Below are 115,343 nucleotides of genomic sequence, written 5' to 3'. Positions count from 1 at the left end.
AAATGCATATACACCGGCAGGTTGGAAGATGATTTTCAATGATGAATTTGATGGTGCATCTCTTGACACAAGCAAGTGGTCATATGATGAAGGATTCTTACTTAAAGAAGACGATATTAACACAGCCGGTTGGGGAAATCAGGAACTTGAATACTACACAAGAGACAATGTATCAGTAAAAGATGGTGCATTAAATATTCTTATGAAAAAGCAGTCAAAGGTATTTACAGAAAAAGGTGATCCATCTAAGAAAGCAACTGCTCAGTATTCATCAGGAAAGATTACAACAAAAGATAAATTCTCAGTGAAATACGGACGAGTTGATTTCAGAGCAAAAATGCCTACAGGTACAGGCATATGGCCTGCTATGTGGATGCTTCCAAATGACTCACGTTATGGTTCATGGCCATTATCAGGTGAAATAGATGTATTTGAAGGACGTGGAAGAACACCAAATATGGTATTTGGTACATTACATTATGGTGCACAGTGGCCAAATAATATTAATACATCAGATGCATTTAACATAACACGAGATGGTAATAAAAAGACAGGCATTGACGACTGGCATGTATACAGTGTTCAGTGGGATGCTGAAAATATTAAGATTTACTGTGATGGCAAATGCTATTTCAAATGTACATATGGTGAGTGGTATTCAGGCTCAGACAGAGGAAATGCATATGCACCGTTTGACCAGAGATTTTACCTTATTTTAAATCTTGCAGCAGGTGGAACATTTGACAGTGGTTATGTACCTGACAGCAGTTTTACATCAGGAACAATGTTAGTTGATTATGTTCGTGTTTACCAGCGTATGGTTAAGGCAGGAGAAGACGAGAAGGCAGACAATAATGCAGGAGTTTCTACAAATGGAGCAAAGGATGGTCTTTATGGAGATTATAAGATTGGGAAAGGTGTAACGCCGGTTACTCCAGAAACAACAAATCCAAGTGAAACAAAACCTGAGGGAACAAAAAATCCAAGTGAAACAAAACCTGAGGGAACAACAGCTTCAGGTGAAACAAAACCTGAAGGAACAACAGCCTCTCCAACAACAAAGAAAACACAGAAAAAGACTCCAAACAAAGCATTAAAAACAACAGTTGTAAAGAAAGCAACAAAGAAGAAAAATGCAAAGAAAATCAGGCTTTCATTTAGAAAAGTTAAAGGTGCTAAAAGATATCAGGTACAGGTTTCTGAGAATAAAAAGTTTACATCAGTTATTGTAACAAAGACAGTAAAGAAATATAAAAAAGTAACAATTTCTAAAAAAGCATTTGAAAAGAGAAAGGAACTTTTTGTACGAGTTAGAGCCGTTGGCTGCAAGAAGTGGTCAAAACCTAAAAAAGTTAGAATTTTAAAGAAATAATAATTAAAAAATAAAGTAGACCGTTATATTATAAAAATTTCATTATAATGATGAAGTTTTATGTATAACGGTCTATTGCTATTTTGCCCGTAAACAATTAAAATAAAAGCAATATTTTGAGAAAACCAGGAGGGTATTATGAATCAGAAAAAGTTAGGTTTTGGCTTGATGAGATTACCACTTAAAAACTAAAATGAAGCAGACAATATTTTCAATGAGCAGTTACGTAAAACAGGTGTAGAATATTTCGACTATTATCTGTTACATGATGTAGGATATGATCATTATAAAAAATATTCAGAACTTGGTTGCTTTGAATGGCTGGTAGAAAAGAAAAAAGCAGATTGTGAGAAACATTCTTAAAAATGAGCCTTTTGGAAGTCAAAAGATATCAAAATAAAGACATCTGATGCAAAGTTGTTTCTGATAAAGATGCAGCAGGAAGATGGGAGAGGGCATAGCACGATAAAGACAGTGCGAGGAGTTCTTCGTCTGGCATTTCAGATGGCTGTGGATGATGACGTCCTTATGAAAAATCCCTTCCAGTTTGAATTAGCAGGAGTGGTAGTCAATGATGCTGTTACAAGGGAAGCAGTTACAAAAGACCAGATGCGAAAATTTTTGAAATTTATACATGATGATGTGGTTTATTGTAAATACTATGAAGTGATTTATATCCTTTTTCACACTGGTATGAGAATTTCGGAATTTCGTGGACTTACGATGAGGGATATTGATTTAGAGAAAAGAACCATCAATATTGATCATCAGCTACAAAGAACTTGCAAAAGAGAATATGTAATTGAGCCAACAAAAACAAATGCCGGAACAAGGGTTATTCCAATGACAAATGAAGTGACAGAGATGTTTCGAGCAATTATTGAGGATAGACCAGATTATAAGGTTGAAAAAGTGGTAGATGGTTATACGGGATTTCTTTTTCTGGACAAAGATGGAATGCCGCTTGTAGCCATGCATTGGGAACACAGATTCAATCATATGGTGAGCAGGTATAATGAAATCTATAAGGTTCAGATGCCCAATATTACCCCTCATGTTTGCAGACATACATATTGTTCCAATATGGCAAAGTCCGGCATGAATCCTAAAACACTACAGTATTTGATGGGACATTCGGATATAGCTGTGACACTCAATGTGTATACCCATGTAGGACTTGAAGATGCAGAAAAGGAACTTCAGAAGATGCAGGGAATGGAAAATGCTAGAAAAGAGATGGGAATTTCAGATACGGATGATAAACCTTTGAAACAGAATATGTTCAAGGTGGTATGATAATATAATAAGGAAGAGATTTTGAGGACACTTAGGCTATATGGCTTGGGTGTCTTTTTGACTGGTGGAGATATAGTTTATGTGGTAAAATAGGAATTGAAAATTGAACTTTATTGAAATTAATATATTGCTGCAGGAGGACAGATTGTGTCTTTTACATAAGCATGGAAGGTTGGTATCAAAAAAATGAAATTAACATGGTTGAAAAATGGATTTATATGCACCATTCAAGCTAGAAAAGGATGTAGATTATCGAGACGATTTAGAGAAGAAATATAAAATAGTTATGGAACAGGCAAAAAATGCCAATGCTGATAAGGAAAGTTTGGATATTATAGATTTTTTTAGTACAAAAATATTGGAATCCTTAGATTTGTATTATAAGGCTGATATAGCAGAAAGTAACAATATTATTTTGGAATTGGTAAAGAATATAGGAGATAATCCATTTGCAGTAAATTCGGTTAATAACAGTGAGGCTTTTCCGGGAATTAAGACCAATGAGTTGCAATTCTTCAGAAGTAGACTGGGAACTCCAAACAAGACATTTACAGCTAAAGATATGTTACATTTGCCTAATTCAATGAAGTCTAAATCTGGAAATTATAGATTTAGTATTCCTGGTAATCCTAGTATGTATTTGGCTAATTCTTCATATGGATGTTGGATAGAAATGGGGTGTCCGGCAGAAATAGATTTAAATGTTTCACCAATATTATTAGAAGGAAATCAAAGAATTTTTAATTTGGCTGTATCTATAAGAGATTTTAGATGTTTAAATGAATTTGAAGAAGATAGGGTGCATTGTTGGTTGAAACTGTATCTTCTAACCCTTTCAACCTGTTATGTAATTAAAGAAGAAAATAGAGTATTCAAGTCAGAATATATTATCTCACAATCGTTAATGATGGCGTGTAAAAAGATGAAATACGATGGAATAGCATACTATTCACGCAGAGTAGACAATGAAAGTGTTTGCATTGTGTGCAATTAATTTAGCGTTGTTCGTTGATTATGATGGAGAATATTCAGAAATGATTAAGCACATTAAAATAGATGATGCTTTCAATTATTCTTTATACAAGCAACTTAATAGGAGTTTGAAATATAAAGAATATGAGTTAAGATCAACTTATACTTCCTATATTACAAATATAGGAAGTTTTGATCGCCAGTATCCATATAGAGAAACGGATTTTTATAATTTTGATAAATTTCTGTTTACAACATGGAGGGATAAGCCAAATGGTAAAGGCAAGGATATAATTCCGTGGGGAATTGAGATTTAAATGTTCTTGGAAACAAGTTTGAATATTTTAAGTTGGTAATTAAGAAGGTATGTCGATTATTTCAACACCATTCGTTAAATAATGCACACCCCCGTCAGTAGTCTGAACCCCCTTAACTGACTACGATTTGACTACTACACACTGCCTTGAATTGCACCAGTTTGAAGTATTTTGCAAAAAGTGTAGTTATAAACAAGAAAAATACGATGCCTGGAAAAGTCGATAAACCAACGCAAAACCCGGCATTACAGGGCATTTTATGATAGGAGAATTTTATGATACGAGTACTATTTATCTGCCACGGCACTCCAGTTTTACTATAATGCAGGAATTTGTAAAGTGGGGCAATACAGGGCAAAATAAGGCAGATGGAAAGAGCGATACTACCGACCTTACTACTAAGGGAGCAAGATTGGCTGTTTAAGTGAATAGAGATGGTAAAAGCCACAATCGTTGATAGAAAGACTACTGGGATTATGGCTTTGTTATACTCTATGAATATCAGGCGGTATAAATCATTTCTTTGTTATTGAAGTTACTGTAGAAATCAGCATGTGAAATTCGACCTGCTTTTATTCCTTCAGAAAGATACAATAAACTTTCCACGCCAATGGCAGCTCCTTTAATGCCTCCATTAGCATTAGACACATATTCGAGTTGGTCTTCAAACTGACCTTTGAGGTATGAAGTGATAAATAGAAATGTATAAGTGGTAATAGTGGAGTCGAAATTTTTCCACCATTCATTTGGATTCAAGGACTTTTGCCTTAAATTATTTTCGTTTATATAGCGACTCATTTCATCAGCACAAGTACGGCTTATATTAAATCCATCTTTATATGATTTATTATCAACAATAGTGCCATCTAAACCATAGGAAATAATAACGTCTGGTTTTCTTGAATCACCAAGTCTCTGTCCATTAAACGATAATTCCTTTGTAAATAAGTCAGCTGTCTGAATTTCAAATTCTCTTGCGTCGGCATTCTTTTTTGCTCTAGAAGCAGCATCACTATATGCCAAGTCGATAAGCGCAAGATACTTATGGTCAAGATGTATAAGCTTATTTCTAACCCTATCTTTAATGTCAACAACATTATCTTTAACACACTCTGTTCTTGCTGGAATTTCTAAGCATTCAATTTTATCAAGTAATCTATATTTACCAGCATTTTCTGTAATCTCCAAGCCAATTGAAATCAAGCCTTCAATATGGTCTTTTATAGCAGTGTCATCTACATCTAATTCATAACCTTTTAAAGCTTCTTTTAATTGGTCGGTTGATTTATCGGAACTTGTAAGAGCTTTAATTATACAAGCGCGAACAAATCGCAAATAATTAGCACTAGACACTTTATTTGAAGCAAGCATTTCAAACATAAGAACTCTAGCTAAGCGAGGATTGCTTGAATTACCTCTTGCTTTAATCAGAGCTTTTTCACCTTTTCTAGTAATCGAATATGTTTGAAGCTTTGCAGTGTAGCTCTTCCTTCTATATGTTTCTGTAACATCCTTTTGATTGGATTCTACCCACCCCATCTGCATGCACCAACTAGCAATTCCTCGTGCATACTTATCGGAATCACCTTCTTCATTTGAACGCACATTGGTTCTTTCACCTGCTGTTGTAGCTTCGCAATAATCGCAGAGATATGCGTCTTGTGGCATGGATGTAAAACCCATTTCACCTTTAAATCCGAGTTTGGAACCTAGATTGAATTTTGTTTGTTCATCTTGTGCTTCTAATAATGATAATATTCTTATAACAGGAGGATAAGACAAAAGTGCTTTTGTTAATGCCTCTGTTTCGGCCGGAGAATTATCCGGAGCATTAGCAAGTTCTTCACCTAAAGGAGTAATTTTACATTTATCATCATCTTTGACATATTCAAGTAAACCACATGATATGGCCCATCTCAAAAAGCCTTCTGCAGTCCAATCATCAGTATATGGTTTCTTTATAGTTATGGAATTACCAGCAGCATCTGAATATGTTTTGTTTTGTTGAGCCTCAATAATGGCCTGGATTATTCCGGTACAAATAGCGTCTTTTCTTGTTCTGGAACCAGAACCTTTTCCTTTTAACTTTGAATAATCAATTTCTATGTCAGTCTTATTCAATTCTGCAATGAAGTCATTATAATCATCATTACTGATTAGACCGTAGGTCAATAATAAAGGAAGTTTGTTTGATACTAAATCTAAATTTTCCGCAGAGCCTGCTTTGAAAATTCCGACTACCTTTTTTAATTTTTTTAAATCTCCCGGATTCTGAACCCAGCCAAAAGTACGTTTAACTGCCATTTTAGTCACTCCTTTTCCTTAATAATTTGTTATTAATACTTCTCTAGTTTCTTGGTTTGTATTTTGTGAATGGTAATTACTATTATTGTAATTGTAATTGATTCTGTGCGCATGATAATGATTTTGCCTTTTCCATTGAATAAGAGCATTGTTTGTATTCCCTTTGTGGTGCGTTACATTTGAGAGAGCAAATTTAACACCTCTTTGGTTCAAATCATCTAATAATTCGAATAATCTTAAATCATCTTCTAAAGACCAGCCTTTAAATCCTCTGCGTCCATCATTATAACTTGCTGTTGTAATTCGATATGGTGGATCGGCATATAGGAAGTCACCTTGACCCAAAAAAGCCAGATTCAAGTCAAGAAAATTACAACTTGTAAATTGAATATTATTAAGTTTGCTATGAAAAACAATAAGATTTTCTCTCATAGTTGAATTAAAACTACTTCGATTTCTACCAAACGGATTGTTAAAACCATGATGATTGTTAAAACGAAATTGATAATTGAAGGAATAGCATACAAGCACATATAATTCAATCGGATTTCGTTGTGCAACAGGTAAGCTATTGTAATGATTTCTAAAAGCTAAATAACTTGCTTCGTTATCCATGCTTAAATCCCATTCTTCAATGATTCCGTCTATGACATCAAGTAGTTCATTAATATTCATAGCTTGGAACGCTCTATAGATGTCAATTACAAAAAAATTAATATCATTAGCAAATATATTATTGGCCTGAATATTTGTACAAACATCACATCCACCTGCAAATAAATCATACATATTATTTATTCTTCGTGGAAAGAAACGCATGATTTGAGGTAACATTTTATATTTTCCACCGACATAGTTTAGTGGTGACTTATCGTACATATTATTTATCACTTCCTTATTTTTCGAAGAAATATAACTGTTCTGTAACTCCTCTGGGTGTTGTTCCAGCATTGTTATACCTTCGGTAATCAATTTCTTGAAATACAAAAGTATTATTTATAGCGTAATCTTGACATATCGAGGACAATTGCTCAGTAGATAGAAGTCCTTCGTTATTGTAGCTAATTAGTATATAACGTACATTTGCATTTTCAATTAAACGTCTGAATGCTCCTTCGACTCCTCTTTTGGTGCAAAAATCCGACCGTTGCTGTTGATAATCCCTCATTCCAGTAACTCCATGTATTCTAGGATAATCATATCTAGCAATTGTTTCTAAAATATGATAATTAGGCAGATATTGTCGAGAGTTATATGGTGGGTCTGCATACAAAAGGTCTCCAACGATATTGGGAAGCAATATATCACAATTATCATTATGGAATGTAGCGGTAAAATTATTTGCTATAATTTCAGGTGCTTTTATTGTAAGCATGTTGTATGTTCTTGCGTCCCAATGTTTAAGATAGGCACCATAAACGCCGGTGATATTACTAACATAAGGAACTGCTGCAATGAGAGCTGCTAGCAAGTAATAGTATTCATCGTCATTGATTAGATGTTCCATATGCCAATTTTCTATCGTAATTCTTATAATATCTATTTTTATGGCATTATCATTTTGAAAATACATTCGAGCCACGTTGTCATGTGGCGAATAATTCTGATAAATAAAGCAATCATCAAGATTTATATCAGTATTTGCAATATCTAAATTATTTAGGAAGGCTATAGGGTCAGCAATTGCTAAATTAGCAAAAGCAGGAGTATGATTTAACTCGGTAGAGCCTCTACTTAAAACATATGAAAAGTACATAATATCATTTCCGATGACATTGTAGCCATTTCGTTTAAGAAAAGAAGAAACTACACCGCTACCAGAAAATATATCAATTACGGTATTAACGTTAATCATTCGCTGTGTGATTACATTATTAATATCGTTAAGTAAATTGGATTTTCCTCCAATATATCGCATACATCACACCTCATTTCACTTCACCCATAGGGGAGTATTTTCTCTGTATTATTTCATCCTAAAGACCGATGCCCCTCAAACGCATATTTCCACGAAATTGCATAGGGGGTATTCCGTCAGCCAAGATAAAAGGCTATTTTCTTATAATTCTCTATAAACACATACAAATAACTTATAGAGAATGCCGTGCATTAATCCGGACTTGCGTCAGATTGTTTTGATTTTTGTCTCTTTTTCTGTGCTAAATGAGCCTTTTCAGATGCTTTTCGTTTACGATAGGCTTTCTGTTTTCGAGCATTTCTAACTTTCTGGCATTCTTCGGAATCACAAAATTCCTGTCTGTTACTTTTCCTTATTATAAATTTGCCACAGTTATGGCAGCATATCATGATACCTTCTGGTCTTGAATCATTATTGACTTTATTTTCAAGAGCAGAGTCTTCTGAAATCATTCTTGCGAGAGTGTACCATGCTATATCAAACACGGAATCAATATCAGCAGAAAATTCGTATCTTCCAGTAGAAGAATTAAGCTTTAACTTCATATTAAATTCCGGGATAAAGTCTGCAAGCGTTTTCCGAAGCTCATCATAATCATCATAGGGATTATTGTTAAAATCAAACGAATCTTCTGGCGGTTGTTCTACAGGATGATCTTCTATGTACTGATTAGTACGCATCATGCTTTCCAACAGTTCTTGAGGAGTGTTGGGTTCACCAACTATATCATCCGGTACTTCGGGAACTGCATGTTTGTATTTCTCAAAGTAGGAGTAACTTTCAAAGTATCGTCCTTCTTCATAAAGATTATATGCTACATCATCTTCGGCAAATAGAATTCCTTCAAGTGCAACATAGAATCGGACGGCATTATAAAGTTTTCCTAAATCACTCATAAATCTGTCAGTCTCAAAGATTCCATCATGCTCGACCATTTCTGCGTCAATGGTATTGATATCAAAATTTTCTATAAGTTCTGAGTAGATAAAGTCAATGCTGTAAGGATGCATATTCTCCATGCACCATCTGACTATAAGTTGTTCTTTAGGAATCTTGTTCTCAAAGCTGTCTATTACCTTTGCAAGATTACATAGGCTTACAAGGATTCCTCGTCCTGTCAGAGTATCATCATTAGGAAATGTTGGTTCTTGCCCCTTCTTGCATACGGGATAGGCACAGTAATCTTTTCCATCATAGCTGATATCATAACTTGCAAATCTGAATGGGTGGTATATGAGTTGTCCAATACCACCTATTTCTTTTGAACCCAATATGTCTGTTGTTTTATCTGCTTTAGACGGAATATAGTCTCCGTTCCAATTAAATGGCATCTTCTCACCTCACAAACCTATCGTTAATCCGTAACCGTTAGCGTTACCACTAGTCTTTAGACTTCGGTTACATTATATCTTAAAATCCTCATGAAAACAATAAAAAGTTACACAAAATGATGTAACGGATTTATACCTTGAAAACTGAATCCCGTTCTCAATAGATAAGTGTTTGTTACTGCCGAGACTGGTAGCCGCCAAGAGCGGTAGCAGATATACAGTCATTGAAGAGACGGACATGACAAAATTTACGAGAGGAGAAAAGGCTTATGGAAAAGATAACTATGAGTGTGCAGGAATTATCTGCACAGATGGGAATTAGCCTGCCAAAGGCATATGAACTTGTAAAGACACCGGGATTTCCAACAATACGAATCGGAGCAAGAATTTTGATTCCGATTGAAGCCTATAAAGAATGGCTTGTAAGAACATCTATTAACCATTAAACAGGATTGCAGAAAAGGAGGAGGTGAGTAGGATGGGAGATATGACAGTGGATGAATTAAAGGATAAAAAGCTGTGGTTTTTATGGTCAGCAAAACCCGGCAGGAATGGGAAAGTTACCAAAGTTCCATTCGCAGCAAACGGAGGAGCTACAGGAACAGATGATGCACATAAGGGTACATGGGTATCTTTTGATGATGCAGAATCAGCCAGAAATCAGTTTCAGGCATCGGGGCTTGGCTTGAAGATTCCGAAAGGCTTCTTCTTATTAGATATAGACCATAAGGATATTTCAGATCCATTTGCACAGCTTGTGTTATCTCGGTTTTCTTCCTATGCAGAAGTATCTCCAAGTGGCAAAGGGATTCATATTATTGGTCAGTGTGATATTACGAAACTTCCGGTACATTTTGATGACAGAAGGAAGAGACTTGTGCTGGACAGTGAATATTATCAGAAACGTTCTGATATTGGATTGGAACTTTATATCGGTGATATTACAAACCGATATGGCACTTTTACAGGAAATACGATTAACAGTCTGCCGATAGCTGACTGTACACAGGCGGTTCTTACCACATTGGATAAGGAAATGAGGAAAAAGCCGAAAGCAAAGTACAGTGCAAAGCGTGATGGTGATCGGGCCGTATTTGATATTGTCTGTGATCTTCGTAAGCAGAAGAACGGAGATAAGTTCATCCGGCTTTATGATAAAGGTGATTTCAGTGAATATGGTTCCCAGTCTGAGGCGGATGCTGCTCTTTGTGCTTTGATAGCATTTAGGACAGGAGCAGACTCGGATGCGATTGATGAAGTGTTTCGCAGCTCTGCTTTATATCGAAGCAAATGGGAAAGGGACGATTACAGGGAAAACACAATCAATGCAGGAATTTCAGCCTGTAATGGTGTATTTCACAGGTCGAAAATGGAACATCCTGATTTCATAAAGTTTAACGAACAGACAGGAGAACCATATGTGAGTGTACCGCTTCTTGCAAAATATGTAAGAGAGCATTTGCAATATATTTTAGTCAGAGACAACGGTAAACAGGGACTTTTGAAATATGTATACGAAGGTGGATGTTACAGGCTTTATGCAGATAATATGCTGCTTGGAATCATAAAAAAGTATATTGCTGATTATGATGAGAAACTTGTGAAGATGAGTAAGGTCAATGAGGTGCTTTTGCATATTACCACAGACATTACATATGTAAGTCAGGATGCATTGAATGCAGATGAGGATATCATCAATTTCCAGAATGGAATTTTGAAGATTACTGCAACTGATACAGAACTGATAGCACATTCAGCAGATATACTTTCCACCATACAACTTCCTTGTGAATGGTCGGATGAGTATATTGATACACCTGTATTTGATTCTTATATGGACACGCTTACTAACGGAGATGAGATGGTAAAGCAGCTGTTGATGGAATTTATTGGTGTCTGTATTTCCAATGTGAAAGGCTGGCGAATGAAAAAAGCATTATTTCTTGTAGGGCAGGGAGATACAGGAAAGTCACAGCTTAAAAGTCTTGTGGAGCGTCTGCTTGGCAGGGGCAACTTTATAGGCATTGATCTGAAAGAAATTGAATCCCGGTTTGGAACAGGGGCAGTGTATGGAACAAGGCTTGCAGGAAGTTCGGATATGAGTTTTTTGTCTGTGGATGAACTGAAAACATTCAAGAAAATGACAGGCGGGGACAGCCTTTTTGCAAAATTTAAAGGACAGCAGGCATTTGAATTTACATTTAATGGATTGCTGTGGTTCTGCATGAACCGGCTGCCGAAGTTCGGGGGAGATGACGGCAAATGGGTATAGGATCGCATCATGGTGGTGGATTGCCCGAATGTGATACCGAAATAACAGCAGGACAAGCAGCTTTTAGAAAAAATGTTTGCAGAGCGCAGAGGCATTGTGAAAAAAGCTGTGAAAGCGTTGCAGATTGTTATAGCAAATGGATATCGATTTACAGAGCCGGACAGCATTGCAGAGGCAAGAAGAGATTACCAGAGTGCAAACAGTACAGTGATTTCTTTTTATGAAGAATGCATGTGTCCTTGGGAGAAAGGAAAGATTGTTAGGCATTGTACCACAGGAAGAATATACAAGGTATATCAGGCTTGGTGCAGGGAGAACAATCATGGTTATGCCAGAACTGCAAAAGAGTTCAGAGAACAGCTTGCAGGATATCTTGGTGGCATATTTGCAGATGTGACAACAAGACAGAAGGGTAATACCTATTATAAAGATTTCACGATAACAGAGGAAACTAAGGAACTTTATGCCAAGGAATACGGATATGAGGAAACAGAGTTCCTTGCCGGGTAGCAGAGATTTTAGGTACTGCTACCCGTGAAAAGTCAGTAAACACAAGGCATTGAGTATATTGGTAGCAATGGGTAGCAGAGTTTTTAACTTCTTAGCTGAAAAACAAAAAGTTTAATGCAGAAATAAAACGGCATATGAAAAGAGTAATTGTGATTATAAAACCGTGAGAACTGCTACCTTCTGCTGCCAAATAGCCGGAAACCCTTGGTAAACAAGGGATAAGCCGGGTAGCAGTTACAAGAATTGCTGCTACCTGTACTGCTACCTCGGAAGATAGAACTGCTACCCACAGATAAAAGGAAGGAGAGAAGAAGATGACATACAGAATATTTTATGGAACTGATTTCAAGTTGACAGATTCTGATAAGAAGATGTTTTCAAGAGAGGGATATGAATGCAAGGATTTATTGCAGGGAAGGGCAGGATTGCCTGTGGTGGTATCTCAGAAGCAGGACAAGGATTTTCCAATATGGAAAGTGCAGTATGGATTTTCGTGTCTGGTGTTCCCTACTTATGAAGATGCAATGGATTTCTGCAGAGACAGATTTACAAGATTAGATGGAAAGGCGGTGTAGTGGATGCAGAGGATAAGATACCATCCTCTGATTGATGGAGATACAGATGGACTGGAAAAGGTACTGATGTTTTTATCAACAGACAAGGAAACAGTACGGCAGAACAGTAGAATGTACCTGTCGGAGATTATTTCCAATTATTACAGGCTTTATTCAAAAGAGCCGATGAGCCAGAATGCTACTGACAGAATAGAAATTCACTGTCCTCTGTGCGGTGCGGTATTAAGGCAGATGGCTCAGAATCATGATGCAAATAAACTTGGTCTGTACACCTGTGACAGGTGCAGACGATAGAAAGAAGGAGGATTTTACTATGGTATTTCCATTAACAAAACTGAATAAGGAAGGGACATTGCTGAATGCGTCCCATTCTTATTATACTGAAGAATATGCACAGAGAATGTGTAGCTTGTATTTGACGGATGAACTGAGCCGGGATGAGACAGGAAAGATAAAGAGAACGTATAGACTTCATGCGAGCAGTGATCATACAGAGGAAATGGCATTTGCGTATGAAATTCATTGCCCGAAGTGTGGCAATCATTTGAAACAGATTGGGAGACAGCTGACATTAAATACACTTGGACTTTATAAATGCCCTGTGTGCGACAGAAATTAAGGAGGAGAAGAACATGATTAGTAATACACAGATTACGGCGCAGCCGGAATATGATATTCAGTTCTGGAATGCGATGAGAAACAAAGAGGCGAGAGAGAAAGGGCAGGGATATTAGCACAGGAACTTACAGTATGCCGACTGTTGCAGCCGGAAAGGTCATGAATGAAATTGAAAAGGAATCTGATTTCAGAAAGATAGCGACAGTTATTCGTGCATACAAAAATGGCTACAAAATCTTTGCAAAGGACTGCAAGGATAAGGCGGAATTTGTAGCGGAGGGAGCTGCAATCCCGGTATATGAAAGTGCCGGGGATTTCGATGAAAAAACGATTGAAAGCTATAAGCTGGCAGCTATCGTTACTTTGGATGAGGATTTTGTAAATGACGTAGGATTTGATATTGAAAAGTATCTGACACAAAAGCTTGGGAAGTCATTTGGAAAAGCAGAGGATAACGCATTTATTAATGGAACCGGAGCAGATGAGCCTACTGGTATACTTCATCATACAGATGGAGCCAAAACAGCACTGACAGTAGAAACGCTGACTTATGATGATGTGATTTCTTTATATTTTAGTGTTGATAAGGAATACAGAAAAAATGGCATCTGGCTTATGAATGATAAGACAGCACTTGCACTCAGAAAGCTGAAGGATAACGATGGCAATTATTTGTGGAATCAGGCAAATGATACAATTCTTGGCAAACAGGTTATTATTTCGGAATATATGCCGGATATCGAAACAGGTACTAAGCCGATTGCATTTGGTGACTTTTCTTATTACTGGATTGTGGGAAGAAAGCCTGTGACGGTAAGAACATTGTTGGAAAAATTTGTACTGTATGATCAGATTGGATATCTTGCATTTGAGTTCCTTGACGGAAAACTTGTAAGAAATGAAGCAATCAAGGTTATCCAGATGGCAGATGCAGGGAAATAATCATAGAATTGTTTGATTTTATTTCTATCATCTTGAATGGGATATATGCCCCTTGTATGGTATTTAGCTGTATTGGGGGTTAATACCCCGTTTAAATTCGCAGTTTTTGTGCGTGAAGGGGCGGCACCGTTGCCCTGCATAAAAGGTGACAGAGATTCAGACCGCCCCTGGGGGCAAATATCACAGAATCAGAGTAAAAATGACAAAAAAGGAAAAATAGTACAAAGGAGTCAGCTGTGTGACCACCTTGTCGGAAGGAGAGATACTATGAATGCAGAAAGCAATGAAACGCTTCCTGTTAGTGAGAAGTATATGCTCACCATCAAGGAGGCAGCAGCTTATTTTAATATTGGTATAAAGAAACTGAGAAGAATTGCAGAGGATAACCTTGGAACGGTGGCGGTGTACTGTGGAAACCGATTCCTCATTATCCGCCCAAAGTTCGAAGAATTTATTCTTAATTCTTCAGAAATATAGTTCCTTTTATCTGCCGAAAGTAGTTGCTATTACAGGGCATAAGAGCGAACATAGGATGACCCCGAAAACCCTTGAAAACAGCCACTTTTGGCAGAAAGGAAGTACTTTTATGGCAAGACCAAGTTTAGCAGAAAAGGATATTTTGAATCCTTCTGAGGCAATTGAATATTTTGTTCTGAGCCGGAGAAAATTTTATGATTTATTGAATAATACGGATGGGGAAGATTTTCTAGCATACTACGGAGAACGCAAGCTGATTCTTCGTGTAGTCTTTGAAAGGTATCTGCGTAACCATCCAGAACTAAGGAGGCGGGTATAATGGCAAAGGCAGGAAGAGGACAGACAAGGCGAGATTCCAAGCGTAGAGTATTAAGACCGGGAGAGAGTGTAAGAGCAGACGGAAAATATCAATATAAATACCATATTGATGGAAAACCACATTTTGTCTATAGTTGGAAACTGGAGCCTACGGATAAACTCCCAAAGGGCAAGAAACCATGCCTTTCCCTTCGAGAGTTGGAAAAACAGGTAAACACAGATTTGGATTTGCTTGTAAATATCGTGGACGGACAGATGACTGTCTGTGAACTTGTAGACCGATATTTGAAAACAAAGACCGGAGTAAGGCAAAGCACGAAACAGGGATATGTTACAGTGCAGAGATTACTTGCGAAGGAAGCATTTGGCAAAAAGACGATACGGAGTGTGAAAACTTCCGATGCAAAGTTATTCCTTATAAAATTGCAACAGGAAGATGGCAAAAGCTACAGTTCCATTCATACCATCCGGGGAGTGCTGCGACCAGCCTTTCAGATGGCGGTGGATGATGACATTCTGGTAAAGAATCCATTTGGATTTCAGCTTGCTGGAGTATTGGTAAATGATGCAGTCACAAGAGAGGCAATTTCCAAAGACCAGATGCGAAAGTTCCTAAAGTTTGTGCATGACGATGTGGTGTACTGTAAATACTATGAAGTGGTGTACATATTATTTCATACAGGAATGCGAATATCGGAATTTTGTGGATTGACGCTGAAAGACATTGATCTTGAAAATAGAACCATAAATATTGACCATCAGTTGCAGAGAACATCAGATATGCGGTACATCATAGAAACCACAAAGACGGATGCCGGAACAAGAGTATTACCAATCACGGAGGATGTGGCACAGATGTTTCAGGCAATCATTGAGGATAGAAATACACCGAAAGTGGAGAAAGCCATAGATGGATATAGTGGATTCCTGTTTTATGATGATAATGGAATGCCACTTGTTGCAATGCATTGGCAACACCGCTTTAATCGTATGGTCGGCAGATACAATGACATTTACCGAGTACAGATGCCAAATATTACACCTCATGTATGCCGACACACCTATTGTTCGAATATGGCAAAATCGGGAATGAATCCAAAGACATTACAATACCTCATGGGACATTCGGATATATCAGTCACGATGAATGTGTACACGCATATCGGATTTGATGATGCCGAGGAAGAATTGAAACGAATGGAGGAGTTTAGAAAGGCACAGGTGGAGGTTGAACAGAAGAAGGAGAAACCGATGTCGCAGAAGGTGTTTAAGGTAATTTGATATAGAAAATGGATAACGCTTCGGCTTGGCTGGGGCGTTTTTCTATGGAAAAATGATAAGGGTGACGATATAATATAAAGTAAAAATGAAATTTTATTGAGGTGAAGACATGTCCATGGAAGAGTTACAGCAGATAGTTTTGCAAGAAATTATCAATTGTGAGGGAACGGTAGAAAAAATAGCAATAATGAAAAAGAATACAAATCTTTTTAAGAATATACAGATTGCCCTATTTGATGAGGAAGCTTCGAATTTTGAAGACCTTGAAGATAGAAGTTTTGGAAAATACCATTTATGTAGCATTGGCGATTATTGTAAGATGTGGATTCTGGATAACAATAATATTGATAGAGTTCAACTTAATGTGGCGAAGAGAATATATTTTGATATAAATGTCATATCAAGAATTGATGATTATTTAAATGGAAAGATAATTGATGATGAGTTAGATTTAGTTGATTTCCTGAATTATATTAAGAATGAAAATTATGACTTGGAAATAGGAAATAGTGTTATTGAACGACTTAGTAAGTCTTATAATGAGAGATTGTTCCGAAGATCTATGGAGTCGTTTTATAAATATTTACATGCGGATAGTTTTGGTAAGAAATTAGCTTTAGAAACTGTAAATCAAGGAGAATTTGAACGGTTTTATAATCACTACAAACAAATTGGACAGATGTGTAATAATGATATTTTGAATAGACAGTATGACTTTATATTTTGTATGATGATGAAAGCAATAATAATTAAAGCAGATAAGAAATGTTGTAATAAGGTCGATGAGTTAGTGAAATTTTGTTTGAATGAGTTAAAGTGTATAATGATAAATGAACTATATTTATTATGTTTATATTTAAAAAATAGTCAGGATGTTATAAAGTATACTTTTGCTAAGTTTCATTCTAGTATAAAAAATGGCTTAGAAAATGCTGTCAGAAATAGCACATGGGACATATATCATGCAAGATTGATAGAACAAGAGATGTCATTATATGATGAAAAGACGCAGATGGTTATTCTTCCATATTTTGCAACGAATGATAGCGGAGTAAAAGATTATTGGAGCATCAATCCTAGAAAAATGGTGGTTATTAAAGATAATAGGTCTATAAATGTATATAGCCATAATATTGGAGATATTGAAACAATGATTAATGATAAGAATTTGTATTACCAAATAGTTGATCTAAGTAATCAAATAAAACGCCGCATAGAGATTAATAATATTAATATTGTTGAAGTAAAGACAGCTTTATTAGCTGAATTGAAAAATGTAACGATTTAGTTTTTATGTAGAATTGCCATGAAGATTTGTGTCAATCTAGTGCATAAAGAAAACATTATATTATAATAGTATTAAGTAGCGACTTGATTACTTTCTAATATAGATGAGATTAATAATATCGATAAACGGAAATTTCTTAGTAGTAAGTATACCTCATTTTACTACCAATTTTACTACTAACAGGGAGTAACAACTTGCTCAATTCTGCTCTGATTTGCCACAATCTGTAATTTCAGAGCATATCACCATAACCCCAGCAACCCTTGCAAAACAGGGCATTCCGGGGCAAATCAAGGAGAAATAAAACAATGATAAAAATACTCTTCATCTGCCACGGCAACATATGCCGCTCGACAATGGCACAATACGTCCTACAGGACATGGTAAATAAAAAAGGTGTAGCCGATAAGTTTTACATAGACTCAGCGGCTACAAGTTATGAAGAAATTGGTAACGGAGTTCATCCGGGTACAAAAAATAAATTAAGAGGCGTAGGCATTCCATGTGGAAATCACAAGGCAAGACGAATGACGAAGCAGGATTATGACGAATTTGATTACATAATTGGAATGGATACGGCAAATATAAGAAATATAAACAGAATTATTGGCAATGATTTAGAAGGCAAAGTATATAAATTATTATCATTTGCAGGAGAATCCGGAGACATAGCAGACCCATGGTACACAGGAAATTTTGATGCAACATATGATGATGTGATAAAAGGGTGTAAAGGTTTCTTAAAAGAACTTGGAATAGACTAATAAAATTTATTGGTTTATTATTTACGATTCAAATGTTATAATGCCATAGTAAGAAAATCAGAAAGGAGAATAATCCATTAGCCTTAAAAGAAGATAATTGGATTATACGTAATATATGAGTTACGCAGATAAAGTATTTGTAGATATGTGTTCAGACATATTGAAAAATGGAATAGATACAAAAGGTGAAAAAGTAAGACCAAAATGGGACGACGGAAGTTATGCCTACACAATAAAGAAATTTGGTGTAGTAAATCGTTACGATTTGAAAAAAGAATTTCCTGCACTTACATTAAGAAAAACAAATTTAAAAAATTGTGTCGATGAAATTTTATGGATTTGGCAGAAAAAGTCTAATAATATAAATGATTTAAACAGTCATATCTGGGATAGCTGGGCTGATGAAAATGGCTCAATCGGAAAGGCGTATGGCTATCAGCTCGGAGTAAAGCATCAGTACAAAGAAGGTATGATGGATCAGGTAGACAGAGTTTTGTATGATTTGAAAAATAATCCATACAGCAGAAGAATAATGACAAATATTTATGTACATCAGGATTTGCATGAAATGAATTTGTATCCATGTGCTTATAGTATGACATTTAATGTTACAAAAAATAAAGAAACAGGTAAATTGGTGTTAAATGGTATCTTAAACCAGCGCTCCCAGGATATTTTGACAGCTAATAACTGGAATGTATGTCAATATGCGGTTCTTCTTCATATGTTTGCTCAGGTCTCAGATATGGAAGTTGGAGAATTAGTACATGTGATTGCGGATGCACATATTTATGATAAACATGTTCCACTTGTTGAAGAACTTATTGCAAGAGAACAACATCCGGCACCGAAGTTCTGGATTAATCCTGAAGTTAAGAATTTTTATGATTTTACAGTTGATGATTTCAGATTAGATGATTATATAACAGGTCCTCAGATAAAAAATATTCCTGTTGCAGTATAGAAATAAAGAAGTAAAGGAGTATTCATATGAATTTAATAGTTGCAGTTGATAATAAGTGGGCAATCGGATATAAAAATGATTTACTTATAAGCATACCTGATGATATGAAGTTTTTTAGAGAAACGACTACAGGTAATGTAATTATTATGGGAAGAAAGACATTAAATAGTTTTCCAAATGGAAGACCATTGAAGAATAGGGTAAATATTGTAATTACAAAGGATACTAATTTTAAGGCTGATGGTGCAATTGTTGTAAATAGTATTGAAGAAGCAGTAAAAGAGGCTGAAAAATATAATGATAAAGAAGCTTATGTAATAGGCGGCGGAAGTATTTATGAGCAAATGTTGCCGTATTGTGATACAGCGTATGTAACTTATATTGATAATTCATACAGTGCTGACACATTTATTCCGAATCTTGATAAGTTGACAGATGAATGGTATATAGCAGATGAAAGTGATGAATGCACTTATTTTGATATTGAGTATTATTTTAGAACTTATAAGAGAAAAAAATAAATTAGTACTACAGATTTGAACAGGATTATGTGGGCTTAGAATTTTTGACCCCGTCATCAAAATAATAAACTATAAGATATTAAAAATTCCCTTTAATATGGCTAATTTAAAAGCTAATTAAAGGGAATTTATTTATATTCTTTTTTTGCAAATGTCATTCAGACAACATTTATCGCAGTGAGGAGTAGTTCTTGCGGTACAAACTTCGCGACCGTGGTCTACAAGACGGTGGCAGAAATCACTCCCTTCTTCGGGAGGAATAATTTTCCATAAGGCCATTTCGACTTTTTTAGGGTCTTTTATATTATCTACAAGACCAATTCTGTTGCATAGACGGATGCAATGTGTATCTGTAACAATAGCAGGTTTTCCAAAAACATCTCCCATAATAAGATTTGCACTTTTTCGTCCGACGCCCGGTAATTTTAATAATTCATCAAAATCATCAGGAACTTTACAATCATATTTATCTCTAAGCATTTTCATGCATAAACTAATATCTCTGGCTTTGCTGTTTCCCAGACCACATGGTTTAACAATTTCTGTTATTTCAGATATATCGGCATTAGCTAATGACTCAATGTCAGGAAATTTTTCATAAAGCTTCGGAACAATTTTGTTAACTCTTTCGTCAGTGCATTGGGCAGCAAGGCGAACGCTGATTAACAGCTTCCAAGCTTCATTGTAATCAAGAGTACAATCTGATTCGGGATAACATTTTTTTAATCTATCTATAACTTCTAAAGCTAAATCTTTTTTTCTCATTTGCAAAAAATCCTTTCAGTTTTGTATAAATAAATACTATTATGAGGGTTAAAATTTTAAGCCTCACAATACAATATAGTTTATCCCAGAGCTGTTATTATTTCAATTGTTATATTTCGAAAGTTGCTATAAATTCGAAAGTTGTTATAAATATGAAAACTATTACAAATTTGAAAGTTATTACAAGTATGGAATCGTTAACAGAATAAATTTAAAATTTATGGTAAATTAGTAAATTTAGCAGCATATAATAGAATAATTATAAATAAGGAAAAAATATGCTTATTAAAATGGAAGTAGAGTCTTCTTATACAGGAAAACTTCAGGTAAATGTTGTTACAAGAGAAAATGTACCGGTTAGGGATGCAACTGTAACTATAGCAGCTTCTGACAGCCCTAATAATATAATAGAAAGGCTTACTACAAATTCATCGGGACAGACGGAGACAATAGAATTACCTGCGCCACCTATTGAACTTAGTTTGAATGAGGCAAATACAACCAGACCATATACAACTTACAATATTCGTATAGAAGCGTTAGGATATGAAACAGAATTCATTGAAAATGCAGAAATTTTGCCGGATGTGTTGGCTATTCAAAATGTAAGATTAACAAGCAAAAATGCATCGCTGATTGAAGATATAATTATTCCCGACCATACTTTATATGGCGAGTATCCGCCAAAGGTTCCGGAAGAAGAAATTAAGCCTGTTAATGAACCGGGTGAAATTGTTCTGAGTAGAGTAGTTGTGCCTGAAATAATTGTTGTACATGATGGGATTCCATCTGATAGCAGCGCTCAAAACTACTATGTAAATTATCGTGATTATATTAAAAATGTTGCTTCGAGTGAAATATATGCAACCTGGCCTACTGCAACAATCGAGGCAAATGTCCTTGCAATTATGTCGTTTACTTTAAACAGGGTTTACACAGAATGGTATCGAAACAAAGGATACGATTTTACAATTACTTCATCTACAGCATATGATCAGAAATGGATTTATGGCAGAAACATTTTTGAATCAATTAGTCTTGTTGTAGATAATATATTTGATCAATATTTATCAAGGCCAGATGTAAGGCAGCCAATTCTTACACAGTATTGTGATGGAAAAAGAGTAACCTGTCCGAATTGGTTAAGCCAGTGGGGATCATGCAACTTAGGAGAGAGAGGGTATTCTACAATTGAAATAATCAGGTATTATTATGGCGATGATATGTATATAAATACGGCTGAGCAAATTGCCGGAATTCCAATTTCATGGCCGGGATATGATTTAGATATTGGTGCAAGCGGACAGAAGGTAGCACAAATTCAGGAACAGCTAGATACAATTGCACAGGTGTATACTGAAATCCCAAGATTAAATGCAGATGGAATATATGGTGAAAATACAAGAGATGCAGTAAAAGCTTTCCAAAAAATATTTGATTTACCACAGACTGGAATTGTGGACTTTGCAACATGGTATAAAATTTCACAGATTTATGTTGGAATAACAAGAATAGCAGAAGGAATTCCAAGATAAAAATAAGATGCCTGCGGATTGTTTCGTGCTGTGCACTTTCACAATCCTACCCAATATTCGCATATCGCGGGAATTATCCCGCTTTTATGCTCATATTGGGGCGGGTCACAAGGTCTTTCGCCCACTTATGAGCAAGCTCATGTGGGCTTAGACCTTTTGGCCCTGGCATCATAAAAACTTATAATCTAAAATATACTTACTCTTTCTTTTATGTTAAAATAGTAGTTATGCAAGAAGATACAAATAATAATAAAAATAGTTGTATATTATGTTGAATTATATCGAATTATTTGGTATAATCTTTACAATTTGAGCATATGAAAGGAATACACATTTATGAACGCATTTCTAATCTTAGAAGACGGTACCGTCTTTAAAGGTACATCTATTGGATCTACAAGAGAAGTAATTAGTGAAATCGTATTTAATACGTCAATGTGGGGCTATTTAGAAGTATTAACAGACCCATCTTATGCCGGACAGGCAGTAGTTATGACATACCCGTTAATTGGTAATTATGGTATTTGCCATGAAGATATGGAATCATTGAAGCCATGGCCGGATGCTTATATTGTTAACGAATTAAGCAGAATGCCTAGCAATTTCAGAAGTGATGATACAATTCAAAACTTCCTTGAAGAAAATGATATCCCTGGTATAGCAGGTATTGATACAAGAGCACTTACAAAGATTCTTCGTGAAAAGGGAACAATGAATGGAATGATTACAACTAATGAAAATTATAACTTAGATGAAATTCTTCCTAAAATAAAGGAATACACAGTTTCAGGCGTTGTTAAGAAAGTAAGTTGTAAAGAAAAGAGTAATCTTAAAGGAGAAGGATTTAAGGTAGCATTACTTGATATTGGCGCTAAGAACAATATTGGAAAGTCATTAAATGACAGAGGATGCGATGTTACAATTTATCCTTGTGATACACCGGCTGAAGAAATTATTGCATCTAATCCTGATGGAATAATGTTATCAAATGGTCCCGGTGATCCTAAAGAGTGTGTATATCAGATAGAACAGATTAAAAAATTGTACGATACAGATATCCCGATTTTTGCAATTTGTTTAGGACATCAGTTGATGGCACTTGCAACAGGTGCTGATACTAAGAAGATGAAATATGGTCACAGAGGTGGAAATCATCCGGTTAAAGATTTAGAAAGTGGTCATGTTTATATTTCATCACAGAACCATGGATACATGGTAGATGGCGATACAGTTAATAAAGATATTGCCAGAGTAGCGTTTGTAAATGTAAATGATAAAACAGTAGAAGGTTTAAGATATAATAATAAGAGCATTTTTACTGTTCAGTTCCATCCGGAAGCTTGCCCTGGACCACAGGACTCAAATCTTCTGTTTGATGAATTTATTAAAATGATGGAGGTGAAGAAGAATGCCTAAGAACCCGAATATTAAAAAAGTATTAGTTATTGGATCAGGTCCTATTGTTATTGGACAGGCTGCAGAATTTGACTATGCAGGAACACAGGCATGTCGTTCTTTAAAAGAAGAAGGACTTGAAGTAGTTTTGGTTAACTCTAACCCTGCTACAATTATGACAGATAAAGATATCGCTGATGAAGTTTATATTGAACCTTTAACAGTTCCGGTGTTAAAGAAAATTATCGAAAAAGAAAAACCGGATAGCATTTTACCAACACTTGGTGGTCAGGCAGGACTTAACCTTGCAATGGAAATTGCTGAAACAGGATTCTTAGAGGAACATGGATGCCGTTTAATAGGTACAACTTCTGAAACTATTAAAAAGGCAGAAGATCGTCTTGAATTTAAAGAAACAATGGAAAAAATCGGTGAACCATGTGCACCTTCATTAGTAGTTGAAAATGTAGAAGATGGTATTGCGTTTACTAAAAAGATTGGTTATCCTGTAGTACTTCGTCCTGCTTACACATTAGGTGGAAGCGGTGGTGGTATCGCACATAATCAGACTGAATTAGTAGAAATCCTTGAAAATGGATTAAGACTTAGCCGTGTAGGACAGGTTCTTGTTGAAAGATGTATTGCCGGATGGAAAGAAGTAGAATACGAAGTAATGCGTGATAGCGAAGGAAACTGTATTACAGTATGTAATATGGAAAATATTGACCCTGTAGGCGTTCATACAGGTGATAGTATTGTAGTTGCTCCATCACAGACATTAGGTGATAAAGAGCATCAGATGCTTCGTACATCAGCTTTAAATATTATTAACGAATTAAACATTACAGGTGGATGTAACGTTCAGTACGCTCTTCACCCTGAAAGTTTTGAATATTGTGTAATCGAAGTTAACCCTCGTGTAAGCCGTTCATCAGCTTTAGCTTCAAAGGCTACAGGTTATCCTATTGCAAAAGTTGCAGCAAAGATTGCGTTAGGTTATACACTTGATGAAATTAAGAATGCAATTACACAGAAAACATATGCAAGTTTTGAACCAACACTTGACTATTGTGTAGTTAAGATTCCAAGACTTCCATTTGATAAATTTATTACAGCCAGCAGAAAACTTACAACACAGATGAAGGCTACCGGTGAGGTAATGAGTATCTGTAATAACTTTGAAGGTGCTTTAATGAAGGCAATCCGTTCATTAGAGCAGCATGTTGAATGTCTTATGGATTACAACTTCTCAGAACTTACAGATGATCAGTTAGAAGATCAGCTTCATGTAGTAGATGACAGAAGAATTTGGGTTATTGCAGAAGCACTTAGAAGAGGCATAAGTTATGACCACATTCATGATATTACAAAGATTGATAAGTGGTTTATTGATAAAATCGCTATAATTGTTGAAATGGAAAATGCTCTTAAGAGTGAACCTTTAACACCTGAATTGTTAAAGGCAGCAAAGAGAATCGAATTCCCTGATACAGTTATCAGTAGATTGACAGGTAAGTCAGAAGAAGAAATTAAGCAGATGCGTTATGATAACGATATAGTAGCTGCTTACAAGATGGTTGATACTTGTGCTGCAGAATTTGAAGCAGCAACACCTTACTATTATTCAGTATATGGTGGAGAAAATGAATCAGTAGAAACAAACCCTCCAAAGAAGGTTCTTGTACTTGGTTCAGGTCCTATAAGAATTGGTCAGGGTATTGAATTCGACTTCTGTTCTGTACATTGTACATGGGCATTTAAAGAAGAAGGATACGAGACAATTATTGTAAATAATAACCCTGAAACAGTATCAACAGACTTTGATATAGCTGATAAGCTTTATTTTGAACCATTGACACCGGAAGATGTTGAAAACATTGTAAACATCGAAAAACCAGACGGAGCAGTTGTTCAGTTTGGTGGTCAGACAGCTATCAAACTTACAGAGTCTCTTATGAAGATGGGAGTTCCTATCCTTGGAACTAAAGCAGAAGATGTAGATGCTGCAGAAGACAGAGAATTATTTGATGAAATTCTTGAAAAGTGTGGTATTCCAAGACCAACAGGTGGAACAGTATTTACTGCTGAGGAAGCAAAAAAAGTAGCTAATAAATTAGGATATCCAGTACTTGTAAGACCATCATACGTACTTGGTGGTCAGGGAATGCAGATTGCAACATGTGATGAAGAAGTAGAAGAATTTATGGAAATCATCAACAGAATTGCACAGGATCATCCAATTTTAGTAGATAAATATTTACAGGGAACAGAAGTAGAAGTTGATGCCGTATGTGATGGTGAAGATATTTTAATCCCTGGTGTAATGGAACACATTGAAAGAGCCGGAGTTCATTCAGGAGATAGTATTTCAGTATATCCTGCATACTCACTTTCAAAAGATATAATTGATACAATTGAAGATTACACAGAAAAACTTGCACGTTCACTTCACGTAAAGGGTATGATTAATATCCAGTTTATCGTTTGTGATGGTAAAGTTTATGTAATTGAAGTTAACCCACGATCATCAAGAACAGTACCTTATATTAGTAAGGTTACAGGTATTCCAATTGTTAAGCTTGCAACAAAGTGTATTATTGGACATACTCTTAAAGAAATGGGTTATAAGCCGGGATTACAGCCTAATGCAGATTATATTGCAATTAAGATGCCTGTATTCTCATTTGAAAAAATTCGTGGTGCTGAAACAAGCCTTGGACCGGAAATGAAGTCAACAGGTGAATGCCTTGGTATTGCAAAGACATTTAATGAAGCACTTTATAAAGCTTTCCTTGGAGCAGGAGTTGTTCTTCCAAAGCATAAAAAGATTATTATTTCAGTTAAGGATGCTGACAAGCAGGAAGTTGTTCCACTTGCACAGAGATTTGAAAAACTTGGATATGAAGTTTATGCTACAAGAAGTACAGCAGATGTTTTAAGAAAAAATGGTGTTGATGCAATTAAAGTTAACAAGATTCATCAGGAAGCACCAACTGTAATGGATTTATTACTTGAACATAAGATTGATATTGTTATTGATACTCCAACACAGGGTAGAGATAAGAACAGAGATGGTTTCTTAATTAGAAGAACATCAATCGAAACAGGTGTAAACTGCTTTACAAGTTTGGATACAGTTGATGCATTACTTACAAGCTTAGAAAGTGATGCAAAGAATGATTTATCTTTAGTTGATATTGCAACAATAGAATAAGCTATTTAGCTTTTTGGAGAGATGCACACTCAAAAAGGAGCGTGCGTATGGATAAAGAAAATTTAATTATTAATGGAAGATATCTTGTTTTGGAAAATATCGGAAAAGGTGGAGCAGGGGAAGTTTTTCTTGCAAGGGATATAAAAAACGGACGAAAGTATGCCATTAAAAGGTATATTTCGTCTAATCCAAATGATAGAAATCAATTGATTGATAATATAGAGCGGGAATTAAATGTTCTCAAATATACCACCCACCCGGTACTTCCAAAAATCTATAATTTATTTATGGAGGATTCAAGATTCTTCCTTGTTATGGAATATGTGGAAGGCATAAATCTTAAAGAAGTAGTTGACACTAAAGGAGCGTTATCTGAGGAGCAACTATTGTCTGTTATGGAACAGGTGTGTAGCGGATTGTATTATTTACATTCTATTGAACCACCTATTGTATATAGAGATTTGAAGCCTTCCAATATTATTTTATCTGATGATGGTAAAATTAAATTGATTGATTTTGGAATTGCTAAAAGATATAACAGAGAACTGATTGCGGACAAATATGCATATGGAACAAAAGGATTTGCATCACCGGAGCAGTTTGGAAATAGCAAAGGGATGGGAATTTATAATACTGATATTCGTTCAGATATTTATGCTGTTGGAACGACCATGTTTTATTTGCTGACAGGACGAAGTTATAATGGAAAAGTTGATAGTGCATTAATTTCACGTTCATTTGCAAAAATAATAAGTAAGTGTACAAAAGTAAGACCAAAAGAAAGATATCAAAGCACTATTGATGTGATTTGTGACTTGAAAAGATGCAGAAAATCAATGATTCGAAAATTAATTTATCCAATTATAAAAAAAATAACGAAAAAAATATAAAATTAAGTTATAATAAAAAAATGTGGTACTTATTAAAAGAATGAATACATAATCAGATTATATTTCAAAATACGTCGGAGGTAAAAGGTATGAGCTATGATGAAATTTATTCAAAGTTAAAAAATGTAGGGCAGGAACAGTTGCTTGATTTTTATGATGAATTAAATGATGAGGAAAAAGAAAATTTGTTAAAGCAGATAGAAAAAATTGACTTCTCGATACTTGATTTAATAAATCATCAGAATGAAGAAAAAAAGAAAGGTGTTATTACACCGTTAAAGGGTGGTTTGTCCGTTGCAGATATTGAAAGAAATAGAGAAGAATATACTAATGTTGGTATAGATGCTATCAGACAGGGAAAAGTTGCAGCACTTTTACTTGCAGGAGGTCAGGGTACAAGATTAGGTTCAGATAAACCTAAAGGAATGTATAATATCGGCATTACAAAAGATGTTTATATTTTCGAGATGATTGTACGAAATCTTATGGATGTAGTTAATCAGACAGGAACATGGATTCCTTTATATGTAATGACAAGTGAAAAAAATAATGATGATACTGTTAAATTTTTTAAGGACATGAATTATTTTGGATATGATAAAGATTACGTTGATTTCTTTGTTCAGGAAATGGCACCTGCATCTACATTTGACGGAAAGATTTATCTTGAAGAAAAAGGAAAGGTATCAACTTCTCCAAACGGAAATGGTGGATGGTTTATATCTATGGTTAAAGCAGGTCTTTGTGAAAAAGCAAAGAAACAGGGAGTTGAATACATAAATATTTTCGCTGTTGATAATGTATGTCAAAGAATGGCAGACCCATGCTTTGTAGGAGCGATGATAAAGAATCAGTATCCTTCAGCAGCAAAAGTAGTTAAGAAAGCAAACCCTGAAGAACGAGTAGGAGTGTTATGCTATGAGGATGGAAAACCTTCTATTGTTGAATATTATGAATTGTCAGATGAAATGAGATATCAGAAAGACGACCAGGGAGAACTTGCTTATAAAGATGGTGTGATTTTAAATTATTTATTCAGAATTGACAAATTAGAAGAGATTATGAATAATAAGTTAAATGTGCATATAGTTAAGAAAAAGATTCCGTATGTAAACGCTAAGGGCGAAATTGTAAAACCTGAAGTTGAAAATGGATACAAATTTGAAACATTAGTTCTAGACATGATTCATATGATGGATGATTGTTTGGCATATGAGGTTGTTAGAAATAAAGAATTTGCGCCAATTAAAAATAAAACAGGCGTTGATTCAGTAGACACAGCCAGAGAATTATTAAAAGAAAACGGAGTGACATTGTAATGAAAAAAATTCTTGATGTATTAACAAGTGAATTTGAAAATGCATTTGAAAAATGCGGATATGACAAAAAATTAGGAAAAGTTGGAATTTCTAACAGACCTGATTTATGCGAATATCAGTGTAATGGTGCTATGGCAGGTGCAAAACTTTACAAAAAAGCACCGATTATGATTGCAAACGATGTAGTTGAACAATTAAAAGACAACAAGTTATTTGATTTAATTGAGGCAGTAATGCCCGGATTTATCAACATTAAACTTAGTGCTGATTATATTGATGAATATGTATCAAACATGAATGATGATGAAAGATTAGGATATGAAAAGAAAGAACCTATTACAGTTATAGTAGATTACGGTGGAGCGAATGTTGCAAAGCCTCTTCATGTTGGACATTTGCGTCCGGCAATTATCGGTGAAAGTGTAAAGAGAATTTGCAGATATGCGGGAGATACTGTATATGGTGATGTTCATCTTGGAGATTGGGGACTCCCAATTGGTCAGGTTATAGAAGAGTTAAGAGACAGACAGCCTGAGTTGCCTTATTTTGATGAAAACTTTACAGGAGAATATCCAACTGAACCACCCTTTTCTATTAATGAATTAGAAGATATTTATCCAACAGGTAGTGGTAAATGTAAAGTTGATGAAGAATTTAAGAAGAGAGCTCAGGATACAACGGCTAAATTACAGCAGGGAAATAAAGCGTATATGGCACTTTGGAGACATATTATGAATGTGTCAAAGGCTGATTTAAAGAAAAATTATAAAAATTTAAATGTTGAATTTGATTTATGGAAGGGTGAAAGTGATGCTCAGCCATATATTCCTGATATGATTGATGATTTTGTAGCAAGAGGATTTGCACATGAAAGTCAGGGAGCTTTAGTTGTAGATGTTGCAAGACCTGATGACAAGAAGGAACTTCCTCCATGTATCGTAAGAAAGCATGATGGAGCAGCATTGTATGCAACATCTGATTTAGCAACTCTTATCGAAAGAGAAAAAGATTACCATCCGGGACATGTAATTTATGTTGTAGACAAACGTCAGGAATTACATTTCACTCAGGTATTCAGAGTAGCTAAAATGACAGGAATTGTTGGTGAAGATACACCTCTTACATTTATTGGATTTGGTACAATGAATGGAACTGACGGAAAGCCATTTAAGACAAGAGATGGCGGTGTTATGAGATTGGAAATGCTTATTTCTGACGTAAGTGAAAAGGTTTATGAAAAAATCCTTGAAAATAGAGACATATCTGAGGAAGAAGCAAGAGAAATATCAAAGATTATAGGACTTGCAGCAATTAAATACGGTGATTTATCAAATCAGGCAACAAAAGATTATGTATTTGATATTGACAGATTTACTTCATTTGAAGGAAATACAGGACCATATATTTTATATACAATTGTACGTATCAAGTCAATTTTAAAGAAATATGCTGAACAGGGAAATGAACTTTCTGCAAATGGAAAGATTGTTGACTTTGGAAGTGAAAGTGAAAGAAGCTTAAAATTAGTCCTTACACAGTTTAATGATGTAATGGAGGCAAGTTATAATGAATTAGCACCACACAGAGTATGTGCTTATATTTATGAAGTTGCAAATGCGTTCAACAGATTTTATCATGAAAATAATATTATGAATGAAGAAAATGCTGATAAACAGAAGAGTTATATCAATTTATTGACATTGACAAAGAAAGTATTAGAACAGTGTATTGATTTACTTGCAATAGATGCACCTGAACGTATGTAATCATAAAATTTAATTATTATTTATATTAAAAAAATCCGGTAGTTAAATTCTACCGGATTTTTTAGAGAATAATTTAATAAATTATAATTATTCAGCTGTAGTTTCTTCTACAGTAGTAGATTCATCTTCTGAAGCTGTTGTTGTAGCTTCCTGTGTAGATGTTTCTTCATCTGAAATGTCTTTTACATTGCTGTCGCCTGCTTCAATCAACTGCTTACGCAAATCAGAAGCTGAAACTTCACTGGCATATGTAGTAGTTGTTTCAGGTGGAGTGTACATACCTGTAGAAACAGCGATTGAATATCCTAAATATACTAAAATGGCAATTCCGATTAATGCGATTGCCACATACCCCAAGATTGTTTTTATCTGAGCTTTTTTAGGTGCTGCCTTACGGTTGTATTTCTCTTTCTTGCGATTGTCTACCTTCTGCTGACTCATTAATATGTACCTCACAAATTTAATTTTATCTTAATTATTATAAAACAAAAACATATGTAAAACAAGAGCGATTTATGGTATAATCCACAAAGAGGAATGGCAAATATTCTTTTTATTGCTGATAGAATGTGTTTATAGAAGTAATTAATGAATATAAATATAGAAGTGTAGAAAGAATATATTTGAATTAAGAAATATATAGTAAGTTGTATGTGTGCAATAAATAATAGATAAAAAACACAGAAAGGTCATACACATATGAGTAAATATAATATAATGATATTCGACTTAGATGGTACATTAAGTAATTCAAAAGAAGGAATTACTAAATCAGTGCAGTATGCTTTAAAGAGTGTAGGAATAGAAGAGGAAAATTTAGATTCGCTAGAACATTTCATTGGGCCTCCGCTTATTGATGAGTTTGTGAGAAGTTACGGAATGACGGTTGAAGAGGCAGCTCATTTAAAAGAGGTATATAGAGAAAGATATCTTCCGATAGGAATATATGAAACAACTATTTATCCTGGTACAAAAGAAATGTTAAGTTCTTTAAAAAAAGCAGGAAAGAAGTTGGCTATTGCAACTTCTAAACCTCTCGAAATGGCAATAGAAGTACTTAAATATTTAGAAATATATGAGTATTTTGATTACGTGATGGGTGCAGAAACCAAGGGAAACAGACAAAGTAAAGAAGCGGTTCTTAATGTCTTAATTGAAGAATCCGGTTTACACATAAATAATGATAATGCTGTAATGATTGGTGATACATGCTTTGATGTTGATGGAGCAAAGAAAGTCGGCTTGGATACAATAGGTGTATCATATGGTTTTGGCAATAGTAAAGAAATGCTTGAACATGGAGCGATAGCGATTGTTGATTCTGCTAAAGAATTAGAGGAATATTTATTAAGTTGATGAATTGAGGATGGCATGAAAGAAAAAGTAACAGCAAGGAATTTATGGAGAGGAATTTATCCTATACTGTTTTTTCAGGGAACAGCAATAGTAATTCAGAATATTTTAATGATAACGCTAAGTGTAATGAGTGCAAATTCTAAATACACAGGAATATCGCAATATAGTGATAGAGTAAATAAGATTAATTTACATGCGATGGAAATTACACTTTTAACGGATATTATATGTATTATTATAATGGCTTATTTTATGTATAGCGATATAGTAAAAGATAAATTAAAAGGAATTTATGTAAAATATGACAAAGTTAAATGGACTAAGTATTTACTTGTAATTCCGTTTGCATATTTTTTTATGATGTTTGCAAATGCTTTAGTAAGTATCTTAACGCTATATATGCCTGAAAATATGGTTGGAACATATGATAATACTAAAGAAATATTAAATAACAGTAGTTATTTTATGCTTATTATTACAACAGCAATTATTGCTCCAATATCAGAAGAATTTATGCATAGAGGAGTTGTATATAACAGATTTAAAAGAATATGTCCGCCTGTTTTAGCAGCAATTATTTCATCAATAATTTTTGGAATAATTCATATGAATTTTGTGCAAGGTCCGTATGCGTTTTTAGTTGGCCTTGCGGCGGTTTATGTTTATGAAAGATATAAAAGTATTATAGCTCCAATAATTTTACATGTTACAGCTAATTCTGTAAGTACAATTGTATCAATAATTGCAAATGAAACAGGTTTGGATACGAGTGCCGCGTCACAATATAATACAGTACAGCTTACTGCATCATATTTGCAAATGGCAATAGTATTTGGAATTTTAGCTTTAATTATAGGAATAATTATATACAAAACAGTTATACCAAATGAGATAAAGGAGATTAAGTAATGAAATTATTATCAGTAGCTGTTCCATGTTATAATTCAGCAGAATACATGGAAAAAACAATCAGAAGCATTTTAACAGGGGGAGACAGAGTAGAGTTAATAATAGTTGACGATGGCTCAAAGGATAATACCTTAGAAATAGCAAACAAATATCAAAGAAAATTTCCTGATATTGTAAAAGTTGTTCATCAGGAAAATGGTGGACATGGAGAAGCTGTAAATACAGGAATTAAAAATGCAACAGGATTATATTTTAAAGTAGTTGACAGTGATGACTGTCTTGGAAAGAATGCCTTAAAGCAGGTTCTTGATCTACTCGAAAAAATGGTTGAAGAAGATGCAGGGTTAGATATGCTTATCACAGACTTTTTATATGATAAAGTAGGTCAGAAACATAAAAAGGTAATGAGATATAAGAGGTCTATGCCTGTAGGTAAAATGTTTACATGGGATGATGTTAAATTTGGTAAAAGCCAGTATTTGCTTATGCACTCAGTAATATATAGAACAAAAGTACTTAGAGAAAGTGGTATGGTACTTCCAAAGCACACATTTTATGTTGATAATATTTATGTGTTCCAGCCATTGCCATATGTAAAGAATATATATTATCTTGATGTAGTATTGTACAAATATTTTATAGGAAGAGATGATCAGTCAGTTCAGCAGGATATTATGATTAAGAGAATTGACCAGCAGTATAGAGTTACAAAGATAATGCTTGATGTATATAATGACTCATTAGTAAATAATAAGAACTTAGACAATGTAATGGTTCATTATTTTGATATGATGATGTGTATTTCTTCAATATTATCAATTCTTGAAGGAAGCGATGAAAGATTAAAGGATAAACAGAAATTATGGGATGATCTAAAAGAAAGCAATCCCGTATTATATAAAAAGGTAAGATATTCAGCACTTGGAAGAACAATGAATTTAAAAGGTAAAGCCGGAAGAAAAGTTTCAAAGGCAGGATATAAGATTGCTCAGAAACTTTATGGCTTTAATTAAATGTAATAGTGTTAGTGGTATATACTAATAAACGCACAAGCTATTTGAAATTATTAGAATTTTAATGGCATAGAATAAAAAATGATACGAATTCCAATTAGGTTTTCGTATCATTTTTTATTGTATTTATTTAAGAAGTATAATACTTCGTGTTTGTGTGGGTCTTTTACGTAAGGAGCATTAAATTTAACATTTTTGAACCATACTTTAAATACAACAAGGTATAAAGTGAGTGAAAGTAATATACCACATACTAAATCGATAAATGAATGTTGTTTTAAAAATACAGTAGAAAGACATATAAGTACTGCCAAGACGGATGTAAACCATTTAATACGTTTTCTTGATTTTAATTCTTTCATGTGAGGACTTTTTATCAGACAAATCTGGGCTGATAAAGTTGCAAAAACATGAATGCTTGGACATACATTTGTAGGTGTATCGTTATTGTATATAAAGTTAACTAAATTAACAAATATGTTATCTCTGATTCCGGGGTCAATACGTAAATCGTGACCATTAGGAAAAATAGTGTATATAAGCAGACATATTGTCATGCCGGTAAATTCATAAGCACAAAGTCTATAAAATTCGTTTGTTGAGTGATAAAACAAAAAAACGAAAATTGCCGGTAAATATAGAAACCATAACAGATATGGAATAATAAATAATTCGTTAAATGGAATAATATCATCCATAAAACAATGCATTATATGATAATTATCAGTTACGTTATTTTCTAATATGATAAACCATGGCATATATATGAAAAAATATAATAGAGGCCATAAATGTTTGTACTTATGAAAAAAGCTTCTGATTCTCTTTTTCATAAGAACTCCTTATGTTGTGTTTTAGTGAAGTGAATTCACATTAATGAGAAGTATAACATCAAAAAATGTAAAAGTATACATAATTAATACATTTTTAAGAATAAGTTTTAAATTTAGAAATAATTATTAAGAACTGAAGTATGATTTAATGGAAAACGAGAAATAGTTAAAGTAGATATATGAATAAAAAAGTTACAAATACATCTTAAATAGTGCTATTATAATAGGGTCCTTATTAAAATGAGATGAAAGGAAAAGATATGAATATTAATTTGACAATAGCACAGGAATTAAATGTTAAAGAATGGCAGGTAGAGGCTGCTGTAAAACTTATTGATGAAGGAAATACAATCCCTTTTATTGCGAGATACAGAAAACCTGTAACAGGAGAACTTAATGACGAACAGTTAAGAACTTTAGATGAAAGATTAAAATATTTAAGGAACTTAGAAGAAAAGAAAGAAACAGTATTAGCTTCAATTGAAGAACAAGGAAAATTAACAGATGAATTAAAGAAAAAAATCATGGATGCACAAACTATTGTTGCAGTAGATGATTTATATCGTCCATACAGACCAAAAAGAAGAACAAGAGCAACAGATGCTAAAGAAAAAGGCTTAGAACCTTTAGCAAATATAATTATGCTTCAAATTACTAAAAATCAGATAACAAAAGAAGCAGAAGTTTTTGTTAATCCTGAAAAAGGAGTTGAAAACGTTGAACAGGCTATTCAGGGTGCAAAAGATATAATTGCTGAAATGATTTCTGATAATGCTGAATATAGAAATGCAATAAGAAAATTAGTTCTAAAACAGGGAATGATTGCTTCAGAGGCAAAAAATAAAGAAGAAAAGACGGTTTATGATAATTACTATGAATATAGTGAATCAGTAGCAAAGATTCCCGGACATAGAATTTTGGCGATTAATCGTGGTGAAAAAGAAAAAATATTAAATGTTACAGTTGAAATGCCGGAAGAAGCAATAATAAATGCATTAGTAAAAACAACTATAATTAGAGAAAATAAAAATACCTCTGATATAATTAAAGATGCTGTACAGGACAGTTTTAAACGACTTATTCAGCCGGCAATCGAAAGAGAAATCAGAAATTTGCTAACAGAAAAAGCAGAGGATGGAGCTATTAAAGTATTCGGACAGAATTTAAAACAACTATTAATGCAACCTCCGATTATTGGAAAGACAGTTTTAGGATGGGATCCTGCGTTTAGAACAGGCTGTAAAATTGCAATTGTTGATCCTACAGGAAAAGTATTATATACAACTGTAATTTTTCCAACAGCACCGCAAAATAAAATAGAAGAATCGAAGAAAATAATTCTTGGCCTGATAGACAAATATAATGTTGATTTAATTTCGCTTGGTAATGGAACAGCCTCTAGAGAATCAGAAGCTGTAATTGTGGATATTATAAAAGAATCCAAAAGAAAAGTTCAATATATTATTGTTAATGAAGCAGGAGCTTCAGTATATTCAGCAAGCAAACTTGCAACTGAGGAATTCCCTAATTTTGATGTTGGACAAAGAAGTGCTACATCTATGGCGAGAAGATTACAGGATCCATTGGCTGAATTAGTTAAAATTGAACCTAAGGCTATTGGTGTAGGTCAATATCAGCATGATATGAATCAGAAAAAATTAGAAACAACACTTTCAGGTGTAGTCGAAGATTGTGTAAATAGTGTGGGAGTAGACTTAAATACTGCATCTGCTCCATTGCTACAGTATGTTTCAGGAATTAACAAAACACTTGCGAAAAATATTGTCGAGTATAGAGAAGAAAATGGCATTTTTAACAGTAGAAAAGATTTACTTAAGGTTGCTAAACTTGGACCAAAAGCATTTGAGCAATGTGCAGGATTTTTGCGTATAAGAGATGGAAAAGAGCCTTTAGATAATACAAGCGTTCATCCTGAAAGCTACAAAGCAGCAAAGGCTTTGCTTAAATTATTTGATTATTCTGAAAAAGATATAGCTTTAGGAATTAAAGATTTGCAGAAAAAGATTACAGATAATAAGAAAGTTGCAGATGAAATAGGAACAGATGAAATTACATTGATGGATATAGTTAAGGAAATAGAAAAGCCGGGAAGAGATCCTAGAGATGAAATGCCAAAGCCTGTATTAAAGAGTGACGTTTTAGACTTTGATGACTTAAAAGAAGGAATGATTCTTAAGGGAACAGTTAGAAATGTAATTGACTTTGGTGCATTTGTAGATATAGGGGTTCATCAGGATGGACTTGTACATATATCTGAACTTAGTGATAAATATATAAAACACCCACTTGAAGTAGTGAGTGTTGGTGACATAGTTGATGTTAAAGTGTTAAGTGTTGACAAGAGCAAAAAGCGTATTCAACTTACAATGAAGAATATATAATAAAAAATGATTTTGGATGCAAAAGCCTAAGATTTACTTTGATGCTCATATTGGGGCGGACACCAAGAACTTTTGCCCGTTTATGAGCAAATTTATGTGGGCTTAGATCTTTTAAACCTGATATCATTAAACATCTTTAAACCAATCGACTGCGAAGTTTTTGAAATGATTTGCCTGCGGACTTAATTTTTTATTTTTGTCCCAGGCAATTTAAAAGTTGCCCGTACTTATGATACAGTTCTTGCTCCTGCAGGAGAAGCTTTTTATGAAATATATAATACGGGATATGATTTATCTTTTAATGATTAGTAGCTTTTATTTAAATTATTAAAAAAATGTTGACAGACGTGACGTATTGTGATAATATTTTTCTTGCGTCAAGCGAAAGCAAGATGTAAGCGGAAGTGTCGGAACTGGCAGACGAGCAAGACTAAGGATCTTGTGGCTATTGCAGTCGTGTGGGTTCAAGTCCCATCTTCCGCATTTTTTATACCTTAAAATAAGGTATATATTTGGGGTGGTACATATTTATTAGATAAAATATTAAATAAAGTTTGAAAAACTATAAAACTTAATTTGTATATTTATTTTAAATGACAAACACCCTAAGAGGTGTTTTTTTGTTATGCACAATGAGCCAAATACTTTCAGTTTTTTGCTTGCAAAAAAAACTGAAAGTATTTGGCGAATGTATAATCACTGAGAAGTAGCGAAGCGGATTCGAAGTGTTATACATGGTGAAGCCATGTGCATAACAAAAATAAAAAAAGTAAAGCAATTAGTTTTTTGCTTGCAAAAAAAACTGAAAGTATTTGGCGAATGTATAATCACTGAGAAGTAGCGAAGCGGATTCGAAGTGTTATACATGGTGAAGCCATGTGCATAACAAAAATAAAAAAAGTAAAGCAATTAGTTTTTTGCTTGCAAAAAAAAACTGAAAGTATTTGGCGAATGTATAATCACTGAGAAGGAGCGAAGCGGATTCGAAGTGTTATACATGGTGAAGCCATGTGCATAACAAAAATAAAAAAGTAAAGCAATTAGTTTTTTGCTTGCAAAAAAAACTGAAAGTATTTGGCGAATGTATAATCACTGAGAAGGAGCGAAGCGGATTCGAAGTGTTATACATGGTGAAGCCATGTGCATAACAAAAATAAAAAAGTAAAGCAATTAGTTTTTTGCTTGCAAAAAAAACTGAAAGTATTTGGCGAATGTATAATCACTGAGAAGAAGCGAAGCGGATTCGAGAATTGGAGGATTTTATGAAGATGAGTAAAAAGATAATTTATGTAACGTTAATTGTAATGATGAGCTTTTTTACAATATTTGCACAAAATAATGTAATGGCCGCAAAAAAAGAAAATAAAGTATATACAATATCAAAGAAAAGCAAATTGATTGACGTAGGTTCACACTTATATTCTACATATGGTTCTGATTATGTGAATAAATATACAAGAGATTGGTATTTGTTCCGCTCATATCTTGAAAAACTTGAGGTGTCAGGAGGAGGAAAATTAATTGTAAAAAAAGGAACATATAATATTACAAATACACTTTGTATTCCGTCAAATGTCAAAATTATATTTGAAGATGGTGTTGTAATTAATAAAACAACAGATACACATACTAAGAAATTCCATGCAGGAGTAACCTTATTTGAATTTGTGCCTGCCGCAAAATATGATAAGAAAAATTGGAGCAAAGAATATAATGGAGTACATGACTCAAGTATGATTGGAAAAGGTAAAGTTACTATTAATACTAATAGCGTATACCAGTCTGTTGCAGTAACAATGTGTCATAATCAGAATATTACTATAAAAGGAATTACATTTGAAAATCTGAACGAATGTCATTTTATTGAATTAGATGCAAGTAAGAATGTGAAAATACTTAATTGCACATTTAGAAATGCAGAAGGATATAATAAAAACAGAGAGGCAATTAATATAGACACACCTGACGATTCTACGGATGGTTTTTCGAAAATATGGGCTAAAAACGATCAAACCCCTAATGTTAAAGTTTTAATTAAAAAATGTAAATTTAATAATGTAATAGTAGCAATTGGAACTCATAGATATAGCGATAATGGTGGAATTGTTTATCATAAAAACATCACCATAGAAGACTGTAATATTAAAAAAGCAAAAAGTTATGGAATAAATTGTTTAGCATGGGCAAATTGTAATATAAGAAATAATAAAATAAACAGTTATGATGAGAGCATAAGGCAAAGAGAAACAAAGAATATAAAAATAAAGAATAATTAAAAGGTTATTGAGTAGATTCAGAGTATAAATATATGTATTTAGCATTAGGGAAAGTTCAAATGAATTATGATAAATAATCCATCTCTCTTATTTGCAAAAATGCTTGCTATTTCCGGCATAATATGATAGTAATATATAGGATGAAAATTAAGAAAGTTAAGCAAATAAGAGGCTTTTTGCAGTCGTGGCGGAATTGGTATACGCGCATGATTCAGGTTCATGTTTTCGCAAGAAAGTGTGGGTTCAAGTCCCATCGACTGCATTTGTTTTGATTAAAATTATAACGATTAAAAATACCATTTCAATTTTTGAAATGGTATTTTTAATCGTTATAATGAAAAAAGTTGTAAAAAAATATCTGATACATAGCTGATTTTGTTGTATAATATCAGTTAGTAATTATAGAAATTAACAAAATAAACGAAGTTCGTTTCTAATGAATGCTTTTAACTAATGACCGCCAACCAAATGGAGAGGCAATGCTTATTAATATGAGTGGAGGAACAATATGTTTTATCCTGATGAAATAATAGAAGAAGTAAGAAATCAAAATGACATAGTAGATGTAATAAGTGAATATGTTAAATTACAGAAGAAAGGTGCTAATTATTTTGGACTTTGTCCATTTCATAATGAAAAATCACCGTCTTTTTCTGTTTCTCCGGGAAAACAAATGTATTATTGTTTCGGATGTGGTGAAGGAGGAAATGTTATTTCATTTGTAATGAAATATGAAAACTACTCTTTCATAGAAGCAGTTCAGATGTTAGCTTCCAGAGCAGGAATAGAATTGCCACAGGTTACCAGGTCAAAGGAAGAAAAGGAGAATGCAGATAAAAGATCTCAAATATTAACAATAAACACTTTGGCAGCGAAATTTTATTATTATATGCTTAAATCCGAAAAAGGTGCTTTGGCATATCATTATTTGCGTGGAAGAGAATTGTCAGATAACACAATTACAGGTTTTGGACTTGGATATTCTGATAAATACAGTGATTCATTATATAAATATATGAAAAGCAAAGGATATAAGGATGACATTTTAAAGGAAACAGGATTATTTACATTTGAAGAAAAGGGCGTTCATGATAAATTCTGGAACAGGGTAATGTTTCCTATTATGGATGTAAATAATAAAGTTATTGCCTTTGGTGGAAGAGTTATGGGTGATGGTAAGCCTAAATACTTAAATTCTCCTGAAACAAAGGTTTTTGATAAAAGCCGTAATTTATATGGACTTAATATTGCAAGAACAAGCAGAAAGGATTATTTACTTATCTGTGAGGGATATATGGATGTTATATCTCTTCATCAGGCAGGATTTAATAATGCGGTAGCTGCACTTGGAACATCATTTACTTCAGGTCATGCGTCGCTTATTAAGAGATATGCAAAAGAGGTTGTCCTTACATTTGACAGCGATGGAGCGGGAATAAAAGCGGCTTTAAGAGCCATACCTATTTTAAGAGAAGCCGGACTTTCAATCAAAGTATTAAGCATGAAGCCTTATAAAGACCCTGATGAGTTTATTAAGGCATTAGGACCTGAAGCGTATGAAGAAAGAATAGAGAAGGCTACTAATTATTTTATATTCCAGGTTGGAACACTTATGAACGAATATAATTTATATGATCCATCTGAAAAGACAGAATTTCATAATAAAGTAGCAGATATGCTTTTGGAATTTGAAGATGAGATAGAAAGAAATAACTATCTTGAATCAGTATGCAGAACTTTTAATATTCCGTTAGATGGATTAAGACAGCTTGTCAAGAAGAAAGGTCTTAATTACATTGGAAAGAAACAAAGAGAAGAAAAAGAAACAATTAAGTCAGGAAATAAAGAAAAGGAAGAGGCAGTAGTGCTTGCACAGCAGATTTTGTTAACCTGGCTTATTGAAGAAAAAAATATTTTTGAATGTGTTGCAAAGTATGTTTCGCCTTCAGATTTTTCTGATGATTTTTATAAAAGAGTGGCAGGCATTTTTTGGGCACAGATGGAAGAAAATGAAGCAAATCCTGCAAAAATAATTGACAATTTCCAAGATGAGGATGAGCATAAGAAAGTGGCAGCATTGTTTAATTCGCCACTTATAAATCAAAATCTGACTATGCAGGAAAAGGAAAAAGCAGTTAATGATGCAGTGATTCTTATAAAAAAGAAAAGCCTTGATGACAGGGCAAAAAATGCAACAGATATTTCTGAGATGCAGAATATAATTCAGGCTAAAGCACAGCTTGGAAAAATACACATTACATTAAATTAAATCAGGAGTTGTACAAATGACATTATCAAAAAGACTACAGGCAGTTGCAGACATGGTTACACCGGGATATGTGGTGGCAGACATAGGAACAGATCATGGATATATTCCAATTTATTTAACTAAGAACAAAATCGCACCGAAAGCATATGCAATGGATATTAATAAGGGCCCAATTGATAGGGCGACAGAAAATATCCATATGGAAGAATTGCAGGATAAGATTAAAGCAATTCAGTCAAATGGAATGGAAAAACTTGAGCCGGGCATGGTTCAGTCAGTTGTTATCGCAGGAATGGGTGGAGAACTTATGATTGACATTATAAAAAATTCTCCGGTTATCGGAACGCTTAAAGAGATGATTTTATCACCTCATTCTGATAAGGATTTTGTTAGAAAGAACATGATGGAGAATAATTGGAAAATTATTGATGAAACAATGGTTAAAGATAATGGCAAATATTATACAATTATGAAGGTGGTTCCGGGAAGAGAACAGAACAAATATTCACCGGAAGAATTAATTTATGGAAGATGTTTGATTGAAAAACAAAGTGATGTATTTAAGGAGTTCCTTGATAAAGAATATGAAAAATACACACAGATTTTAGATGTTTTGGATTGTAATGACAGCGTAATAGGACGAAACATTGAAATTCGCCGGTTACGCAAGTTAAACAGAAAGGCAAGGGGTTTGAATGGTTAAAGTCAAAGTAGGTTCTATGGAAAAAGAATATACAAGTAAGACAACATTGTATGAAATTGCTAAAGATTTTAAAAATCAGTATTCAAATGATATTGTTTTAGCAGAATGCGATGGAGTTTTGTGTGAATTATCAAAGAAAGTTGATGAGGACTGTGAAGTTAAGTTTATTACAACGGATACTAAGATTGGTAATGACTGTTACAGACGTTCTATGACATTTTTAATGATGAAAGCATTTTACAAAGTGTGTGACGGTGAGAACATAGACAAAATATCAGTACAGTATTCTGTAAGTAAAGGATATTTTTGTCGAATTTATGGAAAAGTTACAGTTACGCAGAAATTGCTTGATAGTGTTGAAGCTGAAATGAGAGGCTTAGTTGAAAAAGATGTTCTTATAACAAAGGAATCCTTGTCGACAGATGAAGCAATTAAGCTTTTCGGAGAACTTGGAATGTATGACAAGGAAAATTTATTTAAGTACAGAAGATCATCCCGTGTAAATGTATATCATATGGGTGGATTCGATGATTACTATTATGGATATATGACATATTCAACAGGAGTACTTAAATATTTTAAATTAATACAATATGACAATGGTTTTGTGCTTCAGATGCCTACAAAAGAAGAGCCTGATAAGGTGCCTGAATTTAAACCACAGGAAAAGGTATTTGAAGTATTAAAGGAAGCTACACAGTGGGGAGAGATGATGGGGGTTCCTACAATTGGAGCCGTAAATGACAAAATAACAAATGGAACAATCGGAAATATTATGCTTGTTCAGGAAGCTTTGCAGGAAAAGAAAATTGCTGACATTGCGACAGAAATAGCGAATAGACAGGGTGTTAAATTTGTTATGATAGCAGGTCCTTCATCCTCAGGCAAGACTTCATTTTCACATAGATTATCAATTCAGCTTATGGCACAGGGATTAAAGCCACATCCAATTCCGGTTGATAACTTCTTTAAAAATAGAGAAGATACTCCGGTAGATGAAGATGGAAAGTTAGATTATGAAGTGATTGAAGCTTTAGATGTAAAGTTGTTTAACGAGATTATGGAGCGACTTTTAAAAGGTGAAAAGGTTGAAATGCCTGAATTTAATTTCGTTACAGGAAAAAGAGAGTATCACAAAGATTATTTGAAACTTAATGATGACGATATTCTTGTTATAGAAGGAATTCATTGCCTTAATGATAAGATGTCATATTCATTGCCAAATGAATCTAAATTTAAAATTTATGTAAGTGCACTTACACCACTTAATGTAGATGAACATAATAGAATTCCTACAACGGATTTACGTCTTATAAGAAGAATTGTAAGGGATGCAAGAACAAGAGGCACATCTGCTGCAGCAACTATAGAAATGTGGCACCGCGTAAGAAGAGGAGAGGAAAATAATATTTTCCCATATCAGGAATGTGCAGATGCGATATTTAATTCAGCGTTAGTTTATGAACTTGCGGTACTTAAGCAGTATGCTGAACCGGCATTGTTTAGTGTGCCAAAAGATGCAGAAGAATATTTAGAAGCAAAAAGACTTCTTAAGTTTTTAGATTATGTTGTTGGAACTTCAAATGAGAATGTTCCAAACAATTCTTTGCTTAGGGAATTTACAGGTGGAAGTTGCTTTAAAGTATGATTTATGATATTGTAGTTATTTGTGAGTAGGATAAATGGTCGCGGATGCTATTGCCGAAAGGACGCAGACGAGGAAAGTCCGGGCTTCATAGGGCAGGATGCCGGCTAACGGCCGGTGGAGGTGACTCCCAGGAAAGTGCAACAGAGAGCAGACCGCCGGATATTCTCCGGTAAGGGTGAAAGGGCAGTGTAAGAGACTACCGCCTTTTTGGTAACAGAAAGGGCATTGTAAACCCCATTCGAAGCAAGACTGAACAGAAAGCATAAAGTGGCCCGCTTGCTTTCGGGTAGGTCGCTTGAACATATTGGTAACAATATGTCTAGATAGATGACCATTCATGACATAACCCGGCTTACAGTCCTACTCATTAATATAAAAAAAATCAGCCAACCCGGCTGATTTTTTAATTTGCATAGATTATAATTTTTCCCAAAGAATTCCCTGTTTTTCTTCACAGTATTTACAACTGTACAATCCTTTTTCTTTATCAGTTAATATAAATATGTGTTTTAATTCCTGCTCGATAGAAGTAATGCAACGAGGGTTTTTACAGTGAAGAACATTTGTGATTGAATCAGGTAAATGTAATTCTTTTTTATCTGTTAAAACACCGTCTTTTATAATATTTACTGTTATATTGTGGTCGATAAATCCTAAAACATCAAAATCAACAATGTCTAAAGGACCTTCGACTTTAATTATATCTTTTTTACCCATAACAGCACTACGTGCATTTTTTATAATGGCAACCTGATAATCTAATTTGTCTAATCCAAGGTATTTGTAGATTGCCATTGCACGACCTGCCTGAATGTGGTCTAATACAAATCCGTTGTTAATCTGGTCTACATTTATCATATTTTCACCTCCAAAAGTGTGAGAATAAGAGCCATACGAACGTAAACTCCGTATTGAACCTGCTTAAAATATACAGCACGTGGGTCGTCATCTACCTCAACAGATATTTCATTTACACGAGGAAGTGGATGAAGTACGAGCATATCATCTTTTGCAAGTTTCATTTTTCTTTTATCTAAAATATAACTGTCTTTCATTCTAATATAGTCTTCTTCGTTAAAGAAACGTTCCTTTTGTACACGTGTCATGTATAAAATATCTAAGTCACTCATAACATCTTCAAGTTTTGTCACTTCTTTAAAAGGTGCACCGGCTTTTGTTAAGTTTTCTCTTATATATTCTGGAACTCGTAATTCCGGTGGTGAGATAAGAACAAATGATATATTTTCATATCTTAAAAGTGCATTTATAAGTGAATGAACTGTTCGTCCGAATTTTAAGTCACCACAAAGACCGATTGTGAGATTGTTTAAACGTCCTTTTAAGGATCTTATTGTCATTAAATCTGTGAGAGTCTGAGTTGGATGCTGATGTCCGCCATCACCTGCGTTGATTACGGGAATAGATGATTTAGATGCTGCAACTAAAGGAGCACCTTCTTTAGGATGACGCATTGCACAAATATCAGCGTAACATGAAATAATTCGAATAGTATCAGAAACACTTTCTCCTTTGGAGGCTGAACTTGAATCAGCTGAAGAAAATCCTAAAACACTGCCACCTAAGTTAATCATGGCAGCCTCAAAACTAAGACGTGTTCTTGTACTTGGTTCATAGAATAAAGTTGCGATTTTTTTACCTTTGCAGGCTTCTTTATATTTGTCTGGGTTCTTTTCAATGTCAGATGCAAGATCAAGTAAATCGTCAAGCTCTTCTACAGAAAAATCCAGAGGACTAATTAAATGTCGCATAAGTTCCTCCTTATCCAATTTTTTTCTACACAATATGATAAGGTAATAAGACAAAATATTCAAGTAAAAAAGTGCAAAAATATACAGAAAAATAGAAAAGATTTTAAAGTTAAAAAAAAAACTAGTGGAAAAGTTCGTGAAAAAACGAAAATGTGATATAATTAAATCTGATTTCCTTTAAATATAAAAATGAATTTGAGTCTTTATAATAGATGTAATTGATAAAAATAGTGATTGAGATAATTTAGTAGTTATTTAATTTAGAAGGATGGTGTATATTATGGAATTATTTTATGAAACAATAGAAAAAATGTGTACACAGGTAAAAGAAAAACTATCATTAAAAGAATTTTGCAAAAATGAAGAAATAACAGCCATAATTTTAGGCTCAGGATTAGGTGGGTTCGCTAATAATATAGAAGATGTAAAGAGCATTAAGTATAGTGAAATAGAAGGTTTCCCTATAACGACAAATACAGGACATAAGGGAAGGATGCTTTTTGGCTATATAAATAATAAGGCGGTAATAGTAATGGAGGGAAGAATTCATTATTATGAAGGATATAGCATGAAAGAAGTAGTGACTCCAATATATTTTATGAAATTAATGGGAACTAAAAAAATAATACTTACAAATGCTGCAGGCGGTATAGGAGACAACTTTGAAGTAGGAAATCTTATGATGATTACAGATCACATTACTTCATTTGTTCCGTCACCTTTAATTGGAAAAAATGATGAAAGATTTGGCCTAAGATTTCCTGATATGTCATGCGTATATAATAAAAAATTGCAACAGGTAATTAGAAGCGTAGCGGATAGAGAGAATATTGAATTAAAAGAAGGTGTTTATTTGCAGGCTACCGGACCTAATTATGAAACTCCTGCAGAAATACAAATGTATAAAAAGCTTGGAGCAGATGCAGTTGGAATGAGTACAGCAGTTGAAGCAATGGTTGCAAATTACCTTCAAATAAAAGTGTGTGGTATAAGTTGCATAACAAATAAAGCAGCAGGCTTGTCAGATAAGGAATTAAATGATGAAGAGGTTAAAGAAGTAGCTTCTAAAGTGGCTAAAGATTTTGAAACACTCTTAAAGGGAATTATATAGAATAGAAAATGCCGGGAGATTAAATCCCGGCACTTTTTTATTGCTCCTGTTCATCAGGGTTATCTTTCTTTATAGGATGTATTGTAATTCGAACAGAGTCGATACGTTTATCATCCATTTTTTCTACTTTTAATGTGCAGTTACCAATAGTAACACTGTCGCCAATATCAGGAAGACGCTCAAGGTTTTCGATTATGAGCCCGCCAATTGACTCGTAATGCTCAGAATCAATATCTAACCCTAACTGATCGTTTAAATCATCAAGGTTGATAGAACCTTCAACGATATATTGATTTTCATTTATTTTCCTAATGACACGTTTTTCGTCTTCATCAAATTCGTCTCGTATTTCACCAACAATCTCTTCGATAATATCTTCAAGTGTAATCAACCCTTCAGCTAAACCATATTCATCAAGGACAATACATAGACTTGTGTCATTATCACGCATTTCAATAAGAAGATTGTTAAGTTCTTTTTGTGCGTAAGTATAATAAGGCTCACGCATTAATTCTTCAAGTTTGAAATTATCTTTTGTGACATGATTAATAATCATATCTTTGATATTTATAACACCTATTATGTTGTCAGTGCTGTCTTTATAAACAGGAATTCGTGTAAATTTATCACGTTTAACTAAATCTAACAATTCATCGTAAGTTGTAGTAGTACTTATCATTGATATGTCAACCTTTGGAACCATGATGTCTTTAGCTCTTGCGTCACCAAAATCAAACACATTGTTAATCATGTCTAATTCTTCGGACTCGATGATTCCTTCTTCCTGACTTACATCCATAATTGTTCTTAATTCATCTTCTGTAAAATGAGAAGATTTTGATGACGTATCAACACGTAATATCATTAAAATTAATTTTGAAAAATTATCAATTATAAAAATGATAGGAGTTAAAACAAACATAAGAATTGAAATAACTCTTGCGTATGAAAGTGCTACATTTTCTGAATGAATACCGGCAACTGTCTTTGGAATTATTTCACCAAAAATCAATACAACAAAAGTAAGAACGAACGTGCCGATACTTACATATATATTTCCAAATACATTTTGTACAAATAAAGTGGAAATAGCAGAGGCACCTATATTTACTATGTTGTTTCCTATTAAAACGGTGCTAAGCATTTTTGACTGATGCTTTATTACTTTATCAAGGATAAGGGCACGTTTATTGCCATCATCAACTAACATACGAATACGCATCTTATTAACTGTTGTTAAAGCCGTTTCTGCAGATGAAAAAAATGCAGATAGTAAAATTAAAACTAATAATACACATAGCATAGCTATGTCACTGGGTCCCACAATATCACTCCTTAATTAAATAAATATTTATGTACATAATTCTATGCGTACATTTAGGATATTGTACAAAATACTAAACTTGATGTCAAGAATGGCGCATATTTTCCTTTTTAAATAAAAAAGTATTCCAAATAGTCATATTTTATAAATAATGAAATAGAATTGTAAAAAGCAAAATTGGAAAAAGGAATGAAAGAAACAGTTTTATCAATAATTAAGGTGATTTTTGCACAATTAGTACTTACGGCAGTTGTTATATTGCTGGCTTCGTTTATTACATATAAATTAAAAGTAAGTGATTTTGGGTACAAAGTAATAGTAATGGTAGTATATGGGATAGTTACATTTATTGGTGGGATGATTATAGGAAAAGTAAAAAACAAAAGGAAGTTTTTATGGGGAGCGCTGACAGGTGGAATTTATATAGGAATGATAATGATTGTGGCATTTGCAATAGCACATAATGGAGAGTCTAGTGTGGTGAAAATGGTACCAGCTTTAATAACTTCATTAGCAGGTGGAATGCTTGGAGGAATGGCAGGGTGATGTAGGAAAAACAATATGAAAAAACGTTTTAACTGTATAGTAAAAAATAGTTTGAAAAAATATATTCATGTGTTATAATATTTTTTGAATTGTACAAAAATAAATAAACTGGAGGAATATCATGAAACATATTAAGACATTAACATCAAAAACATTAAAGGAAACAATGAAAAAAGGTGGATGTGGCGAATGTCAGACATCATGTCAGTCAGCATGCAAGACTAGCTGTACAGTAGGAAATCAGACTTGCGAAAATAAATAATTTTATAATGAAGTATGTCTATAACAGAGCCGACGTTTGTCGACTCTGTTATAGTGCGTTATTGCATAAACTTTAAAAAATTATGACATACCATTAAATGGAGAGGAGAAAATACAGTGATTCACCAGTATAAAAGTAATGGTTATAATATCGTATTAGACGTAGAAAGTGGAGCAGTTCATGTTGTAGACGACATTACATACGATGTTATTTCATTATATGAGGAGAATTCTGCTGATGAAATAATTTCTAAATTAAAATCATCATATAATGAGGATGAAATAAGAGAATGTATTTCAGAAGTAAAGGAACTCGTTGAAGATGGACAGCTGTTTACTGAAGATATTTACGAACCATTTGTGGAGAAATTTAAAGAAAAGAGACAGACAGTTGTAAAGGCATTATGCCTTCACATAGCCCATGATTGCAACCTTGCATGTAAGTATTGTTTTGCAGAAGAAGGTGAATATCATGGAAGAAGAGCATTAATGAGTTTTGAAGTCGGAAAGAAAGCTTTGGATTTCTTAGTTGCTAATTCAGGTAACAGAGTTAATCTTGAAGTTGACTTTTTTGGCGGAGAGCCATTGATGAACTGGGATGTAGTTAAGCAGTTAGTTGCGTATGGTCGCTCGTTAGAAGAACCAAATAACAAGAAATTTAGATTTACTCTTACAACAAACGGAGTTCTGTTAAACGATGAGGTAATGGAATTCGTAAATAAAGAAATGTCTAATGTTGTATTAAGTCTTGACGGAAGAAAAGAAGTAAACGACAGAATGCGTCCGTTTAGAACAGGAAAAGGCAGTTATGATTTGATAGTGCCTAAATTCCAGAAACTAGCAGAAAGCAGAAATCAGACAAATTACTATATTAGAGGAACATTTACAAGAAATAATTTAGATTTTTCAGAAGATGTTAAGCATTTTGCTGATTTAGGATTTAAGCAGATGTCAATAGAACCTGTAGTCGGACCGGAAGAAGACCCATACTCGATTAGAGAACAGGATCTTCCACAGATTATGGAGGAATATGACAAGTTAGCCCTTGAATATATTGATCGATACAAGAAAGGAAATGGATTTAATTTCTTCCACTTTATGATTGATTTGACACAGGGACCTTGTGTTTATAAGAGATTGTCAGGATGTGGTTCGGGAACGGAATATCTGGCAGTAACGCCATGGGGTGATTTCTATCCATGTCACCAATTTGTTGGAAATGAAGATTTCCTTATGGGAAATGTAGATGAAGGAATTATAAAACCTGAGATTGTAAAAGAATTTGGCAATTGCAATGTATATTCTAAAGAAAAATGCAAGAATTGTTTTGCTAAGTTTTATTGCAGTGGTGGTTGTGCAGCTAATTCTTACAATTTCCATGGCACAATTAATGATGCATATGACATTGGATGTGAAATGCAAAGAAAAAGAGTGGAATGCTCTATAATGATAAAAGCAGCGTTAGCTGATGAATAAGAAAGAGGTTTTATAAAATGAAGAAAATGAACAAGACAAGAGGAATAGTTTATGCCATCTTATCTCTTGTAATTATCGCGTGTCTTGGAGGCATTGTCTTATTTGGTCTTCCAAATTGGAAATGGCTCGGAGCTTACAAGGATAGTGGTAAAGCGGCAAACATCACACAGGGACTTGACCTCAAAGGTGGTGTAAGTGTTACATATCAGGTATCTGATGACAATCCAAAGTGGGATGCAACAGATTTATCTGATACAGTTTATAAGATGCAGCAGAGAGTTAACCAGTTTAGTACTGAAGCTACAGCATACAAAGAAGGGGATGACAGAATTACTGTTGATATCCCTGGTGCAAATGATGCTGATGAAGTAGTTGAACGTTTAGGTAAACCGGGTTCATTATATTTCTGTACAAAGAGTTCTACAGATTTAACAGAAGAACAGTTAGCAGAAACAGATGAAAACGGAAATAAGAAGTATGTTCAGCTTACTGATGGAAATTATGCAGGATACTATCAGATTTGGTTAACAGGTGATGACATTGCAGATGCTCAGGGACAGCAGTCATCTGACAGCAAAACTAAAAAATCTGAAGCAGTAGTTTCATTAACATTTACAGACGAAGGATCAACAAAGTTCTATAACATGACATCACAGTATGTTGGTAAGTCTACATACATTATTTACGATAATGAAGTAATTAGTGCGCCAACTGTTCAGGCAGCAATCAGTGGTGGACAGGCACAGATTGATGGTATGGCAGATATGGATGAAGCTAATAATCTTGCTTCAAATATCAGAATTGGTACTTTGAATTTATCATTGGATGAAATCAGTCACAAAGTTGTTAGTGCCCAGCTTGGCTCTGATGCATTAAGTAAGTCAATTAAGGCTGGTATCATTGGATTTATAATAATTATTTTATTCTTATTATTAGTTTACAGAATTGCCGGTGTTGCAGCTAGTTTAGCATTGGTAGTTTTCGTTGAGTTAGAAATGCTTACATTAAATGCATTTGACTTGACATTATCATTACCTGGTATTGCAGGTATTATTCTTGGTATTGGTATGGCAGTAGATGCTAACGTTATTATTAATGCCAGAATCAGAGAAGAAATTGCTGCAGGAAAGACTGTTAAGAGTGCAATCACAATTGGTTTCGATAAAGCTAAATCAGCTATCGTAGATGGAAATATTACAACACTTATCGCAGCTTTAGTTCTTTTATGGAGAGGTTCAGGTACAGTACAGGGATTTGCTCAGACTTTAGCTATCAGTATTGTATTCCAGTTATTTACATCATTATTTGTATCTAAGTGGTTTGTATGGATTCTTTACTATTTAGGATTCCAGGGCGAAAAGTTCTACGGAAAAGAAAAGACAAGAAAGGCAATTCATTTCTTAAAGAAGAGAGTTGTATTCTTTGCACTTTCAATAATTGTAATCATTGGTGGATTCGCAACAATGATTGGATACTCAGCAGCCGGAAAAGACCCATTCTTCTTAAGCGTTGAATTTAAGGGTGGTAGCTCAGTAACAGTTGACTTTGATAAAGAATATACAATGGATCAGTTTAATGATGAAATTAAACCTGCACTTGTAGATACATTAGGAACATCTGATATTCAGGGACAGAAAGAAACTGGTTCAAATAAATTCGTTATTAAGACAAAGAAACTTGAAGGCGATGAATTTGATGCATTTGAAAAATTATTAATTGAAAAATTTGGTGCCGTAGACAGCAAGGATAATTTCCAGAACACTATGATTTCTGCAACAGTAAGTAAAGAAATGAGAAGTGATGCTGTATGGGCAACAATCATTGCAACAATATGTATGTTAATCTATATTTGGATTAGATTTAAGGACATTAAGTTTGCTTCAGCAGCTGTAATTGCATTAATTCATGACGTACTTGTTGTTATTGGATTCTATGCAGTATCAAGAGTAGCAGTAGGAACAACATTTATTGCATGTCTTCTTACAATTGTAGGTTATTCTATCAATGCTACAATCGTTATTTTCGATAGAATTAGAGAAAATAAGGCATCAATGAAGCGTGGAGATGACTTAGAAGAATTAGTTGACTTAAGTATCACACAGACACTTACAAGAACAATTTACTCAAACGTAACAACATTTATCATGGTATTTATGATATTTATCATGGGTGTTACATCAATCAAAGAGTTTACATTACCATTAATGGTAGGTTTAGTATGTGGTGCTTACTCATCAGTATGTATAACAGGTGCTGTTTGGTTTGTTCTTACTAAGAAATTCGGAAAGAAAAAAGCTAACTAAAAAACACATAAAATATACTTTATAATAAAATGAACGGGGCTGTAAAAGGTGCCGTTCATTTTGTGTTATGCACAATGAGCCAAATACTTTCAGTTTTTGCTTGCAAAGAAAAATGAAAGTATTTGGCGAATGTATAATCACTGAGAAGAAGCGAAGCGAATTCGAAGTGTTATACACGGCGAAGCCATGTGCATAACACAAATAGAGAGGGTATAGAACTGGCGAATGTATAATCACTGAGAAGAAGCGAAGCGAATTCGAAGTGTTATACACGGCGAAGCCATGTGCATAACACAAATAGAGAGGGTATAGAACTGGCGAATGTATAATCACTGAGAAGAAGCGAAGCGGATTCGAAGTGTTATACACGGCGAAGCCATGTGCATAACACAAATAGAGAGGGTATAGAACTGGCGAATGTATAATCACTGAGAAGAAGCAAAATTTTAAACCTGAGGTTCAAATATGGAAAAATGGATTGTATTTGCAAAAAAAGCAGATTTTAATCAAATTGCAAAAAAATATAATATTAGTCCAATGTTGGCAAGAATTATAAGAAATAAGGATATAATAGAAGACAAAGATATTAAAGAGTATTTATATGGCGATATAAATGAACTCAATTCTCCATGGCTACTAAAAGATATGGAAAAGGCTGTTGAAATAATAAAAATTAAGATAAGCCAGCAAAATAAAATAAGAATAATATGCGATTATGACATTGATGGTATTTGCTCAGGATATATTTTGCTTGATTCATTAGAAAAACTGGGGGCAAATGTCGATATTGTTGTACCACATAGAATTGAAGACGGATATGGAATTAACAAAGATTTAATAAAAAAAGCGTATGATGATGGAGTAGATACAATTTTAACTTGTGATAATGGAATTGCAGCATATGAGCAGGTTGAATATGCAAAATCACTTGGAATGACCATAGTGATAACAGACCATCATGAAGTACCGTTTGAAGAGAAAGACGGCACTAAGGAATATATTGTTCCAAATGCAGACGCAGTTGTTAATCCAAAACAGGCAGATTGTGAATATCCATTTAAAGAAATTTGTGGAGCGACAGTGGCTTATAAGCTGATTACAGCAATTGTAAATTCAATGGGCAGGGAAATGAGTTCAACAAATTATTTGCTTGAATATGTTGCAATAGCAACTATTGGAGATGTGGTTGAATTACAGAATGAAAATAGAATAATTGTAAAATATGGTCTGGATTTACTTAGAAAATCAAAAAATATAGGATTAAATGCGCTTATAGATGCTTGTAAATTAAATAAAAATATAATTGATTCGTACCATATAGGATTTGTAATCGGACCGTGTTTAAATGCAAGTGGACGACTTGATACAGCACGAAAGGCAGTTGCTTTGTTAAGAGAAAAAAATCAGGATAAAGCAAAAGACATAGCCACAGAATTGGTTGAATTAAATGACGAAAGAAAAAAATTAACTGAAGAGGGAACAAAGAAAGCTATAGAACAGGCTGAAAATTATAAAGAAGATAAAGTACTTGTTATTTATTTGAAAGACTGTCATGAAAGTATAGCAGGAATAATAGCAGGAAGAATTAGGGAAAAATATAATAAGCCATGTTTCGTGCTTACTAAAACGGCGACTGAGGTTAAAGGCTCAGGTCGTTCGATAGAAGAATATGATATGTATAAGGAACTAAGTAGGATAAAGGAATTGTTTACGAAATTTGGTGGTCATAAATTGGCTGCCGGACTTTCTTTACCACTGGAAAATGTTGATATATTAAGAGAAAAGTTAAATCAACTTACAACTCTTACGGATGACGATTTGTGTTCAAAAGTATGGATTGATATGCAACTACCAATTCCTTATATAACTAAAGAATTTGTAAACGAATTAGAAAAGTTAAAGCCTTTTGGAAAAGGAAACGAAAAGCCGTGTTTTGCTGAAAAAAATCTTAAAGTGAAAAATTTGAAAATCTTAGGCAAAGAAGGGAATGTTATAAAACTAAGTTTAAGGGATGAAAATAATTATGAAATCCCGGGAATAATATTCTCAAGAACAAGTGAATTTATGGAATTTGTAACAAATAAATTTGGAAATGAAGAGGTTAAAAAGGCTTTGCGTGGAATGGATAATAATATAACAATAATGGCTGTATTTTATCCAAACATAAATGAATACAATGGAAATACACAATTACAACTTGTTATAAACAGATTTAGTTAAAAATATAAGTTTTTAATTGTTATAATTGAGAAAAATGTCAAAATAAGGCATAATATAGGGAATGAGAGTATTGAAAAAAATGAAAAATAGAAATAAAATTAGTTATCATAATATTGGAGGATAAATATGCGTAAAGTAGAAGATTACATAAGAAGTATACCGGATTTTCCTGAACCGGGAATTATTTTTAGAGATATTACAACAGTAATGCAGGATTCTGATGGATTTAAGCTTGCAATAGATTCAATGGAAGATACAATTAAGGATTTAGATTTTGATGTGATTGCGGGATTAGAGTCAAGAGGATTTATGTTTGGAACACCTATAGCATATAATATGGGAAAACCATTTGTGCCAATTAGAAAAAAGGGAAAACTTCCATGTGAAACAATTAGTGAAGAGTATAGTCTTGAATATGGAACAGCTGAAATAGAAATTCATACTGACGCAATTAAAAAAGGACAGAAGGTCGTTATTGTTGATGATCTTATTGCAACAGGAGGAACTGTAGAAGCTGCAATAAAGTTAATTGAAAGATTAGGTGGAGAAGTTGTAGCGTGTGTATTCCTTACAGAATTAGTGAATCTTAAAGGTAGAGACGTGTTAGAAGGATATAGAGTAGAATCTATAGTTAAATTTGATGGAAAATAAATAGATATTTACGAAAGATGATCAAGTTGTCACACAATTATGATTATTACATCCTTTGCTATAGTAAAATTTGTATGAAGAGAGGGAAAATATATGAGCGACGACATAAAGATGAATGAATTAAAAATTGAAAATCATGGTGTGATTCCCAAAGAAGAAGAACATACAACGCCTGAGGAACTTTACGAAAGACTAGTTGAAAAAATAAAAAAATATCATCCCTCAGCAGGTGATTTGAAAATAATTGAAAAAGCATATAATATGGCAAGAGAAGCTCATAAAGAGCAGAAAAGAAAATCAGGTGAACCTTATATTATTCACCCTCTTTGTACTGCAATTATATTAGCAGATTTAGAGCTTGATAAAGAATCAATAGTTGCAGGTTTGTTACACGATGTTATGGAAGATACAAGTGTTACAAAAGAGCAGATTACTAAGGAATTTAGTGAAGAAGTAGCAGATCTTGTTGATGGTGTTACAAAGATTACAAAATTAGACTATGATGTTGATAAGGTTGAAGAACAGGCAGAAAATTTACGTAAGATGTTTCTTGCTATGGCAAAAGATATCAGGGTAATTTTGATAAAATTAGCAGACAGACTTCATAATATGAGAACATTACAGTATATGAAGCCTGAAAAACAAAAAGAAAAATCAAGAGAAACTATGGATATTTATTCTCCAATAGCGGATAGACTTGGTATTTCTAAAATTAAAATTGAACTTGATGACCTGGCTTTAAGATATTTGGAACCGGAAAAATATCGTGAGATAGTTGATGGCGTACATGAAAGACTTGAGCATAGAGAAGATTTTATGAATGATTTGATTGCCCAGGTCAAAACATATATTGAAAAAGCAGGAATTAAGGCAACAATCGGTGGAAGGGTAAAGCATTATTTTAGTATTTATAAAAAGATGGTAAACCAGCAAAAAACACTTGATCAGATTTACGATGTATTTGCGGTACGAATTATTGTTGACACAGTAATGGAATGTTATGGTGCATTAGGTGTAATTCATGAAAAGTATACTCCTGTACCGGGAAGATTTAAGGATTATATTGCCATGCCAAAGCCGAATATGTATCAGTCATTACATACAACGCTTATCGGACCAAATGGACAGCCTTTTGAAATACAGATTCGTACTTATGACATGCATAGAACTGCTGAATATGGTATCGCAGCACACTGGAAATATAAAGAAAATATTACAGGTGAATATAATGAAGAACAGAAAATCAGCTGGTTAAGACAGATCCTTGAATGGCAGAGAGATTTGTCTGATAACAGAGAATTCTTAAGCCTCTTAAAAGATGATTTAAATATGTTTTCTGACAGCGTTTACTGTTTTACACCTAACGGCGATGTTAAAAATCTTCCGGCAGGCTCAACACCTATAGACTTTGCTTACAGCATTCATAGCGCAGTAGGTAATAAGATGGTAGGGGCAAGAGCAAATGGAAAAATGGTAAACATTGATTATAAGATTCAAAATGGTGACCGTGTAGAAATTGTTACATCTAATAACTCAACAGGCCCAAGTATGGATTGGTTGAAAATTGTAAAAAGTACACAGGCTAAGAACAAAATTAATCAATGGTTTAAGCAACAGAATAAAGAAGAAAATATTATTAAAGGTAAAGATTTAATAGATAAATACTGTAAAGCAAAAGCAATTGTTTTATCAGATATTATGAAACCTGAATTTACTGATAAGGTTCGTTTGAAATACGGATTTAAGGACTGGGATTCAGTAGTTGCATCTGTAGGTCATGGTGGATTAAAAGAAGGACAGATTGTAAATAAACTTCTTGATGAATATAACAAAGTTCATAAGACGATTGTAAGCGATAAAGATGTATTAGATTCAGTTGATGACAATAAGAACAATGGAATCAGAAAAACTACTTCAAAGAGTGGAGTTATTGTTGAAGGAATGAATGATGTGGCTGCAAGATTTTCTAAATGTTGTAGTCCGGTTCCGGGTGACGAAATTGTTGGATTTGTTACGAGAGGTCGAGGATTATCGATACATAGAACAGATTGTACGAACATCATTAATTTGCCTGATATAGAAAGAGGCAGATTGATTGAAGCAAGCTGGGCTGAAGATGAAACAAAACAGACAGGAAAATATAATTCTGAAATTACTATTTATGCTAATAACAGAATTGGTATTTTAGCAGATTTATCAAAAGTATTTACTGAAAGAAAAATTGATGTTTTAAGCATAAACAGTAGAACAAGCAAGTCAGGAGTTGCTACAATATCAATGACTTTCCAGATTCAGGGAACAGATGAATTAAGAGAACTTATTGCAAAAATAAGAACAATTGACAGCATCATTGATATTGAAAGAACTACAGGCTGATATAATAAAAATGGGAGAATTTAAATGGCAGAGTTAGAAATAAAATGTTTGACAGTTAGCAGTTGCTATACAAATTGTTATGTATGCTGCAACAAGGATACAAAAGAAGGATTCATTGTGGACCCGGGTGATGATTTTGTTAAAATAACAAATTATATTAATTCAATGGATATGAAAGTGGTTGCAATCATCCTTACACATGGTCATTTTGACCATATCGGAGCAGTAGACAAGCTTAAGGAAAGATATGATTTAACAGTATATGCTTCTGAGGCAGAAAAGGACACAATAACAGATACTACAAAAAATCTTACAAGTTATTTCGGAGAACCATTTACAGTTACTCCAGATGTTTATTTAAAAGATGGACAGGAAATTGAAATAGCAGGAATTTTGATGAATATGATATTAACACCCGGTCATACAGAGGGAAGCTGCTGTTATTATTTGCCAAATCATGGCTTGTTATTTAGCGGAGATACATTATTTCAGGCAAGCCGTGGAAGAACGGATTTTCCGGGTGGAAGTGATAGCCAGATTATTAATTCCATTAAAACAAAATTATTAGTACTTCCTGACGAAACTGTTGTTTTACCGGGACATATGGATAGTACAAAAATTGAATTTGAAAAAGGATTTTACAGATGATAGATATACAGATTATGCCTGAACAGTTTGCATATGATGTGCAGTCATTAGTTAAAGCCTTTTATTCAGAACATGATTTTAAAGTAAACCAGGTTGTAGATAATTCTTATAGGATTGTTAAGGTTTATTTTGAAAATGAAATAAGATTTGAACTATATGATAATGATAAAAAGCTTTTTGAAGGATATGAAAAATGCGACTTTTCAAATAGAAAAGAGACAAAGAATATTCTTAAAAAGCTTTTATATCGTGGAATGCAAATTGATACAGGAAAAGAATTGCCGTGGGGAGATTTGACGGGAATCAGACCTGCAAAAATACCGGCGCTTCTTTATGAAGAAGGAAAAAAAGAAGAAGAAATCAGAAGATATATGAAAGAAACGTATATGATTTCTGATGAAAAATTAGATTTGGCAATGTATATTGCAAAAAGAGAACATGAAATTTTAAAGGATATAAATTATAAACAGGGTTATAGCCTTTATATTGGTATCCCATTTTGCCCAACAACATGTCTTTATTGCTCGTTTACATCATATCCTGTTTCATTTTACAAAGATAAAACAGATACATATGTTGATGCATTGATAAAAGAAATAGAATATGTAGGAAGCAGATTAAAAGACAGGGAACTTAATAGTGTTTATATTGGTGGGGGAACACCCACAACACTAGAGCCTTATCAGCTTGATAAATTAATTACAGCATTAAAAGATAATTTTGATTTTTCAACTGTTAAGGAGTTTACGGTTGAAGCGGGACGACCTGATAGTATTACATCAGATAAACTAGATATGTTAAAAAAACATAATGTATCAAGAATATCAATTAACCCACAAACAATGAATCAGGAAACTTTAGATATAATTGGAAGAAGACATACTGTAGAGCAGGTTATTAAAGCCTTTAATCTTGCAAGAAAAAAAGGCTTTGACAATATAAATATGGACTTTATAATAGGACTTCCTAATGAGACGGTAGATATGGTTAGACATTCAATGGAGGAGACGAAAAAACTTAATCCGGAAAGTCTTACAGTACATTCATTAGCAGTAAAAAGAGCAGCCAGACTTAATACTGAAAAAGAAAAATATCAGGATTATACTTATGAAAATAATTCTAAATTAATGAATATTACAATGGATTACTCAAAAGAAATGAATATGAAACCGTATTATTTATATAGACAAAAGAATATGGCTGGAAATCAGGAAAATGTCGGATATTCAGTTTATGGCAAAGAATGCCTGTATAATATTTTGATGATGGGAGACAGACAGGATGTTTTTGCACTTGGAGCGGGCGGCACAACGAAAATTATGTCAGAAGACAGATTAAGTGCAAAAAGAATAGATAATGTAAAGAATGTAGACCAATATATTGATAGAATTGATGAAATGATTGCTAGAAAAAAAGAATACTTTGACAAATTATAAATAAAAGGTTGAGTATTTCACAAAAAGAGTGTAAAATTTTATAGTTAAATCAGTGTTAAATAGAGGAGAAATAAGATGGCCTTAAGTAAAAAACCGGTTACCGGAATGAAAGAAATTCTTCCGGAGGAAATGAAGATAAGAAACTACGTAATGGACGTAATTAAAGAAACATATAGTGCTTTTGGATTTACTCAGATAGAAACACCTTGTGTTGAAAATATTGCTAACTTAAGTAACAAGCAGGGTGGAGAAAATGAAAAGCTGATTTTTAAGATTTTAAAAAGAGGAGAAAAATTAAATCTTGAAACAGCACAGACAGAAATGGATGTTGTTGATAATGGTTTGAGATATGATTTGACAGTACCTCTTGTTAGATTTTATTCAAATAATGCAAATAATCTTCCTTCACCATTTAAGGCACTCCAGATGGGCAATGTATGGAGAGCTGACAGACCACAGAGAGGAAGATATCGTCAGTTTATGCAGTGCGATATTGATATATTAGGTGAACCAAGTAATCTTGCAGAAATCGAACTTATTCTTGCAACAACAACAACGCTTGGCAAACTTGGATTCAAGAATTTCCAGATTCGTATTAACGAAAGAAGAATCTTAAAGGCAATGGCTGCATATAGTGGATTCCCGGAAGAAAGTTATGATAGTGTATTTATCATTCTTGATAAGATGGATAAGATTGGACTTGAAGGTGTAAAAGAAGAACTTATTAAGTATGATTTTGATGAAGAATCAGTAGAAAAATACACAAATTTATTCAAAGAAATTGAAAACAAAGAAAATCCGGTTACTTATTTAGCAGAAAAATTAGACGGATTTATGGACGATGACGTAAAGCAGTGGATGGAAGAAATTATTGATAGTGTAAGAGCTACTAAAGCTTCAGAATTTGAAATAGTATTTGATCCAACATTGGTTAGAGGAATGTCATATTATACAGGAACAATATTTGAAATTGCAATCCCTGAATTTGGCGGAAGCTGCGGTGGCGGTGGACGTTACGATAAGATGGTTGGTAATTTTACAGGAAGAGATGTTCCTGCGTGTGGATTTTCTATTGGATTTGAAAGAATCGTTTTATTGTTAATGGAACAGGGATTTAAAGTTCCAACAGAGAATAAGAAGGTAGCTTATTTAATAGAAAAAGGTGTTAATGGTGAAAGATTATGTGAAGTAATCGCTAAAGCACAGGAAGAAAGAAAAACAGGAAATCAGGTTCTTGTTGCAAGAATGAATAAGAACAAAAAATTCCAGAAGAGTCAGTTAGAAGAACAGGGATATAATGAATTTAAAGAATTTTATAAAAATCCTTTAGCATAAAGAAAAATAGGAGGAGAGTCATGGCAGAATCAATGCAGGGACTTCATAGAAGTCACAGATGTACAGAAGTATCAAACAAAAATATTGGTGAAACAGTTACAGTTATGGGCTGGGTTCAGAAGAAAAGAAATTTAGGAAGTCTTATTTTCGTAGATTTAAGAGACCGTTCAGGTCTTCTTCAGCTTGTATTTGATGATAATGACAAAGAAGTATTTGAAAAAGCAGGAAAATTAAGAAACGAATTCGTAATTGCTGCTGTAGGAACTGTAAATAAGAGAGCAGGTTCAGTTAATGAATCTATGGAAACAGGTGATATTGAAATAAATGTTACAAGTTTAAGAATTTTATCTGAATCAGAGACACCCCCAATTCCGGTAGATGATGATGCAAATACAAAAGATGAATTAAGACTTAAATATAGATATCTTGATTTAAGAAAACCTCATTTACAGAAAAATCTTAAGTTAAGATCAGATGTAACAACATTTGTTAGAAAGTTTATGGCAAATGAAGGATTTCTTGAAATTGAGACACCTATTCTTAACAGAAGTACACCAGAAGGTGCGAGAGATTACTTAGTGCCTAGCCGTGTTCATCCGGGAACATTTTATGCACTTCCTCAGTCACCACAGGTATTAAAACAGCTTCTTATGTGTTCAGGATGTGATAGATATTTTCAGGTAGCAAAATGCTTTAGAGATGAAGATTTAAGAGCAGACAGGCAGCCTGAATTTACACAGCTTGATATGGAATTATCATTTGTTGATGTAGATGATATTTTAGATGTTAATGAAAGAATGCTTCAGGCATTATGGAAAGAAGTATTAGGAGTAGATGTTACATTGCCACTTCCAAGAATGACATGGCAGGAAGCAATGGACAGATACGGTTCAGATAAGCCTGATACACGTTTTGGAATGGAACTTATCAATGTTACTGACGTTGTTAAGGATTGCGGATTTGGTGTATTTTCAGGATCAGTAGCAAATGGTGGAACTGTTCGTGGTTTAAATGCTAAAGGACAGGGTGAAATGGCAAGAAAGAAAATTGATGCCCTTGTTGAATTTGTAAAGACTTATGGCGCAAAAGGTCTTGCCTATATTGCAATGCATGAAGATGGAACAATTAAATCTTCATTTGCTAAATTTATGACAGAAGAAGAAATGAATAATCTTATTGCCGCTATGGGTGGAGAACCTGGAGATTTATTGTTATTTGCTGCAGATAAGAATAAAGTTGTATGGGATTCTCTTGGAGCATTAAGACTTGAACTTGCAAAACAGATGGATATAATTCCTGAAGGAAAATGGAACTTCTTATGGATTACAGAATTTCCACAGTTTGAATGGTCAGATGAACAGGGAAGATTCCTTGCAATGCATCATCCATTTACAATGCCTATGGAAGAAGATATTCAGTATTTGATTTCTGATCCGGGACGAGTTCGTGCAAAAGCCTACGATATCGTATTAAATGGTACAGAATTAGGTGGCGGTAGTGTGAGAATTCATCAGGCAGATGTACAGGCTAAGATGTTTGAAGCACTTGGATTTACACCTGAACAGGCAAATGAAAAATTTGGTTTCTTATTGACTGCATTTAAATACGGTGTACCTCCACACGCAGGACTTGCTTATGGATTAGACAGACTTGTAATGCATATGGCAGGAGAAGATAATATTCGTGAAGTTATCGCTTTCCCTAAAGTAAAAGATGCATCATGTCTTATGACAGATGCACCAAATGTAGTTGATGATGTTCAGTTACAGGAACTTCAGATTAAATTAGATTTGAAAGAAAAAGAACAGTAAGAATTAATGTTATAGTGTTTAATTATACTGATGTCTTTTGAATATTAATTTGAATTTTTATAAGAAAGTATATTAGAATTCAATTATTCCTAAAATATACAGAATGATAATAACATTTATAATAAAACAAACAGGCACTCCAATAATGAATTTGGGGTGCTTTGTTTTATGCCTGAAAAACTGCATTCCAAGAAATGCACCCACCGAGCCACCAATAAATGCAGAAAAAATTAAAGTGTTTTCACTTATTCTAAATTTATGCTTTATTGCTTTTTTCTTATCAATTCCATAAAGAATAAATGCTGAAATATTTATTATCAATAAATACAAAATAAGTAATTCATATTTCATAGGTACCTCACTTTCTGTAAATAAAAATTAATAGTTGCAGCGAAGCTTTCTGACTTCGTCTTGGAGTTTTCCGGTATAATCAGCTAATTCATTGTATTGATTAGTGATGCTAGTCTGAATTTCTTTTAAATTTTCAATTTCTGAATTTTTATCATCTAATATTTGGTTGAAATAAGCCTGTAATTTTTCTAATTCCTTATCAGTGTGCTTTGTTAGATTAGATGATGAATCAGGATTAGAAGAATTATACTGTTTAGATAATAAATTTACAATAGAATAATCTGAATTTACACTGTATATATCAAAATCCTGTGAAGAATAGAATACAAATAAATATAATAAAGAATCGGATGAAAATACATTAAAACCGGAAATTATTTTGTCTGATTTTAACAACGTAAAATCTTTGGCAAATGTTGTGTATCTGCTAACCCTTATGGAAAAATGACTGTCTTTTAAATTATGACTGCAATAAAAAATGTTCAGGCAATTATAAAATTGAATAAATTTGAAATTTGTATTTTCAATATTAGAACTTGGAACATTTCCTTCAATGATATAATCTTCACGTATATTAAGGTTATCCATTGAAGAAATAACAGCCTGATTGCTTAATGATATGTAATAAACGAGTTTTAATTCAGAACAAATCTCAAAATCAGACTCTACATCAGTAAAAATAATTCCGTGATTTCGGATTCTTCCTGAATTAATTGAGTACATAGTAACTTTTTCATTTTCTAAATAAAATATAACCGGTTGTCCGGATTCTAATTGTGTAATTTTATACATACAAATACTCCTTTTAATATCTTTTAAATCACTATTGTGGGAGATGAAATAACTATAAGAAAGAGCATTTGTCACCGCCGGTTCAAATTGACAGATATATTTTGCTTAGGACTAAAAGTCCTAATAGCAAAATATATTTGGAAATTTAGAACTGCTGCGAGTGACAAGCAGCGCGAGCGTTCTTTCGATAATTATTTCATCTCCCACAATTATGTAATAAAATATATTCTTGAAAATGAACATTATGAATATTTTGGCATAAAATAAAGTAAACAAAATATGGAGATACAATATGTCAGAGTACAAGGTGATGGATTGCGATGAGTGCTGTAACTGTTGTAAAAGAGAGTGTGATGTTTGCATCAGACCATCTTGCGGGGAGCCGGAAGAATTATCTGTGTTTGCTCCTGTAATATATGATGAAGTAGGAATTAACCTCTGTAGAACGATAACTATTCCGCAGAATATTTTGACTCAATATCCTACAACAAGTTATGTTCAATTATTAGTTGCAAATATAAAAATATACTCAGGAAAAGGATTTTTAACAGGAGAAGAAGAAAATGTTGAGTATACAGAAGAAGAACAGCAGGAGATGGGAAATCCACCTGTATTTTCAACTGTAACTACAATACCGGGAAGAGCAAATTGCTTAAGGGTAAAATTAACGGATTTAAGAGTTGTGTTTAATGTAAGATTATTTGACAGTTGCAAAAAATATCTTGCTACAGTACCACTAGAGGCTGTATATCTTCCAGCTGTAGGAACTACGAATTACGATCCTGATACAAATCCAAGGAGTGTAACAGTAGATATGTATGCACCGTATGGAGCATCCTCTGTTTATAATAATTATAATGAATATTTTATTAATTATGTAGGATTTAATATGTATTATAATACAGTGGAAAATGGAATTAATATGAATGCAGTTGCTAAAGTTATGGAGTTTGATCCGGCAACAGGTACAATGTCAGCAGGCATAACATTATATTTGAGAACTGTATACTATGAAGCATATAAATTTAATACAATTGGAAAAACTATACCACCTAAAATGAATACACATGAAGCTGAAAGTAATCCATGTCTAAAATTTGTAGAGGGTGATTTGCTACTTCAGAATGTTAAACCATTAGAATTAGAGCCACCTAAATGTGAAGGAAAAAAGAAGGCAGAATGTAAAGAAAGAAATGAAATAAATCAATGCATAAAAAAAATCCTAAATAATTGCTACAGCGAAAGCGAGGATGAAGAAGCAGGTCAGTAGCGTTCAATGGATTGTTTATTAAAATACCCATAGTTGAAAACTAATGGAACTGCTAAGACAAACCAAAATTTGATGTTAGTAATGAAACTGTGGGTATTTTTGTAATTAAAAATAAATAAACAGGAAAGATAACTATTAACATTAAACTTTACATTTGTTAGTTAAAAAATAACAAATTTTTAAAAATAGTTTTAAATTTGGCTTTAATGTGATAAAGTGTTAGTAGTTTGACAAATTTAGGAGGTAAGATTATGTTTACATTTGAAGAAGTACAGAAAGTTGATCCGGAAGTTGCAGCAGCTATTGCTCAGGAAAATGACAGACAGCAGAGCCATTTGGAGCTTATTGCATCTGAAAATATTGTTAGTAAAGCAGTTATGGCAGCAATGGGTAGTCAGCTTACAAATAAATACGCAGAAGGATACCCGGGAAAAAGATATTATGGTGGATGCGAGTATGTTGATATCGTAGAAACACTTGCAATTGAAAGAGCAAAGAAGTTATTTGGATGTACATATGCTAATGTTCAGCCACATTCAGGAGCACAGGCTAACTTTGCAGTATTCTTTGCACTTGTAAAACCGGGCGATACAGTAATGGGAATGAGTCTTGATGCAGGCGGACATTTAACACATGGAAGTAAGGTTAATGTATCAGGAACATATTTTAATATTGTTCCTTACGGTGTAAATGACGAAGGCTACATAGATTATGATGAAGTATTAAAGATTGCTAAGGAAGCAAAGCCAAAGCTTATTGTTGCAGGTGCAAGTGCTTACCCAAGAGCAATTGATTTTAAGAAATTTAGAGAAATTGCAGATGAAGTAGGTGCATATTTAATGGTAGATATGGCACACATCGCAGGTCTAGTTGCAGGTGGACAACATATGAGCCCAATTCCATATGCTCATGTAACAACAACTACAACTCATAAGACACTTCGTGGACCAAGAGGTGGATTAATTTTATCAAGTGAAGAATTTGCTACAGAACATAAATTAAATAAGGCAATTTTCCCAGGAATTCAGGGTGGCCCTTTAATGCATGTAATAGCAGGTAAGGCAGTATGTTTCAAGGAAGCATTAGACCCATCATTTAAAGAATATGCTAAGAACATTGTTGATAATGCATCAGCTTTAGCTAATGGTTTAACAAGCAGAGGATTTGACCTTGTTTCAGGTGGTACAGATAATCATTTAATGCTTGTTGATTTAAGAAGCAAGAATATTACAGGTAAGGAATTTGAAATCGCATTAGATGCTGCAAATATTACATGTAACAAGAATGCAATACCAAATGACCCACAGAAACCTGGTATTACAAGTGGTGTACGTATTGGAACACCTGCAATTACAACAAGAGGCTTAGATACTTCAGATATGGATTTAGTTGCACAGGCAATGACATTAATTGCAGATAATGCTAATGCAAATCAGGAAAAAGCAAAAGAAATTGTTAAAGGACTTACAGATAAGTATCCTTTATATAAATAATTTTTGCTTATAAATATTTAAGATTTATTAATAAATGTATTTTTATAATAAGTCTATGGTAGAATGATGCCATAGACTTATTTTTTTAGGAAAATGTATGGAGGTAACAAAAAATGAGAGTGATTGATTTAATATCAAAGGCAAAAGAATATCTGGTTGCAGGGATTGTTATAGTTGCCATATTAGCAATTATTATAGCTGTTGGTTATTTTATAGTGTATAAGAAGATTTTAAATGGCAAAAAGCAAATAAATAAGAATAGTGTAATATGGTTAATTATATTTGGAGTTTATTTAGCTGTTGTGTTGATGGCAACTATGCTTGATAGAATTTCAACAATGGGATTCAGAAAAAATATAATTCCATTATTTTATTCTTATAAATCAGCATGGAATAATTTCTCGGCTATTGAATGGAGAAACATTATTCTAAACATTTGTATGTTTATTCCATTTGGTCTTTTGCTTCCGTTTGGAATTAAAAAGGCAAAATACTGGTGGGTTACATATGTCTGTGGGTTAATTTTTACAGTCTTAATTGAAAGTGTGCAGCTTATTACAGGAAGAGGCGTATTTGAATGTGACGATGTGTTCAACAATTTGTTAGGAGCAATGATTGGATATGGTTTTTATGTTTTAATAGCTTATATTTATGCATGCAATAAAGGAAATAAGAGTGGAATTAAAAAAGTAATATTTAGTTTTGTTCCTTTATTTGGCACGATTATAATGTTTGGTACAATATTTGGAATATATAATTCACAGGAATTTGGAAATTTGAACCTAAATTATATTACAAAAGCAAATGTAAAAAATGTATCGACAAATGAAAAGTTAAGCAATGAAAAAGCAACATATCCTGTTTATATGGTTGAAGGTACAAATAAAGAAAAATCGAAACAATTTGCCAAAGAATTTTTGGAAAATGTTGGAGATAAATTGGATGATTCTTTGACAGATTTGTATGACGAAACAGCTATTTATCATGGAGAAATAGGTAATGTATCTGTTGAATATATAGATGGTACATATACATATACGGATTTCAGTATATATTTTGATGATGAAGAAGAGGATGGAACGACAAAAACTGACTCGCAGGTAACGGAAGATAAACTTAGAGAAATGTTAAAAGATTATGGTGTTTATATTCCGGCAGGTTGTACATTTGAAAATAAAGGTGACGGAATATATTCTCTTAGTGCAGATAAAATTATTGAAGATGAAATTATGTATAATGGAACAATTGAAGCAACTTGCTATCAGGGAGATAAGATAGGAGATATAAATTATAATATAGTTAAATGTAAGAAGTTAAAAGATGTGAAATGTATTTCATTAAGGGATGCTTATGATATGATTAAAGAAGGAAAGTTTAATTATTATTCAAATGAAGAACTTGATGTTAAAGTAAAAAATGTGGGTGTAGATTATTTTACTGACACAAAAGGATATTATCAGCCGGTATATGTTTTTAATGTTGATATGAATGGTGAAGAAACCCAGATAGATATACCTGCACTTAAGAAGTAATGAATGTAATAAAACTTTATGAAGAGGTGACAAACATATGAAATCAAAATCAGAAAAGAGTATTGACCTATATTATATGTTGTTAAAGCGTGGATATCCGGAAGAATTTTGTGACCAAATCACAAAAAACTTAAACACTGATTGGACAGCACAGCGTATGATAGGTTATCTGTCGCATTATGATAAACTTCCGCTTGAGGAGATAGTAGATGAAATGTTGGCAATACTTAGCGATAGAAATAGAATTATGATGAAACATGATTTGGAAGAGTCTAATGCAAGATGGAATGATTACTTGAATAGATAGAGTCTTATTTGCTAATACTACAAACATGATGATCAGAAATTTTTTAAAGTGTGGAATAGCAGGTTGGTGTATGGAGGTCGTTTGGACGTCCATAATGGGAATAAAGAATCATGACAGAAAAATGATGGGAAAGACCTCAATATGGATGTTCCCAATATATGGACTAGGTGCAGTTATTAAACCGCTAAGTAGAAAAATTAGAAAATTTAATATGATATTTAGGGGATTTATTTATATGGCTGGAATTTACTTCGTGGAATTTATTTCGGGAACTATATTGCAACGAAAGAACTGCTGCCCATGGAATTACAATAAATGTAAATATAATATTAGGGGAGTTGTGCGCCTGGATTATGCACCTTTATGGTTTGTGGCAGGGCTTCTTTTAGAAAAAGTTGTAAATAGGCAGGAAAAATAACAAAATAAATGGGCATTTAGATTTAATTCTATCTGCCCATTTATTTATTAAAAAATTAAAATAATCAATTGTTTCGTTTAGTTTCATAAGATTTATTAAAATAAAATTTATCAAAATAAATTTGTAAAAATGAATAAGATTTATTTTTTAAAAGATAATTAAACAATTTATTTCTTAAAGAAATTTACAATGCCATCCATTTTAGAAGTCATTGACATAAATAACATATCTACCAATGTAAGAGCTACCATTGATTCTACAACAACTACGGCTCTAGGAACAATTATAGGATCATGTCGTCCGTGAATGTTGATTTCGATTTCTTCGTTTGATTTACTAACCGTATTCTGTGTTTTGGCAATAGAAGGAGTTGGCTTGATTGCAGCTCTTAAAATAATGTCTGAACCATCGCTTATTCCACCAAGTATTCCACCGGCGTGATTTGTTGATTTTGTTACTTTTCCGTTTTCGATTTTAAAATTATCGTTATTTTCAGAACCGCAGGCTGTAGCAACAGCAAATCCATCGCCAATTTCAATGCCCTTTACAGCTCCGATAGACATAACAGCTTTTGCTAAATTTGCATCAAGTTTTTCAAATACAGGTTCACCAACTCCGGCAGGCATATTTTTAACAACGCATTCAATAATGCCACCAACGGAATCAGTATCAGCAATTTTTTCTTTTAATAGTTCCTGAGCTTTAGCAGAAGCTTCTTTGTCAGGCATATATAAAGTGTCTTTTAAAATATTATCTTTATCAAGTTTGTTATAATCTATTTCTACATTACCAATTGATTTAGAGTAGGTAGTAATAGATATGCCAAGCTGGTTTAAAATTTTTGAAGCAATGGCACCTGCTGCAACTCGTCCGATAGTTTCGCGTCCTGAAGAGCGTCCGCCACCACGATAATCCCTAAAACCAAATTTTTCGTCAAATGTATAATCGGCATGTCCCGGACGATAATAATTTGCAATTTCGCTGTAATCTTTTGAACGTTGTTCTTTGTTACGCACAATCATTGAAATAGGTGTTCCTGTAGTTTTCCCTTCAAATACACCTGAAAGAATCTCTACAAGGTCGCCTTCATTTCGCTGAGTAGTGAAAGCAGACTGACCTGGTTTTCTTCTGTCTAAAAATACCTGAATATCTTCTTCGCATAAAGAAAGACCAGCAGGACAACCGTCAACTACAACACCTAAAGCTTTTCCGTGGGATTCTCCCCATGTGCTTATTTTTAATGTATTACCATATGTTGAACCAAACATAATGAGCCTCCTAATTGTAATCAGAAGTGTTTAACAAATAAATTTGTGTAAACTTTTGAGTAAAATTCATAATATATCTTCTGTAAATTTGCTTGTATTAGTATAACAAGATATTACAGATGAATCAAATATAAAGTGAGATTTAGAAACGAATATAGTTTAAAAAAAATAGAACCTCCTTGAATTAACTACCAAAATCCATTATTATATAAAGGATTGGACTAATGAAATTTGGTAATAATTTAGAGAGGTATAAATCGAATGAAACAGATAAAATTAGGAAAGACAAATATATCAGTACCGGCAATCGTGTTAGGTTGTATGAGACTAGGAGCACTTGATTTAAACTTAGCAGAAAAATTCATTGATACAGCTTTAGAACTTGGTATTAATTATATTGATCATGCTGATATTTATGGTGGTGGAAGTTGCGAAAAGTTATTTGGAAAGGCAGCAAAACTTAACACTTCAAATAGAGAAAAATTCTTTATTCAGTCCAAATGTGGTATTGTTCCGGGTGTTATGTATGATTTTTCAAAGGAACACATTATTAATTCAGTAGACGGAATACTTAAGAGACTTGGAACAGATTATTTGGATGCGTTATTACTTCACAGACCGGATGCGTTAATGGAACCTGAGGTTATAGCTGATGCATTTGATACATTAGAAAAAAGTGGAAAAGTAAGAAACTTTGGCGTTTCAAATATGAATCCTATGCAGATTCAGCTGCTTCAAAAATATGTTAAGCAACCAATTTGTGCAAACCAACTTCAATTAAGTATTACTAATTCAAATATGATTAGCCAGGGGCTTGAAGTAAATATGTCATCTGATGGGGCAGTAAACAGAGATGGGGCAGTTCTTGATTTTTGCAGATTAAATGATATAACAATCCAGACATGGTCTCCTTTTCAGTATGGATTTTTTGAAGGCGTATTTATTGGAAATGATAAATTCCCTGAACTTAATAAAGTTATTGACGAATTGGCACAAAAATATAATGTAACTCCTACAACAATTGTGACTGCATGGATTTTAAGACATCCGGCTAATATGCAAATGATTGCAGGAACAACAAATGCTGAAAGACTAAAACAGATTGCTCAAGCATCTGATATTGAAATTTCAAGAGAAGAATGGTATAAATTATATTTGTCTGCCGGACATATATTACCATAAAGAAGGAAAGAAAATTTTATGTATAAAATATTGAAAACTGATGGTTTGGCTAAGCGTGGAGAATTCGAAACAGTTCACGGTACAATCCAGACACCGGTATTTATGAATGTAGGAACTGCTGCAGCAATTAAGGGAGCAGTAGGAACAGAAGATTTACAACAGATAAAGACTCAGGTTGAATTGTCAAATACATATCATTTGCATGTACGACCGGGAGACCACATTGTAAAACAACTTGGAGGTCTTCATAAGTTTATGAATTGGGATAAGCCTATTCTTACGGATTCAGGCGGATTTCAGGTATTTTCGCTTGCAGGACTTAGAAAGATAAAAGAAGAGGGCGTATATTTTCAGTCTCATGTAGATGGAAGAAAGATTTTTATGGGACCTGAAGAAAGTATGCAGATTCAGTCAAATTTAGCTTCAACAATTGCTATGGCGTTTGATGAATGTCCTTCAAGTGTTGCATCAAGAGAATATATTCAGGCATCTGTAAATAGAACAACAAGATGGCTTGAGAGATGTAAGAATGAAATGAACAGATTAAATAGTCTTGAAGATACAATTAATAAAAATCAGATGCTGTTTGGTATTAATCAGGGTGGAATATATGATGATATTCGTATTGAACATGCAAAAGCGATAACTGAAATGGATTTAGACGGATATGCAGTAGGTGGACTTGCAGTAGGTGAAAGTCATGAAGAAATGTATAGAATCCTTGAATCAGTGGTACCTTATTTACCACAGAATAAACCAACTTATCTTATGGGAGTTGGAACACCTGCTAATATTTTAGAAGCAGTTGATAGAGGTGTTGATTTCTTCGACTGTGTATATCCTACAAGAAATGGACGCCATGGACATTTGTATACTAATAAGGGTAAGATTAATTTATTTAATGCAAAATATGAGACAGATGACAGACCAATTGAAGAGGGATGCCAGTGTCCTGCATGTAAACATCATAGCCGTGCATACATCAGACATTTGCTTAAAGCAAAAGAAATGCTAGGTATGAGATTATGTGTGTTGCATAATTTGTATTTTTATAATACAATGATGGAAGAAATTCGAGCTGCCATAGAAGCAGAAAATTATAGTGAATATAAAGCAAATAAATTAGAAGGCTTTAAAGAAAACGACAAGCGTTAGGAGGATTAAAATGACAGATATGTTATTAGCTTCATCATCAACAGGTGGTGCAATGGGAACAGTTATGATGATTGTTTGGTGTGTGGTAATCTTTGGATTTATGTATTTCGCAATGATTCGTCCACAGAAAAAACAGGAAAAGAGACAGGATGAAATTAGAGAAAGTGTAGCTGTTGGAGACAGTATTCTTACAACAAGTGGATTTTACGGAATGGTTATTGATGTTCAGGACGATATGGTTATCGTAGAATTTGGTAATAACAAAAACTGCAGAATCCCAATGCAGAAAACTGCAATTGTTGATGTTGAAAAAGCAGACGCAGAATAATTAAGATTAAGATTTAGAGAGAAGTTCGAAAAGAATTTCTCTCTTTTGTTATACACAATGAGCCAAGCACTTTCTGCTTTTTGCTTGCAAAAAAAGCAGAAAGTGTTTGGCGAATGTATAATCACCGAAAAGAAGCAAAGCGGATTTGAGGTGGTTATAAATGGCGGAGCCATGTGTATAACAAAACTCAAGCATCAGAAAGTGTTTGGCGAATGTATAATCACCGAAAAGAAGCAAAGCGGATTTGAGGTGGTTATAAATGGCGGAGCCATGTGTATAACAAAACTCAAGCATCAGAAAGTGTTTGGCGAATGTATAATCACCGAAAAGAAGCAAAGCGGATTTGAGATGATTATATATGGAGAAGCCATAAGTATAACAAAAGTTGAAGAAGAGAATAAAATAATATAATTAATATACATCAAGAAAATAGATATATATGTATGGTTGAAAAAATGTCGTATTTGCGATAAAATGTAAAAGTTAACGTGGATATTTATACATATTAAAAACGTTACAAGATACTAAGAAAAAGAGAGGACAGAGCAATGGATTTTAATATTGCAGTTATTCCAGGTGATGGAATTGGACCGGAAATTGTAGCAGAAGCACAGAAGGTTCTCGACACTGTCGGTAAGAAATTTGGTCATTCCTTCAGTTATACTGAAGTTGATATGGGTGGAGTTTCAATTGACAAACACGGAGTGCCACTTACAGATGAAGCATTAACAACAGCGAAAGCAAGTGATGCAGTACTTCTTGGAGCCGTCGGAGGTGTCGTGGGAAAGGATAGTTGGTATGATTTACCACCACATCTTAGACCGGAGGCAGGATTGCTTGCAATTAGAAAAGGCTTAGGTCTATTTGCAAATTTAAGACCTGCTTATTTATATAAAGAATTAAAGGGCGCATGCCCATTAAAAGAATCTGTGGCAGATGCCGGATTTGATATGATAATTGTTAGGGAATTAACAGGTGGTCTTTATTTCGGTGAAAGAAAGACAGAAGAAGTTAATGGTGTAATGACAGCCATTGATACTTTAAAATATGACGAAAACGAAATTAGAAGAATTGCTATTAAAGCGTTTGAAATTGCAATGAAGAGACGTAAGAGCGTTATTAGCGTTGACAAGTCAAATGTTTTAGATTCATCAAGACTTTGGGATAAGGTAGTTACAGAAGTAGCAAAGGATTATCCGGAAGTAACATTAACACATATGCTTGTTGATAACTGTGCAATGCAGTTAGTTAAAGATCCTGCACAGTTTGATGTAGTTGTTACTGAGAATATGTTTGGTGATATTTTATCAGATGAGGCAAGTATGGTAACAGGTTCAATTGGAATGCTTTCATCAGCAAGTCTTGCAGAAGGCAAATTTGGATTATATGAACCAAGTCATGGAGCTGCACCTGATATTGCAGGACAGAACAAGGCTAACCCAATTGCAACAATTCTTTCAGCTGCTATGATGCTTAGATATTCATTTGATTTAGATGAAGAAGCTAAGGCAGTTGAAGATGCAGTACAGAAAGTATTAGAAGATGGAATTCGTACAATTGATATTATGTCTGATGGGATGCAGATGGTTGGATGTAAAGAAATGGGCGATTGCATCTGTGAAAGAATATAGAATATATAGGAGGCAGTTATGAAGAGTGATGCAGTAACAAAAGGATTACAGCAGGCTCCACACAGATCATTATTCAATGCTCTGGGGCTTACTGAAGAAGAAATGAACAGACCATTAGTTGGTATCGTATGTTCATACAATGAAATTGTACCAGGTCATATGAATCTGGATAAAATAGCAAATGCAGTTAAAATGGGTGTTGCTATGGCGGGTGGTACACCTATTATGTTCCCGGCTATCGCAGTATGTGATGGTATTGCAATGGGACATATAGGAATGAAATATTCTCTTGTAACAAGAGATTTGATTGCTGATTCAACAGAAGCGATGGCATTAGCTCATCAGTTTGATGCATTAGTTATGATTCCTAACTGTGATAAGAATGTTCCCGGATTATTAATGGCTGCAGCAAGAATTAATGTTCCAACAGTATTTGTATCAGGTGGACCAATGCTTGCAGGTCATGTTAAGGGACAGAAGAGAAGCTTATCATCTATGTTTGAGGCAGTAGGTGCTCAGGCAGCAGGAAATATTACATTAGATGAATTAAAGGAATTTGAACAGAATGTATGTCCTACATGTGGTTCATGTTCTGGTATGTATACAGCAAATTCAATGAACTGTTTAACTGAAGCATTAGGTATGGGACTTAAAGGAAACGGAACAATCCCGGCTGTATATTCAGAAAGAATTAAACTTGCAAAACATGCCGGTATGAAGGTTATGGAATTGCTTGAAAAAGATATTAAACCAAGAGATATTATGACAAAGGATGCAATCTTAAACGCATTAACAGTAGATATGGCACTTGGATGCTCAACAAACAGTATGCTTCATTTGCCTGCAATCGCTCATGAAATTGGATTTGATTTTGATATTTCATTTGCTAATCCAATAAGTGAAAGAACACCTAACTTATGTCATTTAGCACCGGCAGGTCCTACATATATGGAAGATTTGAATGAAGCCGGTGGTGTATATGCAGTTATGAATGAGTTAGCAGAAGCAGGACTTCTTAACTTAGATTGCATGACAGTTACAGGAAAGACAGTTGGAGAAAATATTAAGGGGGCGGTTAACAAGAACCCTGAAGTTATCAGACCATTAGATAATCCATACAGTAAGACAGGTGGTCTTGCAGTATTAAAGGGAAATCTTGCACCGGATGGTGGTGTTGTAAAACGTTCAGCAGTTGTTGATGAAATGATGGTTCATGAAGGACCTGCAAGAGTATTTGACTGTGAAGAAGATGCAATCGCAGCTATTAAAGGTGGAAAGATTGTTCCTGGTGATGTTGTTGTTATCAGATATGAAGGACCAAAGGGTGGCCCTGGTATGAGAGAAATGTTAAATCCAACATCTGCTATTGCAGGTATGGGATTAGGTTCATCTGTTGCATTGATTACAGACGGACGTTTCTCAGGTGCTTCAAGAGGTGCATCTATCGGACACGTTTCACCGGAAGCAGCCGTAGGTGGTCCTATAGCATTAGTTGAAGAAGGAGATATTATAAAGATTAATATTCCTGAAATGACATTAAACATTGACGTTTCTGATGAAGAAATGGCAGCAAGAAAAGCAAAATGGCAGCCAAGAGAACCTAAGGTTACAACAGGATATCTTGCTAGATATGCATCTATGGTAACTTCAGGAAACAGAGGCGCAATTTTAGAAATAAAGAAATAAAAAGAGAGGGTAAAAATATGCAATTAACAGGTTCAGAAATAGTTGTTGAATGTTTGAAAGAACAGGGTGTTGATACAGTTTTTGGTTATCCTGGTGGAACAATTCTTAATATTTATGATGCTCTTTATAAACATTCAGATGAAATTACACATATATTAACATCCCATGAACAGGGAGCTGCACATGCGGCAGACGGTTATGCAAGATCAACAGGTAAGGTTGGTGTTTGTATGGCAACATCAGGCCCTGGAGCAACAAACCTTGTTACAGGTATTGCTACAGCATATATGGATTCAATTCCAATTGTTGCAATAACAGCTAATGTTGCTAAATCAGGACTTGGAAAAGATTCTTTCCAGGAAATTGATATTGTAGGTGCAACAATGCCATTTACAAAGCATAATTTTATAGTAAAGGAAATTGAAGACTTAGCAGATACAATCAGAAGAGCATTTGCAATTGCTAAATCGGGAAGACCAGGTCCTGTATTAGTTGATATTACAAAGGATGTAACAGCTAATAAAACTGAATATACAAAGCAGACACCTAAGGCAATTGAACCATATACAGATACAATCAAAGAAGAAGATGTTGATCAGGTTGTAGAATTAATAAAAGGTTCAAATAAACCATTTATTATTGCCGGTGGTGGATTAGTAGCTTCCGGAGCACAGGATGAATTTAGAAAATTTGCAGACATAATTGATACACCTGTTTGTGACACTTTAATGGGTAAAGGTGCAATTGAAGGAACGAATGCACGTTATACAGGAATGATTGGTATGCATGGAACAAAGGCATCTAACTTTGGTGTAACACGATGCGATTTATTAATTGTTATTGGTGCAAGATTTAGTGATAGAGTTGTTGGTAATCCAAATAGCTTTGCACCGGATGCAAAAATTATACATATTGACATTGATCCAACTGAAATTAATAAGAATGTTAAGACAGATGCAAGCATTATAGGTGATGCAAATGAAATACTTAAGAGATTAAACACAAAGTTAGAAAAGCAGAATCATAAAGAATGGATGGATGAAGTTGGAGAATTAAAGAACAAATATCCATTAGCATTAGACAAAACAACATTAAATGGTCCGTCAATTATTGATGCATTATATGAAATAACAAATGGTGATGCAATTGTAACAACTGATGTTGGACAGCATCAGATGTGGGCTGCACAGTTCTATAAATATAAAGAAACAAGACAGTTAATTACATCAGGTGGTCTTGGTACAATGGGATATGGTGTTGGCGCCTGCATAGGTGCTAAGATGGCAAATAAAGACAGAATCTGTGTTAATATTGCAGGTGATGGATGTTTCAGAATGAATATGAATGAAATTGCTACAGCAACACGTTATAATATTCCAATTATTCAGATTGTAATTAATAACCATGTATTAGGTATGGTTAGACAGTGGCAGACATTATTCTATGGTAAACGTTATTCAAATACGGTATTAGATGATCAGGTTGATTTTGTTAAGATTTCAGAAGGAATGGGTGCAAAAGCATACAAATGTACAACAATTGATGAATTTAAAAATGCTTTAAAAGAATCAATTGAATTAAATATTCCTTGTGTAATAGATTGTCAGATTGACAGCGATGATAAGGTATTCCCAATGGTACCGGCTAATACATCAATTAGCGAAGCTTTTTCTGAAGAAGATTTAGCTGCAAAGGGATATGACTGCTAAGAGACAGTATATATAAAAATTAGGAGGAAATAGAAAGAAATGGCAAGAGTATACAATTTTTCAGCAGGACCTGCTGTATTACCAGAAGAAGTATTAAAAGAAGCAGCAGATGAAATGTTAGATTATAAGGGATGTGGAATGAGCGTAATGGAAATGAGCCATCGTTCAAAAATGTTCCAGCAGATTATTGATGAGGCAGAACAGGATATAAGAGATTTAATGGGTATTCCTGATAATTATAAAGTATTATTCCTTCAGGGTGGTGCATCACAGCAGTTTGCTGCAGTACCAATGAACTTAAAGAAGAATGGCAAGGCTGCTTACATCGTAACAGGACAGTGGGCTAAGAAAGCTGCTGCAGAAGCAGAAAAGTATCTTGAAGTACAAAGAGTTGCTTCATCAGCAGATAAAACATTCTCATATATTCCTGATTGTAGCGATTTAGATATTGACGATGATGTTGATTATGTATACATTTGTGAAAACAATACTATTTATGGTACAAAGTATCATGAATTACCAAATACAAAAGGACATACATTAGTAGCTGATGTATCTTCATGTTTCTTATCAGAACCTGTTGATGTATCAAAGTATGGTGTAATTTATGGTGGTGTTCAGAAGAACGTTGGACCGGCAGGTGTTGTTATTGCGATTATTAGAGAAGATTTAATTCCTGAGGAAGTTGATAGCACAGTTCCAACAATGCTTCAGTGGAAAACACAGGCAGATGCAGGATCACTTTACAATACACCTCCATGCTATGGAATTTATATTTGTGGAAAAGTATTTAAATGGATTAAGAAGATGGGTGGCCTTGATGCAATGAAGAAACGTAACGAAGAAAAGGCTAAGATTCTTTATGATTTCCTTGATAATAGCAAATTATTTAAGGGTACAGTTGTTCCAAAAGACCGTTCACTTATGAATGTACCTTTTGTAACAGGTGATGCTGATTTAGATGCTAAATTTGTAGCAGAAGCTAAAGCTGCCGGACTTGAAAATCTTAAAGGACATAGAACAGTTGGTGGTATGAGAGCAAGTATTTACAATGCTATGCCAATTGAAGGTGTTAAGGCATTAGTTGAATTTATGGAAAAATTTGAAAAAGAAAACGCATAATAAGGAGAAGGAAAAATGGTTAAGGTTAATTGTTTAAATCCTATTTCAAAAGTAGGAACAAGCAAATTTACAGATAATTACGAATTTACAGATAATTTTGAAGAAGCAAATGCAGTATTAGTAAGAAGTGCAGCAATGCATGATATGGAATTATCTGATAATCTTTTAGCAGTTGCAAGAGCAGGTGCAGGGGTTAACAATATTCCTTTAGACAAGTGTGCAGAAAAGGGTGTTGTTGTATTTAATACTCCGGGTGCTAATGCAAATGGTGTTAAGGAATTAGTATTATGCGGAATGCTTCTTGCATCAAGAGATATTATTGGCGGAAATAAATGGGTTGAAGACAATAAAGAAGACGAAAATATCAACAAGACAATGGAAAAAGCTAAAAAGAATTTTGCCGGAAATGAAATCATGGGCAAAAAACTTGGAGTTATTGGCCTTGGTGCTATTGGTAGCTTAATTGCAAATGCAGCTACAGAACTTGGTATGGAAGTATATGGTTATGATCCATTTATCTCAGTAGATGGAGCTTGGAGACTATCAAGTGAAGTTAAGCATGTAAAGACAAGAGAAGAGATTTACAAAGAATGTGATTTCATCACTGTTCATACACCATTATTAGATGATACAAGAGAAATGATTAACAAAGACACAATCGCTATGATGAAAGATGGAGTTGTAATTCTTAACTTTGCAAGAGATTTACTTGTATGTGATGATGACATGATTGCAGCATTAGAATCAGGTAAAGTAAAGAGATATGTAACAGACTTCCCTAATGCTAAGATAGCTAAGGCAAAGAATGTTATTGCTACACCACATCTTGGTGCTTCAACTGAAGAGTCAGAAGATAATTGTGCTGTAATGGCAGTAAAAGAAATAAAAGACTTTATTGAAAACGGAAATATTATTAATTCTGTTAATTATCCAAAATGTGATTTAGGTGTATGTGATAAGGTTGCAAGAATTACAATTTGTCATAAAAATATTCCAAATATGATTGGTCAGCTTTCATCTGCAGTTGCTGCTGAAGGTATGAATATTTCAGATATGGTTGACAAATCAAGAGGAGAATATGCTTATACAATTATGGATTTAGATAGCAAAGCTACTGATAATTTAGTTGGAAAAATTGAAGCAATTGAAGGTGTAATTAAAGTACGTATCGTAAAATAATAAAGAAAAATTTAATGTGATAAATTACTGTTTGTTATACGGTATTAATACTTAAAAAATTATCAATCACATTATTAAAAAGCCTTGGATAATTAATGATTAATTAGTCTGAGGCTTTTTGTGACTTTTTAGGTATATATTTATGGATGGTTGGGAATATGTTAACCATATATAATTTATAACGGAAAGGAGAAAGAGAATATGAATTTGTTAGCTAGTGCTACTCAAAAAGAAGTAGAAAGTGTATCAGACAATATTGAACAATTATCAAAGGACGTGAGCAAATTATCACAGATAGGTAGTGATTTAATAGATAAAGCAGTAGCCTTTGGTATAGATATAATTATTGCAGTAATTATATTTGTAATTGGAAAATTTATAATTAAATTTATTCTTAAGTTTGTAGATAGAATATTTGCTAAATCATCAGCAGATGAAGGTGTAGCAAAATTTATTCACTCAGTATTAAAAGTTACTTTATATATTATACTTGCGATTACAATTTGTGGACAGGTAGGTATAGAAACAACATCATTTGCAGCAATTGTGGCTTCCGGAGGTTTAGCAATAGGTCTTGCATTTGAAGGAAGTTTATCAAATTTTGCAGGCGGAGTTATGATTTTAATTATGAAGCCGTTTACTGTAGGAGATTATATAGAATCAAATGGAGTAGAAGGAACAGTTTATAAAATTGATATTTTCTATACTTCTTTAAAAACAGTAGACAATAAATCTGTAAAATTACCAAACGGAACATTGTCAAATAGCATTTTAACGAATTATTCTATGAATGATAAGAGAAGAGTAGATGTTGAAGTTGGAATAGCATATGATGATAATATAGAGCTTGCACGTAAAGAACTCGAAAGAGTGATGAACAGTTATTCTAATATAATGCGCGATGAGGCAAACGCAGTAGTTGTCAAAAATTTAGCAGATAGCGCAATTATAATGGAAGTTAGAGTGTGGGTGCCTACTGAATATTATTGGGATTGCAAATTTTATTTAAACGAAAATATACGTGTTTCTTTTGATAAAGCAGGAATTTCAATTCCATTTAATCAGCTTGATGTAAATGTGCACAATGTAGATTAAGCTATTTTGATAAATAGTAGAGCCTATATTTTTATGAAAAAACTTAGTTACAAACTTAGGTATCATATAATTGCTAAAAAAACTGAGGTTAATCCAATGGGATGGATTCAAACCTCAGTTTTTTATTAAAATAAATTCTTTTATTTGCTTAAATATTCTTTGTTAATAGCGATTACTTTATCCATAGCTTCTTTACCTGGAGCACCAATTGTTAAACGCTTATCAACACATGTCTTAAGACTGATTGCATCATATATATCTTCTTCAAATACTGGACTGATAGCCTTAAATTCATCTAATGTCATATCGTCAAGAGAAATACCTTTACCTTCACAGAATAAAACAAGCTGTCCAACAATGCCGTGAGCATCTCTAAATGGAACTCCGTGATTTACTAAATAATCAGCAGCGTCTGTAGCGTTAGTAAATCCGTTTTTAGCGCTGCTTTCCATAACATCCTTATTGAATGTCATAGTATCAATCATTCCTGTAAATAATGCAATACAACCCTTTGTAGTGTCGATTGCGTCAAATGCAAATTCCTTATCTTCCTGCATATCTTTATTGTAAGCAAGAGGAATTCCTTTCATTGTAGTAAGAATAGAAGTAAGAGCACCATAAACACGTCCTGTCTTTCCTCTGATTAATTCGGCAATATCAGGATTCTTCTTTTGAGGCATAATACTTGAGCCTGTACTATAAGAATCATCAATATTTACAAATCTATATTCGTTAGAATTCCATATAATAATTTCTTCACAGAATCTGCTTAAATGCATCATGATTGTAGATAAAGCAGACATTAATTCAATTACATAATCTCTGTCAGAAACGGAATCCATACTATTTAATGTCGGACCATCAAAATTAAGCAAAGAAGCAGTGTATTCACGATCAAGAGGATATGTTGTTCCAGCTAATGCACCTGCACCTAAAGGACAATAATTCATACGGTCATAAATATCTGTTAATCTGCTACGATCTCTTTTAAACATTTCAAAATATGCTCCAAAGTGATGAGCTAATGTTACAGGCTGAGCTTTCTGTAAATGAGTAAATCCAGGCATAAAAGTCTCAGTATTTTCTTCCATAACTTTCATTATGGACTGAAGCAGAGTTTTTAATAACGAGTCAAGCTCAACAACTTCGTCACGAACATATAATTTCATGTCTAATGCAACCTGGTCGTTACGGCTTCTTCCTGTGTGTAATTTCTTACCAGGGTCACCAATTCTTTCAATAAGGTGAGCCTCAACAAAGCTGTGAATATCTTCATGCTCAGGGGTAAACTCTAAATGTCCGTTTTCAATATCAGTCAAAATGCTATTTAATCCGTTAATAATTGCAACTTTATCTGATTCTTCAATAATACCCTGCTTTGCAAGCATAGTAACATGGGCAATGCTACCCTGAATATCCTGTTTATAAAATTTCTGGTCAAATGATAATGACGCATTAAAATTATGTACTAATTTATTTGTTTCTTTTGTGAAACGGCCTCCCCATAATTTCATATGTAATTCCTCATTTCTTTTTTGTATTTACATCTTACAAATATATTACAATAAACAAATTGATGAAAATCTTTTTGGTATAAACAAATTTCTGAATCGTTTTTGTTATATATTGCGCTAAGACATCTTTAAAATTATAGCATTATAACAGTAGTTTTTCAAATATATATTTGTAGAGTAGATGTTTTGAAGCTATGCATATAATAATGTATTTTAATTAAAATTTATATTTTGAAAGTTATTACATAATTTTACAAATGGATTAAATTTAATAAAGCAAAAATATAACAACATATAAAAGTAAAATATAACAACAAATAAAACAAAATCGATACAATATAATAAGGATTTTTTTATGTGCACATATTTACATAATCATATAGAAATTATTATTTGAAAATATTCTGCAATATAATATAATGGTTCGTGGATTAAAAAATTAAATTAATGTTAGGATTAAAGCAGCTTCGTGTATTATGCATATAAAATCCTGGCATTGAGATAAAAGGAAGAAAAATGAAATTATATTTAGCACCATTAGAAGGAATAACAGGATACATATATAGAAATGCCTTAGCGGCAGTATTTGAACAACCGGATAAATTTTTTGCACCGTTTATAGGAACAAGCCAGAATAAAAAATTTTCCAACAAAGAAGTAAGAGATATAAATCCTGAAAATAATAAGATAAATATTTTAATACCGCAATTAATGACAAAACAAACAGATCAGGCACTTAGTGCAATGAGTAAATTAAAAGATTATGGATATGCAGAGGTTAATATAAATGCAGGATGCCCATCGGGAACAGTAGTATCAAAGGGGCGTGGCTCAGGACTTTTGAGAAATCTTGAAGACTTAGACGTTTTACTTGATAAAATGGTAAATGAGTCTGGGATGGAAATATCAGTAAAGACGCGGATAGGAATGGTTAATCCTGAAGAATTTTATGAGATACTTGAAATATATAATAAATATAATTTAAAGGAATTAATTATACATCCAAGAGTCAGAGAAGATTTTTATAATAATATTCCAAACTTAGAAGTGTTTGAGTATGCTTACAAAAATAGCAAAAATAAACTTTGTTATAATGGTGATGTAAACAGTGTGGATGATTATAAAGAAATTATAAAGAAATTTCCAAACATAGACAGCGTTATGATTGGTCGTGGAGCAATTACAAATCCAAATATTTTCTCGGAAATACGAGGTGGTGAAAGAATCACTAAAGAAAAAGTGTATAGATTTAATGAAATTTTATATAATGATTACAAGGAAGTAATGAGCGGTGATAGAAATCTTTTATTTAAGATGAAAGAAGCGTGGAGATATATGTCACCGTTATTTGATAATTATGAGAAAAATTGGAAACGAATTAAGAAATCAAATGACTTAATTCATTTTAATAATGCAATAGAAGAAATGTTTAAATGTGATATTATAAATTAACGAATAATAAAATGGACACTTAAAATGATTTGCTCTTAAAAGTTTTATTTTTGTTGTACTTTTAAGGGTCATACAAAAAAGTGTCCATTTATTATTGGATAAATAATTAAATTGCTAATTTTTTATCTAATAAAATATGTTGTTAAATAATATTACTTAGTTATGATTTCAAGAATCTTGTTACTTCTTTCAATAAAAGCTGTCATTGATTCCGGATTAAGAGGAGTATGACTAATCATTGCAAGGTCGTATAACTGCTTGCATATTAAATCAGTATTTTCTCCTTCTGGATTATCAATGATATATTTAACAAGGTTGTTGTTTGAATTAAGAACAAGAGTTTCACCTGCACCACCAAACATTGAAGGATCCATTCCTGCCATTCCGTACATCTTCATCATATCCTGCATACGACGGCTTTCTTCTGATAAAGTAATCATGGAAGAAATAGAAGAATCTTTCATCTTTTCAACCTTAACATCAAGAGTATCTCTGTTTAAAGCTTTCTTAAATGCTTCAGTTAGTTTGTCAGTCATTTCTTTTAATTCATCTTCATTAACTTCTTCTTTGAAAGTATTTGTTAATTCAGCATCAATACGAACAAACTTTACATTTTCATTTTTTTGCTCTAATTGTGTTATAAATGGTTGGTCGATAGCATCCTTTAAAATAACAACATCTATATTCTCATTTCTGTACATATTAATGTACTGACTTTGCTGAACTGGGTCAGTTGTATAGAAGATTGTATTCTCATGAGCTTCTTTATTTTCCTCTAAGCATTCTTTAAATGTAAGGAATTTATCGTCAATATTTTTAAATAAAACATAGTCAGACATTTTCTCACAGAATTTTTCATCTTTAAGGCATCCATATTTAATGAATGGTGAAATGTCATCCCAGTATTTTTCGTAATTTTCTTTATCTGTTTTGCACATTCCTGAAAGCTTATCAGCAACCTTCTTAGTAATGTAATCTGAAATCTTCTTAACGAATCCATCATTCTGAAGAGCACTTCTTGATACGTTAAGTGGAAGGTCAGGACAATCAATTACACCCTTTAATACCATTAAAAATTCAGGAATAACTTCTTTTATATTATCTGCAATGAATACCTGATTGTTATATAATTTGATTACACCTTCAACGGATTCGAATTCAGTGTTAATCTTAGGAAAATAAAGAATACCCTTTAAGTTAAATGGATAATCCATATTTAAATGAATCCAGAATAAAGGTTCCTTATAATCCATAAATACTTCATGATAGAACTGTCTGTATTCTTCTTCAGTGCACTCATTTGGATGCTTTGTCCAAAGTGGAACAGGATTACTAATGCTCTTTGGTCTTTTAAGGATTTTAGCTTTAGTAGTAGCAGGAGAAACCTCTACAACCTCTTTAGTTCCATCTTCATTTTCTTTTTCTTCAGTTTTAGCTTCTTCAACAATAGTTTCAATTACTGTATCTTTGTCAGTTACTTCTGATTCAGGAATTGTATCATATTCCGGTTCAGCGTTTGGGTTAGAAAGGAATATTTCAACAGGCATAAAAGAGCAGTACTTGTGAATGATTTCACGTGCTTTGAACTCATTTGCAAATTCTAAGCTATCATCATTTAAATATAAAGTAATTTTTGTACCTCTGTCAGTTTTGTCACAGTCATCCATAGAAAATTCAAGTCCGTTTTCACATTCCCATTTTACTGCCTTAGAACCTTCTTTATAAGAAAGAGATTCAATAGTAACTCTATCTGCAACCATAAAAGCAGAATAGAAACCTAAACCAAAATGACCGATAATCTGATCTTCATTAGTTTTGTCTTTATACTGTTCAAGGAAAGCTTCGGCACCTGAAAAAGCAATCTGATTGATATATTCATCAATTTCTTCAGCTGTCATACCGATACCATTATCAATAAATGTTAATGTTTTGTCATTTGCATTAGCTATAACCTGAACTTTAAGTTCGCTTTCTTCATCATCTTTAAATTCGTACTCTCCGATAAGAGATAATTTTTTTAATTTTGTAATTGCATCGCAACCATTAGAAATAAGTTCTCTGAAAAATATATCGTGATCAGAGTATAACCATTTCTTTATAATTGGGAAAATATTTTCACTGTTAATAGATAAACTACCTTTTGTAGCTGCCATATATATCACTCCTTTATATAAATCTATTAGTGTTTGCGAATACTATTTCTTTTAATTTTATCAATTTTCACTATTTCGAAGTATTTGCATTCACCATAATTTTTACGCTTGATATATATTTTAGACAGGTCAAATGTAAAAGTCAAGAGAAAATTAGCACTCGATAAAAAAGAGTGCTAACAAATGTGCAAGAAGATGTGTTTATGAGTTTTAAAATTGTATTGAATTTATAATTTATTCGATTTCAAGTTCGAAATGCTGATTTAGTAAAGTAGTAATTTGTTTATCCCAGAATTTATCAATGGACTTGTCCATTGTAAATATACTTAAGGAGGTACCTGTAATAACATTTAACTTGTTGTTTTCATAATTAATATGTATGTACATTCCTAAAACCTGCGAAGCTTCAATGTTAGTATCAACAGAAGTTAACATTTTTTCAATATAAGAATTAGGAAGTTTTAATGTGATTTTAAATTTTAATGGAGCGTTTTTCCCTTTGATAATTTCAAAACATATATGTCTGATACTTCCCCATGAGATGAAATCGTCTTCAGGTTCTTCAAGTTCATTTTTTTTAATAAAATCTTTGTTAATACGCCCGTCAACAGAGAAAGTGTTGATTGTTGTTAATTCTAATTCGCTTACCAACATATAGTCAAATGTATCTTTTATAAAAATTGCGTTCATAAATTCGTTTTTACTAATCACATTAATTGCTATCATGCAAATTCTCCTTTATTTTGCTACTAAAAGTCTGTACTTGTTACTATAGCAAATATGGATGCAAACGGCAATTAAAATTGACTTTTAAGGTTACAAATGATATAAATAAAGCAGTTGTATTGGGGTTTATTTTTCTGTAAAATGAATATAAATATTAAAATGGAATACGAAATATTCTATTTAAAGGGAAGAGATGAATAAATAAAGATACAAAATAATAACACGAAAGGAACGGAAAAATGGGTTTTATTAAAGGAGCAATTGATGCAGTAGGTGGAACATTTGCAGATCAGTGGTTAGATTATTTTACACCACCGACAAATTTAGGCGCGGGAGCAGTTATATATAAGGCTGTTCTTTCAGAAACAAATAGAGGAAGAGGTTCAAATACTAAAGGTTCAGTAGGAATTATTTCAAATGGTTCAAAGGTGATAGTACCTGAAGGAACTGCACTTATAACGTTACAGGATGGTGCAATCACAGCTTGCATATGTGAGCCGGGAGAATATCTTTTTAAATCAGATGACGCAAATGCAAAGTCTTTTTTTGCAGGCGATTCTATAATTGAATCAGTTTTAAAACAGTCTTGGGAAAGATTTAAATTTGGTGGTGAACCTTCAGCACAGCAGTTGGCTGTATATGTTAATATGAAGGAAATCCCTAATAACAGATTTGGAACACAGTCAGAAATATATTGGGATGATGCATATTTGGGAACCCAGGCAGGAGCAATGACACGAGGAACTTATACAATGAAGATTGTAGACCCAATATTATTTGTAAAGAATTTTGTGCCAGCTACATATTTATTGCCAAATAATGAAGTATTTGATTTTGCGGATATGGATAATCCGGCAGGAGAACAGTTATTTAATGAAGTTGTTGGAAGTCTTTCAGCAGCATTTTCCAAATATACAAATGACCCTGAGCGTGGAAACAGAATGTCAAAGATTCAGGCAGACCAGCTTGGCTTTGCAAAGACTCTTTCTGAAGTCGTAGAGGATGCATATCAGTGGAGAAGTGACAGAGGTTTGGAAATTGTTAAAGTTGCAATCCAGACAGTTGAATATGACGAGGATACAAAGGCATTACTTAGTGATGTAAGAAAAGCAGATGCATTAGCAGGAAACAGAGGTGAATCATTTATGCAACAGTCAGTAGCAAGAGGATTCCAGGCTGCAGGTGAAAATCCAAATGGTGGAGCATCAGGAATGGCATTTATGGGAATGGGAATGAACGCCGTTGGTGGAATGATGAATAATCAGTTTGGACAACAGAATATGAATATGGGACAACAAAATATGCAGCAGAATATGAATATGGGACAGAATGCAGGTCAGCCGGCACAGGAAGATCCATATGAAAAATTAAAGAAAACAAAAGCACTTTTAGATGCAGGAATTATTTCGCAGGAAGAATTTGATGCATTAAAAGCAAAACTTTTAGGACTTTAATTTATATGAATTTGTGAAAGATGGAGGGTCTTATGTCGGAAAACGAACAGATAAAATGTGAAAAATGTGGCTCAACTGACATATCGCAAAATCCTAAAACAGGAAAATTAAGATGTAATTATTGTAGATATGAATTTGAACCTGAAAAATCAGAAGAAATCGTTACGGATGCAGGAAAACTAGAGGGAGAACATGTAAACAAAGGAGCAGAGGATATTACTGCAGGTGAAGATATAGTTACCTTAAAGTGTTCAAGTTGTGGAGCAGAAGTTGTTATAGATACAAGAGAAACAACACAGGCAAGATGTCATTGGTGTCGTAATACACTTTCAGTTAACAGCAAAGTGGCAAATGGAGCAGTACCGGATGTTGTTTTACCTTTTAGAATAACAAAAGACGAGGCAAAATCATCTATAGAAAACTTTGTCGGTAAAAGAAAGTTTTTTGCAAATAAGCAGTTTAAAAACGAATTTTCAATAGAAAATGTTATGGGTGTATATTTCCCTTATATGATTGTTGATGCAAATGAACATGTTGAACTTTCAGGAGAAGCTGAAAAAGAAGTAAAACAGTACAAAAAGGATTCTAAAGATTCCGTTACATATTATGATGCTCAGGGATATGACATAGAAAGAGAATTTGATATAGCAATAAATGGACTTACAATTGAAGCAAGCAGAGAACGAATAGACAACGCTTCGTCTATACAGACTAACAATATTGTTAATTCAATTATGCCATTTGATACAGAAAATTGTGTTAAATTTGATTCTAATTATCTAAGAGGGTATACATCTGAAAAGAGAGATATGAACGTGAAAGATATAGAACCACTGGCTACAAAACAGATTCATGATATATCACGAATTGCAGCTAAGACAACAACGAAGAAATACAACAGAGGCGTACGCTGGGATGTAGAAAATTATGAAAATAATGGTATAAACTGGAATGCCTCATATTTGCCGGTATGGTTATATAGTTATCTCGAAAAGAAAAATGAAAAAGAAAGGTTACATTATGTAGCTGTAAACGGTAGAACCGGAGAAACCATGGGAAGTGTACCGATTGATATTTCTAGGTTATTGTTAGTATCATTTATCGTTGAAATAATTAGTTTTGTAATATTTGCACTATGGAATATGAATGCAGAGGATAGTGACTTTAGTTGGATTGTTTTATTAGCAGGTATAGCATTTTACATTATTAACTTTATGCGTTATAGAAATAGTGATGCAAGACATAATCATGAAACCGAAACGAACTATAAGATTAGTAATTTGATTCAAAAGGACAATAAACAGTCAAGAGTTAAAAAAGGTCTTACGGAATCTGATATTTCAGGAAGAAATGACAGTCGTTTAGAGGGCGTAACAAATTATGGAGACGTATTAGGTGATATAACCGATATGGGTAAAGAGTTAATAAAAAAATTATAAATGAAACTTATAAAGGCTATTAGATAATAGTAAATCTAATAGCCTTTTAATCAGCTCCTGACGGGATTCGAACCCGTGGCCTACGCATTACGAGTGCGTCGCTCTACCAACTGAGCCACAGAAGCGTGTCACACCTATATATAATACAAAATGATAAAATTGTTGTCAATTAATTATTAGATTAAATCTTAAATACGTGAACTAATTATTTACATTTCATTGTAAAGTGGTTATAATAACCGTATTGTCGGAAAGAAGAACTTTTTGACATCTTAAAAGTTAATTGTTAATATTTTTGTTGGCATTAATATTTAATCAGATTTAATGATTGTTAGGAGAGTCAATGACAAAAAAATATAAACCATACAGAACAGCGAATAACAGGGACATTTATAAAAAGTATGATAATAAACGTAACAGACTTGAAAATCCACAGAAATATGACAATGTCAAATTGTTTGGATTCCGCTCAGGAAAGTCTTATAAGATGATTCCGGCATTGTTATATTATGTATTAGTTATTTCATATGTGTTATTTAGTTTATATGGAGAATTTACATCACTTAAATTTGAACCACTAGATGTTGTTTTAGAGATATTTAAATATGTATTTATTCTCGTTGCAGTATTAAGTCCGGCATTATTTTTGTCAGATTTTAAATATATAGATAACATTCCGGTATTTAGAAAACATAATCCTGTTTCAGGGTTTATAGGTATTTTAGTTGTTATACTTTTATGCTATGGAATTATGCAGGTAGAAATATATTGTATGAGCGATACATATAAAACATCAGTACAAAAATATGATGAAGAATACCGGAAAAAGTTAGAAGAAAGACAAAAACAGTTAGAAGATGAATCGCTTCTTAACGAAGAAACATTGACTGTGGAAGAAACAACTGTTTCCATAGAAAAATAATCTGATATTAGGAAAAATGAGCAAAATTCATTTGCTATAAAAAAGTTTCCCATAATCGGCATCTGACTTAATTGAGAAACAAGACATATAATTGTAGGAGAAATGACAATATGAAAAAAAGAAGTAGTATAGTACTTGTTTGCGTAATAGTAATAGTAATTGCGTTAGCAGGAATAGTTGGATTTAATTCTTTAAAAGAAAGTGAAAGCAATAACGAGAAAGTTACAACGACTGAAGTTATCACAAAAAATACTGATAAAGAGAAAGAAACAACTACTGAACAGGAAACAGCAAAGATTAATAACAATGGTAATGGAAATAATTCAGCTGAAGATATATTCTTTGATGGAGATAAAGATGGTTCATCAAATGATACAAAAAATGATTCTTCAGATGATGTATTAAATGATAATAGTAACAAGAGTAATTCTACAGATGCAGATTCTAACAGTGATGATGATTGGTCAGATTTATACTAAATAAATAATACATCTGATTGTTCATAATATATGGGTGGATTAATCACCAAAAATAAAAAAAATGGAGAGGTCATATGGAAAAGAAATTAAAGGTTGGCGTTTTAGGCGCAACAGGAATGGTAGGACAGAGATTTATAACTTTACTTGCAGATCATCCTTGGTATGAAGTTACAACATTAGCTGCAAGCCCTCGTTCAGCAGGAAAAACATACGAAGAAGCTGTAGGCGATAGATGGAAAATGACAACACCTATGCCTGAAAAAGTTAAGAACATGATTGTACACAATGTAAATGAAGTAGAAGCAGTAGCTTCAACAGTTGACTTTGTATTTAGTGCAGTTGATATGTCAAAGGATGAAATTAAGGCTATAGAAGAAGCTTACGCTAAAACAGAAACACCTGTAGTTTCAAATAATAGTGCACATAGATGGACACCTGATGTACCAATGGTTGTTCCTGAAATTAATCCTGAACATTATGAAGTTATTAAATACCAGAAAGAAAGACTTGGTACAAAGAGAGGGTTTGTTGCAGTTAAACCTAACTGCTCAATTCAGAGTTATGCACCTGTTCTTACAGCTTGGAAAGAATTTGAACCTACAGAAGTAGTAGCAACAACATATCAGGCAATTTCGGGCGCAGGAAAAACATTTAAGGATTGGCCTGAAATGGTAGGAAATATCATTCCATTTATTGGTGGTGAAGAAGAAAAATCAGAACAGGAACCACTTAGACTTTGGGGAAAAGTTGAAGATGGTGTTATTAAAAAGGCAACAACTCCTGTAATAACAACTCAGTGTATCAGAGTACCGGTTCTTGATGGACATACAGCAGCAGTATTTGTTAAGTTTGCTAAGAAACCTACAAAGGAACAATTAATTGAAAAATTAAGAAACTTCAGTGGTCTTCCACAGAAACTTGATCTTCCAAGTGCTCCAAAGCAGTTTATCCAGTATTTAGAAGAAGACAACAGACCACAGGTTTCATTAGATGTAAACTTTGAAAATGGTATGGGAATTTCAGTAGGTAGATTAAGAGAAGATACAGTATATGATTATAAATTTGTAGGATTATCTCACAATACTTTAAGAGGTGCAGCAGGCGGAGCAGTTCTTTCAGCAGAACTTCTTACAGCACAGGGATATATTACAGCAAAATAATTAATCAAATAATTAATTTGAATTTTAAAGCAGATGGTGTCAATGATGCCATCTGCTTTTATATGCACCTAATGAATCTACAAAGGATACTCGACAGATTTGACGTATTAGTGATAAAATATAATTTAATATTCAATAGGATGGAGAAAAAAGATGAAGAATACAGGATTTTATTATGTTAAAGAAGTGGCGAAAGAAAAAAGCTTTTCTAAAGCATCAAAGAAACTTGGAATTTCGCAACCGGCTTTAAGTTCATATATCAATAAATTAGAAAAAAAGTGGGGAATACTTTTATTTGACAGAAGTATATCACCTATTGAACTTACAGAATTTGGCAAATCATATTTAGAGTATGCGGGTTCAGTTATAGAAGCTAAAGAACGTTTTGAAAAAGAAATATCGGATTTAAATGAACTTAAAACCGGAACGATTGTATTAGGCAGTACTGCATGTTTTTCGTTGAGTTATTTGCCATATGCGTTAACAGAATATAGTAAAAAATATCCCGGAATTAACTTTCAGATAATAGAAGGAAAAACTCCGGATATTCAAAGAAAATGTTTAGACGGTACGGTTGATATTTTCCTTTCTGACAGTGATATAGATGATAGTTTATTTGAAAAAGAAGATATATTTGAAGAAAGAATTGTTATAGCGGTACCAAGGGAAAATGTCATAAATGAAAAGTTGAAAGATTATCAGGTTAGTCCTGAAACTATAATTGCAGGAAAACTGAATGATGAAGCTATAAAAGAAGTTGATATGTCTGAATTTAAAGATGAAAGATTTATATTATTAAATGAAGACCAAAGAGTTAGAAAGATTGTAAACAAATTGTTTGACGAATATTCAATTAGCCCAGAGGAAATAATGGAAATTCAGCAGTCAACAACAGGATTTGCAATGGCAGTGGCTGGAATGGGTGTGACTTTTGTTGCTGAAAGTGCAATTAAATTTAATAATTATGCAAATCATCCTATATATTACAAAGTGGGAACAAAAGAAAGTACAAGCAGAAAAATGTGTGTAGCATTTAAAAAAGGAAAATATATTTCAAAGGCAGGAAGATTGTTTATTAATGAAATGAAAACAATATTTGAATAAAAAATGAACAAAATATAATTTTTGTTTACAAAATATCTACACAATGTGGAAAATGTGTTCCATAATTAGCAAAAAAATAGGAATATATACATTTTGTATATAAAAATTGAAGGAGTGATATTATGAAAAAATCATTGAAGAGGGGTCTTTCATTTGACTTTCATTAACATTTCTCGTAACAAGTACACTTAATGTAGGATATCTTGAAATATCTCATCCAACAATAGTTATACCTACAACAAGACCTGCAGTTACAATTTTTTTTGAAAGATTTTGTAAAACTATAGACTATTTTGTGATTTTATGAGAAAATAAACAAAGGTGTGGGCAGACTAAACGCTCACAAATAATACATAGCATAAGATGGGTAGCATTACTTGTTTTATGCTAAAAATATGGGGATAGTTCCCTAGGTTATATTTCGAAAGGAGTATTTATTCAAATGATTTATTCAAAAGAAGTTGAAATGATGTGCCCTGTAGCTAAGGGTGCAAAGCATGAACCAGCTCCAATTCCAGAAGAAGGAAAATGGGTTCATTCAAAAAAAATCGAAGATATTTCAGGCTTTACACATGGTGTAGGCTGGTGTGCACCTCAGCAGGGAGCATGTAAGCTTACTTTAAATGTTAAAGAAGGTATCATTGAAGAAGCATTAGTAGAAACAATCGGATGTTCAGGTATGACACATTCAGCAGCTATGGCAGCTGAAATTCTTCAGGGAAAGACAATTCTTGAAGCTTTAAACACTGACTTAGTTTGTGATGCTATCAATACAGCAATGAGAGAATTATTCTTACAGATTGTATATGGTAGAACACAGAGTGCTTTCTCAGATGATGGTCTTGTAGTTGGTGCCGGACTTGAAGATTTAGGTAAAGGTCTTCGTTCACAGGTTGGTACAATGTACGCAACAAAGGCTAAAGGTGTTAGATACCTTGAAATGGCTGAAGGTTATGTAACAGGTATCGCTCTTGATGCTGATAATGAAGTTATTGGTTACCAGTTTGTAAATCTTGGAAAGATGACAGACTTTATTAAAAAAGGTGATGATCCTACAACAGCTTGGGAAAAATCAAAGGGTCAGTATGGACGTGTTGATGACGCTGTTAAGATTATCGATCCAAGAAAGGAATAGGAGGTAACAACAATGGCATTATTTGAATCATATGAAAGAAGAATTGATCAGATTAATTCTGTTTTAAATAGTTATGGAATCGCTTCTATCGAAGAAGCTGAAAAGATTACAAAGGACGCTGGATTAGATGTTTACGAACAGGTTAAAAAGATTCAGCCAATTTGTTTTGAAAATGCATGCTGGGCTTATACAGTAGGTGCAGCTATTGCTATTAAGAAAGGATGTAGAAGAGCTGCTGATGCTGCTGCAGCAATCGGTGAAGGTCTTCAGGCTTTCTGTATTCCTGGTTCTGTTGCTGACCACAGAAAAGTAGGTCTTGGACATGGTAACTTAGGAAAGATGTTACTTGAAGAAGAAACAGAATGTTTCGCATTCCTTGCAGGACATGAATCATTCGCAGCTGCTGAAGGTGCTATCGGTATCGCTGAAAAAGCTAACAAGGTTCGTAAGAAACCTTTAAGAGTTATCTTAAATGGTCTTGGAAAAGATGCAGCTCAGATTATCTCAAGAATTAACGGTTTCACATTCGTTGAAACAAAATACGATTATAAAGAAGCTAAGTTAAACATTGTTTACGAAAAAGCTTACTCAGATGGACTTCGTGCAACTGTTAAATGTTACGGTGCTGACGATGTACAGGAAGGTGTTGCAATCATGCATCACGAAAACGTTGGTGTATCTATTACAGGTAACTCAACAAACCCAACTAGATTCCAGCATCCTGTTGCAGGTACATATAAGAAAGAATGTATCGAACAGGGTAAGAAGTATTTCTCAGTAGCATCAGGTGGTGGTACAGGACGTACACTTCATCCGGATAACATGGCTGCTGGTCCAGCTTCATATGGTATGACAGATACATTAGGACGTATGCATTCAGACGCTCAGTTCGCAGGTTCTTCATCAGTTCCGGCTCACGTTGAAATGATGGGTCTTATCGGAATGGGTAATAACCCAATGGTAGGTGCTACAGTAGCTGTAGCAGTTTCCGTAGAGGAAGCAGCTAACGCTGGCAAGTTCTAATCAAACAATTAAATAAAACACTTGAAAGTGCCGTAATCAAAGGGATTGCGGTACTTTTTTAATAATGGACTTTAAATTCCTATTTATATAACACAACAAAATCATTTTCTTTTATTAATGTATTCCCGTCGGGTATTAAATTATCTTCGCCTCGTTTAATTAAAGCAATAAGAACATTTTCTGGTAAATTTAATTCCTGAATTGTTTTGTTACACCATTTATCTGTGCTTTGTATCTTGATTTCTTTTAGATTCTCCTGCCCTGATGGTTCGTATGAAGGAACACTAAGTATTAATGTATCTTTCGCTAAAATCATAGTATCACCTTTAGGAATTATAGTTGTTCCATTGCGTTTAATCATAAGAGCTAAAGAATTAGTGGGCATACTTACATCACTAATTAATTTATTCTCCCAATTATGACCTTTAGGTATGTACATTCTCATTAAGGTAATAGAAGAATCCTCCTTATAATCATTAAATGTTTTTCGAACATCTTCGTTGTTATCAATCATCTTTAATTTATTTGCTATCTTAGGAATAAGAGTTCCTTGAATTGAAACTGAAAATAAAGCAACCATAAAAACAATATGAAATATATCTAAAGAGATATCAGGGTTCCCGGCAACAACCATAATCGAAAAAACAATAGAAGCAGCACCGCGAAGTCCCGACCATGATGTTAATAGGCATTGCTTAATACTACATTTGAATGGTATCAGCAATGCAAATACAGCTATTGGTCTTGCAATTAAAGTGAGTATAGCAACAATGCAAAGTGAAGGCATAGCTATATCAGGAAATTTATGTGGAAATGCAAGTAATCCTAATAAAAAGAATATTAAAATTTGAGCCAGACCGGTAATCCCATCGAAAAAAGGAATTAAAACATCTTTACATTTTATTTCGCTATTGCCAAGTATTATACCTAATAAATACACACTTAACAATGCGTTTCCATTTAAGTACATAGAACTTCCGAATGCGGCTAAAACAAGAGAAATCATAAAAATAGTATCTAATCCGTTACTAATTATAGTTGTCTTTTTTATTATAAATAATCCGATAATTGCAAAAAATATACCAATCAGAAGACCGAAAAGTATCTGTGAAAAAATCATTAAAGGTATTGTAGATAATGATTTAGAATTAACCAAAGATATTCCTATGATTGTAAGCATATATGATACAGGGTCGTTGCTTCCGCTTTCGATTTCAAGGAGAGATGCAGTTCCATTTTTTAAATTTAACTTTTTCTTTCTTAATATAGAAAAAACACTTGCTGCATCAGTTGAGGAAAGAACTGAACCAATCAGGAAACTTTCTACAAAAGTAAAATTAAGAACAAAATAGCAGAATAAACCTGTGATTGTGGCGGTGATTATAACTCCAATAGTTGATAATAAAATGGCTTTTAAAGCTACAGTTTTAGCGGTAGCCAATTTTGTATTGAAACCTCCATAAAACATAATGAAACATAGGGCAAGCATGCAGATTTTTTCGGCAAATTCATAGTTAGAGAAGGCTATTTTAAATATTCCATCGCTTCCAAAAATCATACCTATGCCCATAAAAAGAATAAGCGTAGGCATACCAAATTTGCCTGAAAATTTATCGGCTATTATACATAAAAACAAAATTAGTGATACACAAGTTAAAGTTATCGCCATATAAATCTCCTTTCGCTGAAGTGATAAGTTTTATATTAGGGAAAATGTAAATAGACAACTAAAAAAATACAGATTAATTTTATAAATCTTATCATATATATTATTTTTACGAAATAAATATTCATGTTTACTTTTATTAATTAAGCAAAATATATAAAAATCAGGTCAAAAATTGAAAAAAACAAGAATTTACTAAATAAATTAAAATATTACTTTAGTGATTATTGCTAAATATACAAATAATAAAACTGTTTTTATTCTATTAATGTACGAAATTTCCAGTTAATGAAATTTAAAAAAAATTTTTGTAAGAAAATTGTGGTACAACGTGCTATAATATACAAAGACTGAGATTCAGTTATGAAAAACAAGAGAAGGAGGAATTTTCAATGAAAAGAAAATCAACATTCAAGTCTTTGTTAGCATTGGCTTTAGCAGTTGTTTTAGTATTCTCAACAAATGTTACACCTGCAAGCGCTGCTAAGAAGAAAGCAAAGGCGACAAATGCAGTTAAAAGCGTTAAAGTCGTTTCACCTGCAGGTACAAAGAAAATTGCGACAGTTGCAAGGGGTAAGTCAATTAAACTTACTGTAACAGTTAAAGCAAAGAAGAAAGCATTCAAGAAAGTGACTTATAAGTCAAGCAATGCAAAAGTTGCTACAGTATCTAAGAAAGGTATTGTAAAGGGTAAAAAGGTTGGTACAACAACAATTAAGGTTGTATCAGTAAAGAACAAAAAGAAAACAGCAAGCATTAAAGTTAAGGTTGTAAAGAATGCAGTTAAGAAAGTAACACTTAACAAGAAGAATCTTGACCTTGCAGTTGGTGCTTCAGAAAAGTTAAGCGCTAAGGTAAATGCTCCTAAGAAATCATACAAGGCAGTAAAGTGGACATCATCAAATGAAAAAGTAGTTAAGGTTTCAAATAAGGGTGTTGTTAGTGCAGTAGGCGAAGGAACAGCTAAGGTTACTGTTACAGCTCTTGATGGTAGCAAGAAGAAAGCTACATGTACAGTTGCTGTATGGAATGGAATTAAAGATGTACAGTTAAACAATCCAAGAAATAACTATTATGTAGACTCATATAAGGTTGTATTAGATACACCAATTGCACTTACAAAAGATAGCTTTGTAGTTAAGAGCAAAGTTCGTGCAGAAGGTACATACAACAGAGAACTTGAAGTTGAAAAAGTATTTACAAACGACAATTTAAACTACACTATATTTACAAAGAATTCAGTTGAAATGGGAGAATTTGTACAGGTTTCAGTACCATCATTAAAGGGGAAAAACGCTGTTGAGTTACAGGCTCTTGCAGATGGATATGAATATAGACAACTTGTTTCAGGTGTTGTAGGAGACGAAATTAATACAGGTGTTGGTTTCAAAAATCTTGTTGGATATGAAACAGTTTCAGTTGCATCAGGAAATCTTCCAGCAGGCTTAGCAATTGAAAAGTACACAAACAACATTAAGGGTAAGGTTGCAGCTGTAGCAGAAAATCAGGTTGTAAACTTTACAGGTACAGACGAACTTGGTAGAACAGCAAGTTCAAAAGTAAATTTCCTTATTGGTGACAAGAATAAGGTTGTTGCTGAAAACAAGACTATTGGTGATCAGGCTAATGCATTAATTTATCCGCATGAATATATTGGATCATACATTAATGTTGAAGGTGGAAGCGGAGAATACCGTGCTACTCTTTTAGACACATACAATGATTTATTTTATTTGGATAGTGAAAATACAGATGAAAACGGAAACAAATATACAACAACATCAAGTAGAGTATATGTTAATGGTAGATCAGGAAAAGTTGAAGCAGGAACATATACTCTTAGAGTACAGTTTACAGATATAGAAAATCCTACACTTACAGCTATAGGAACACTTACAGTTGTAGTTACTCCGGCAGTTTCTGTTACTACAGTTCTTTATAATTATGACAGTAGCACAGATGAATTAATGTTTTACAATCATGATTTAAATGAAACTTTCAGTGCAGTATCTGCTGATGAAACAACTGATTATGAAAAGAAGATTCTTACATCAAAGGTATGTCTCCCGGCAGGTAACTATTCTGTATATATTGAAAGTTATGGAGAACAGATTACTCTTGCTAAGTATGTAAGCTTAGGCGCTGATACAGTATTATCATATACAGCTCCAACAAGAGCAACAATTACGGGAACTCTTAAAGACAGATCAGGTGCAGTACTTAATAAGAGAGCTTATGTAAGAATTTACAAAGCAGATAAAACAGATGAACCTATTGGATATGATTACGTAAGTTCATATGATGATGGAAAATATGAATTCAAGTGCGTACCTAATGGAACATATGTAATTAAGGCATTTGATAATGAATCTGATAAAGAATTAGCAACATCAGCAACTATTACAGTTACAGGTGCAAACATTGTTGTTGATTTTCCAAATTTACCAATTGATAATGATTCAGAGTATTAATTAGTAATTTATAAGCATAATTTAATGTTTAGATAAAAAATAAAACAAGCGGCATAGTCGTGTAAACGGCTATGTCGTTTGTTTTTTTGGCTCTTTGTCAAGAGTGGGGTGAAAGATTTTTTTAATAAAAGAAACTCTAAACTTTGTTTAATTAGAAGTAAATATCCAACTTATGTCATAGATAAAGATAATTAAGTGTTTAATTATAGTATGTAATTTTTATACTAACTAAATATTTAATGTTTATTTTTTATAGAAAAATAACATATAAATAAAATTTATAAACATATAAAATCGTTTTTTATATGTAGAATTAATTTTAATATTTAACAAAAAAAATAAGCAGTTTAAACAAAAAGAAATATTATAGAAATTGCTACATTAATGATGTAGTGTATGGAGTTAATTGGAATGAAGTGATTCAGGGATGTGTCGGAAATACAGTTGATACAACTGATAGCATTAATAAACAGCTAAAGGCAGGAAAGAATATTATTTTCCAACCGGGAGTATATCATGTTGATAAGCCAATTGAAGTATCAAAAATAACTGTCAAAGCAAATAAAAAAATTAAGAAATTAATTAATAAGGCCTTAAAATAAGGCAACCATAAGAAAAAACTCCGGCAGACAAGGCTGAAAAAAATAATCTTTTTAGTTTTGAGAATATTTAATAATCAACTGTCTGTTGGAGCTTTTTTCTTAAATTCAATTTAACTATATTTCTTTAACCAATAACTGATTTGAAGAATATATGCTAACATTTGTGGACCAGCCATAAGCTGACCGTACCATGGCTTGCCATAATCTTTAGATGAATTGATGTAATCAATTACTTTATTTTTATCTACAATAAAATTAAGTGCATAGTTATTATCAAATTCTTCTAGAAGAAGTTTACCAATCATTTTCTCGTATTCAGGATTGTAAGTTTTGGGATATGGAGATTTTTTTCTGTTTACGATTTCAGGTGGAAGATAATCTTTTCCGCATTCTTTTAATAAATGTTTAACACTTCCGTCTTTACATTTGTATTCCCATGGAATACTGAAAACATAGGATACTAATCTATAGTCGGCAAAAGGAACTCTTGCATCAAGCCCTGAGAAAACACTACAACGTTCCATTCTGTTAACTAAAGTCATCATGAACCAGTTTATAGTCAGATATCCAATTTCAAAACGGCGTTTATCTTTCTCGTTGTTGTAATCACTTTCAGGACATTTGCTTAGAGAAGTTTTATAAGCGTCATCAACGTATTCTTCTAAATTAAGAGATTGAATGAAACTGTCATTAAAAAGAGATGTTCTTACGGACAAATCTTTAGACCACGGGAAAGAATTTGAGTTTAACATTTCATCGCGATGAAACCATGGGTATCCACCAAACACTTCATCAGCACATTCTCCCGTTAAAGCAATGTTATTTGTTTCTGATATTTCATTGCAAAAGTACATTAAAGAAGATTCAATATCTGCCATACATGGAGCATCCCTCATATCAACAGTTTCTTTTAAATATTTAATTTGCCCTGAACTGTCACAGGTTAGATATTTATGATTAGAATTTAAGTATTTTCTCATTATTTCTACGTAAGGTCTGTCTAATGAGTTTTGAAAAGAGTTCCCATTAAAGAAAATTTCATTGCCTTCAAATTCAAATGCGTATGTTTTCAATTCTCTGTTTTCTTTATCCATCATAGATTTAGCAATAGAAGTTACAAGACTTGAATCAATTCCGCCGGATAAAAGAGAACAAATAGTTGTATCTTTAGTTAATTGCTTTTTAATACTGTCTTTTATCAGATAATTAACTTTGTCAACTGTATCTAAATAAGGATCAGCGTGATGATTATAGGTTAATTCCCAATAGCAATGAGTTTGGTAACTGATAATGTCCTGTGAGTTAAAAGTTACTTTTATATAATTGCCGGGAAGTACTTCAAATATGTTCTTAAATAAACTTTTTCCGGGAGTTCGTGCAGGACCAAGTCCGATTATTTCACACCAGCTTTCATTAGTTAGTTCGGGTTTTATGCCGTAAGCAAATATACTTTTTTGTTGAGAAGCAAATATAAAATGATTATTTGTACAATGATAAAATAATGGCTTTATACCAATAGGGTCTCTTACTATTATTAATGAGTTGTTTTCGTAAATTGCAAATGAAAAACCACCATTTATTTCTTTGAAAATATCTTCGCCGAAAACTAAATATAAATATAGAATAAGTTCTTCGTTGCACAATTCATAAGCGGAAATATCATAGGATGATAATTTATATTTTAATTCATTTGAATTATAAATGTTTCCTGTAAAGACGATAGAAGCTGTTCGATTCTTATAGGTAACTGATATCGAATCTCTATGTGTGACTGAAAAATTGCTGGCTGTAAATCCGATGTGATGTTTCATGTAAATTATACTGTTTTCGTGGCAATTTGTAATTAATGAATCCTGCATATTAGTTAATTTGCTTTCGTAAATTGCATACAAAGTATGGTTTCTCTCAACGTCAAATTCTGTTTGAAAGTAACCGGCAATACCGCTCATAAAAACCTCCTTAAAATCATATAAAAAAGGTCCATAGGACCTTTTAGGTTATTGTTACATGTGGACTTTGTATTACAGGCTGAATTTGTCGGCCCTGCAAAGCTTTAACTATTGTATCCTGCAGTAAATCAACATGTGCAGTCATGGAATTTGGTTTTGAAATATAATCATCCATTCCAAAAGGAACAAAATAAATATTTTTAGTATTTAATAAAATACCTATATTTTTTAAATTCATTCCAAGTGCATCGTTTGTACTTAAACATATAACTAAAGGTTTGTTGTTTCTTAAATGTGCTTTACAGGCCATTAAAACAGGCGTATCAGAAATTCCATTTGCAAGTTTTGAAAGAGTATTACCTGTACATGGTGCAATAACTAAAACGTCAAACATTGATTTAGGACCAATTGGTTCGGCATCTGTTATAGTTGTGATTGGTTCTTTATTGCTAAGTTCTTTTGCTAAATTTAAAAAATCTTCATGGTTTCCAAATCTACTGTCAGTTTTAGAAGCGTTATCTGAAAAAATTGTATAAAGATTTGTATTTACTTCAGATAGACGTTTTAATTCGTTGAAAACTTTTTTGTAGGTACAGTAAGAACCGGTTATTCCGATTCCAATATTTTTATTATCTAAACTGTGATTCATTTTCTGCAGTCCCTTCTATAATTGATGATATGTTCTTTGCTATTAATTCGCCGGAACTTTTAGAGGCATATTTGCCGGGAAGTCCGGGACAAATGTGATATGTCAGGGAGAGAGAATTTAAAATATCTTTGTCGAATCCGTAAGGTGATGATGCTATATCAAATATAGTACAACTTTTCTGAAGTGTTTTAAGATTACTTATGGAGAGTATATTTTTAGGAATACAGTTAATAATTATGTCTATTTTTGATAAATTATTATTCTTTTTATTTATATCTAAAAAAGTAAAGTTTTTATTTAAACCATCGTTTATTTTTGATTCATTATTTTCATAAAAGAAAATATTAGAACCTACGTTGTTGAATAAATTACATATTTCGCTTCCACATTTTCCATAACCAAGAACTAAAATATTAGATGCTTTTAAAGAAAAATTAGTGTTGCTGATTATATATCCTAAAAGTCCTTCTGCAGTATAAAATGCATTATTTCTGTAAAAGTCAGGAATATTTAAGATATCGATTGCTTTAATTCCTGAATTCATACAATGTGATACGACTGAACCTTTAAATCCTCCACCAAATAAAATCTGTCCCGGTTTTAATAATGAAATAAAAGTTGTAATTGGAAAACTTGTATAAAAATCACAATTTACATTTTCTCCATCTTTGGAAAAAGGAATTGATGCGACAATATATTTATATTCTGTAAGGTTAAAATTTGTTACAAGTTTAGCAGAATAATTATGAAAAATTAAATAATCATACAAATATTTCTGCTTATTCCCATTTGAAATAATTGCAAATGAATCCATACAAATCACCTTTTTTTATTATATATGTTATTCTTATGGAAGATTGATAATGTTATAAGAAAGGGCATTTGCCACCGTCGGTTCAAATTGAATTGACAGGTATATTTTGCTTAGAGCCGGAGGTCCTAAAAGCAAAATATAGTTGAAAATTTAGAACTGTTACGAGTGGCAAGAAGCGCGAGCGTTATTTCGTTAACATTATCAATCTTCCATAATATATAAACTAAAATAAAAGCTATTTTCTATACATTAATTATATGTATAAAAATTTACAAGGTGATTATTTTAATAAAGTTATTTCTTAATCATTTATGAATAGACAATAACAATATTGTCGTAATGAATGGGAAATGCTATAATTATCGATAGTATACGGAAGTCATAAAGTACGTTTGTTATTTAAAAAAAGTAAGCAGATAAAAGAAGGTAAAATCTATTTTAATGCTGTAAATGAGACACAATTAAAAAGGAGATGGAGATGTTAAATAAGAAATTAAAAATGACAGCAACAGTTTTAAATATATTACAGGTAATTCCAATAGTAATATTAGAGATATTTTTATATATGATATTAACTTATAACAACAATGTAGCTTTAAATTATATTCCGGTAAGATTAATTGTTGCAGTAGAAATTGCGATAGCATTATGGATGTTAATTCCATTTTTCATTAAGAAAAACAAAGTTGGAGCAATAGTATCAATAGTTATGTCTGCAATTATGATTGTAATGAGCGTTGGAGCAGATATAGCAATTGGATTAAATCAAAAGACTATAAAAGGTATTTTTAAAGAATCAGAAAAAACAATAGATAAAATTGTAAACAACAGTAAGTTATCAACAGATGAATTTGGTGTATATATATTATCAGATGATGAGGCAAAGAATATTGAAGAGTTAAAAGATGATAAATTTGGATATATTCAGAAATTTGTAGGTGATGACAAAGACGAATTATTAAATAACATTAATGAAAAGATTAATCAGGATGGTAATTATCAGGAATACGATGATGTAATAACCATGACAGAAGCTTTATATAATAAAGAAACAAGAGCAGTTGTATTAAATCAGTCAATGATAGATGTTATAACATCTATGGGTGAAAAGAAAAATGATGAAGCTGATTATACTGATTTTGAATCGAAGGTAAAATGTATCTATACATATAAAGTTACTCATCAGGTTCAAAATGAAAATAAGAAGAAAGATATAACAAAGGAATGCTTTAATGTTTATATAAGCGGTATTGATACATTTGGCGCAGTAACAACAAAGAGCAGAAGTGATGTAAATATAATAATGTCAGTAAATCCACAGACCAGACAGATTTTATTACTTTCAACACCTAGAGATTATTATGTTCCTTTGTCTAATTCAAACGGAGTAAGAGACAAACTTACACATGCAGGTTTATATGGCGTAGATGTATCAATGGAAACATTAGAAATGCTTTATGATATTGATATTGATTACTATGTGAGAGTTAATTTTGACGGATTTAAAGATATTATTAATGCATTAGGTGGAATAGATGTTGATTCTGAATGTGCTTTCTCAGCAAAAGGATATAGCTATAGTCAGGGAATTAATTATAATATGAATGGCGATAAGGCATTAGTATTTGCAAGAGAAAGAAAATCATTTGCAAGAGGTGACGTACAGCGTGGAAAGAATCAGATGTCTGTAATTAAAGGTGTGATATCAAAATGTGCATCCCCAAGCATTTTGGATAATTATCAGAAAATACTTGAAAGCATAAGTGAAAGTTTTCAGACAAGCGTTAGCAAGAAAAACATTCAGAAATTTGTTAAATTCCAATTGGCAAATGGATACGAGTGGAATATTCAAAGCTATAATGTATCAGGTTCAGGACAGTCAAATTACACATATTCAGTTCCAAGTAATAGAGCTTATGTAATGGTTCCTAATGAAGAAACAGTAGCAAAGGCAAAAGAGTGGTTGAAGATTGTAACGGACGGTGGAGAACTAAAAGATGTAACTGAAGAAAATTAGTTTTAGGTACAAAAAGGATTGAAAATATGGAGAGAGATTATATTGGAAATTTAGGAGACAGAGATAATAAGCAGACAATAAAATTTATATCTACTAAGGCTAATACCCTTAAAGCCTTAAATGAAGTAATTAAATTAGGATATATTGAAGAAATGCTTATTATAACAGCTAAAGAATATCATCGTGATAAGAAAAAAACAGCTGATAAGATAATTGAAAAATTTAAAGGTGAAAAAATAGTTGTAAGAAGTTCATCTACAAATGAAGACTGTTTTGTAAAATCAAATGCAGGTCATTACACAAGTATTTTAGATGTAGATTCAACTAATGAAACAGCAATTATTAATGCAATAGATACTGTACTTAAATCATACACTTTAGATATTGATAATATTGAAGATGAACAGGTTTTAATTCAGCATCAGGCTGTAGATGTACTGTATAGTGGTGTTTTGTTTACTTATGATATTCAGGGGCAACGACCATATTATCTGATAAATTATGATGATAGCGGTTCTACGGATTCCGTAACAAGTGGAAAAGGCGGAAAGACTTTATGGATTGCAAGAAATACGGAACTTTCAGAGTTAAATACAGCATGGAAAAATCTTCTTGAATCAGTTCAGGAAATCGAAGATTTATTGAAAATACCATTAGATATTGAATTTGCAGTAAATAAGAAAAATGAAGTAATAATTTTTCAGGTTAGACCTTTGGTTGCAAATACAAAAAATAAGAATGCGATTAATGCCATTAATGATTTCTATAGTAAATTAAATGACGTAAAAAAGGATTATGATAGAATAGAATGCAGTCTTGACGGACAACCAATGATTCTATCTGATATGGCATTTTGGAATCCTTCAGAAATTATTGGAACAAGTCCTAGAAATCTTGATTATTCATTATATAGAGAAATTATTACATCAAGGGCATGGAATCAGGGCCTTGTGCCAATGGGATATAAGAAATTAGAGAAAGAACTGATGTACAAGATTGGTGTAAAACCATATATAAGTATACAATATTCGTTTTATTCATTAATACCTGCTGAGATTAGTGAAAAATTAGCTTTAAAACTTGTTGATTTTTACGTAAATAAATTGAAACAGGACACAACTGCTCATGACAAAATTGAATTTGAAATAGTTTACACAAGTTATGATTTTAATACAGAAAACAGAACAAAAGAATTACTTGAAAATGGATTTACAAGAGCAGAAAGAAATACAATTGTAGAGGCACTTCATAAACTTACTTTAAATACAATTGAAAAACACGGATTAATATCAATGAAAGATAATGCAGATATTAATCATTTGGAAAATGAAAGAAAAAGAATAGCATCTTTGGATTCAGAAACAAATAATATTCATAGAATATTAGAAGATATAACAGAACTTTTAGATGCCATAAAAAGTCTTGGTACACCACAGTTTACAAGACAGGCAAGAATGGCATTTATGGCAAAGTCATTCTGCAGTTCATTAGTAGAAGCAGGATGGTTTACAAATGATGAAATAGATGAGTTTATGAAATCAATTAATACTGTTTCATCAAAATTTGATTATGATTTCCACAAGTTTTCATTGGGGTTAATGTCTAGAAATGAATTTAATAAAATATATGGACATTTAAGAAGTGGCACTTATGATATTCGTACAGACAGTTATAATCAGATGGTTTTCAGACCGGTAACGGAGAAGAATAAAAACTATAAAGATAAGAATGTATCTAAAGGTTTAGATGAAAACAGGTTGAAAGAAGCACTTACTTCTATTGGATTTGATATTCATCCAAAGGAATTTAATAATTTTCTTGTTTCTGCAATTGAGGGAAGAGAATTTTTTAAATTTGAATTTACTAAATCTTTAAGTCTTGTAATTGATTTAATTCAGAATTTAGGTAAATTACTTGAAATTGACAGAAAAAGCCTGTCATATATTACGGTAGAGGATTTAAAACATTGTAAGAAATTAAAAGTAGCTGAAATTAAAAAATATTTAACGGATACAATAGTAAATAATAGAAAAGAATATTATGATAAGTTAAACATCATTTTACCGGATGTCATTTTATCTAAGTTAGGTGTTTCGTTTATTCCTGTAAATGAGGCAAGACCAAATTTTATTACATCACAAAAAGTTGAGGGAGAAGTAGTAAATCTTGAAAGGGAAACAGATGAAGACCTTATGGATAAAATTGTAATGATTCCAAAGGCTGATCCCGGATATGAATGGATTTTTACAAAAGGAATAAAGGGATTTATAACAAAATATGGTGGAATGGCAAGCCATATGGCTATAAGATGTGCTGAGTTTGAAATCCCGGCAGCAATCGGATGTGGTGAAAAAATATATAATTATGCGGCATCTATGAACTACATGGAATTAGACTGTGCTAATGGCAGTATTAAAGAAGGGATGCAGTGTGAGGATTTGCGAGCACTGATTACTCAAAGAGAAGGCGTAAATCAATATGGAGATTCAACTGATGTATTAGAATCTGCATATATAAGATTTTACGAATTGCTTGGATTTATTCCACAGCCGGCTTCAAATCATGTTAAAAATGTAGGTAAATTATTTGAAAGACAATGTGATTTACTTATTGTTGTAGGTGGAGGAGCTCTTCCATGTAAATTTTATGACAGGCCTCATAACGAAGAATTACAGCCGCATAGAGACGCAATGGAAGAAAAATTAATAAGACATTGTATTGAGCAGGAAATTCCAATTATCGCAACTTGTAGAGGAATGCAGTATATGAATGCTTTGTTTGGCGGAAAGTTACTTTATCATCCTGATTTGCCGGTAGAAAGACCAAGAGGAGTGGATCACGAAGTATATCTTGTGGAAGAAGATAGAACAATTATAGTAAACAACTATCACAAGGACGTAGTTCCAATTGATGGATTAGCTCCGTGTTTTAAGCCTCTTGCAATTGATAAAGAAAATCAGACAATAGAGGCATTTGGTTCTGATGAAATGAAGATATTAGCTTTGCAGTGGCATCCTGAAAGAAAATTTGAAACATCGAATGCATTGGGAGAAACAAGAAAGTTAGTAGTTAATTTTATTCAGAAACATATCAAATAATAAATGCGATAAAAAGATAAAAATGTTATGTTTATAAATTGACAGTTTTTTTGACAATGCAAAAAAGAAGTTATTTTAGTGTATTTTTATCTGTAATTACATTCACATATAAAAAATGATACATATTTTAAAATATAAATACTATATTTATTATATTAAATATGTTAAATTATTATCGTAACAAAGTGTTACGAAAGGGTTTAGATTTTGAAAAGAAACAGGTTTTTAGAAAGATGTCTTTCATAAAACCTGTTTCTTTGTATTTACAAAAAAATGAAAGTTTTGCCTTATTGTGTTATAATTCTTAGAATAGACAATTAATAATGAATAAAGATTATGAAAAGATAAAATTTAAGGAGATAAATTTTGGAAGAGATATTAGAACAATGGAGCAAAACTTTTAATTTGAAAAATTTAAAATTGGTTGGATATCATGGCGGATATCCGATAATACAATTTGATAAAGAAGATAATATGAAATTACTTGCAATGAGTGAAAATGAAAGAAAAAGAATAATCAGAAATTGTGAGACACATGGTGGTATTGAACTTGGTGTTGGTTGGAATTTTGTAAGAACTGCCGTTTTAAGAATTAATGATGATACAATTGTTATGGCCGGACATGAATATGTGTTAAGAAGAATGCTTGAAAAATTTATTTTATAAAACATTTGATTTAACAGTAAAAGCATTGATATTTGACTAAATATGCCTAAAACAATGCATACTTGATGTTGAAATGGAAAAAATTTTATTGTATAATCTAATAATTATGAAAACGTTTATATTCTAAACGCTGGAGGACATACAAAATGGAAAAAGAAAACGTGAAAAGTGAAGTAACTAAAAACTTTATTGAATTGATTATCGACAAAGATTTGGAAGAAGGAAGATTTGATCATGTTCAGACAAGATTTCCACCTGAACCAAATGGATATCTTCATATTGGACATGCAAAGTCAATTCTTTTAAATTATGGTTTGGCTAAGAAATATAATGGTAAATTTAATATGAGATTTGATGATACAAATCCTACAAAAGAAAAGACAGAATTTGTAGAGTCAATTTTAAAAGATATAAAATGGCTTGGAGCTGACTGGGAAGACAGATTATTTTTTGCATCTAATTATTTTAATCAGATGTATGAGGCAGCTGTTAAGTTAATAAAAAAAGGTAAAGCATATGTATGCGATTTAACACCTGAAGAAATTAGGGAATATAGAGGTACATTAACTGAACCTGGAAAGAACAGCCCATACAGAGACAGAAGTGTTGAAGAAAATCTAGAACTATTTGAAAACATGAAGAATGGAATGTATAAAGATGGTGAAAAGGTATTAAGGGCTAAGATTGATATGTCATCTCCTAATATTAATATGAGAGATCCAATTATTTATAGAGTGGCTCATATGACACATCATAATACAGGAGATAAGTGGTGCATTTATCCAATGTATGATTTTGCTCATCCTATTGAAGATGCAATTGAACATGTAACACATTCTATCTGTACATTGGAATTTGAAGATCACAGACCTTTATATGATTGGGTAGTCACAGAACTTGAATACCCTAATCCTCCAAGACAGATTGAATTCGCAAAGTTATATTTGACAAATGTAATCACAGGAAAAAGATATATTAAAAAATTAGTTGAAGATGGAATTGTAGATGGATGGGATGATCCACGTTTAGTATCTATTGCAGCACTTAGAAGGAGAGGATTTACTCCTGAATCAATTAAGAACTTCGTTGAACTTTGTGGTATATCAAAGAGCAATAGTTCGGTTGATTATGCAATGTTAGAATATTGCATTAGAGAAGATTTAAAGACTAAGAAACCAAGAATGATGGCTGTATTAGATCCAATTAAGCTTGTAATTGACAATTATCCGGAAGACCAGGTTGAATGGTTTGATGTAGTTAATAACATTGAAAATGAAGAATTAGGAAGTAGAAAAGTTCCATTCTGTAAAGAACTATATATTGAAAGAGAAGACTTTATGGAAGAACCACCTAAGAAATATTTCAGATTGTTCCCGGGAAATGAAGTAAGACTTATGCATTCTTATTTTGTAAAATGTGTAGATTACGAAAAGGATGAAAATGGTAATGTTACTGTAGTGCATTGTACTTATGATCCGGAAACAAGAAGTGGTAATAACTTTACAGCACGTAAGGTCAAAGGAACAATTCATTGGGTATCAGCAAGACATGCTATTGAAGCTGAAGTAAGATTATATGAAAATATAGTTGATGAAGAAAAAGGAAAACTTAATGAAGATGGTTCTCTTAACCTTAATCCAAATTCACTTACAGTATTGAAGAAATGCTATTTGGAACAGGGACTTGCTGATGCAGAGCCTGAAGATAAATTCCAGTTTGTAAGACAGGGTTATTTCTGTGCAGATATTAAAGATTATACAAAAGAAAAACCGGTATATAACAGAATAGTTTCATTAAAGAGTTCTTTTAAATTACCTAAATAGAGCCAATAAAAGGTTGAGGAGGAGAAATCCTTTTCAACCTTTTATTAGTTTTAATTAAACAAAGAGAATTAATTTAAATTATACAAATAGAATTATTTTAAATTATACGCTACGAATTAATATAAAAATGTAAAAAGATTAAAAAATGGAGAGAAGGAAGAATGGAAGAAAAATTATATACAATACCTGTAATGGATGCATTTAAGGTAGATTGCGAGTGTCCATTATGTAAAATGAGAGATGATATAGAAAATGATAATATCTCTTTTGCTATGGGACCAAGTTATATGGAGGACTATATTAGATTTGAAACTGATGAAAAAGGCTACTGCACAAGACATGTAAAAAAGTTATACGAATACAATAACAGATTAGGACTTGCTCTAATAATGGAAACACATTTAAAGAATGTAAAAAAGCAGGTTGATACGCTGTCTAAGGAGAAATCTTCAGGTGGATTATTTAAAAAGAAAGAAAAGAAGCCAATAACTGAATATCTGGATAAATTAAATGGAAGTTGTTTCGTATGCGACCGTTTAAAAAATACATTTGACAGATATGTTGCCACGATACTTTATTTATGGAAAAAAGAAGATAAAGATTTTTTAGAATTATATAAGAATTGTAAAGGATTTTGCTTTGAACATTTAAATGCTTTACTTAAATATGCAGATAAAGAATTATCGGGAAATAAATTTGACGAATTTAATAAAATGACTATAGATATATTTGAACAAAATCTTGATAGAACAATTGAGGATGTAGAATGGTTTATAAAAAAATTTGATTATAGATATAAAGATGAACCATGGAAAAATTCAAAGGATGCATTAGTAAGAACATTGTGCAAAACAAACGGTGTTACGGATGAAGAATGAAATAAATAAAAGAGCAATTCATGTGAATTTTATTTCGGAGAGATTGATATTGAAAGTTTTGCAGAAAAACTTGAAAAATTGTATCTGAAAATATGATATATTAATAAACTTATGACAAATAGTTGGAGACAAAAAGTTGTAAGATTTTATGATTTAGATGGAAACTTAATTGAAGTTAGGACAGAAGTTTAGAATTAAATTACGAAAGAGGTATTAAAATGAATATTACAGTTTATCTTGGGGCATCAGACGGAAATGATAAAACATTTAAAAGTGCAATTAAAGAATTGGGAACATGGATTGGAATAAGTGGCAACACACTTGTGTATGGTGGCTCTAAAACAGGGCTTATGGGAAAACTTGCAGACAGTGTATTGAATGCAGGGGGTAAAGTTATAGGAGTTGAACCACAATTTTTTATAGATGCAAAAGTTCAACATGAGGGATTAACCGAATTATTTATTACAAAAGATATGTCAGAAAGAAGAACTAAAATGATAGAATTAGGAGATGTATTTGTGGCTTTTCCAGGTGGTACAGGTACTCTGGAAGAAGTGTCTGAAGTTATGTGTAAAATTTCAATGAAACAGCTTAATAATCCTTGTATTTTATATAATTTGGATGGATATTATAACAGTTTAAAAGAATTGTTAAACCATATGATTGAAAAAGAATTTTCGTCTAAACAAAGACAAGAAGGAATTTTTTTCGCAGATAATTTAGAGGATATAAAACAAATAGTAAATAATATATAAAAAATATATAAGTCTAAGAAGTGTATTTATTTTCGTTGTGAATTAAATACACTTCTTTTTTTGCAATCTGGCTTTAGTATGGAAAAAACATGCAGTATTTGGCAAGGCATCAAAAGTATTCATGAAAAAAATTAAAGAATTATAGAAAATATAATATAAAGTATTGTCAAATCAGTGGAAAAATTCTATAATTTTTGTGGCGAAAACTTACAATATGTCAATTAAAGAAGACTAATGATTGCAAGTGCTGATTAAGTAAAATATATATTAACGAAGGAGACTGAAATGAAAACAAGAATTGGTATTTTAGGTTATGGAAACCTGGGAAAAGGTGTAGAATGCGCAGTTAAAGAAGCTAATGATATGGAATTAGTTGCTGTATTTACAAGAAGAAATCCTAAAAATGTAACTATTTTAACAGAAAATGTTCCGGTATGTCATATTGATGAAGTTGCAGACTGGAAAGATAAGATAGATGTTATGATTTTATGTGGCGGTAGTGCTACAGATCTTCCTGTACAGACTCCACAGTTTGCTTCAATGTTTAACGTAATTGATAGTTTTGATACTCATGCAAGAATACCTGAACATTTTGCGGCAGTTGATAAGGCAGCAAAAGAAGCTGGAAAAATAGCAGTTATTTCAGTAGGTTGGGATCCTGGAATGTTCTCGCTTAACAGAGTTTATGCAAATGCAATTCTTCCAGATGGAAAAGATTATACATTCTGGGGGAAAGGTGTTAGTCAGGGACATTCAGATGCAATTCGTAGAATTAAAGGCGTTAAGAATGCAAAGCAGTATACAATTCCTGTAGAAAATGCTTTAGAAAGAGTTAGATCGGGCGAAAATCCGGAACTTACAACAAGAGATAAGCATGAAAGAGAATGTTTTGTTGTATTAGAAGAAGGTGCAGATGCCGCTGCAGTTGAAAAAGAAATCAAGGAAATGCCAAATTATTTCTCAGATTACAATACAACAGTTCATTTCATTAGCGAAGAAGAATTAGAAAAGAATCATAGCGGAATGGCACATGGTGGATTTGTAATCCGTTCAGGAAAAACAGGAATGAATAAAGAACATAATCATATTATTGAATATAGCTTAAAGTTAGATTCAAATCCTGAATTTACTACAAGTGTTTTAATTGCATATGCAAGAGCTGCTAAGCGTCTTTATGATGAAGGACAGAAAGGCTGTAAGACAGTATTAGATATTGCACCTGCATATTTAAGCGAAATGAGCGGAGAAGAATTAAGAGCTCATTTATTGTAAAATA

The 115,343-nt window shown here is 32.9% G+C and carries 98 protein-coding genes, 3 tRNA genes and 1 other RNA gene (1 of these 102 running past the window's edge); 81 read left to right on the top strand and 21 right to left on the bottom strand.

Translation table 11 applies throughout. From position 1 onward, the window contains the following. The 5 genes from CCC31_RS00695 to CCC31_RS00675 form a co-directional block, all read left to right on the top strand. Positions 1-1,372 carry the 3' portion of a glycoside hydrolase family 16 protein gene (locus CCC31_RS00695; protein WP_290848921.1) on the top strand. 1,292 nt of this gene lie to the left of the window's left edge, so only the last 1,372 of its 2,664 coding nucleotides appear in the window; its start codon lies beyond the left edge, outside the window; it ends in the stop codon at positions 1,370-1,372. 417 nt (positions 1,373-1,789) lie between these two features. Continuing rightward, positions 1,790-2,668, top strand: coding sequence for a site-specific integrase (locus tag CCC31_RS00690; RefSeq protein ID WP_363347097.1), 879 nt, complete (start codon positions 1,790-1,792; stop codon positions 2,666-2,668). A 208-nt stretch (positions 2,669-2,876) separates the two neighbouring features. Continuing rightward, the gene (locus CCC31_RS00685) at positions 2,877-3,662 is read left to right on the top strand and encodes an RES domain-containing protein (protein ID WP_290848920.1); all 786 of its coding nucleotides are present in this window, start codon (positions 2,877-2,879) and stop codon (positions 3,660-3,662) included. Then, positions 3,634-3,957 (top strand): hypothetical protein, encoded by a 324-nt coding sequence (locus tag CCC31_RS00680; protein WP_290848919.1) that lies wholly within the window; start codon positions 3,634-3,636, stop codon positions 3,955-3,957. The genes CCC31_RS00685 and CCC31_RS00680 overlap by 29 nt, the downstream gene beginning before the upstream one ends. Before the next feature lie 259 nt (positions 3,958-4,216). Next, positions 4,217-4,381 (top strand): hypothetical protein, encoded by a 165-nt coding sequence (locus tag CCC31_RS00675; protein WP_290848918.1) that lies wholly within the window; start codon positions 4,217-4,219, stop codon positions 4,379-4,381. Positions 4,382-4,458: 77 nt separating this feature from the next. On the opposite strand, the gene CCC31_RS00670 is transcribed toward CCC31_RS00675, so the two are convergent. The 4 genes from CCC31_RS00670 to CCC31_RS00655 all read right to left on the bottom strand — a co-directional run bounded on the left by CCC31_RS00670 (position 4,459) and on the right by CCC31_RS00655 (position 9,510). Beyond that, positions 4,459-6,261 (bottom strand): restriction endonuclease FokI C-terminal domain-containing protein, encoded by a 1,803-nt coding sequence (locus CCC31_RS00670; RefSeq protein WP_290848917.1) that lies wholly within the window; start codon positions 6,259-6,261, stop codon positions 4,459-4,461. 18 nt (positions 6,262-6,279) lie between these two features. After that, the gene (locus tag CCC31_RS00665) at positions 6,280-7,140 is read right to left on the bottom strand and encodes a Dam family site-specific DNA-(adenine-N6)-methyltransferase (RefSeq protein WP_290848916.1); all 861 of its coding nucleotides are present in this window, start codon (positions 7,138-7,140) and stop codon (positions 6,280-6,282) included. A 16-nt stretch (positions 7,141-7,156) separates the two neighbouring features. Then, complete coding sequence (locus CCC31_RS00660; RefSeq protein ID WP_290848915.1) at positions 7,157-8,179, bottom strand: DNA adenine methylase; 1,023 nt, start codon at positions 8,177-8,179, stop codon at positions 7,157-7,159. Positions 8,180-8,370: 191 nt separating this feature from the next. Next, positions 8,371-9,510 carry a hypothetical protein gene (locus CCC31_RS00655; protein ID WP_290848914.1) on the bottom strand — a complete coding sequence of 380 codons (1,140 nt, stop codon included), beginning with the start codon at positions 9,508-9,510 and terminating at the stop codon, positions 8,371-8,373. A gap of 269 nt (positions 9,511-9,779) precedes the next feature. Between CCC31_RS00655 and CCC31_RS00650 the strand changes: the two genes are divergently transcribed. The 14 genes from CCC31_RS00650 to CCC31_RS00585 all read left to right on the top strand — a co-directional run bounded on the left by CCC31_RS00650 (position 9,780) and on the right by CCC31_RS00585 (position 20,040). After that, complete coding sequence (locus tag CCC31_RS00650) at positions 9,780-9,956, top strand: excisionase family DNA-binding protein (protein ID WP_290848913.1); 177 nt, start codon at positions 9,780-9,782, stop codon at positions 9,954-9,956. 32 nt (positions 9,957-9,988) lie between these two features. Further along, the gene (locus CCC31_RS00645; protein ID WP_290848912.1) at positions 9,989-11,782 is read left to right on the top strand and encodes a DUF5906 domain-containing protein; all 1,794 of its coding nucleotides are present in this window, start codon (positions 9,989-9,991) and stop codon (positions 11,780-11,782) included. A 96-nt stretch (positions 11,783-11,878) separates the two neighbouring features. Beyond that, complete coding sequence (locus CCC31_RS00640; RefSeq protein WP_290848911.1) at positions 11,879-12,292, top strand: primase-like DNA-binding domain-containing protein; 414 nt, start codon at positions 11,879-11,881, stop codon at positions 12,290-12,292. Between the two features lie 314 nt (positions 12,293-12,606). After that, positions 12,607-12,867: a hypothetical protein gene (locus CCC31_RS00635; protein ID WP_290848910.1), complete on the top strand. Its 261-nt coding sequence runs from the start codon at positions 12,607-12,609 to the stop codon at positions 12,865-12,867. A 3-nt stretch (positions 12,868-12,870) separates the two neighbouring features. Beyond that, positions 12,871-13,161, top strand: coding sequence for a hypothetical protein (locus CCC31_RS00630; RefSeq protein WP_290848909.1), 291 nt, complete (start codon positions 12,871-12,873; stop codon positions 13,159-13,161). A gap of 19 nt (positions 13,162-13,180) precedes the next feature. After that, positions 13,181-13,486, top strand: coding sequence for a hypothetical protein (locus tag CCC31_RS00625; RefSeq protein WP_290848908.1), 306 nt, complete (start codon positions 13,181-13,183; stop codon positions 13,484-13,486). A gap of 131 nt (positions 13,487-13,617) precedes the next feature. Further along, positions 13,618-14,427 carry a phage major capsid protein gene (locus CCC31_RS00620; protein WP_290848907.1) on the top strand — a complete coding sequence of 270 codons (810 nt, stop codon included), beginning with the start codon at positions 13,618-13,620 and terminating at the stop codon, positions 14,425-14,427. A gap of 267 nt (positions 14,428-14,694) precedes the next feature. Beyond that, positions 14,695-14,904 carry an excisionase gene (locus tag CCC31_RS00615; RefSeq protein ID WP_117449272.1) on the top strand — a complete coding sequence of 70 codons (210 nt, stop codon included), beginning with the start codon at positions 14,695-14,697 and terminating at the stop codon, positions 14,902-14,904. Between the two features lie 109 nt (positions 14,905-15,013). Further along, positions 15,014-15,223, top strand: coding sequence for an excisionase (locus CCC31_RS00610; RefSeq protein ID WP_290848906.1), 210 nt, complete (start codon positions 15,014-15,016; stop codon positions 15,221-15,223). Next, the gene (locus tag CCC31_RS00605) at positions 15,223-16,503 is read left to right on the top strand and encodes a site-specific integrase (protein WP_290848905.1); all 1,281 of its coding nucleotides are present in this window, start codon (positions 15,223-15,225) and stop codon (positions 16,501-16,503) included. The genes CCC31_RS00610 and CCC31_RS00605 overlap by 1 nt, the downstream gene beginning before the upstream one ends. Before the next feature lie 115 nt (positions 16,504-16,618). Then, positions 16,619-17,791, top strand: coding sequence for a hypothetical protein (locus CCC31_RS00600; protein ID WP_290848904.1), 1,173 nt, complete (start codon positions 16,619-16,621; stop codon positions 17,789-17,791). Between the two features lie 308 nt (positions 17,792-18,099). Then, positions 18,100-18,555, top strand: a complete 456-nt coding sequence (locus tag CCC31_RS00595; RefSeq protein ID WP_290848903.1) for a low molecular weight protein-tyrosine-phosphatase — start codon at positions 18,100-18,102, stop codon at positions 18,553-18,555. A 115-nt stretch (positions 18,556-18,670) separates the two neighbouring features. Beyond that, positions 18,671-19,519: a thymidylate synthase gene (gene thyA, locus CCC31_RS00590; protein WP_260978054.1), complete on the top strand. Its 849-nt coding sequence runs from the start codon at positions 18,671-18,673 to the stop codon at positions 19,517-19,519. Between the two features lie 26 nt (positions 19,520-19,545). Beyond that, positions 19,546-20,040: a dihydrofolate reductase gene (locus CCC31_RS00585; RefSeq protein ID WP_178516145.1), complete on the top strand. Its 495-nt coding sequence runs from the start codon at positions 19,546-19,548 to the stop codon at positions 20,038-20,040. 132 nt (positions 20,041-20,172) lie between these two features. On the opposite strand, the gene nth is transcribed toward CCC31_RS00585, so the two are convergent. Then, on the bottom strand, positions 20,173-20,805 hold the full coding sequence (gene nth / locus CCC31_RS00580) for an endonuclease III (RefSeq protein WP_290848902.1): 633 nt from the start codon (positions 20,803-20,805) through the stop codon (positions 20,173-20,175). Positions 20,806-21,083: 278 nt separating this feature from the next. Here nth and CCC31_RS00575 point away from each other — a divergent pair, with 278 nt between their 5' ends. From CCC31_RS00575 to argS, 6 genes are all read left to right on the top strand, one after another. After that, a complete protein-coding gene (locus CCC31_RS00575; protein ID WP_290848901.1) occupies positions 21,084-22,340 on the top strand; it encodes a peptidoglycan-binding protein in 1,257 nt (418 codons plus the stop codon). Between the two features lie 336 nt (positions 22,341-22,676). After that, complete coding sequence (locus tag CCC31_RS00570; protein ID WP_022087849.1) at positions 22,677-23,756, top strand: carbamoyl phosphate synthase small subunit; 1,080 nt, start codon at positions 22,677-22,679, stop codon at positions 23,754-23,756. Then, complete coding sequence (carB, locus tag CCC31_RS00565; protein ID WP_022087848.1) at positions 23,749-26,949, top strand: carbamoyl-phosphate synthase large subunit; 3,201 nt, start codon at positions 23,749-23,751, stop codon at positions 26,947-26,949. Before CCC31_RS00570 ends, carB begins: the two co-directional genes overlap by 8 nt. 47 nt (positions 26,950-26,996) lie before the next feature. Then, entirely contained in the window at positions 26,997-27,839 is an 843-nt protein-coding gene (locus CCC31_RS00560; RefSeq protein WP_117909202.1) for a serine/threonine-protein kinase, read from the top strand. A gap of 89 nt (positions 27,840-27,928) precedes the next feature. Beyond that, positions 27,929-29,158 carry a UDPGP type 1 family protein gene (locus CCC31_RS00555; protein ID WP_022087846.1) on the top strand — a complete coding sequence of 410 codons (1,230 nt, stop codon included), beginning with the start codon at positions 27,929-27,931 and terminating at the stop codon, positions 29,156-29,158. Further along, positions 29,158-30,924 (top strand): arginine--tRNA ligase, encoded by a 1,767-nt coding sequence (gene argS / locus CCC31_RS00550; protein WP_022087845.1) that lies wholly within the window; start codon positions 29,158-29,160, stop codon positions 30,922-30,924. Before CCC31_RS00555 ends, argS begins: the two co-directional genes overlap by 1 nt. A gap of 87 nt (positions 30,925-31,011) precedes the next feature. On the opposite strand, the gene CCC31_RS00545 is transcribed toward argS, so the two are convergent. After that, positions 31,012-31,365, bottom strand: a complete 354-nt coding sequence (locus CCC31_RS00545) for a hypothetical protein (RefSeq protein ID WP_022087844.1) — start codon at positions 31,363-31,365, stop codon at positions 31,012-31,014. 258 nt (positions 31,366-31,623) lie between these two features. On the opposite strand from CCC31_RS00545, the gene CCC31_RS00540 reads away from it, so the two are divergent. Genes CCC31_RS00540 through CCC31_RS00530 form a run of 3 tightly spaced genes read left to right on the top strand, consistent with a single transcriptional unit; the run spans position 31,624 to position 34,202 of the window. Next, entirely contained in the window at positions 31,624-32,280 is a 657-nt protein-coding gene (locus CCC31_RS00540; protein ID WP_022087843.1) for an HAD-IA family hydrolase, read from the top strand. A gap of 15 nt (positions 32,281-32,295) precedes the next feature. Further along, positions 32,296-33,189: a type II CAAX endopeptidase family protein gene (locus CCC31_RS00535; RefSeq protein ID WP_022087842.1), complete on the top strand. Its 894-nt coding sequence runs from the start codon at positions 32,296-32,298 to the stop codon at positions 33,187-33,189. Next, the gene (locus CCC31_RS00530) at positions 33,189-34,202 is read left to right on the top strand and encodes a glycosyltransferase family 2 protein (RefSeq protein WP_022087841.1); all 1,014 of its coding nucleotides are present in this window, start codon (positions 33,189-33,191) and stop codon (positions 34,200-34,202) included. Before CCC31_RS00535 ends, CCC31_RS00530 begins: the two co-directional genes overlap by 1 nt. Before the next feature lie 110 nt (positions 34,203-34,312). Here CCC31_RS00530 and CCC31_RS00525 read toward each other — a convergent pair whose 3' ends face one another. Then, positions 34,313-35,035 (bottom strand): phosphatase PAP2 family protein, encoded by a 723-nt coding sequence (locus tag CCC31_RS00525; RefSeq protein WP_290848900.1) that lies wholly within the window; start codon positions 35,033-35,035, stop codon positions 34,313-34,315. Positions 35,036-35,295: 260 nt separating this feature from the next. Here CCC31_RS00525 and CCC31_RS00520 point away from each other — a divergent pair, with 260 nt between their 5' ends. The 8 genes from CCC31_RS00520 (at position 35,296) to rnpB (ending at position 44,704) form a co-directional block, all read left to right on the top strand. Beyond that, a complete protein-coding gene (locus CCC31_RS00520) occupies positions 35,296-37,437 on the top strand; it encodes a Tex family protein (RefSeq protein WP_290848899.1) in 2,142 nt (713 codons plus the stop codon). Between the two features lie 398 nt (positions 37,438-37,835). Continuing rightward, positions 37,836-37,920, top strand: a tRNA-Leu gene (locus CCC31_RS00515). A gap of 779 nt (positions 37,921-38,699) precedes the next feature. Next, positions 38,700-39,713 (top strand): hypothetical protein, encoded by a 1,014-nt coding sequence (locus tag CCC31_RS00510; protein WP_260978047.1) that lies wholly within the window; start codon positions 38,700-38,702, stop codon positions 39,711-39,713. A 178-nt stretch (positions 39,714-39,891) separates the two neighbouring features. Next, positions 39,892-39,975: transfer RNA gene (locus CCC31_RS00505), tRNA-Leu, on the top strand. 246 nt (positions 39,976-40,221) lie between these two features. Next, a complete protein-coding gene (gene dnaG, locus CCC31_RS00500; RefSeq protein ID WP_260978046.1) occupies positions 40,222-41,982 on the top strand; it encodes a DNA primase in 1,761 nt (586 codons plus the stop codon). Positions 41,983-41,998: 16 nt separating this feature from the next. Next, positions 41,999-42,685: a class I SAM-dependent methyltransferase gene (locus CCC31_RS00495; protein WP_260978045.1), complete on the top strand. Its 687-nt coding sequence runs from the start codon at positions 41,999-42,001 to the stop codon at positions 42,683-42,685. Beyond that, a complete protein-coding gene (locus tag CCC31_RS00490) occupies positions 42,678-44,333 on the top strand; it encodes a nucleoside kinase (RefSeq protein ID WP_022088123.1) in 1,656 nt (551 codons plus the stop codon). The genes CCC31_RS00495 and CCC31_RS00490 overlap by 8 nt, the downstream gene beginning before the upstream one ends. Positions 44,334-44,355: 22 nt before the next feature. After that, positions 44,356-44,704, top strand: an RNA gene (gene rnpB, locus CCC31_RS00485) — RNase P RNA component class A. Positions 44,705-44,750: 46 nt separating this feature from the next. Here rnpB and CCC31_RS00480 read toward each other — a convergent pair. After that, positions 44,751-45,191, bottom strand: a complete 441-nt coding sequence (locus CCC31_RS00480) for an aspartate carbamoyltransferase regulatory subunit (protein WP_022088122.1) — start codon at positions 45,189-45,191, stop codon at positions 44,751-44,753. After that, positions 45,188-46,102 (bottom strand): aspartate carbamoyltransferase, encoded by a 915-nt coding sequence (gene pyrB / locus CCC31_RS00475; protein WP_117909218.1) that lies wholly within the window; start codon positions 46,100-46,102, stop codon positions 45,188-45,190. The genes CCC31_RS00480 and pyrB overlap by 4 nt, the downstream gene beginning before the upstream one ends. 280 nt (positions 46,103-46,382) lie before the next feature. On the opposite strand from pyrB, the gene CCC31_RS00470 reads away from it, so the two are divergent. Next, the gene (locus tag CCC31_RS00470) at positions 46,383-47,213 is read left to right on the top strand and encodes a purine-nucleoside phosphorylase (protein WP_290848898.1); all 831 of its coding nucleotides are present in this window, start codon (positions 46,383-46,385) and stop codon (positions 47,211-47,213) included. Between the two features lie 37 nt (positions 47,214-47,250). Here CCC31_RS00470 and CCC31_RS00465 read toward each other — a convergent pair whose 3' ends face one another. Further along, positions 47,251-48,537: a hemolysin family protein gene (locus CCC31_RS00465; RefSeq protein WP_243003014.1), complete on the bottom strand. Its 1,287-nt coding sequence runs from the start codon at positions 48,535-48,537 to the stop codon at positions 47,251-47,253. Positions 48,538-48,726: 189 nt separating this feature from the next. On the opposite strand from CCC31_RS00465, the gene CCC31_RS00460 reads away from it, so the two are divergent. From CCC31_RS00460 to aspS, 11 genes are all read left to right on the top strand, one after another. After that, positions 48,727-49,083 (top strand): TIGR04086 family membrane protein, encoded by a 357-nt coding sequence (locus tag CCC31_RS00460; RefSeq protein ID WP_117909222.1) that lies wholly within the window; start codon positions 48,727-48,729, stop codon positions 49,081-49,083. A gap of 121 nt (positions 49,084-49,204) precedes the next feature. After that, positions 49,205-49,345: a six-cysteine ranthipeptide SCIFF gene (gene scfA / locus CCC31_RS00455; protein WP_022088117.1), complete on the top strand. Its 141-nt coding sequence runs from the start codon at positions 49,205-49,207 to the stop codon at positions 49,343-49,345. Positions 49,346-49,461: 116 nt separating this feature from the next. Next, complete coding sequence (gene scfB / locus CCC31_RS00450; protein WP_290848897.1) at positions 49,462-50,820, top strand: thioether cross-link-forming SCIFF peptide maturase; 1,359 nt, start codon at positions 49,462-49,464, stop codon at positions 50,818-50,820. Positions 50,821-50,837: 17 nt separating this feature from the next. Next, positions 50,838-53,123, top strand: coding sequence for a protein translocase subunit SecD (gene secD, locus CCC31_RS00445; RefSeq protein ID WP_290848896.1), 2,286 nt, complete (start codon positions 50,838-50,840; stop codon positions 53,121-53,123). A gap of 465 nt (positions 53,124-53,588) precedes the next feature. After that, complete coding sequence (gene recJ / locus CCC31_RS00440; protein ID WP_290848895.1) at positions 53,589-55,343, top strand: single-stranded-DNA-specific exonuclease RecJ; 1,755 nt, start codon at positions 53,589-53,591, stop codon at positions 55,341-55,343. A gap of 126 nt (positions 55,344-55,469) precedes the next feature. After that, the gene (locus CCC31_RS00435; RefSeq protein WP_290848894.1) at positions 55,470-55,994 is read left to right on the top strand and encodes an adenine phosphoribosyltransferase; all 525 of its coding nucleotides are present in this window, start codon (positions 55,470-55,472) and stop codon (positions 55,992-55,994) included. 111 nt (positions 55,995-56,105) lie between these two features. Beyond that, positions 56,106-58,370, top strand: a complete 2,265-nt coding sequence (locus CCC31_RS00430; RefSeq protein ID WP_118565159.1) for a bifunctional (p)ppGpp synthetase/guanosine-3',5'-bis(diphosphate) 3'-pyrophosphohydrolase — start codon at positions 56,106-56,108, stop codon at positions 58,368-58,370. A gap of 24 nt (positions 58,371-58,394) precedes the next feature. Beyond that, on the top strand, positions 58,395-59,018 hold the full coding sequence (locus CCC31_RS00425) for an MBL fold metallo-hydrolase (protein WP_022088156.1): 624 nt from the start codon (positions 58,395-58,397) through the stop codon (positions 59,016-59,018). Further along, the gene (gene hemZ / locus CCC31_RS00420; RefSeq protein ID WP_290848893.1) at positions 59,015-60,454 is read left to right on the top strand and encodes a coproporphyrinogen dehydrogenase HemZ; all 1,440 of its coding nucleotides are present in this window, start codon (positions 59,015-59,017) and stop codon (positions 60,452-60,454) included. The genes CCC31_RS00425 and hemZ overlap by 4 nt, the downstream gene beginning before the upstream one ends. Positions 60,455-60,529: 75 nt before the next feature. After that, complete coding sequence (gene hisS, locus CCC31_RS00415; protein WP_022088154.1) at positions 60,530-61,789, top strand: histidine--tRNA ligase; 1,260 nt, start codon at positions 60,530-60,532, stop codon at positions 61,787-61,789. Positions 61,790-61,809: 20 nt separating this feature from the next. Further along, on the top strand, positions 61,810-63,600 hold the full coding sequence (gene aspS / locus CCC31_RS00410; RefSeq protein WP_290848892.1) for an aspartate--tRNA ligase: 1,791 nt from the start codon (positions 61,810-61,812) through the stop codon (positions 63,598-63,600). A gap of 72 nt (positions 63,601-63,672) precedes the next feature. On the opposite strand, the gene CCC31_RS00405 is transcribed toward aspS, so the two are convergent. Next, complete coding sequence (locus tag CCC31_RS00405; protein WP_290848891.1) at positions 63,673-63,951, bottom strand: DUF1294 domain-containing protein; 279 nt, start codon at positions 63,949-63,951, stop codon at positions 63,673-63,675. Between the two features lie 27 nt (positions 63,952-63,978). Beyond that, positions 63,979-64,743, bottom strand: coding sequence for a hypothetical protein (locus tag CCC31_RS00400; RefSeq protein WP_290848890.1), 765 nt, complete (start codon positions 64,741-64,743; stop codon positions 63,979-63,981). Positions 64,744-65,035: 292 nt separating this feature from the next. On the opposite strand from CCC31_RS00400, the gene CCC31_RS00395 reads away from it, so the two are divergent. The 5 genes from CCC31_RS00395 (at position 65,036) to CCC31_RS00375 (ending at position 69,763) form a co-directional block, all read left to right on the top strand. Next, a complete protein-coding gene (locus CCC31_RS00395) occupies positions 65,036-66,013 on the top strand; it encodes a hypothetical protein (protein ID WP_117909237.1) in 978 nt (325 codons plus the stop codon). Positions 66,014-66,264: 251 nt separating this feature from the next. After that, positions 66,265-67,506, top strand: coding sequence for a serine hydroxymethyltransferase (gene glyA, locus CCC31_RS00390; protein ID WP_117909239.1), 1,242 nt, complete (start codon positions 66,265-66,267; stop codon positions 67,504-67,506). Between the two features lie 113 nt (positions 67,507-67,619). Further along, on the top strand, positions 67,620-69,038 hold the full coding sequence (locus CCC31_RS00385; RefSeq protein WP_022088147.1) for a VanZ family protein: 1,419 nt from the start codon (positions 67,620-67,622) through the stop codon (positions 69,036-69,038). Positions 69,039-69,075: 37 nt separating this feature from the next. Continuing rightward, the gene (locus CCC31_RS00380; protein WP_199522672.1) at positions 69,076-69,345 is read left to right on the top strand and encodes a hypothetical protein; all 270 of its coding nucleotides are present in this window, start codon (positions 69,076-69,078) and stop codon (positions 69,343-69,345) included. Between the two features lie 25 nt (positions 69,346-69,370). Further along, the gene (locus CCC31_RS00375; RefSeq protein ID WP_290848889.1) at positions 69,371-69,763 is read left to right on the top strand and encodes a hypothetical protein; all 393 of its coding nucleotides are present in this window, start codon (positions 69,371-69,373) and stop codon (positions 69,761-69,763) included. Between the two features lie 167 nt (positions 69,764-69,930). Here the strand turns inward: CCC31_RS00375 and aroC are convergent, their stop codons facing one another. After that, positions 69,931-71,031: a chorismate synthase gene (gene aroC / locus CCC31_RS00370; RefSeq protein ID WP_290848888.1), complete on the bottom strand. Its 1,101-nt coding sequence runs from the start codon at positions 71,029-71,031 to the stop codon at positions 69,931-69,933. Between the two features lie 261 nt (positions 71,032-71,292). On the opposite strand from aroC, the gene CCC31_RS00365 reads away from it, so the two are divergent. From CCC31_RS00365 to CCC31_RS00320, 10 genes are all read left to right on the top strand, one after another. Further along, a complete protein-coding gene (locus CCC31_RS00365) occupies positions 71,293-72,213 on the top strand; it encodes an aldo/keto reductase (protein ID WP_290848887.1) in 921 nt (306 codons plus the stop codon). Positions 72,214-72,231: 18 nt separating this feature from the next. Continuing rightward, positions 72,232-73,368 carry a tRNA guanosine(34) transglycosylase Tgt gene (gene tgt, locus CCC31_RS00360; RefSeq protein ID WP_290848886.1) on the top strand — a complete coding sequence of 379 codons (1,137 nt, stop codon included), beginning with the start codon at positions 72,232-72,234 and terminating at the stop codon, positions 73,366-73,368. Between the two features lie 19 nt (positions 73,369-73,387). After that, positions 73,388-73,696 carry a preprotein translocase subunit YajC gene (gene yajC, locus CCC31_RS00355; protein WP_346432181.1) on the top strand — a complete coding sequence of 103 codons (309 nt, stop codon included), beginning with the start codon at positions 73,388-73,390 and terminating at the stop codon, positions 73,694-73,696. A gap of 102 nt (positions 73,697-73,798) precedes the next feature. Further along, a complete protein-coding gene (locus CCC31_RS00350) occupies positions 73,799-74,107 on the top strand; it encodes a hypothetical protein (RefSeq protein WP_290848885.1) in 309 nt (102 codons plus the stop codon). 137 nt (positions 74,108-74,244) lie between these two features. Beyond that, on the top strand, positions 74,245-75,327 hold the full coding sequence (leuB, locus tag CCC31_RS00345; protein ID WP_290848884.1) for a 3-isopropylmalate dehydrogenase: 1,083 nt from the start codon (positions 74,245-74,247) through the stop codon (positions 75,325-75,327). A gap of 18 nt (positions 75,328-75,345) precedes the next feature. After that, positions 75,346-77,013: a dihydroxy-acid dehydratase gene (gene ilvD / locus CCC31_RS00340; protein WP_117909252.1), complete on the top strand. Its 1,668-nt coding sequence runs from the start codon at positions 75,346-75,348 to the stop codon at positions 77,011-77,013. Between the two features lie 17 nt (positions 77,014-77,030). Continuing rightward, entirely contained in the window at positions 77,031-78,722 is a 1,692-nt protein-coding gene (gene ilvB, locus CCC31_RS00335; protein WP_290848883.1) for a biosynthetic-type acetolactate synthase large subunit, read from the top strand. A gap of 39 nt (positions 78,723-78,761) precedes the next feature. Then, positions 78,762-79,844, top strand: coding sequence for a 3-phosphoserine/phosphohydroxythreonine transaminase (gene serC, locus CCC31_RS00330; RefSeq protein ID WP_022087947.1), 1,083 nt, complete (start codon positions 78,762-78,764; stop codon positions 79,842-79,844). Between the two features lie 15 nt (positions 79,845-79,859). Then, positions 79,860-81,023 (top strand): phosphoglycerate dehydrogenase, encoded by a 1,164-nt coding sequence (locus tag CCC31_RS00325; RefSeq protein WP_290848882.1) that lies wholly within the window; start codon positions 79,860-79,862, stop codon positions 81,021-81,023. Between the two features lie 201 nt (positions 81,024-81,224). Then, positions 81,225-82,118, top strand: a complete 894-nt coding sequence (locus tag CCC31_RS00320; RefSeq protein ID WP_290848881.1) for a mechanosensitive ion channel family protein — start codon at positions 81,225-81,227, stop codon at positions 82,116-82,118. A 140-nt stretch (positions 82,119-82,258) separates the two neighbouring features. Here the strand turns inward: CCC31_RS00320 and argH are convergent, their stop codons facing one another. Then, positions 82,259-83,632 carry an argininosuccinate lyase gene (gene argH, locus CCC31_RS00315; RefSeq protein ID WP_290848880.1) on the bottom strand — a complete coding sequence of 458 codons (1,374 nt, stop codon included), beginning with the start codon at positions 83,630-83,632 and terminating at the stop codon, positions 82,259-82,261. A 516-nt stretch (positions 83,633-84,148) separates the two neighbouring features. On the opposite strand from argH, the gene CCC31_RS00310 reads away from it, so the two are divergent. Then, positions 84,149-85,084 carry a tRNA-dihydrouridine synthase family protein gene (locus CCC31_RS00310; protein ID WP_290848879.1) on the top strand — a complete coding sequence of 312 codons (936 nt, stop codon included), beginning with the start codon at positions 84,149-84,151 and terminating at the stop codon, positions 85,082-85,084. 152 nt (positions 85,085-85,236) lie between these two features. Here CCC31_RS00310 and htpG read toward each other — a convergent pair whose 3' ends face one another. Together htpG and CCC31_RS00300 are read right to left on the bottom strand one after the other, a co-directional pair. Further along, entirely contained in the window at positions 85,237-87,237 is a 2,001-nt protein-coding gene (gene htpG, locus CCC31_RS00305) for a molecular chaperone HtpG (protein WP_290848878.1), read from the bottom strand. Between the two features lie 234 nt (positions 87,238-87,471). Next, a complete protein-coding gene (locus tag CCC31_RS00300) occupies positions 87,472-87,963 on the bottom strand; it encodes a DUF5721 family protein (RefSeq protein WP_022087941.1) in 492 nt (163 codons plus the stop codon). A gap of 239 nt (positions 87,964-88,202) precedes the next feature. On the opposite strand from CCC31_RS00300, the gene CCC31_RS00295 reads away from it, so the two are divergent. Further along, a complete protein-coding gene (locus CCC31_RS00295; protein WP_290848877.1) occupies positions 88,203-89,417 on the top strand; it encodes an SPFH domain-containing protein in 1,215 nt (404 codons plus the stop codon). Positions 89,418-89,449: 32 nt separating this feature from the next. Continuing rightward, entirely contained in the window at positions 89,450-90,856 is a 1,407-nt protein-coding gene (locus tag CCC31_RS00290; protein WP_022087939.1) for a hypothetical protein, read from the top strand. 52 nt (positions 90,857-90,908) lie between these two features. On the opposite strand, the gene CCC31_RS00285 is transcribed toward CCC31_RS00290, so the two are convergent. Next, positions 90,909-90,981, bottom strand: a tRNA-Thr gene (locus tag CCC31_RS00285). Positions 90,982-91,199: 218 nt separating this feature from the next. Between CCC31_RS00285 and CCC31_RS00280 the strand changes: the two genes are divergently transcribed. From CCC31_RS00280 to CCC31_RS00255, 6 genes are all read left to right on the top strand, one after another. Continuing rightward, a complete protein-coding gene (locus CCC31_RS00280; RefSeq protein ID WP_022087938.1) occupies positions 91,200-91,778 on the top strand; it encodes a hypothetical protein in 579 nt (192 codons plus the stop codon). Positions 91,779-91,888: 110 nt separating this feature from the next. Further along, entirely contained in the window at positions 91,889-92,257 is a 369-nt protein-coding gene (locus CCC31_RS00275; RefSeq protein ID WP_022087937.1) for a hypothetical protein, read from the top strand. Positions 92,258-92,331: 74 nt separating this feature from the next. After that, a complete protein-coding gene (asd, locus tag CCC31_RS00270) occupies positions 92,332-93,417 on the top strand; it encodes an aspartate-semialdehyde dehydrogenase (protein ID WP_022087936.1) in 1,086 nt (361 codons plus the stop codon). A gap of 153 nt (positions 93,418-93,570) precedes the next feature. Next, the gene (locus CCC31_RS00265) at positions 93,571-94,521 is read left to right on the top strand and encodes a LysR family transcriptional regulator (protein WP_022087935.1); all 951 of its coding nucleotides are present in this window, start codon (positions 93,571-93,573) and stop codon (positions 94,519-94,521) included. Between the two features lie 442 nt (positions 94,522-94,963). Then, positions 94,964-95,656, top strand: a complete 693-nt coding sequence (locus CCC31_RS00260; protein WP_117909272.1) for an iron-sulfur cluster assembly scaffold protein — start codon at positions 94,964-94,966, stop codon at positions 95,654-95,656. Between the two features lie 12 nt (positions 95,657-95,668). After that, a complete protein-coding gene (locus tag CCC31_RS00255; protein ID WP_117909274.1) occupies positions 95,669-96,679 on the top strand; it encodes a GGGtGRT protein in 1,011 nt (336 codons plus the stop codon). 79 nt (positions 96,680-96,758) lie between these two features. Here the strand turns inward: CCC31_RS00255 and CCC31_RS00250 are convergent, their stop codons facing one another. Continuing rightward, positions 96,759-98,348, bottom strand: a complete 1,590-nt coding sequence (locus CCC31_RS00250) for a potassium/proton antiporter (RefSeq protein WP_290848876.1) — start codon at positions 98,346-98,348, stop codon at positions 96,759-96,761. Positions 98,349-98,737: 389 nt separating this feature from the next. Here CCC31_RS00250 and CCC31_RS00245 point away from each other — a divergent pair, with 389 nt between their 5' ends. Both CCC31_RS00245 and CCC31_RS00240 read left to right on the top strand, forming a co-directional pair. Continuing rightward, positions 98,738-100,816: an Ig-like domain-containing protein gene (locus CCC31_RS00245; protein WP_290848875.1), complete on the top strand. Its 2,079-nt coding sequence runs from the start codon at positions 98,738-98,740 to the stop codon at positions 100,814-100,816. 392 nt (positions 100,817-101,208) lie between these two features. Continuing rightward, positions 101,209-101,418 carry a hypothetical protein gene (locus CCC31_RS00240; protein WP_290848874.1) on the top strand — a complete coding sequence of 70 codons (210 nt, stop codon included), beginning with the start codon at positions 101,209-101,211 and terminating at the stop codon, positions 101,416-101,418. Positions 101,419-101,528: 110 nt separating this feature from the next. Here the strand turns inward: CCC31_RS00240 and asnB are convergent, their stop codons facing one another. The 3 genes from asnB to CCC31_RS00225 are packed head-to-tail and all read right to left on the bottom strand — an operon-like array spanning position 101,529 to position 104,830. Further along, positions 101,529-103,367, bottom strand: coding sequence for an asparagine synthase (glutamine-hydrolyzing) (gene asnB / locus CCC31_RS00235; protein ID WP_290848873.1), 1,839 nt, complete (start codon positions 103,365-103,367; stop codon positions 101,529-101,531). Positions 103,368-103,410: 43 nt separating this feature from the next. Further along, positions 103,411-104,016: a dipicolinate synthase subunit B gene (locus CCC31_RS00230; protein ID WP_290848872.1), complete on the bottom strand. Its 606-nt coding sequence runs from the start codon at positions 104,014-104,016 to the stop codon at positions 103,411-103,413. Continuing rightward, positions 103,997-104,830 carry a dipicolinate synthase subunit DpsA gene (locus CCC31_RS00225; protein WP_260978023.1) on the bottom strand — a complete coding sequence of 278 codons (834 nt, stop codon included), beginning with the start codon at positions 104,828-104,830 and terminating at the stop codon, positions 103,997-103,999. The genes CCC31_RS00230 and CCC31_RS00225 overlap by 20 nt, the downstream gene beginning before the upstream one ends. 478 nt (positions 104,831-105,308) lie before the next feature. Here CCC31_RS00225 and CCC31_RS00220 point away from each other — a divergent pair, with 478 nt between their 5' ends. The 7 genes from CCC31_RS00220 to CCC31_RS00185 all read left to right on the top strand — a co-directional run bounded on the left by CCC31_RS00220 (position 105,309) and on the right by CCC31_RS00185 (position 115,339). Beyond that, the gene (locus CCC31_RS00220) at positions 105,309-106,847 is read left to right on the top strand and encodes an LCP family protein (protein WP_290848871.1); all 1,539 of its coding nucleotides are present in this window, start codon (positions 105,309-105,311) and stop codon (positions 106,845-106,847) included. Positions 106,848-106,873: 26 nt separating this feature from the next. After that, positions 106,874-109,945 (top strand): gamma-glutamyl-gamma-aminobutyrate hydrolase family protein, encoded by a 3,072-nt coding sequence (locus tag CCC31_RS00215; protein WP_260978021.1) that lies wholly within the window; start codon positions 106,874-106,876, stop codon positions 109,943-109,945. A 366-nt stretch (positions 109,946-110,311) separates the two neighbouring features. Next, a complete protein-coding gene (locus CCC31_RS00210; protein ID WP_117909290.1) occupies positions 110,312-110,611 on the top strand; it encodes a hypothetical protein in 300 nt (99 codons plus the stop codon). Positions 110,612-110,757: 146 nt separating this feature from the next. Continuing rightward, on the top strand, positions 110,758-112,434 hold the full coding sequence (locus CCC31_RS00205; protein WP_117909292.1) for a glutamine--tRNA ligase/YqeY domain fusion protein: 1,677 nt from the start codon (positions 110,758-110,760) through the stop codon (positions 112,432-112,434). Positions 112,435-112,595: 161 nt separating this feature from the next. Further along, positions 112,596-113,312: a DUF6062 family protein gene (locus CCC31_RS00200; RefSeq protein WP_290848870.1), complete on the top strand. Its 717-nt coding sequence runs from the start codon at positions 112,596-112,598 to the stop codon at positions 113,310-113,312. Between the two features lie 218 nt (positions 113,313-113,530). Next, positions 113,531-114,067 (top strand): TIGR00730 family Rossman fold protein, encoded by a 537-nt coding sequence (locus CCC31_RS00190; protein ID WP_118565055.1) that lies wholly within the window; start codon positions 113,531-113,533, stop codon positions 114,065-114,067. A gap of 285 nt (positions 114,068-114,352) precedes the next feature. Beyond that, on the top strand, positions 114,353-115,339 hold the full coding sequence (locus CCC31_RS00185; protein ID WP_290848869.1) for a diaminopimelate dehydrogenase: 987 nt from the start codon (positions 114,353-114,355) through the stop codon (positions 115,337-115,339). Positions 115,340-115,343 lie beyond the last annotated feature (4 nt).

The organism is Eubacterium sp. LMAG:50 (assembly GCF_008680265.1).
In the GTDB taxonomy this organism is placed as follows: Bacteria; Bacillota; Clostridia; order Lachnospirales; family Lachnospiraceae; genus Eubacterium_U; species Eubacterium_U album.
The sequence above is the reverse complement of the archived record's forward strand: the minus strand, read 5'-3'. Positions and strand labels throughout refer to the sequence as shown.

Coding starts and splice junctions, on each gene's coding strand:
- CCC31_RS00600 (WP_290848904.1), top strand. CDS start 16,619: ATGGAAGAGTTACAGCAGATAGTTTTGCAAGAAATTATCAATTGTGAG.
- CCC31_RS00220 (WP_290848871.1), top strand. CDS start 105,309: ATGTTAAATAAGAAATTAAAAATGACAGCAACAGTTTTAAATATATTA.
- aroC (WP_290848888.1), bottom strand. CDS start 71,031: ATGTTTGGTTCAACATATGGTAATACATTAAAAATAAGCACATGGGGA.
- CCC31_RS00625 (WP_290848908.1), top strand. CDS start 13,181: ATGGTATTTCCATTAACAAAACTGAATAAGGAAGGGACATTGCTGAAT.
- CCC31_RS00510 (WP_260978047.1), top strand. CDS start 38,700: ATGAAGATGAGTAAAAAGATAATTTATGTAACGTTAATTGTAATGATG.
- CCC31_RS00555 (WP_022087846.1), top strand. CDS start 27,929: ATGAGCTATGATGAAATTTATTCAAAGTTAAAAAATGTAGGGCAGGAA.
- CCC31_RS00325 (WP_290848882.1), top strand. CDS start 79,860: ATGGTTAAGGTTAATTGTTTAAATCCTATTTCAAAAGTAGGAACAAGC.
- CCC31_RS00275 (WP_022087937.1), top strand. CDS start 91,889: ATGAAAAAAAGAAGTAGTATAGTACTTGTTTGCGTAATAGTAATAGTA.
- CCC31_RS00260 (WP_117909272.1), top strand. CDS start 94,964: ATGATTTATTCAAAAGAAGTTGAAATGATGTGCCCTGTAGCTAAGGGT.
- CCC31_RS00665 (WP_290848916.1), bottom strand. CDS start 7,140: ATGTACGATAAGTCACCACTAAACTATGTCGGTGGAAAATATAAAATG.
- aspS (WP_290848892.1), top strand. CDS start 61,810: ATGGCAGAATCAATGCAGGGACTTCATAGAAGTCACAGATGTACAGAA.
- CCC31_RS00530 (WP_022087841.1), top strand. CDS start 33,189: ATGAAATTATTATCAGTAGCTGTTCCATGTTATAATTCAGCAGAATAC.
- thyA (WP_260978054.1), top strand. CDS start 18,671: ATGAGTTACGCAGATAAAGTATTTGTAGATATGTGTTCAGACATATTG.
- ilvD (WP_117909252.1), top strand. CDS start 75,346: ATGAAGAGTGATGCAGTAACAAAAGGATTACAGCAGGCTCCACACAGA.
- pyrB (WP_117909218.1), bottom strand. CDS start 46,102: ATGCGACATTTAATTAGTCCTCTGGATTTTTCTGTAGAAGAGCTTGAC.
- recJ (WP_290848895.1), top strand. CDS start 53,589: ATGGAAAAATGGATTGTATTTGCAAAAAAAGCAGATTTTAATCAAATT.
- ilvB (WP_290848883.1), top strand. CDS start 77,031: ATGCAATTAACAGGTTCAGAAATAGTTGTTGAATGTTTGAAAGAACAG.
- CCC31_RS00310 (WP_290848879.1), top strand. CDS start 84,149: ATGAAATTATATTTAGCACCATTAGAAGGAATAACAGGATACATATAT.
- argH (WP_290848880.1), bottom strand. CDS start 83,632: ATGAAATTATGGGGAGGCCGTTTCACAAAAGAAACAAATAAATTAGTA.
- CCC31_RS00620 (WP_290848907.1), top strand. CDS start 13,618: ATGCCGACTGTTGCAGCCGGAAAGGTCATGAATGAAATTGAAAAGGAA.
- CCC31_RS00605 (WP_290848905.1), top strand. CDS start 15,223: ATGGCAAAGGCAGGAAGAGGACAGACAAGGCGAGATTCCAAGCGTAGA.
- CCC31_RS00265 (WP_022087935.1), top strand. CDS start 93,571: ATGAAGAATACAGGATTTTATTATGTTAAAGAAGTGGCGAAAGAAAAA.
- CCC31_RS00185 (WP_290848869.1), top strand. CDS start 114,353: ATGAAAACAAGAATTGGTATTTTAGGTTATGGAAACCTGGGAAAAGGT.
- CCC31_RS00585 (WP_178516145.1), top strand. CDS start 19,546: ATGAATTTAATAGTTGCAGTTGATAATAAGTGGGCAATCGGATATAAA.
- CCC31_RS00375 (WP_290848889.1), top strand. CDS start 69,371: ATGATGATCAGAAATTTTTTAAAGTGTGGAATAGCAGGTTGGTGTATG.
- CCC31_RS00680 (WP_290848919.1), top strand. CDS start 3,634: ATGAAAGTGTTTGCATTGTGTGCAATTAATTTAGCGTTGTTCGTTGAT.
- CCC31_RS00670 (WP_290848917.1), bottom strand. CDS start 6,261: ATGGCAGTTAAACGTACTTTTGGCTGGGTTCAGAATCCGGGAGATTTA.
- CCC31_RS00560 (WP_117909202.1), top strand. CDS start 26,997: ATGGATAAAGAAAATTTAATTATTAATGGAAGATATCTTGTTTTGGAA.
- CCC31_RS00200 (WP_290848870.1), top strand. CDS start 112,596: ATGGAAGAAAAATTATATACAATACCTGTAATGGATGCATTTAAGGTA.
- CCC31_RS00520 (WP_290848899.1), top strand. CDS start 35,296: ATGAATATTAATTTGACAATAGCACAGGAATTAAATGTTAAAGAATGG.
- CCC31_RS00255 (WP_117909274.1), top strand. CDS start 95,669: ATGGCATTATTTGAATCATATGAAAGAAGAATTGATCAGATTAATTCT.
- CCC31_RS00385 (WP_022088147.1), top strand. CDS start 67,620: ATGAGAGTGATTGATTTAATATCAAAGGCAAAAGAATATCTGGTTGCA.
- yajC (WP_346432181.1), top strand. CDS start 73,388: ATGTTATTAGCTTCATCATCAACAGGTGGTGCAATGGGAACAGTTATG.
- CCC31_RS00295 (WP_290848877.1), top strand. CDS start 88,203: ATGGGTTTTATTAAAGGAGCAATTGATGCAGTAGGTGGAACATTTGCA.
- CCC31_RS00205 (WP_117909292.1), top strand. CDS start 110,758: ATGGAAAAAGAAAACGTGAAAAGTGAAGTAACTAAAAACTTTATTGAA.
- CCC31_RS00650 (WP_290848913.1), top strand. CDS start 9,780: ATGGAAAAGATAACTATGAGTGTGCAGGAATTATCTGCACAGATGGGA.
- CCC31_RS00225 (WP_260978023.1), bottom strand. CDS start 104,830: ATGGATTCATTTGCAATTATTTCAAATGGGAATAAGCAGAAATATTTG.
- CCC31_RS00675 (WP_290848918.1), top strand. CDS start 4,217: ATGATAGGAGAATTTTATGATACGAGTACTATTTATCTGCCACGGCAC.
- asnB (WP_290848873.1), bottom strand. CDS start 103,367: ATGAGCGGTATTGCCGGTTACTTTCAAACAGAATTTGACGTTGAGAGA.
- CCC31_RS00460 (WP_117909222.1), top strand. CDS start 48,727: ATGAAAGAAACAGTTTTATCAATAATTAAGGTGATTTTTGCACAATTA.
- CCC31_RS00610 (WP_290848906.1), top strand. CDS start 15,014: ATGGCAAGACCAAGTTTAGCAGAAAAGGATATTTTGAATCCTTCTGAG.
- CCC31_RS00215 (WP_260978021.1), top strand. CDS start 106,874: ATGGAGAGAGATTATATTGGAAATTTAGGAGACAGAGATAATAAGCAG.
- CCC31_RS00630 (WP_290848909.1), top strand. CDS start 12,871: ATGCAGAGGATAAGATACCATCCTCTGATTGATGGAGATACAGATGGA.
- CCC31_RS00635 (WP_290848910.1), top strand. CDS start 12,607: ATGACATACAGAATATTTTATGGAACTGATTTCAAGTTGACAGATTCT.
- argS (WP_022087845.1), top strand. CDS start 29,158: ATGAAAAAAATTCTTGATGTATTAACAAGTGAATTTGAAAATGCATTT.
- scfA (WP_022088117.1), top strand. CDS start 49,205: ATGAAACATATTAAGACATTAACATCAAAAACATTAAAGGAAACAATG.
- carB (WP_022087848.1), top strand. CDS start 23,749: ATGCCTAAGAACCCGAATATTAAAAAAGTATTAGTTATTGGATCAGGT.
- CCC31_RS00230 (WP_290848872.1), bottom strand. CDS start 104,016: ATGAATCACAGTTTAGATAATAAAAATATTGGAATCGGAATAACCGGT.
- CCC31_RS00570 (WP_022087849.1), top strand. CDS start 22,677: ATGAACGCATTTCTAATCTTAGAAGACGGTACCGTCTTTAAAGGTACA.
- CCC31_RS00495 (WP_260978045.1), top strand. CDS start 41,999: ATGACATTATCAAAAAGACTACAGGCAGTTGCAGACATGGTTACACCG.
- CCC31_RS00245 (WP_290848875.1), top strand. CDS start 98,738: ATGAAAAGAAAATCAACATTCAAGTCTTTGTTAGCATTGGCTTTAGCA.
- CCC31_RS00540 (WP_022087843.1), top strand. CDS start 31,624: ATGAGTAAATATAATATAATGATATTCGACTTAGATGGTACATTAAGT.
- CCC31_RS00400 (WP_290848890.1), bottom strand. CDS start 64,743: ATGTATAAAATTACACAATTAGAATCCGGACAACCGGTTATATTTTAT.
- CCC31_RS00250 (WP_290848876.1), bottom strand. CDS start 98,348: ATGGCGATAACTTTAACTTGTGTATCACTAATTTTGTTTTTATGTATA.
- CCC31_RS00660 (WP_290848915.1), bottom strand. CDS start 8,179: ATGCGATATATTGGAGGAAAATCCAATTTACTTAACGATATTAATAAT.
- CCC31_RS00595 (WP_290848903.1), top strand. CDS start 18,100: ATGATAAAAATACTCTTCATCTGCCACGGCAACATATGCCGCTCGACA.
- CCC31_RS00525 (WP_290848900.1), bottom strand. CDS start 35,035: ATGAAAAAGAGAATCAGAAGCTTTTTTCATAAGTACAAACATTTATGG.
- CCC31_RS00430 (WP_118565159.1), top strand. CDS start 56,106: ATGAATGAATTAAAAATTGAAAATCATGGTGTGATTCCCAAAGAAGAA.
- CCC31_RS00490 (WP_022088123.1), top strand. CDS start 42,678: ATGGTTAAAGTCAAAGTAGGTTCTATGGAAAAAGAATATACAAGTAAG.
- hemZ (WP_290848893.1), top strand. CDS start 59,015: ATGATAGATATACAGATTATGCCTGAACAGTTTGCATATGATGTGCAG.
- CCC31_RS00575 (WP_290848901.1), top strand. CDS start 21,084: ATGCTTATTAAAATGGAAGTAGAGTCTTCTTATACAGGAAAACTTCAG.
- tgt (WP_290848886.1), top strand. CDS start 72,232: ATGTATAAAATATTGAAAACTGATGGTTTGGCTAAGCGTGGAGAATTC.
- hisS (WP_022088154.1), top strand. CDS start 60,530: ATGGCCTTAAGTAAAAAACCGGTTACCGGAATGAAAGAAATTCTTCCG.
- CCC31_RS00280 (WP_022087938.1), top strand. CDS start 91,200: ATGACAAAAAAATATAAACCATACAGAACAGCGAATAACAGGGACATT.
- nth (WP_290848902.1), bottom strand. CDS start 20,805: ATGAGAAAAAAAGATTTAGCTTTAGAAGTTATAGATAGATTAAAAAAA.
- CCC31_RS00320 (WP_290848881.1), top strand. CDS start 81,225: ATGAATTTGTTAGCTAGTGCTACTCAAAAAGAAGTAGAAAGTGTATCA.
- secD (WP_290848896.1), top strand. CDS start 50,838: ATGAAGAAAATGAACAAGACAAGAGGAATAGTTTATGCCATCTTATCT.
- dnaG (WP_260978046.1), top strand. CDS start 40,222: ATGTTTTATCCTGATGAAATAATAGAAGAAGTAAGAAATCAAAATGAC.
- CCC31_RS00435 (WP_290848894.1), top strand. CDS start 55,470: ATGCGTAAAGTAGAAGATTACATAAGAAGTATACCGGATTTTCCTGAA.
- CCC31_RS00545 (WP_022087844.1), bottom strand. CDS start 31,365: ATGAGTCAGCAGAAGGTAGACAATCGCAAGAAAGAGAAATACAACCGT.
- CCC31_RS00365 (WP_290848887.1), top strand. CDS start 71,293: ATGAAACAGATAAAATTAGGAAAGACAAATATATCAGTACCGGCAATC.
- htpG (WP_290848878.1), bottom strand. CDS start 87,237: ATGGCAGCTACAAAAGGTAGTTTATCTATTAACAGTGAAAATATTTTC.
- CCC31_RS00655 (WP_290848914.1), bottom strand. CDS start 9,510: ATGCCATTTAATTGGAACGGAGACTATATTCCGTCTAAAGCAGATAAA.
- CCC31_RS00190 (WP_118565055.1), top strand. CDS start 113,531: ATGAATATTACAGTTTATCTTGGGGCATCAGACGGAAATGATAAAACA.
- CCC31_RS00290 (WP_022087939.1), top strand. CDS start 89,450: ATGTCGGAAAACGAACAGATAAAATGTGAAAAATGTGGCTCAACTGAC.
- CCC31_RS00405 (WP_290848891.1), bottom strand. CDS start 63,951: ATGAAATATGAATTACTTATTTTGTATTTATTGATAATAAATATTTCA.
- asd (WP_022087936.1), top strand. CDS start 92,332: ATGGAAAAGAAATTAAAGGTTGGCGTTTTAGGCGCAACAGGAATGGTA.
- CCC31_RS00685 (WP_290848920.1), top strand. CDS start 2,877: ATGGATTTATATGCACCATTCAAGCTAGAAAAGGATGTAGATTATCGA.
- CCC31_RS00425 (WP_022088156.1), top strand. CDS start 58,395: ATGGCAGAGTTAGAAATAAAATGTTTGACAGTTAGCAGTTGCTATACA.
- CCC31_RS00645 (WP_290848912.1), top strand. CDS start 9,989: ATGGGAGATATGACAGTGGATGAATTAAAGGATAAAAAGCTGTGGTTT.
- glyA (WP_117909239.1), top strand. CDS start 66,265: ATGTTTACATTTGAAGAAGTACAGAAAGTTGATCCGGAAGTTGCAGCA.
- leuB (WP_290848884.1), top strand. CDS start 74,245: ATGGATTTTAATATTGCAGTTATTCCAGGTGATGGAATTGGACCGGAA.
- CCC31_RS00300 (WP_022087941.1), bottom strand. CDS start 87,963: ATGATAGCAATTAATGTGATTAGTAAAAACGAATTTATGAACGCAATT.
- CCC31_RS00380 (WP_199522672.1), top strand. CDS start 69,076: ATGAAATCAAAATCAGAAAAGAGTATTGACCTATATTATATGTTGTTA.
- CCC31_RS00480 (WP_022088122.1), bottom strand. CDS start 45,191: ATGATAAATGTAGACCAGATTAACAACGGATTTGTATTAGACCACATT.
- serC (WP_022087947.1), top strand. CDS start 78,762: ATGGCAAGAGTATACAATTTTTCAGCAGGACCTGCTGTATTACCAGAA.
- CCC31_RS00395 (WP_117909237.1), top strand. CDS start 65,036: ATGTCAGAGTACAAGGTGATGGATTGCGATGAGTGCTGTAACTGTTGT.
- CCC31_RS00470 (WP_290848898.1), top strand. CDS start 46,383: ATGGAATTATTTTATGAAACAATAGAAAAAATGTGTACACAGGTAAAA.
- CCC31_RS00535 (WP_022087842.1), top strand. CDS start 32,296: ATGAAAGAAAAAGTAACAGCAAGGAATTTATGGAGAGGAATTTATCCT.
- CCC31_RS00615 (WP_117449272.1), top strand. CDS start 14,695: ATGAATGCAGAAAGCAATGAAACGCTTCCTGTTAGTGAGAAGTATATG.